This window comes from Pseudomonas sp. DWP3-1-2 (assembly GCF_049896285.1).
GTDB lineage: Bacteria > Pseudomonadota > Gammaproteobacteria > Pseudomonadales > Pseudomonadaceae > Aquipseudomonas.
Window position 1 is genome coordinate 230,687 of the sequence record NZ_JAFCTZ010000004.1, and the last position, 104,412, is coordinate 335,098.

Below are 104,412 nucleotides of genomic sequence, written 5' to 3' on the forward strand. Positions count from 1 at the left end.
CCAGTGGAAATCGGGCTGCTGCCCTTGAAGGTATAGGGGTTGAGCGTATCAAACGTGCCAAAAGCCATCATTCGCAGGGTGCCACCCTTCGGCGCCTCGGGATTGACCCAGTCGAAATGCGTGAAGCTGGCCGGATACTTGAGCACGCCGAATTGCGCATAGCCGTGGCTTTCGCTGATGGCTGCGCAGACGGGAAAGCTCAAGGCCAGACTAATGAGTAGCAGGAAGGGACGTATCACGATCCAGACGGCTTGGGCTTTAGGCCGGTAACAGTAACAGCTTGTATCGGCAGGAAAAAGACCACGGCGCAAAGGGCGAAGTCCCACGCCTGTTGCTCCCATCAAACAAAAACCAACCATTTGAACTGGAAACTGGATTCGTTGGAGCGAGGCTTGCCCGCGAAGAACCGAAATGCGGTGTATCTGGCTCACCGAGGCGTCTGATTCGCGGGCCAGCCTCGCTCCAACGAGGCCTGTAGGGTGGGACTCAATGCGGCAGATAAACCGTCAGCGTCTGACCCGGCTTGAGTGCCGAACCTGTGCGAGGGTTCCAGCGCTTGAGATGTTGCATCTCGACGTTGAAGCGCTTGGCGACGAGGTACATCGAATCGCCTTTCTGGATTTTGTACTGCATGGATTTTTTGTCAGCTTCCTTGGCTCCCGGCTTGGCTTTGGTGTTGGTGCTGGCTAGAACGGTATTAATTCGCGCCTTGCTGGTGTCTTCCATGACCAGGGTCTGGCCGACTTTCAGGCCTTGTCCGGACAGCTTGTTCCAATGCTGCAGATCCTTGACGTCGACCTTGTTCGCCTTGGCGATCATGGTCAGGTTCTCGCCGGGTTTGACCTTGTAGCTGCGGCTGCGGACAGGCTTGTCGTTACGGGCCACTTCTTCGAACACCGGTTGCGCCGGACTCATGCCAGGCTGGGTCGGAATAGTCAGGGCCTGGCCGACGCGCAGATTGTTGCCGGCAATCTTGTTGCTGCTTTTCAACGAACTGACAGAAACCTGATAACGGCTGGCGAGACTGGCGAGGGTATCGCCGGGACGCACGCGGTATTGCTGCCAGTCAACCAGTTCCTGAGGCTTCATGGTCGACAGGCTGGCGGTCAGCAGCTGAGCCTTGGACGTCGGCACCAGCAAGTGCTGCGGGCCGTCAACGGTCATGCGCTTCTTGAACGCTGGATTGAGCTGGAACAACTCGTCTTCGTCGATATTGGCCATTGCAGCGACCTTGGAGAGGTCCATGCGCTGGTTCAACTCGACGACTTCGAAATAGGGCCGATTCGCAATGGGGTTGAGGTTGACCCCGTACGCTTCGGGCGCCAGGACGACCTGGGAAAGCGCCAGCAACTTGGGGACGTAATCCTTGGTTTCCTGCGGCAGTGGCAGGTTCCAGTAGTCAGTGGGCAGGCCCAGCTTGTCGTTGCGTTCAATGGCGCGGCTGACCGTGCCTTCACCTGCGTTGTAGGCTGCAAGGGCCAGCAACCAGTCACCGTTGAACATATCGTGCAGCTTGCTCAGGTAATCCAGCGCTGCGACAGTTGAAGCCTGCACGTCACGACGACCATCGTAAAAGCTGGTCTGCCGCAGGTTGAAGTAGCGACCGGTCGACGGAATGAACTGCCACAAGCCGACCGCACTGCTGCGGGAAACGGCCATCGGGTTGTAAGCGCTTTCGATGACGGGCAGCAGTGCAAGCTCCAACGGCATGTCGCGCTCTTCAAGGCGCTCGACGATGTAGTGCATGTACAGGCTGCCACGCTCGCCAGCATTCTCAAGGAACGACGGGTTGTTGGCGAACCAGAGGCGCTGTTGGTCGATTCGCGGGTTCAGGTCATTGCCCTGTTGCAACTGAAAACCCTGACGCATGCGCTCCCAGACGTCTTGCGGGGGTGCAAGGGGCGTTGGTTTATGGCTGAGAAACACCGGCTTCTGTTTGATCCCCGCAGCCAGATTTGGCGCGCGATGGTTGCTGCTGGGCTCGATATGGCTGGTGGTCTGACAGCCCGCAAGCGTAGCGCTCACGGCAACAGCGATAGCCTGAGCCAGCCGGGTCAATGCGTCTGAATTGAGGGTACTGCGTATGGATGACGACATTGGCTGGGGGGTAGTTCCAAGCGAAAATGTCGGGCGATTCTAGGAACAGCCCTGCCAATGGTCAACCATTCAGAACTTTGTGACCGATTTTCGAGCTGCTTAGAACTTATCTTTCCAGGCGCGCAGGGCAGCAAAAACCGCGCTCGGCGACTGATTGGGAGTTCCGTTCCATTCGTCAGCTTTTTCTTTAACGGATGTTTCATGGGTGCGTATGAATGGGTTGGTCCGGCGTTCCAGGGCTAGATTTGAAGGCAGGCTGATGCGGTTTTCACTGCGCCACAGGCTGACCTGGGCCAGCCGTTCCGCGATATCGGCATTTTGGGGTTCTACCGCCTGGGCGAAACGCAGATTGCTCAACGTGTACTCGTGGGTGCAGTACACCAGCGTGGTGTCGGGCAGGTCGGTCAGGCGACCCAACGAGTGGTGCATTTGCTCCGGTGTGCCTTCAAAGAGCCGTCCACATCCGGCAGCGAACAGGGTATCACCGCAAAACAGCAACGGGGCTGCCGCGTCGGCATGGTAAAAAGCAATATGGCCCAGGGTATGGCCAGGTACCGCCAGGACACTGAAATCAAGGCCGAGGATGTTGATCCGGTCGTTATCGCTCAGCGCGACATCCCGTGCGGGTATGTTTTCGGCCGCAGGGCCCAGGACTTTGGCCTGGGTATGCTGCTTGAGGCGGGCAACGCCGCCCACATGATCATGGTGATGGTGGGTCACGAGAATGTCGGTAAGCTGCCAGTCCGGATGCTGTTCCAGCCACTCCAGTACCGGCGCGGCATCACCTGGATCGACGACAGCACAGTGTTTGCTGGAAGGATCCTGTAACAACCAGATGTAGTTGTCGGTGAAAGCGGGCAGGGCATCGATCTGTATCATGGCGCAGTTCGCTTAGCGGGAAACAATGGTGCATCTTAGAGTCTGATTACCTTCGAGGCGAGCATCCCCTCGGGAGAACTGAAATGACCGATGAAGCTTTCGCCCAGGCTGATCCTGAGTGGCTGGCGCTGATCAGTTCGGCGCGTGAGTGGTTGTCCGGGCCGCTAGGCCAACTGTTATTGCAAGAAGAACGGCGCCTGCTCGAAGACGAGTTGGGGCGCTATTTCGGCGGCTACCTGGTGCATTACGGGCCATCCGCGGAGACGCCGCCTGCCGCTGAGCAAGTGCAGCGCAATGTACGGCTTGGCGCGCCGCTGCCGGGGGTCGAGATCGTCTGTGAAGAGCAGGCCTGGCCGCTCAGCGAGCACGCGGCCGACGTGGTGGTGCTGCAGCACGGGCTGGATTTCTGTATGTCGCCCCACGGCCTGTTGCGCGAGGCGGCCAGCAGTGTGCGCCCCGGTGGTCATCTTTTGATCATCGGCATCAACCCGTGGAGCACCTGGGGGTTTCGTCATATGTTCGCCCATGATGCGCTGGGCAAGGCGCGCTGCATTGCGCCGTCCCGAGTGGCGGACTGGCTCAATCTACTGGGCTTCGCGCTGGAGAAACGACGCTTCGGGTGCTATCGTCCGCCGTTTGCTTCAGCGACCTGGCAATCGCGTCTGTCCGGCCTTGAACGGCTGGGTAACGGTTGGCAAAGCCCCGGCGGTGGCTTCTATTTATTAGTGGCCCGCAAGATGGTGGTAGGGCTGCGTCCTGTGCGTCAGACGCGGCGGCAACCGTTGGGCAAGCTCATCCCGCTGCCGATGGCGAAGGTCAATCGTCGCAGTACCGAGCCCTGAGCAGGTGCTCAAGCCCACTACTTTCTGGAAAACGTTGTAATGAGTGAAAGCGTTGAGATCTTTACCGATGGCGCCTGCAAGGGTAATCCTGGCCCCGGCGGCTGGGGCGCACTGTTGGTGTGCAAGGGCGTCGAGAAGGAACTGTGGGGCGGCGAAGCCAACACCACCAACAACCGCATGGAACTGACCGGCGCGATTCGTGGCCTTGAAGAACTCAAGCGCTCCTGCGATGTGACGCTGGTGACGGACTCCCAGTACGTCATGAAAGGCATTACCGAGTGGATGGTGAACTGGAAGAAACGCGGCTGGAAGACAGCCGCGAAGGAACCGGTAAAAAACGCTGATCTCTGGAAACTGCTGGATGAACAAGTCAATCGACACACCGTGACCTGGCAATGGGTGCGCGGCCACATTGGTCATTACGGCAACGAGCGTGCTGACCAGTTGGCCAATCGTGGTGTCGACGAAGTGAGGGGCATCAAACATGCGTAGTGTTGTACTCGACACCGAAACCACAGGCATGCCGGTCACCGACGGTCACCGGGTCATCGAGATCGGTTGCGTCGAATTGATCGGCCGTCGCCTGACCGGGCGGCATTTCCATGTGTACCTGCAACCTGATCGTGAGAGCGATGAGGGCGCGATCGGTGTCCACGGCATCACCAATGAATTTCTGGTGGGCAAACCGCGTTTTGCTGAAGTGGCCGATGAGTTCTTTGAATTCATCAAGGGCGCGCAGCTGATCATCCACAACGCGGCGTTCGACATCGGCTTTATCAACAACGAATTCGCACTCATCGGGCAGACCGACAAGGCCGACATTACTCGGCATTGCACCGTGCTCGACACCTTGCTCATGGCCCGGGAACGTCACCCCGGCCAGCGCAACAGCCTGGATGCATTGTGCAAGCGCTACGGCGTTGACAACTCCGGGCGTGAGCTGCACGGCGCGTTGCTCGACTCCGAGATTCTGGCCGACGTTTACCTGACCATGACCGGCGGGCAGACCAGCCTGTCCCTGGCCGGTAATGCCACGGACGGTAACGGCTCCGGCGAGGGGTCGGGTAATACCGCCAGTGAGATTCGTCGTTTGCCTGCCGATCGCGCACGTTGCCGGGTTATCCGCGCCAGCGAAAGCGAAATGGCCGAGCACGCGGTACGTATGGCCGCGATTGCCAAATCAGCCGGCGCTCCTGCGTTGTGGGTGCAGTTGCAAGAGGCCCGTGACCAGGCATCCGTATGACCCTTTCATCCACAGCGTAGCGATGTGAAGACTTTGGCTAACCCGGCACTGAGCATTCGGGTCGCAGATGAATGCTTCGAAGATTACATCCTCAACAGCGAATTCACCTTTACCGTCAGCGGTTATGCGCTGGCGCGGGTGGGTGAGCGTGTGGAGTGCTGGGAAGTCGAGCCGGTCGAGCCCTACTGCAAGAACTACGGCATTGATTCTCAGGAGTTCTGCGACTACCGCGATGCTGCGGACAGCACGGTGCTGGTGGCATGGCTGGAGGATCGGGCAGTGGGGCATGTGGTGCTGAGCAGGCACTGGAACGGCTTTGCCCACATTGACGAGCTGGCGGTAGATGCTTCGGCGCGACGTATGGGTGTAGCCCGTGCCCTATTGGAAGTTGCGCAGTTCTGGAGTCGCAAACAGGCGTTGCCGGGCATCATGCTGGAAACCCAGAACAACAATCTGGCTGCCTGCATGTTGTACCAACGCTGTGGGTTCGTGGTGGGCGGGGTTGATCACATGCGTTATCGCGGCATTGACCCGCAAACCCGGGAAGCAGCGATATTCTGGTACCTGCTGTTCAGTGAAGGTGATCAGCATTCAGCCTGAGCCGCCGCCTGTGCTCACGATAAGACGTGGCAATCAAGCGGTGCGCAGGCCTTGGATCATTTGGTGCGAGTCATGTGTACGCCAGACTGAAGAAGCTCGAAGTCATCCCCACCCAAATGCTTGACCCGATCACCGATTGCCAGGCGATAAGTGGATACAGGCTCCGTGCCGCCAGCCTCGGAAGGCTGTGATTCCTGGAACTCATGCACGGAGTAGACGCGGCCTTCGGCGTCCCTTGCATGAAATTGTCCGACGAGAACTGAAGCCATTTGCTTTGTAACCTCTGAAGATAACCGCTCATTTACTGCTGCATGCTAACACCGTGCGCCCGCAATCTGCGCTGGCTTGTGGGCCAGGCCCGAAGAAAGGCCAATGGCGCCGGTGATCGAGCCTTGTAGACCACTGTTCGGGCGGGGAGTTTTCGGTCAGCGAAAAAATAATTCAGCCCACGGTCCCAGCGTGAAACATCCCGTGCCCGGAAAAATTATTGGCACATTCAAACAACTCATGGCCCGCTTTACGCCGCCACTTCATCTATAACTATGGGCTCTTAGTATTCTTAGAAGGAAATCTTTATGAGTCAGGTTTATTCGGTTGCCGTGGTCGTGGGCAGTTTGCGGGCGGACTCCATCAATCGCAAAGTTGCACTGGCGCTCGCTGCGCTGGCTCCGGCGAATCTGCAACTAAAGATTGTCGAGATTGGCGACCTGCCGCTTTATAACGAAGACATCGACACGGCGACCTCCACGCCCGAGTCGTATACAGCCTTTCGTCAGCAAATAGCCGCCGCCGACGCCGTGCTGTTTGTTACGCCTGAATACAATCGGTCGGTGCCGGGTGCCTTGAAGAACGCCATTGATGTTGGCTCCCGCCCTTACGGCAAAAGCGCCTGGAGCGGCAAGCCGGGGGCCGTGATCAGTGCATCGCCGGGTGCTATCGGCGGTTTCGGTGCCAACCACCACCTGCGCCAGTCTCTGGTGTTCCTCAATGTTCCGTGCCTGCAGCAGCCGGAAGCCTATCTGGGCAACGCCGGGACGTTTTTCGATGACGCCGGAACGCTGTCCGAGCAAACCCGGCCGTTCCTGCAGACGTTCATCAACGCCTACGCGGCTTGGGTTGAGCAGAACAAGAAGGCCTGATTGGCTGTCGTAGACCGCGTGTATCAGGCCGACCCGCGCTGCTTCATGTCGCGCAGCGTGCGCCAGACCTGTCGATAAGCTCCTTTGTTTTCTGCCTGTGCCCGCCAGATACGGCACAGGCGGGTTTCAGATAAAGGAGATTGATCGTGTCAGCTTCCCCCGCGCCTTATTTTCATCCTGCTGCCCTTACGCAACGCTTTGCTCGCGACATCACAGACGCTTTTCTTGACGAGCGCATCCGTGTCGAGGAAAAGCTGTGACTGGAGCAATTGCTCAACCCTGTCTTGCTGCCTGTTTCCCTCAGGGGCTTTCCCAGAATGGATCGGTTGATCACTGAGGATGTCGTGTAAACGACAGCCGGGTTGACCGGTGCCTTGTTGATCAGTCACCCCTCGTCGTCCAAAGACAGTCGCCTCTACCTCCGTGGCTTCTGTACTACAGGGCTGCCCCTGCCGACTTGTTCGTGCGGTTTGATAAAAGTCTCCTGGGCCGCAGGCGCTTCACGTAAATCCTCTGCACTGCTTTATGTATGCATGTGTCGCCATTGGGCATGGATAAGCTCCGGGTTTTCTTCAGGCTCCGCGCCCACTCAGGTGCGGAGCCGTTCTATACAAGGAACCTGTCATGCCCTCGGCATCAACTGCCTATTTTTCCGTCCAGGCATTACGCGCACGGTACCTCGTGGACCTGGACGATGCCGTCATTCAGGGGCGCATCACTGCCCAACAGCGTCAATGGCTTGGCCAGCTTTCCAACCCGATGAGCACCACCCAAAACGTGAACGGGGGTCCGCGGGCCGATCAAATCGTGTTCGATGACGGCAACGCGGTGGGAGCGGAACTGGCCGCGGCCATGTTGCTCAGCGATCCAGCGGCCAATAACTCAAGCGTATTCCTGCACACACTGCTTGACGGGCTGGAGGTATTTGCCAGCCGCGAACACCTGTTGCGGGTACTCAACGAGCGCTATCGGCCGGTCCACCTGGCCCGGCCTCAATGGGAATACCAGCGAATCGAAGGCGACCCGTTCGAGCGTCGCATGCGCTCGATCATTGCCAGGCACGGGCAAAGCCTGAGCGAGTTTTCAGATCACTTGCTGCTTCTGCCTTCGCTGCAAACCGCCGTGGGCCAAGGCGTGCAGCTCGCGATCAAGCAAGCGCTGCCAGACACCTCGGTGGATGTTTTCTCCCATTTGCTGCAATGGGTGTTCAATCCGGCCCCGTCCGATCCCGGCGCGCAACCGGTGGTGGTGGGGATCAATACGCTGGCCGAGAGCGCGTTCGACGCGTTAGTCCAGGAACCTTCGGACATTGGCATGCATCGGCGCTTCCTCGATATCGAGGGGCGGGCCCTGACGCCCGCACAAGCCAAACCTTACAGCGATGCCATTGACGGGGTTCGCAATACCCTGAAGGAGCCCTACGAGCAATTGCTGGAGCGTTTTTGGTCCGATCCGCTGACAGAGGACCAGACCCGGCAGCTAGTCGCAACTCGATTATTGACGGAGACTTTTCGGCACTGCCTGCTGGTCGATCGCCAGGCCTTGCGGGTTTCACCTCAAGAATTCGGGTATTTGAGCGCGATGCTTGCCGGTCATGGCGCATCCGCAGGGGCGCTCGACCTGTCTAGACTATCCATCTCCATCGCCAATCAGCAGCCGGTGAAGCTGGCTGGCCTGTGCGTGATTGATCTTTCAGCCGCCAGCCTGTCCGGTTTGCTTTTGTTTTCGGCACGGTACGGGCTGCGCCGTTTCACGGCTATCGAGCAGGTGGCCGACTATTTTCTGTCCAAAACAGGCCGGGCCGAGATACTGGCCTGCACGTCACTGAACGATCATGAATGGCTGGATGCCGAGGGGCCGATTCGCCTGAGACTCGACACCTTGGGTCAACCGCTGTTCAGTCATTTGATGGATTCAATCATTGCTTTGCAGCAGCGTAACCTGGCTTATTTCCTCACGTTACCGGCAGCCCAGGCCAACAAGGCGGCCGTCATCGTTGACGATGCCCTCGACATTCGCGAATTGATCAACCCGGGGCTTCTGGCGTTGGGCAGTTTTGGCCGATGGCGGGACGTTTCCACCGACTTTGAACACCTGTGGCCACAGCAGGCCTTATCCTCTCGGCGTCCACCCGAACCCGTACCCGCTGCAGGCGAGGATGTGCCGCCTACGTGGATGGAATACCTCAAATGGGTCCAACGGGAAATCGACCGGCTGGGCAATCTTCACCCGGGTGTTGCCGTGTGTGCCCGTGGGGTATTGAACGCCTATTTAACGGTCTTTAGCGGGGGGCAACGCGACGTGCGTTACCTGTGGGTGAAGGCGAGCAATGGCGACCTGCGAAACGTGTTGCTTCTGTTTCTGGACAGAGTGACGGGCCATGTTGCCGGGCCGCTGTCCGATGACTGCCAGGTATTGACGGGGGTGTCGGAAACCGCGCCGCTGCTTGCGGTGGCCGGGTTAACTGCCGTGATGCTTGAGCAGATGCTTGATCTGGCAAAAAGCGGGTTTCGCCTCAAGCTGGCGGCACATGTCCGACGCTCCCATGCCGGGCCACTGCGCCAGCTGGACACCCAATTGCTGCCCAAGCCAATGAGCATTGCCATTCGCAGCAGCCTGTTGCGCCTGGGGTGGAGGATGGGGGCGCGATTGGGTGAGATGGGGGCCCGAACATTGGGCATGTTCGAGCAGGTTCTGGACCGGCCGACTTTCAGTTTGCGTTCGCACTTTGGCGATGACATTACTGAAGTCTATGCCGTACATGTCGACTACCAGCCGCACCATCGTGTTGCGCCGATGACCGACATGTTTGTCCTGCAACAGCCTTGGGACTCGAGCGGCAAACTCGTGCTGTGGTCGCCTTTCCGTGGGCTTTATGAATGCGCTTCGCCGACTGAACTGGGAGCGCTCGTCAATCTCAAACTGGCCGACCCGGCCACCCGGAAACAATGGCTTGATTGTTTCAACGCGACGGACAGAGAGCGGATCGCCTTTCGCTTGAGCCAGTCTTTGCCGGTCAAGGTCAATCTGGAGCGTATTGACGGCCACTTTATAGAGCATTTGCAAAACCTCGAGCTGGAGCGTCAGGTAAACGCGGTCATGGAGGCCTATGACTCGGCCGTGCAATGGCGACTGGACGCCGGGCTGACGGGCAAGCTGACGCACGCGGCTGACACCAGCGACAATGTTCGCTCCCTGCATGACTCACTGTCCCACACACTGGAAGTTTCGCTGTTCAAGGCGTTTGCCCCGCAATGGCTCAATGAAGCCAGCGTCGCGGATCTTTTCACCTTCAGCGCATTGCTGCGCAGGGCTTACGTCGCGCAAAGCGTCGAACAGGATTTCATGTTCGACGTCCCGGCGCTGCCGGATTACGCCCATGAACAGCTGACGGCGCGATTGCACAAGGACCTGGGTGATCAGGCGCCCGACCCGGACCTGATCATCGTGACCCTGACCCGATACGTTGGTGCCCCCACGGCCGTTGGCGAGATTCCGTCTTCCGTGCCCGGTGCCACGCTGGTCGTCAAGGAAACGCTGACCCGTTTCGCCATCAACCGCTTTTCCGGTGTTCAGGACGGTATCCTGAGTTTTGCCCTGGCTGATGAGTCGCTCGCGATACGGCTACCTGACCCGGACTATCTCTCCGGGGTGGTACTTGACCTGGATGTTGGCGCTCGCTACCGCGCGCTGCTGGATGAGAAGCTAAACGAGCATGACCCAAGCCACGCCCGGCGGCTGCGGTGCTTCGCCGAACAGATGCCGCCCTTACAGTTGTTGAGCGCCTTTGAACTCAAACTGTGCAAGCAACTGTCGGACAAGGCATGGCGCTACATCCGCAGTGTTCTAGAGATGCCCGACGGCATCGCACGCCTCCCCGAGAAGGGCGAGAACATCGTCCTGAGCCCGCTGCAACTGGTACCTGAGCCTGGCGGCAAGGCGGATGTGGTTACCGGGATGTACGTGATCACGGCGCAGGACTCAACACAGGGCCCCTGGATTCTGTACACGCTGTTGGGCGATGACATGGATTTCAAGGAGTACCCCAACGAGGCCGCGTTGCTGGCCGATGTCCAGAGCACCACCAGCCTGCAGGCATTGATCCTTGAGCGCTTGACGCCCCTGGCCCGAAAAACCTATGACAATGGTGGCTTCCGGGAACCGCATCTGCCCTGGAGCGCTGAATCGTCTTTTGACCTCGCACCTTATCCGCCTGCACCCCCGCGTCTGTTGCTTGAACCTGTATCGAGCAATGTTCTGCGCTATTTGTTCGATGGCATGAAAGCGATGCTGCGTCTGGCGGCCGTGCAATCAAGTGTGACCACCGCCGAATTCAACAGCCAGGCGTTCCGCTTTCTGATGACGCTGGGCACCGAACAGGCGTTGATGTTATTGCCGGGACGCCTGGGGCTGCTGGTGGGCGCGTGGCAAAGTCAGTCGTGGCTAGAGGCTTCAGCCAATGCGCTTCATGAGCGCAAGTGGGGCAAGGCTCTTTCCGAAATATCGGCGGCGTTAGGTGTGTTGATCTCTGCCCGGCAAGACCCCAAAGACAGGGCTGAAGAGGCTATCGAAGAGTCCATCATCAATGAGCAATCCTGGATCGAAGAGGGTTTCTCCTGGGGCAATGGGCAACTGACCCCTGAAATGAGAACTCGCCTCGCGCGCCTGGAGGCCAATAACGTTTCGCTGAGTGAGCTTGAGAAAGACGGCTTTTACAACGTGTACCGCGACAGTCGGTCCAAAACGGAATACGCCGCCATTAGGGGCAAGGTCTACCCGGTCGCCTTTACGTCGGCGGGTTGGCGTATCGTCAACGGCGAAAATTCAGGCCCCGGGATACGCCTGAATGAGGAACAGCAGTGGGAACTCGATATCAGGGGCGGGCTGAAGGGCGGCGGCGGTATCCTTACCAAGCCTGGCAATTCCTCAGCCGATCAGCATCTAGAGCGCATCTTTATCACTGAAGCCAGCGGCGTCCCCGAAATCCGTCGTCGCTACCCTGACCGGGCGCGGCGTTTTGGCGAAGCGCACCTGTACGCACGCAATTACCTGCACACCGCACGCAGCAATTTGCAGGTCGAGTCATCAACCGGGCAGATCCCTGCCAAAGCTCAAAAAATCCTCGCGGACTTTTTTGGTGTGAAAGTCCCTGGCGAGCGTTTGCTGAGTTCCATCAGGAGAATCCTGGATGAACTGAACACCGAGTTACTGGATCATTCCTTGTCGCCGTTCTCATCCAGCCGAATTGTGGTCGGAACCAACAGGTCCGGGCATCAGGGGACGAGCGCGTTTACCTTCGCCAGTGACGTGAACAAGCGGATTTTCCTGACCGAACAGTTTTTCCGCGCGCCTCTTTATCGACTCAAACCTCCGCCCAGCGGTCAAAACGGGTTCAATGTGGGCGCGCATTTTCGTACCGCCATTTTCCTTCACGAATTGTCCCACATCGCCAACAACAGCCTGGATATTGCTTACGTGGAATCTTCTACGCCGTATCTGGACCTGCTGTATGACAGCGGTGAGTATTACGGGAGGGTGAAGCGGGGCTATGAAAAATACCAGCAACGCTGCCTGTCCCACCTGACCCCCCGGGACGAGTTGTTCAAGGACACCACCAGCGACGACGCGCCACGAGATTTAAAAACCTCAGACGGCCACGCCAAACCTGAGATTTTGCGGATTACCGGGAGAAAGACCTTGAACGAGGCCCGGGATGTGTTTTACGCCGATGCAGACAAGCGCGCGGACATCATCCTGAGCAATGCCGACTCCATCACGCTCCTTGTCACGTTACTGGGACGAGAACGGTTCACGCCCCCCACGCCCTGACTTACAGTGCCGCGCAGGCCTCACATGGTTGTTTGTCGTGCAGGCCTGACAACGCAGATCATCAGGCTCCTTTCTATTTTTCGCCATGTCCTTGGGGCGTGGCGGGCGCATTGATGAAAGGAAACGTGTATGGCTGCTTTGGTATCTCCTTATTCCTTGATCGGTCGCGCAGGGCGCGATTCAACCAGGATCTGGCCGATGCCGTCCGGGATTCGCGATCAGTGCCAAGGAACTTCAATCGCCACGAGGGCTGCCTATGCAGGCAGCACTTGTCCGGCTGCGAAAAGCTTAGATCAAGTAATGCTTGAGTTCCCGGGCAATCACCAGGCGCTGGATTTCGCTGGAGCCTTCGTAGATCTGGGTGATGCGGGCGTCCCGGTAGTAGCGCTCCACGGGGTAGTCTTCCAGATAGCCGTAGCCGCCGTGGATCTGGATCGCCTTGGAGCAGACCCATTCGGCCATCTCCGAGGCGAACAGCTTGGCCTGGGAAGCCTCCGACAAGCACGGTTTGCCCGCGCTGCGCAGGCGCGCCGCGTGCAGCGTCAGCAAGCGTGCGGCGTTGAGGCGGGTGTGCATGTCGGCCAGCAGGTTGGACACACTCTGGTGCTCGATGATCGGCTTGTCGAACTGCACCCGCTCACGGGCGTAAACCAGTGCCGCTTCAAAGGCGGCGCGGGCAATCCCCAGTGCCTGGGCGGCAATGCCGATACGGCCGCCTTCAAGATTGGAGAGGGCGATTGCCAGTCCCTTGCCGCGTTCGCCCAACAGGTTGGCTGCCGGGATGCGGCAGTCGCTTAACGTCACTGCGCAGGTGTCGGAGGCGCGAATACCCATTTTGTGTTCGGTGCGATCCACGACGAAACCGGGCGTATCGGTGGGCACAAGAAACGCCGACAGACCCTTTTTGCCCAGCTCCGGGTCGGTTACCGCGAACACGATAGCCAGTTGCGCACGCTTGCCGTTACTGACGAACTGCTTGGCGCCGTTGATGACCCACTGGCCGTCGCGTAACTCGGCGCGGGTGCGCAAGTTATGGGCTTCGGAGCCAGCGTGTGGTTCGGTCAGACAGAAGCAACCAATGGCGCGGCCGCTGGCCAGCTTCGCCAGCCAGGTCTGCTTTTGTTCTTCACTGCCGTAATTGAGCACCGGGCCGCAGCCCACGGAGCTGTGCACGCTCATCAGGGTGCCGGTGGCCGCGTCGCCCGCAGAGATTTCCTCCACCGCCAATGCGTACGCCACGTAATCAAGATAGGTGCCGCCCCATTGCTCTGGCACCACCATGCCCAACAGCCCCAGATCGCCCAATCGGGTGACCAGGGCGTCGTCGATCCAGCCAGCTTTCTCCCATGCCTGGGCGTGGGGTGCGATTTCGTTGCGGGCAAAGTCACGCGCCATGTCGCGGATCATGACTTGCTCTTCACTCAGTTCAATATCGTGCATCGTTCAGTTCTCCTGGCCGGTGAAGAACCCCTGCACATGCTCGGCGCTCAACGCCTGCACGCTTGGCAGATTCCATCGCGGCTTCTTGTCTTTATCAATAATCAGGGCGCGAACGCCTTCGATGAAATCCCCGCGTTCGAACCATTGGCGGCCCAACTGCAGTTCCATGGCAAAACACTTGTCCAGACAAAGTGGCCGGCCGCGACGAAGCATTTCCAGCGTCACAGCCATGGCCAGTGGCGAGCGGGTTTCCATCAGCGCCGCCGTGGCCAATGCCCATGAGCGGGTGTCGCCAACGGTGACCTGACGCAGTTGCTCGACGATGCCCGGAATATCGGGTTGGGCGAAAAAGTGATCGATGGCGGGTCGCAGCTTTTCCAGTGGTGGCTGAGGCAGGTGCTGATTGCCAAGTCTGGCCAGGACGCCTTGCAGATCCTTGAGCGCATTGCTGCGCCACGGCATGGTGTCCAGTTGTTGATCCAGACTGGCCAGCGCATCGCTATGCATATACCAGTTGGCCAGGCCGCAATACAGGGCATCGGCGGCAGCAATTTGTACGCCTGTGACGCCCAGATAAGTGCCCGCTCTGCCGGGAACCCGAGGTAGAAAATAACTGCTTCCCACATCCGGGAAATACCCGATGGCCACTTCCGGCATCCCCAGCCGACTGCGTTCAGTGACCACGCGTAGATCCGCGCCTTGCACCAGACCCATGCCGCCGCCGAGCACGAAACCGTCCATCAGTGCCAGGACCGGTTTGCGGTAACGGTGAATGCTCAGATCCAGCGCGTACTCTTCAACGAAGAAATCCTGATGCAGGGTGTGCCCGTTCTTATAGCTGTCATACAGTGAGCGAATATCGCCACCGGCGCAGAACGCCTTGTTTCCGGCACCCCGCAGGACCACGGCATACACCGAGTCATCCAGCGCCCAGGCGTCGAGCTGTTGTCGCAGGCTGCGCACCATGTTCAGGTCAATGGCGTTGAGGCCCGCCGGTCGATTGAGGGTCAAATGCCCGATGTGATTGCGCACGTCGACCAGTACGCTGTCTTGAGACAAATCCTTGAGGCCGGGCACCGCAGGTACAACCTGTACAGTCATCTGCAAACTCCCTGTCCGATCTTGTTATGGGGCCGTATTCCGGTTCAGGCGGCCAGTATCCGTGACCGCCGATGCTACCAGTGCAAATTTGCCCGGCACAATCGGCAAACCTGCAAACTGTCGAGGCATATGTGCATGGATTTATAGCGGAAATCAGTCTTCCGTGCCTGGGCCTTTTGGTGCTTCACCCGGCTGGCTGGTGTCGATGCTGACCACCACCGACATGCCCGGTCGCAACTGGCGTGCCAACGGTTGATCGGGCTCAAGGACGATGCGTACCGGAATCCGCTGGGCGATCTTGACGAAATTGCCGGTGGCATTGTCCGCAGGCAGCAGGCTGAACTCCGAGCCGGTGGCAGGGGAGATGCGTTGCACACGGCCGTGCATCTTCTGATGATTCAAGGCGTCGACGCTGAACGTTACCGGCTGGCCGAGACGGACGTTGGCCATCTGGGTTTCTTTCAGATTGGCGATGATCCACAGCCGGTCGGGGACCAGCGCCATTAACTGCGCGCCGGAATTCACATAGGCCCCCAGGCGCACGCCGATCTGCCCGAGTTGCCCGTCGCGTGGGGCCAGGATACGGGTGTTGGTCAGGTCGATGCGCGCCAGTTCGATGGCGGCTTCGGCATTGGCCACCGAGGCCTCCAGAGAGCCGCGATTGACGATCACGCTTTGCAAGTCTTCCTTGGCGATTTCCAGTACGGCGCGGGCTTCTGCCGTCGCCGCCGTTGCCTGCGCGTCGGCGGCCCGTGCGACATCCAGCTCACTTTTGGATATCGAGCCGTCGGTGACCAATGCCTGGCTGCGGCGCAAGTCGGCAGACGCCTTGCGGCCTTGAGCGATGCTGCTCTGCAGCGCGGCCTTGCGTTGCACGATGGTCGCCTCCGCGCTGCGGCGCTGTTGCAGGTTATTGGCCAGCGCAGCTTTCTGGATGCCCAGTTGCGCCACGGCCTGGTCCAGATGCTGGCGATAGATTCGGTCATCAAGGCGCACCAGCAAGTCGCCCTGTTTGACGAACTGGAAGTCCTGAACCGGAACCTCGTACACATAACCGCTCAGTTGCGGGCTGATGATAGTGGTCTGGCCGCGAACCAGAGCATTTTCCGTGCTTTCGATCGGGCTGCTGAACGGCGGCAGTTGCCAGGCATAAAGCACGATCAGAATGCCGATCATCGCGATGCTGCCGAAAATCACCGAGGAGATAACCCGGGTGCGCGTGACGCGCGATTCGCTGGCGTCGGGGGGCGACGCCGGGGGCGGCGGCCCGGAAGACGCAGTGGGCGTCGTCGGGCTTGGGTTAGAAGGCGTCGGCGTGGTCGGTTCAGTCATGAAGAGGTGGCACCACTGGAAGTTACAGGGGGCGAAGCCATCGGCGCAGGGGGTGCCGGTGGAGTCGGTGTGGTCATTTTCAGCCAGATCCCGCGTATCGAGATCCAGATCATGGTCAGTACGGCAATCACCGCGATCAGCATGAACACGTCGTTATAGGCCAGCACGTTGGCTTCCCGGGTCGCTGTCGCGGCGATGGCCCGGATACCTTGATGGGTACGTGCCGAGGGATCGGCGATGGCCGAAGCATAGCTGGCACTGGTGCTGGTCAGGCGTGCCTGCACCTGGGGATTGATCAGGGTGAGATGCTCGACCAGGACACTGGAGTGGAACTTCTCCCGCACGATCTGAAAGGTGCCCAGCGCCGCCGAGCCGATCAGGCCGCCCAGATTTTGCGTAATCCCGAACAGTACGGAAAAACTGATCATGTTGCGCGGATTGGCAAGCACGCCGCTGATCCCCAGCACCAGGGTCGGCCCCAGGAAAAAGGTGCCGCCAAAGGCCAGCAGGAACTGACTGACGTACATGTTCGATTGACGGGTCAGGTGGGTGGAGCCGCTGTCCATCCAGGCGCCGGTGGCCATCATCGCCAGGGAAATAATCAGCGGGGTGAACAGGTGCGCAGGGTTGATCGTCCAGGCGCTGACCGCCAGGCCCGCGACACTGCCCAGCAACATGACCGCGTACAACGTGTGCAACTGCTCACTGCCCATGTTCAGGGCTTGCAGAAACGCCACGGCGCCGACGGATTGCTCTGACAACACCACGCGAAACAGGATAACCGCCAACGCCAGTCGCAGAATCTTGCCGCTGCCCAGCCAGCGGGTGATCAACAACGGATTGCGCCGGTTATGTTCGATGGCCAGCCCCGCCATGATCAGCGCAATGGAGGCTGCTGAAGCCACGCCGATCCAGGGCTGTTCCAGCCACCAGTCGATACGTCCCAGGGACAGGACAGCGCACAGCAAGGCGAAGCCCGTTGAAAGCAGGCCGAAGGTCAGGAAATCGAGCCTTTCAAACGCCTTGAAACGATCACCGGGCGGCAATTTCAGGAGCAGCACGCACCCCAGCGACAGCAGGGCCATGCCCAGTTCAAACAGGTACAGGCCGCGCCACTCGGCAATTTGCAGCAAATCTTCCGAAACCAGTCGGGCCATGGGAATTGCCAGCTGCGATGTTCCCAGCCCGAGCACCAGGGCCTTTAAACGCCATCGGGTGGGGAACGCCTGAATCATGTAATACAGACCCAGCGTCGTCAGCGCTGCGCCCACCATGCCGTGGGCTGCTCTGACGGCGATGGCCGAATTGATGTCGTTGACGAACAGATGCCCGAACGTCACCAAGGCATAGAGCACCAGAAAAACTTCGGTGAAGGCCCGCAGACCGAATTGCTGACGAAACTTCACCAGCAGCAGGTTCATGGACACATTGGTCATGACATACGCTGCGGGCAGCCAGGCAATCTGCGCAGTGGTCGCCGCCAGTGAGCCTTGCAGGTAGGGCAGGTTGGCAACGACCAGCGCATTACCCAACCCGCCGGTCAGCGCGACAATGATGCCCACCAGCGCAAACGCCCAGCGTTTGCCGGTCGAATGCAGCGGCGTGGACGGCGACCCCGGCAGGGTAGGGCGCTCGTGGGGCGCCCAGTCGCGAGGCGCGTACTTATTGCTCATGCATCGGCACTGTCCTGTGGGTGGTGGTGTGGCAGCGTAACGGGTTGATCAAACCCCGCCGCCCGAAGGCGGATGGCTACCCACGGGAATTATTCAAACGGTTGTGGGTTCCGATTCACAAGGACCGTAAACGTTCCCTGGTGTCCCGGACGGGGTCGGCACAGCTCAGGGGCTGAATTTTCCGTTGTCTACACTGACAAATTGTCATACAAGCGCCTGGAATATAGGGATTGAACATTGTGCGCATCAAGGGCCTCAAACCTACTGCGCCTATTAACAGGTGATGCCTTTAGCTTGCCCTCATGACGTCTTTGCACCACTTGGGTCGGTCATGAAGAAACGCTCGACGCCGCAAGCACCTGACCACAGGCCGCGGCAACGCCGGAGATGAACACCGATGATCAGCCCCTCACGCGAGCCACGCCAGACCCCCGTTGCCAACGAGTTGCTCAAGCGCTACCAAAGCGTTCGCAGCCGCACGCTGAGCCTGGCGGCCCCCCTCAGTGCCGAAGACATGGTGGTTCAGTCGATGCCTGACGCCAGCCCGGCAAAATGGCATATGGCGCATACGACCTGGTTTTTCGAGACCTTCCTGCTCAGCGAACACTTTTCCGCTTATGAAGCGTTCGACCCGACGTTCGGCTATCTCTTCAACTCCTACTACGAGGCCGTCGGCCCGCGCCATCCCCGACCGCAACGTGGCTTGATGACCCGTCCCGGCATTGATCAGGTAATCGCCTACCGCAACCATGTGGATCACCACATGGACAGGCTGCTGCAGCGCACCTGGCCGGAAGCACTCAACGGTTTGATCGAGCTGGGCCTGGCCCATGAAGAGCAGCATCAGGAACTGCTGTTGATGGACATCCTGCACCTGTTCAGCACTTCATCACTCAAGCCCGCCTACGATGTGGCCTGGCCCAGGGATACGCCCGGAGGTCGCGGTCAGTACAAGCCACTCAAGGGCGGTCTCACCGAAATCGGCCATAACGGGGCCGAGTTCGCTTTCGACAACGAAGGCCCGCGCCACACGACGTACCTGCAATCGTTCGAAATCAGCGATCGGCTCGTCACAAACGGTGAATGGCTGGCCTTCATGAACGCGGGCGGCTACAGCCAGGCGGGTCTTTGGCTTGCGCAAGGCTGGACCGTCGTGCAGGAAAACGCCTGGAACGCGCCGCTGTATTGGCAGCATGACGAGCCCCATGGCTGGCGGCGCATGAGCCTGCGTGGGCTGGAAACAATCGTTCCCGATGCGCCGGTGACCCATATCAGCTACTACGAAGCGGCCGCTTACGCCCATTGGGCCGATGCGCGGTTGCCGACCGAAGCGGAATGGGAAGCGGCGGCGATCGCCGGGCTGCTGGAACAGGTGGATGACGTTGCCTGGCAATGGACCCAAAGCGCGTACAGCGCTTACCCCGGCTTTCGTCCGGCGGCCAGCGCGGTGGGGGAATACAACGGCAAGTTCATGATCAGCCAGATGGTCTTGCGCGGTGGTGCCAGCGTGACGTCCCCGAATCACTCTCGGGCCACGTATCGCAACTTCTTTCATCCCGAGAAGCGCTGGGTGGTTTCCGGCCTGCGTCTGGCCCGGGACAGTCGTCAGCCCGGCGTGGTCAACCCCCACGACAGTGAGTTTGCCCGCGACGTTATCGCCGGCCTGTCATCGCCTGCCAAAAACCTGTCGCCCAAATACTTCTACGACGCAGCAGGCTCAGAACTATTCGAAGCCATCTGCCACACCCGCGAGTACTACCCGACCCGTGCCGAAACCCGCTTGCTGACGGAGGTCGCCGAGCAGATGGCCGCTTCGATTCCCCAAGGCGCGGCATTGGTGGAATTTGGCAGCGGCGATAGCGCTAAAACCTGTCTGTTGTTGGACGCGGCGCCGCAAGTTGCCGTGTACGTGCCCATCGACATCAGCGCCAATGCCTTGAACAAGGCCGCGCACCAGCTCCACGAGAAATACCCGCACCTGACCGTGGCCCCGCAGATCGATGACTTCACCCGCGCCTTGAAGCTGCCCCGCGCCGCAGACGGCCTGACCCGGGTCGGTTTCTTTCCGGGGTCGACCATCGGCAACTTCACACCGGAACAGGCCGTGAAGTTTCTGCGTTCAGCCCGGACGCTGTTGGGGGAAAACGCGCATTTCATCGTCGGTGTCGACCTGGTCAAGGACGCCGCCACGCTGGTCGCGGCCTATGACGATGCTCAAGGGGTCACGGCACGCTTCAACAAAAACTTGCTGACTCGCATCAACCGTGAACTGGACGGCACATTCCAGAACGATGGGTTCGATCATCTGGCCGTTTGGAATGAGCAGGAGCAGCGCATGGAAATGCACTTGGTCAGCCGCGAGGAGCAAACCGCTATGGTGGCTGGTCAAGCCTTCCACTTCAGCGCTGGCGAACGCCTGCACACGGAAAACTCCCACAAGTTCACCGTCGAGTCCTTTACCGCTCTGGCCGCGCAGGCGGGGTGGACTGTCAGCGAGCAATGGATCAGCGACGCGCCGGAGGTGGCGTTGTTCAATCTGAAGGGTTGAGGCAAGCGGGGCAAAGAAAAGCCGGCGTGATAAGCGCCGGCTTTTTCTATTCTCAAACGTCAGCTTAGAAGATCTGCACAAACAGCCAATACAACGACCCCGACAACAGAATCGCCGCCGGCAACGTCAGCACCCAAGCCATGGCCAGGTTGCGCAAGGTGCGCAGTTGCAGGCCCGAGCCATTGGCGACCATGGCACCTGCCACGCCGGATGACAGCACGTGGGTGGTGGAGACCGGCATGCCGTACATATCGGCCGCGCCAATGGTCAGCATGGCGACGATTTCGGCCGACGCACCCTGCGCGTAGGTCATGTGGGTCTTGCCGATTTTTTCGCCGACGGTGATGACGATGCGCCGCCAGCCGACCAGGGTTCCCAGGCCGAGCGCGATGGCCACGGCGATTTTCACCCAGGTCGGGATAAAACGCGTGGCGCTGTCGATCTGGTCCTTGAACAGTTTGAGTTTGTCCTGAGTATCGGTATCGAAACTGCCGACCTTGTTTTTCTCCATCAGGCGGATGGTTTCGGACGTCAGGTACATGTCGTTCCGCACGTTGGCCACCGCCTCGGCGGGGACTTTGGCCAGCGAGCCATAGCTCTTGACCTGAATACCGATCTTGCCGGCCATGACGGCCAGCGCCGGGATCAGATCAGGCGTGGCCTGTTTGCTGACCAGATAGGCCGATAATGTCTGGCGAGAATCAGCCGGAGCAGGGGCGGGGACGCTTCGGCTCAAGGCTTGCTGCGTGACTTCGGCCACGGCAGCGAATTGAATCGATTGGTCGGCGGGCATGGTGCGGTTCAAGGCGTAGGCCATCGGCAGGGTGCCGACCAGGATCAACATGATCAGACCCATGCCTTTTTGTCCGTCGTTGGAACCGTGGGCGAAGGACACGCCGGTGCAGGTGACGATCAGCATGCCGCGAATCCACCAGGGCGGTGGCGAATTGCCTTTTGGCGCTTTGTACAACGCACGATTCTTGATGAACAGGCGCATGGCCAGCAGCAACAACGCCGCGCAGCCAAAGCCGACCAGAGGCGACAACAGCAGCGAGTAACCGATTTTGGTTGCCTGGGACCAATCCACACCGCTGGTGCCGTCTCGGCCGTGCATCAGCGCATTGGCCACGCCGACCCCGATGATCGAGCCGATCAACGTGTGCGAGGAAGAAGCCGGCAAACCCAGCCACCAGGTGCCAAGGTTCCAGATGATGGCGGCGATCAGCAGGGCGAAGATCATCGCAAAGCCGGCGCTGGAGCCAACTTGCAGGATCAATTCCACCGGCAGCAGAGCGATGATGCCGAACGCCACAGCGCCGCTGGAAAACAGCACGCCGAGAAAGTTGAACAGCCCCGACCAGGCCACCGCGAAGTTTGGCGGCAGGGAATGGGTATAGATAACCGTGGCCACGGCGTTGGCCGTGTCATGGAAACCGTTGACGAACTCGAAACCCAGAGCAATTACCAGCGCCACGCCGAGTAGCAGGAACGGGGTCCAGGTGGTGACCACCGTGCCTATGTCATCGACGTCTTGTTTCAGACTGTAGGCAGTGAACAACAGGCCCATGGCCAGGATGACGAAGAACAGCCCCATGGTGAGTTTGCCGGGCTTGCGGGAGAATTGGGGTCTTGAATCGTCGGCGTGTCTGATTGAGTCCGGGGCCAGTGTGCTGGAGACCATGGTGCGCAATCCTGCAGGAAAAGGTGACACCTATTTTTATTGCAAAATGTTACAGCGTTGCGACACACGTCAACGATGTGACATTCAGTTTGGCTTTTTCGGATGTCCGGTCTAGGAACTCGGCTTCATGGGACCGGATTTATACGGGAAGGATGGGGCAGACGCTGCAAAGGTGCGGGCTTCACCGACGCCTTCCCGGATAAATCCGGTTCCACGAGTTTCGTGCTCCCACACGTACGCGACCTCCAACAGATCTTGGCGTTCTACCCCCGATCCTGATTCTTGCGAAACGCCCAGCGCCCGACAATCAACGTGAACGTCGCCACCAATGCCACCAGCACCCAGAAACCTTCCGGGTCCGACGCCAAGGGAATACCACCGACGTTCATGCCGAAAAAACCGGCAACGATATTAATCGGCAATGCCAGCACCGTGACCACGGTCAGGGTGTAAAGGGTTCGGCTGCTTTGCTCATTGAGGTTGGCGGCGATTTCTTCCTGCAACAGCTTGATGCGTTCACCCAGCGCCGTCAGGTCGCTGATCACCAGCGCGGACTCTTCGGTGGATTGCCGCAGCTCTTGTACGTCGTCTTCCTGCAACCAGTACGGTGGTCGGTGCAGCAAACGCATTAGAGAACCAGGCTCCAGCGCCAGCAGCCGCTGCAAACGAACCAATACCCGGCGCATGGCGCCCAGTTCCGAACGGTTATTGCTCAGGCGTTGCGACAATAACTGGTCTTCGATTTTGTCCACGCTGACGCTGGTCTTGCGCAGGAACTGAGTCAGCACTTCGCCCTGGTCACGCAGGAGGTGCGCCAGCAACTCCACGGGCGAACGAAACTGTTCGCCGCGCTTGACCGACGAACGCAGCTTGTCTACCGAACGCAGCGGTAACTGGCGTGCGGTGATCAGCAGTTGTCGGTGGGTGCAGACCCACAACGTGGAAATGTCCGTGGAAACCAGATTGAAGTCGAAGACCACGTCGTTGACCACCGCCAGCAGCGCCGAGTCCACATGTTCAATCCGGGTTGAACGTGAGCCTTCATGCAGGGCTTCGAAGAACTCCTCAGGCAGCGGTAAGTGGGTTTTCATCCAGCGCTCGCAACCGGCATGGGCCAGATTCAGGTGCAGCCAGAGGAATTCGTCAGGCGTGGCCGGGGTGTGCAGGCAGTTGAGTGCTACGGCCGAGCCGATTTCCTGGCCCCCTTCGCCGGGACGAAACCGAAAACCATAGAGCAGGCCGAAAAGGTCGGAATCCTGATTTTTCTGCACGATGCTCTGAGTCATGGTTACTCACAGGTCTTGATGCGCCGGTCCCTGGCAGATGGACGAAGGGCGCATCATGACAAGCGTTTATTTCATTTTTGTTTCAGGTTATGACTAATTGTTTCCGGTTAGACCATAGCCAGACGCTGCTTGCGGGTCGGTGCCGGCCAGGCCCGGTCCAGCTCGGCGAGATCGTCCGGGGTAAGCTTCAGGTCAACCGCCGCCAGGTTCAGCTTGAGGTGTTCAGGGTGGACCGCCTTGGGGATGGCAATCATGTTTTCCTGGCGCAGCACCCACGCGAGGCTGATCTGCGCAGCTGTGGCGTTATGACGTGCAGCCACTGCCCGCAACGCCGGATGATGCAGCAGATCGCCCGCTTGACCGATAGGGCAGTAAGCCATGATCGGCATGCGCTGAGCGTTCGCCCAGGGAAGCAGATCAAACTCGATGCCGCGCTCTTCAGGGTTATAGAGCACCTGATTGGTGGCGCAGGCCGCGTTATTCAGCTCAATCATGTCCGGCACATCAAAGTTCGAGACCCCCCAACGGCCGATTTTTCCGGCGTCACGCAGGCGTTCGAACGCTTCGACGGTTTCATCCAGCGGATACTGACCGGGCCAGTGCAGCAGATAAAGATCGATGTAGTCGGTTTTCAGCCTTTTCAGGCTGCGCTCGCAGGCGGCGGCTGTGCCAGCACGGTTCGCGTTGTGAGGGTAGACCTTGCTGACCACGAAGACCTTGTCACGCTGCCCGGCGATGGCTTCGGCGACGACCTCTTCGGCGGTGCCGTCGGCGTACATCTCCGCCGTGTCGATCAGCGTCATGCCCAGTTCGATGCCCTGGCAAAGCGCGGCGATTTCTGCCGAACGCTGGCGTGGGTCTTCGCCCATATGCCAAGTTCCCTGACCCAGGACCGGCACGGTCTGCCCCGCGAGTTCGAGTGTGCGCATGGGAACTCCTGCTGTTGGATGAATGATGAGAAGTGTGGCAGTGAAATGGGGAAAGGGTTCCCGGTTCTGGGGCGTTTGACGAGAAAACGGTCGATTTCGCAGTGGGTGGCGCGTTGCTTATACAGGTTCCGTACTGACGGCCGGCTCCTTAGTAAGTAGGAGCTCACGAGCAGCGCGAGGCAGCAATAGCTGTTTGCCTGAACACACACGGCCCTGCGGGCGGCGTTATCTCTGTAAGCGCCTTGCATGCCCACAGGACGTATCGTCGATCCCGATAATCCATATAGTTGGCGCGTAGGGGGTGGGGGCACCACCCGCATTGGCGGTGCTGCTTATATAGGTTTCGTCGTGACGGCCGGATCTATTTTGTCGTGGCAAAATAGACAAAGCCGTATGCGCTGACGTCCGGCCCCTGCTGCGCTCCAGTAGTTACGAACCTTTCCTGTAGGAGATCCCTCGTCTTCCAGGCGCCACGTTGTCGAGTTGCAAATAGCTGACATGTGGGACCGGATTTAGCGGGGAAGACGGCATCACTTGCGATGAAAATGCAACAGATGCACCGGCCTCTTCCCGGCTAAAGCCGGTCCCACGGAGTGTGGCGGGAGGGAACACCTGCGCAGCAGGGGCTGGACAAAGGAGCCGACGGTTTTTACTTGCCAAGGCAAAGTGGCTTTTTATTTTAGAGGCAGCTGTAAGAGCGCAAAGGTGACTACGCGTCACGGCCACCAATGGATATGCCCACCAAACCCGCTACAAAAACAGGATTGGCGGGCAACCCAGCGGGCGCCGTAAGCGCGCCAAGATTGCAGGAAATTATTCCCCCGCCACCCGCCGCGCACTTTCCCACCCACCGCCCAACGCCAGAAACAGATCAATCTGCCCCATGGCAACCTGGGTATTGGCCATGGCCAGTTGAGCCCGCACGTCAGTGTAGGTACGGGTGGCTTGCAGGTCGGCGAGGAAGGACTCGCGGCCGGCCTGGAAAAAACGGTGGGTCTGGTCGGCTGCTTGTCTGGCCGATTGCTCGGCGTCGGCCAGTGCATCCCGGCGTTCGAGCTGCGCGGTGTATTGCGCCAGACCGGTCTGGGTTTCGCGGATGGCGTTGAGCACGACGCCATCAAAGCGGGCCAGCGCGGCCTGGGTCGAAGCTTCAGCCTGATGAATCCGGGCGCGGGAGCCGTTGGAGGGCACGGTCCAGTTCAGCAACGGGCCAAAGCCCCAGCGATTGGCCGCTGGTTTTCCGAGGTTTTCCACCAGGCCCACGGTGCCGATCGTCGCGCCAATGCTGATGTCCGGGTACAGCTCGCCGGTGGCGACGCCGATTCGGGCGGTGGCGGCGGCGAGCTGGCGTTCGGCCTGGCGCACATCCGGGCGACGCTTGAGCAAGGCGGCGCCATCGCCGACGGGCATGACCTGGGCGACATGCGGCAGCTCGTTGCAGGTCGTGACGCCCGCCGGCAGTTGGTCCAGCGGCTGCGCCAGCAGCATCGACAAACGAAACAGCCCGGCCTGACGCGAGGCCTCGTAACGCGGCAGTTCGGCGCGCAAGGACTTGAATTGAGTCTCCGAGCGCGTGACCTGGGTTTCATCGCCGCGCCCGGCATCACGCAGGCGCTGGACCAGGCTTACGGCTTGCTGCTGCAGGTCCAGGGATTGCAGCGCGATGTCGCGTTCTTCATTGGCGGCACACACCTGTGTGTAGGCGCGCACCACATCGGCAACCAAGGTGATGCGTGCTGTATCGGCGGCGGCCTGAGTGGCATCGACGTTGGCTTTGGCCGCTTCGATGCCGCGCTGCAGGGTGCCAAACAGGTCGAACTGATACGAGGTGGTGATCCCGACGTTGCCGACATTGGACACGGGCACTTTATCCGCCAGCAGAAACGCTTCGCCGGATTCCTGAAGACGCTCCGCACCTAACTTTACACCGCTGCTGAATCCCCCCGCCGCCTGGGCTTCAGCGGTCTGATACCGGGCGCGCTGCAGGTTGGCGGCAGCGATTCTCAGGTCGGTATTGGACGCCAGGGCTTGCTGCACCAATTGATCCAGACGCGGGTCTTGATACATCCGCCACCAGTTGGCGGGCACGGGGGCGGAAACCGAATTGGCCGATTCACCCGCCAGCTCGCCCTGCAAATCCTTACGGTTGATGGCGGCTTGCTCGGGCACCGTATAGTCCGGGCCGACGACCTGGCACGCCGACAACAGCAAGCCAAGCCCGACGGTTGTCAGGCGTGTGAGGTGTTTCATTGCGCAAGCTTCCTGTCGGGGTGAGTCTGCGCGTCATCGAGGATGGACACCGTGGCGGTGCGTCCGGCGATCATGCGGAAGTCCGCGGGCACTTCGTCGAAGGCAATGCGCACCGGAATGCGCTGGGCCAGACGCACCCAGCTGAACGCCGGGTTGACGTTGGGCAGCAGGTTCGAGCCGCTCGTGCGGTCGCGGTCTTCGATACCGGCGACGATGCTGACCACATGGCCGCGCAGGCGGGCGTTGTCGCCAATCACGCGAATGTCCACGCTCTGACCGATATGAATCCCGTCCAGCTTGGTTTCTTCAAAGTAGCCGTCGATATGGAACGAAGTGCCGTCCACCACCGACAGCACAGCCCGGCCCGCCGTCACAAACTCATGGGCCCGGGGAGCTCGGTCATTGAGGTAGCCGTCCACCGGGCTGCGGATCACCGAGCGATCCAGGTTCAGTTGTGCGGCGTCCACGGCAACCTGCGATTCATTGAGGGCCGACAAGGCGCGGGCTTCGCGGGACTGGCTTTCTTCCAGTTGTTCGCGGGCCACCAGGTTGCCCAGGCCACGGTTGCGCTTGTTTTCACGTCTGGCCTGCTCGTAGGTTTCCTTGCGTTCGGCCACTGTCGCCTGTGCCTGGCGCAGGGCCAGCTGGAAACGGTCGCGGTCGATGGTGAACAACACCTGGCCTTTGGTCACTGACTGGTTGTCGCTGACGTCGACTTTCTGGATCAACCCTGAAACATCCGGGGCTATCTGGATGATGTCGGCGCGGATGTGGCCGTCGCGGGTCCACGGGGCGTACATGTAATACATGACCATGCGCCAGACCACGATGGCGGCAAAGATCACGACAAGCAGGGTCAGGACCACACGGCCCAGAGTCAGCAGAGGTTTTTTCATTTCATCAGGTATCGACTGAGAGTATCCACAGCGCCGAGAAGCAGGGCGTACAGACCTACGTTGAACAATGCCCGGTGCCAGACCAGGCGATAGAAGTGGACACGCGACAACCCAGCGTGAACCACCAGAAACAGCAACCAGGTAATGCCCATCAGGGCCAGAAATGTGGGGACGAACACCCCGCTGATGTCCAGATCACCGATCATAGAGGGGCTCCGTCAATGCCATAAGGAGGGTGCTCTTCGGTTTCGGCCGCTGCGTTGACGATCTCCACGCCAGGCAAGAGTGCCAGGCGCAGTCCGCTTAACGCGTGCAGCAGGTGAGGGCGGGCGGGATCGTCATCCAGGCTTTCAGCGGACAATGCGCGGCGGGCGCGATCCATGGTCATCAGCAGCCCTTTGGGCGCGGGCAGACGTTCGCGGGCATCCAGACAGCCCTGGAAATAACCGCCCACTTCATTCACGACCTGGCGCAACAGCATCTGCTGGCCGCTGTGCGCCCGTGGCAGCCAGGCCAGCAGGTCCAGCAGGTTTAACGCCACCCGGAGCTCACGCAGGGCAATGCCTGTGTCCTGTGCGGTGATGGTCAGGCGCGGCAGATGTTGCATCAGACGATCAAGCATCTGGGCGCCCATGGCGCGGTGCTCGGCCAGGGTGGCCGGTTCGGTCAGCGCCACGATGTCACGCCAACTGAAACGGGTCAGGCGCTTGGCCGCCAGCTCGACCCCGAAGGGCCGCACCACCAGCGTCCAGACAAAGGCGAACAACAGGCCCACCGGACCGGCCAGGTTGGAATTGACGAAGTTCAGGAAGTCCGCGTCGTAGGCGCTCTGGATGCTGATGAACGAGGAGGTGTTGACGATGGTCAGCAAGGTCCCGAGGTAGAAGCGCGGCTGCACGGTCAGCGTACCGACGCAAATGAACGGCACCGCGAAGGCCAGCACCAGCATGGGAAAGTCGTGCAGGTTAGGCAGGACCACAAACAGGTACAGGCTGGCGAACACCACCGAGAGCATCGTCCAGAAAAAGAAGCGGTATATCTGGGGTGCCGGGTCGTCCATTGCCGCAAAAAAACTACAGGACACCGCTGCCAGGGCAACCGCCGCCGCACCGTCGGGCCAACCCAGCAGGATCCACAGGACCGAGGCGACAATGATCGCCAGCACCGTGGACGTCACGGAGTACAGCATCAAGCCGCGATCCAGAAACGGCGTGATTCGCGCCAGCCGCCAGTGGCGATAAACCGCGCGCCATGGCGTCCGATCGTCGGTCTTGATGGCGTGCTGCAGCGTGCGGCAGTCGTGCCACAGGTCAATCCATTCACCGAGTCGATACAGCGCGTTGGACAGCAGCAACTGTTGCCGGTCATCCAGTTGCGCGGCATTGGGCTGCAGCCGTTCAAGCGCCTGATGCAAGGCTTGCCACTGCTCACATTGCGGCCCGGTGGCGGTGCTTTCCAACCAGGCGCGGGTGTTGATCAGCAGAGGGGCGAGGTGAGCGGCCCCTTCGGGTGTGCGGCGATCCAGTGCCCATAGCGCATCGTCCAGCGCATCGATGACCGGCAGCAAATGGATCATTCGTCCGCGCAGTTCTTTGGCGTTGCGCACGGTTTGTTTGCTTGCGCCTTCATGGGGCAGTTGGCCGATCATCAGTTCCAGACTGTTGAAGGTCGCGACCATGGCGCCGCGCAGTGCGCCGACTTCTTGCGCTTGAACCGTGCGGGCCAGAAAACGGTCGCTGTAGGCCGACGCATCGCTGAACCATTTATCGGCCGCACCCTGCATGACCGGCGCCAGGCGACGCGGCCAGAACATGCTGCCCACCACGGCCGCACACACGATGCCCAGGAAAATCTCTTCGGTACGCGACACGGCAATATCAAACACCGCCTGCGGGTTATCCACCACCGGAAAGGAAATCAACGGCAAGGTGTACCCGGCCAGCATCAGGGCGTAACTGTTGGCGGTGCGCAGGTGCAGGGACAGGAACAGCAACGTGCCCGTCCACAGCGCAATGACAGCCGCCAATAGAAACGGCGTTTGCACGAACAGGGGCACCAGCAGCACCGACGCCGACGCCCCGGCCAGGGTGCCCAGCGCGCGGTACAACGCCTTGGAACTGGTGGGCCCGACAAAGGGGCTCGAGACGATGTACACCGTCGCCATTGCCCAGTAGGGCCGGGGCATTTCCATCAGCAAGGCGATGTAAAGCGCCAGCATCGAAGCCGCGAACGTGCGTATGCCGTAAAACCAGTCCTGTGCCGGGGGCACGCCCGCAAAGAAATCTTTCAAGCGCTCCCCGCTGTGTCTGGATGGGCCGCGTCGGCAAACGCCTTGAAGACGCGCAACGTGGCGTCCAGGTCTTCACGGCTCACGTTTTTCAGCACGTCCCGGCGCAAACGCACCAACTCTTCTTCAATGGCCAGGGCCAATGCGCGGCCGCTTTCGGTCAGGCTCAAGGCTTTGGCGCGGCGATCATTCGGATCTTCGGTGCGGCAGACGATCCCGGCGCTGCACAGTTGATCCAGCAAGCGCACCAGGGTGGGACTTTCCATGCCGGCCGCATGGGCGACGGTGACCTGGTTCACGCCGTCACCCAGCCGCAGAATCATCAGCAAGGGGCCCGCGCAGGCTTCGGAGACGCCGTAGGTGGCCAAGGTGGTCTGGCAGATACGTCGCCATTGGCGAGACGCAGCGACCATGCCGCTGCTGATATTCATCTGCAGTGAGTCAAGGGACATGAGATGGACCGGTTTGAAAGGATTGAAATGGCAGATCGTTCGCAGGGTCATTATTAGCTTGCTAACTATTAATATCCTGTAACAAAGTCTTTCAGTCAACCCTGAAATGCCCGGTGGAATGGTTTTTGTGAGGAGAGGCGGGCGTCATCGGCCGCAGGATTTGCAGTGGTGATGCCTGCCCGGCCAGCTATTCAAGCCCGTCACGAGCAAGCGTTTCACCGCTTGATGGGTCCGCTAGGTCTGACTTGTGGCCGTTTCAACGGCGGTCTGATGGATGGGCAGCGTGACCTTGAATGTCGTCCCCACGCCCACTTCGCTGCACACGGTGATCTGCCCACCGTGTTTGTTCACAATGCCGTAAGACAAGGACAAACCCAGGCCGGTGCCTTGGCCGACAGGCTTGGTTGTGAAGAATGGATCGAAGATGCGTTGCAGTGATTGCGGCGCAATGCCCGAACCATTGTCAGTCACCTCCAGCCACACCTGCTCACCCTGTACGCCGCTGCGCAGGATGATTTTGCCTCGTTGCTCGCCCATCGCCTGAGCGGCGTTGACCACCAGGTTCATGATCACTTGATTGATTTGCGATGGCAGGCATTCGATTTTGGGAAGCTCGCCGTACTCTTTGACGACATCAGCCTTGTACTTCAATTCGTTGGCGGCGATGTTCAGGGTTGAGTCGATGCCTTCATGCAGGTCCGCCCACTGCCATTGTTCACTGGATTCCACCCGTGAAAACGCTTTGAGGTCCTTGACGATCTTACCGGCGCGGCCGATGCCTTCTTTCGATTCCTTGATCAGGACGGGAATGTCTTCCATCAGGTAATCCAGCTCCACCTGTTCACGAAGCGCCGCCAATTGCTGTTCGGTGGATCCCGATTGCATCGCCTGCTCGGCCAGGCGGTAGGCGTCCAGCATCTCCTTGAGCTTGCCGAAGTAGCCTTCCAGGGTGCCCAGGTTGGAAGAAATAAAACCGATGGGGTTGTTGATTTCATGGGCCACGCCGGCGGCCAACTGCCCCAGCGAGGCGAGTTTTTCCGATTGCACCAATTGGCTTTCCAGCAGTTTTCGTTCGTCGATTTCCCGCCGCAGTGCTTCGCTGGTCTGGGTCAGTTCAGCGGTGCGCCGTTCCACCAGGTTTTCCAGTAGGTCCATCTGTACCGAAGCGCGCTCGGCCATTACCCATTTGTTGGTCAGGGTGTTGGCCAGTTGCTGGACTTCGATGTTGTCGAAAGGCTTTTTCAGAATCAGCAGGCGGTCGTGGCCCTGCAACCGATCCAGCAGCTCGTCCCAGGAGTAATCGGTGTAAGCGGTGCACACCACGACTTGCAGGCGCGGGTCAGCCACCCACAAATGCTCGATGGTCTTGGCGCCATCCCAGCCCTGAGGCATACGCATGTCCACGAACGCCAGGGCGTAAGGAAGATTCAGCGCAAGCGCCTCGTTGACCCTGGCCAACCCTTCCTGGCCGCCGTAGGCGGAGTCCAGCGTGAAGGGCTTACCGACGACCGGAATCTCGTTGCCGAACAAGGCCGCCTCCATCAGGTCCAGTTCCTCATTGGAGACGTTGGAGGGTGTGAGAATCTTGCGAAAATCTTCGTGAATGGACGGAGTGTCGTCGATCAGGAGGATGCGTCGGTTAGACAGACTTTTCATTGCACACCTGCGGCAGGCTTGAATGGGATATCCAGGGTGAACGAGGCACCTTTGCCGGGACCGTCGCTGTGGGCCGTCAACTGCCCGTTCATCTCGACTGCGGCCAGCGCGCAGCTGTGCAGTCCGAAGCCATGGCCCTCCTTGCGCGTGGTGAATCCATGAGTAAACAGACGCGGCAGGTTCTCCGGCGAAATACCTTCGCCTTCGTCCTTGACGCAGATGCGCAACGTCGTCCCCCCGACAATGTTTACCGCCAGGGTTATCTTGCGTGCCGCATTGTCGGTCTGGGACATGGCGTATTTGGCGTTGCTGATCAGGTTGATCATGATCAGCAGGATCCGGTGTTTGTCGCCCATTATTTCCGGCACGGTGCCGTACTCGCGTACCACGGCGACACTGTGCCGGGTCAAGGAGCCGGAGTTCATGTGCAGGGCGTCCTCCAGCAGGGAGGTAATGCTCAGTGATTCGACGAGATCGGCGGCGCCAGCATAGGACTGCTGTGTCGCCACGATTTCCTTGATGTGGTCCACGCTTTTGCTCAAGCGTTCCAGTTCCTCGGCGACGCTCTGGTGTTCCAGGTCCAGGGTGACTACCAGCTGATTCAGGTAACCGGGCAGCAGCCTGCCTTTGTCGTCCAGGGTCATGAAATTGCCAAGGTCTGCCGCATGCTCGTTCATCATGGCCACGGCCTTGGCCAGGCCACGAGCCTTGCTGTCGCGAACCCGGCGTGTCACCAGTTCTGCGGAAATGTTCACGCTGTTGAGCACGTTGCCAACGTTATGCAAAACGTTAGTGGCGATTTCCGCCATCCCGGCCTGACGCGCCGCATCCATCAGTTCGGTCTGCGCACTCCTGAGTTCGCGCGTGCGCTCCTCGACCCGCCGCTCCAGGCTTGCATTGGCTTCCTGCAAGGCTTTATTGACGTCGTTGATCACTTTGTAGCTGCGTACCAGTCGATGCACCAGGTACAACAGCAGCAGCGCCATTACCGCCGAAAGGATGATCAGGTACAGGTGGTACTGCTGCTCTTCTTCCACGGCTTGTTGTTGGTGAACATCGAGCATCTGGTTAATGGCATCCAGTCGTTGCGCCACAGGCACCGCGGCTATGCGACCCAGAAGATCATTGACGAAAGGCTGCTCCCGCTGGATCAGCTTGACGTGATTGAGCAGGATGTTGATCGAGGCGCTGAGCGGGGCCGGCAGGAGATCATTGGCCACCTGCACACGATTGATCCCCACTTCGAGCTCGGCCGACTTATCAGAGGTTGCCGACTGTGCGAATTCCAGGCTGGTCAACAGCAGGTCATAAATATTGGTCGCGGTGTTTTGCAGCAAGACGGGGTCTTCAACCCGTGCCAGCTGAAACTGAATGTCATCCGCTGCCGAGGGTAAAAATGCCAGAGAGTTACGCAGCACCGCATCGTGGGATTTGAATTGTTCCACCAGCTCTGTCTTGAGTTCCAGAGCCGCCAGGTAGACGTCGCGGTGGGCTTTCCATTCGTCGGATTGTTGGCCGGGTTCAAGGTGTAGCATCGTTTCAAAACTGGCCCCCAGACGCTTCATTTCCGTCAGGGGTGCGACCAGCAGGTCGTAATCCTGGGTGACGCCCATCCGCGACTTGAGGATTTCCGTTTCCCAGTGTGCATCCAGCTGTTTGAGCTGGCGTATCACGTCCCGGGATTCGAAGTAGGTTGAGGTCTCGTAGGAGATCGAATTGAAGTATAAAAACACCAGAACCGAGGCAATGCTCAAGGTTGCGGCACCTAATGAAACGTTCGAGCGTCGAGACAGTTTCATAGGGGTTTACCTGCCAGTTCACCGGTCAGGGTCTTCAGAAACTGCACAATCAGCGATTTATCCTGCTCAGACGCGACGCGGCCCAATTGATAGGTGAACATCACTTCGACGGCCTGTTCCAGGGTTGCGGCCGATCCGTCGTGAAAATAGGGCGCGGTGAGTGCGATGTTACGCAGGCTCGGCACCTTGAATACGTTGCGGTCGTTCTCGTTGCCGGTCACGAGAAAACGTCCCAGGTCAGCGTCCGTGACGTTGCCCCTGGTCTTGAAGTAATCACCCATGACCCCGAATTTCTGAAACATGTTGCCACCGATGTTGACCCCCTGATGGCAGGCAATGCAGCCGTACTGCTTGAAGCGCTGATAACCGTATTTTTCCTGCAGCGTCAGGATGTCCGTGTCACCTTTGAGGTAACGATCGAAGCGTGAGTTGGGGGTGATCAGCGTGCGCTCATAACTTTGCAACGCATGCTGGATGTTGGCGATGGTGACGCCATCCGTGTAGGCAGCGGCAAAGGCTTTCCGGTAATGACTGTCGCTGGACAGCTGGGCACTGACGTGTTCCCAGGAGCTGCCCATTTCCTGTGAGTTTTGCACCACTTCATGGATCTGTTCGGTCAGTGAATCGGCGCGACCGTTCCAGAACTGCTTGAAATTCAGTGCCGCGTTGAGCACAGTCGGTGTGTTGATCGCCAACGTACTGCCTTGAAAACCAATCGACAGCGGCTTGTCGTCGGCACCTCCACGGTCCAGGCGATGGCAACTGGCGCAGGAAAGCGTGCCATTGGCTGAAAGTCGTGCCTCGTTGAACAGCTGACGGCCCAATTCGACCTGCTGCGGGTCTTGTGCCTCGACATCAGGCAGCGGCTGGAGCGGCTCATTCAAGGGTTGTGCGACACTGGCGGTCGATACGCTCAGGATCAAGACGAGAACAACAAGCAATCCGTATGAAGACATCTGCAGCATCCTGTGCCAATGGAATGAGCTTCCGGGAAGCGGCGCAGACGGGGCCGGGCGCCGGACCGATATCTGTATGTCGGCTGCCGCAGGATTTTAGTTAGCCAGCCCGGCGAATATAAATGCCCTTCCCCAAGGTCATGGACTGACGCATTATCTCCAGCAGCAATGGAACATAACGCGCACAAATAAATGCTAATCAAGGTGTCGACATGGACGAGCAATCTGGTTCCGAGGTTGAATTCAAACCGAACGTGTTGCTGGTGGATGACGAGGAACTCATCCTCAGCAGTCTGCGTCGCTTATTGCGCTCTCACGGCTACAACCTGTTTTTTGCCGACAGCGGCGCCAAGGCGCTGGAAATCATGGCCGAGCAGCGCATTGATCTGGTCATGAGCGATGCGCGCATGCCCAATATGGACGGCGCGACGCTACTGGCCGAGGTGAACAAGCGTTATCCCTCGACCATGCGCATCCTGCTCACCGGCTTCGCCGACGTGGACATGATTGCCAAGGCGATCAACGAAGGCCGTATTCACAGCTACATCAGCAAGCCCTGGAACGATGAAGAGATGCTGCTGACCCTGCGCCAGCTGTTTGCGCATCAACACTCGGAACGTGAACGGGTACGCCTTGAAAAGCTCACCAAGGTGCAGAACGAAGCCCTGCAGTCGATGAATATCACCCTGGAAAACCGGGTCGCGGCCCGTACCGCCGAGTTGCAGCAGACTGCCGACATGCTCGATCTGGCGTACGACGAACTCAAGCGCAGCTACGCCACCAGCACTGAAGTGTTCTCGGTGCTGCTCAACCAGCGCCTGCCGCAGGACAAACAGACCAATCGGCAGATCATTGATCTGGTCCGCACTTACGCCCAGGTCCATCCCATGGATGAGGCCAGTCAGCGCGATCTGAGCATGGCGGCGGCGTTGCACAATATCGGCAAATTGAGCTGGACCGACAGCATGATGAGTGCGCCGGCGGACTTGCTCAATCACACCGAGCGCGACCGCTATCGCAGCTATCCAAAGAAAAGTGAATCGGTGCTGATGACGCTGGAGCCCATGCAGGATGCGGCGCGGCTCATTCTTCACCACCAGGAGCGCTGGGACGGCTCGGGCTTCCCCGACCATCTCAAGGGCGAGGCCATACCGTTCGGTTCGCGCCTGCTCAAGCTCGCCGTGGATTTTATTGAGCTGCAGCATGGCTTGATACTTGAGCGGCAGATGAACAGCGACGAAGCCCTGACCTTCATTCGCAAATACAGCGGGCGTCTGTACGATCCAGGCTTGCTGGAGGACTTCGTCAAGGTGTGCGCCATCTACCAGAGCGACGTGACCCTGGGCGATCCGCTGGTCAAGGGCTTTACCACGCGAGAGCTGGAGGCGGGGATGGCGCTGGCACGCAACCTGAGTGCCGACAATGGGATGCTGTTGCTCAACGCCGGCAAGGTGCTCAGCGAGCAACTGATCCAGAAACTGATTGCTTTCGAGGCTATGGAAGCCAGCAAGTACACCATCTTCGTGCGTCTGGAAGCACCGGTTCTCACCTGACAGCGGTCTGCCGGTCGCGCTTGGACGGTCAGCCTGTGCCTCATGGGTGCGCAGGCTGACCGTTACAAGCTCAAAAAGTGCCTGTCTTCAGTGAAAAAATACGACCGTTCGTCGTAATCCCCGCAAAAAATCCCCCTCAAAAAATGTATCAGCGACGCTACCGCAGCAAAAAAATGACGCGGGGCCCCGGCCTAGAGGCCTCGTGGGCCATCAATTGCCATCCAAATGAATCGGTACACGTTCTGACTCAAATAATGGCCAAATAATAGCCTTTGTCATTAAGTGTTGTTTTATTGACGCCAATGCTCTGTCGTCGCTGCTATTTAAACCGAATATCCAGCCGATACTCCAGACGAAGCCAGTGGGCAGTAAAAGCCCGATATAGACACTTTGTCGGTGCGCCAGCGCACCTCGTGAGTATGCAATGATCGATCTCGCCATGTGGAACTTGTCTATACCTGTCGGCACGCCGGCCCAGACCATTGATACCCCGCAACTGCTCGGGGGTTATCAGGATGGCTATTTCCAGTCGGGCAATACCCTGTTTTTCTGGGCACCGGTGACGGGCTCGCGCACTGCAAACGCCACCTACCCCAGAACCGAGTTACGGGAAACCAAGGCAGACGGCAGCGTGAATAACTGGACGTACTCCCAGGCAGACAATTTTCTGCGGGCCGCCCTGATGGTCAATCAGGTGCCGTCCACGGGCAAGATCGTGATCGGGCAGATCCATTGCTACCAGAGCACGGAGCCGCTGCTCAAGGTTGAATATCAGTACAAGGAAAAACTTCAGACAGGCAACATCGTCGCCAAATTCCGCCGCAGCCCGGACGCGGAAATCGAGGTCATCACCATTGCCCAGGGCGTGCCTTTGAATCAGCGCTTCAGCTACAGCATTCACCTGACCCCGGCTGGCAACCTCACGGTCAATGCGTCGGACGCTGTGTGGAACGTCAAGCTTGATTCGGCCTGGAGCACCAAGCTGCTGTATTTCAAGGCAGGGGTTTATACCCAGGACAACACCGGCTACGCCACTGAAGGCGGCTCGGCGACGTTCTACAAGTTGACGATCAACCACGATAAGAAGGCGTGATGTTGTTTTGTGGCGGGGAGGGTTAACACGCCTGCTTGCGGGCGCATACAGGAGCAACCTTAGCCGGGAGGGGGCTCCCGGCTAAAGCCGGTATTCAAGGTTGGGCGGGGTTATCAGTCGACTCAGTTCAGACCCAGTTTGCCACGCAAGGTGGACAAGTCTTCTGCCAGGGTATTGACCGGGCCGATGAGGGCCTTGCGGTCGTTTTCCTTCACCTTGTCGTAAGTCTCGAAACCGCCATCCTTGGTTTTGTATTTGGCAAGGATCTTATCCACGGTGGCGAAGTTCTTGTCGACCTTGTCGGCGAAGGCTTTATCGGATTTCTCGATTTGCGGGCGGAACAGGTCGACGATTTTCTTGGCGCCGTCGATGTTGCCCTGGAAGTCGTACAGGTCGGTGTGGCTGTATCGGTCTTCTTCACCGGAGATCTTGGTGGCCGCCACTTCTTCGAGCAGTGCCGCAGCGCCGCCGACCACTTTTTCAGGCGGGAAGGTCAGGCCACTGACGCGGGTTTGCAGGTCATTGACGTCGGCCATCAGCTTGTCGGCAATCGGGCCTTGGTCCTGGGTGGTGTTCTGGGAAAACAGTGCGTACTCCAGGCGATGGAAACCGGTGAAATCTTCGGCGTTCACCCCGGCTTCATGGTCATCTACGCGTGAATCGATAGCGGCATCCAGATCGCTGAACAGCTCAGCCATGGGTTCGATTTCTTCATAGAACACGCGAGTGGGCGCGTAGAGCTTCTTGGCCGTCGCCAGGTCGCCTTTCTTGACGGCGTCGGTAAATTTCTGCGTGTGGCTGACCAGCTCGCTGATTTGCTCAGTGACATAGATTTTGTAGTCCGACACTGGCCCTACCAAGTCAAGGGGAGCAGTCGTTGCAAACGCCGACAAGGGGGTTTGCAGCAAGCCAGCGGTGAGCAGCAAAGCAAAGGGCAACTTTCTCATGGGACTCTTCCTGTTCAAGTGGTAGCGCATACGCAGTTTTAGTAAGAAATCACGCGGTTCGAGCGGGCGTGGCCGCTGCCTGCAGCAGCGAGCGACCCATGAAATCCTGAGCATCGACCACGCCGGGCAAGGTGAAGAAGTAACCGCCGCCGACCGGCTTGAGGTACTCCTCCAGCGGCTCACCGTTGAGACGGGTCTGCACGGTGATGAAGCCTTTTTCCAGGTCGGACTGGTAACAGATGAACAGCAGGCCCATGTCGAGCTGGCCGTTCTTGTTGACGCCATTGGAATAGTTGAAAGGCCGACGCAGGATCAGGTTGCGCTGGGTTTCGGCGGTACGCGGGTTGGCCAGGCGAATATGCGAATCGAGCTTGGTCTTCTTGCCGTGGGGATCCGCCGCGTAGTCAGGCACATCGGTTTCAACCTTGCCGTCCATGGGCGCGCCGGTGGTTTTGACTCGGCCGAAAATGCCTTCCTGTTCCTGCAATGGCGTGCGGTCCCAACGTTCGACAAAGTTGCGAATGATGCGCACAGCCTGATAACTGCCGTTGGCCGCCCAGGCCGGTTCATCGCTGCCGGGTTGCACCCAGACCAGCTCGTTCATGGCCTTCTGGTTATTGGAGTCCGGGTTGGCGGAGCCATCGCGGAAACCGAGAAAATTACGCGCGCTTTCCGGCGGTTGCCCCGGCTTTTTCGGCGCTTGCGGCGGCACGCTGCCTTCCTGTTTCCAGCGCACCAGCAGCAGGTCCGGCAGGTTCTTCACGATGTCGCGCAGGGCGTGAATGTTGCTGTCGGCGCTGTTGGCGCAGAACTGGATGCTCAAGTCGCCGTGGCAGCTGTCGGCCTCCAGTGCGTCGTTGGGAAAACCCACCATCCGGCTCAGGCGCTTGGGCTTGACCGCTTGCAGGCCAAAACGCTCGTCGAACAAGGATTCGCCCACGGAAACCGTGATGGTCAGGTTGTCCGGCGTGACCACCGGCCCGAGGATGCCGGAGTCCAGAGGCGGCAACTTGGGATCGACTTCCGGCACGGGACCACCGGTCATCAGGAACGCAATGCGCTCATTGAGCGTGCGGAACAGGCGCTCCAGGTCTTTACGATCAGAGGCCAGCACGTCAAACGCCACCAACATGCCCGAAGCGGGGCGCGGGTTGACGATGCCTGTCTGGTGAGCGCCGTAAAACGAGTTGCGGTCTTCGGTCTTTTCGCTTTTTGGCGCTTCGGTCACCTGGGCTGGCGTTTGAGCGGCTGCCAGCACGTTGCCGCTCAGGCTGCTGCCTGCCAACGCGGCACCCGCCGCACCAAGGCCTAGCAGGACGCGGCGACGCTGGACAGACTGCGGGGCGTTGTTTGTATCGGAGTCGCTCATGGAATAAGTCTTCGCTCGATAATCAGGGTGAAAGGGCTCTACTTGAGGCCAGCAAGGCACAGTTCAGCGTCGTGAGGCGCACTTTTTGTCAGAGGCCAGACAGGCCCAGTGCTGGATCGATTTCCTGAAGTGCATCAGCCAATGCCTTGGCTTTTTCCGCGATCAGCTTGCGCTGCTCAGCCGTGACCTGATCGTAAGGGCGGTAGCCCGCGTCAGTGCTCAGGCCATTGAGTTCGGTGTCCAGTGCCGCCGCTGCGCTGTCAATCTTCTGCAGCAGATCCCCGGAGTTTTTCGCCAGCAGCGGACGAATCAGGTCGACCACCTTGCGCGTGCCTTCCAGATTGGCCGCAAAGCCGTTGAGGTCCAGATGGCTGTAGCGTTCTTCTTCGCCGTTGGCGCGGATTTCGGCCAGGCTGCGCATGGTGCGTACGACGATGCTCGCCAGTTGCTCAGGCGCCAGGCTCTGGGCCAACAGTTGTTGCTTGAGCGAGGTGACGTCGGTGAGCAGGCGTTGCGCGACAGGCGTCAGGCCGTCCACGGTTTTCTTCTCGAACAGCGCGTACTCGATGCGGTGGAAGCCGCTGAAGCCGGGGTCCTGTTCGCGTTTTTCGTAGTAATCGGCGCGGGCATTGATGGCGTTGTCCAGTTCGGACAAGCGCTGGGCCGCCGGGGCAATGCGCTGGTAAGCGGCGCGAGCCGGGCCATAGGCGGCTTGGGCGGCATTCAAGTCGCCGGCTTCAATCGCTTGCTGCAATGCCGTGACGGCTTTGATCAGCGCAGAGCCTTGCATGCTCAAGTACACGCGGTATTCGGACAGTGGGCCAATGAACGCGACCATGGAAGGGCGGGCCTTGGCGTTGGCGTCTGACTCGGCCGTGGGCGTGACGTGCAGCGTGCCCCGCGGATTGCTCAGCAGACCGCAGGTGATCGCGTAATCGCCTGGCATCAGGTTGGCGTTGATCACCTGACTCAAGCCCGGCGCGATATTTTCCCGCTCTTCGACCACCAGCACGCCATCAAGGATTTCCCATTCCACGGCGCGTTCGGAGCGGTTGACGATACGGAACGCGTTCTTGCCCGCTGCAACGGTCAGGTCATTGGGCTCGCACGCATGGGCGTGGAGGGTGACCACGGTTTCTGCCTGAGTGTTGGCGGCGCGTTTTTTCATGGCGTTCTGTGAGGCGTAGTAAAACAGCCCGCCTGCCGCGATCATCAGGACCACGGAACCGGCGACGGCCAATCGCAAGGCGCGGGGAGGCTTGGCTTTCTCTGATAGCCCTGTGGGACGATTCGACATGTGTGCCCTTATTCGTTCGTAGCTGAAGATGAGTGCGGATGCGCAGGCCGGGTGGGCAGACTCACCACCGGGGCGCTGGGCAGAAAGAACAGCACCAGCGCGACGATCAGGTAGATCAGATACACACTGAGAGTGCTGACGGTGGGTGCATCCTGATAGCCGAACATGCCTGCCAGAATCGAACCGGTCGGCCCGTCCATTGGCAGCGTGGCGCTGAAATCGAAGACCACGGTCTGCAAGTGATTCCAGAGGCCGGCTTCATGCAGTGCCTGCACTGAGTTGGCGAGGATCCCGGCGGCGACCACCAGAATGAACAGGCCGGTCCAGCGGAAAAACAGGCTGAGGTTCAGGCGCATGCTGCCGCTGTAGATCGCAAACCCCACGGCAACCGCCAGGATCAGACCGAGCAGGGCACCCAGAGGCGCACTCGGGCCTTCGCTTTGCTGGAACACGGCGAGCAGGAAAAACACGGTTTCCAGCCCTTCCCGGGCCACGGCGAAGAACACCATGGCGATCAGCGCGTAGGTCTGGTTTTTCGAACCGGCCAGGGCGGCGTCCAGGGACATGTGCAGGGAATGCTTGATCGAACGAGCGACCTTACGCATCCAGAACACCATGGAGCTGAGGATGCCCACGGCGACGAGGCCGACCACGCCTTCGAACAATTCCTGCTGTTTTTGCGGGAATTCAGCGCTGACCATTTCCAGGCCACCGCCCACGAAAAGTGCCAGTGCCGCCGCGAGGAAAACGCCAATCCACACGGCGGGCATCCATTCTCCGCGACCGGTCTGTCTCAGGTAACTGGCGATGATGCCAACGATAAGCGCGGCTTCAATTCCTTCGCGCAGCATGATCAAAAAAGGAACGAGCATGTTTCACCAGGGTCATTGCGGTAGGCTGATTCGTTTCAGCTGCATGGAGAAGGACCATGGCCTGAAACAATGTGTAACATAATGATACTCATTATTGAATGCGCATAGTTGTTTTTTTGAATGAGATTGGTTTCGCATTCTCGTTCAGTATCGGTTCAGGAAGGGACGTCAGGCGATGATCAGCAGTTGGCAGCGCTGATCCGTGAGGGGGTCATTGCGGTGGGCGTCGCGTTTCGAATCGGGCGGCAACATCGGCAGTTTCGGTGCTGACTCCCGAATCGCGCTTGGCGGTGTTTGGGTGAGCGCGGCATGGACGAGCGAAAGGCAACAGCGAATAGCAAAAGCCGGAGTCACTCATCCGTTGGGCGTGGCGGTCAACATGCAAACATGCGTCTGCGGTTAGGATTCACAACCCGCTCAAAATCCCGTACGCCAGCTTCACCCGCGCTTCATTGGGGTAGTTTTTGTTGGCCAGGATCACCACGCCGATTTTCTTCTCCGGCACAAACGCTACGTAGCCCCCAAAGCCATTGGTGGAACCGGTTTTGTTGATCCAGACGTTTTGCTGCGGGGCGAGTGGCGGGTTGAGCGCTGTGGCGGGCCGGGTTTCGTAGGCCATCGTGTTGGCGTTGCCTGCCAGCAGCGCCTCAATGGATACCGGGTAAGCGTATTGCTCCCAGACCAAATCCTGGGTCATCCCGCCCACGTTGAAATAGCCCGTATGTGTTTGTGTCAGAGCCTGCTTGAGGTTCGGCTCGATTTGAACAACATCCATATTCGCCTCGACAAAACGAAGCAGGTCGCTGGCGCTGGATTTCATGCCATAGGCTTCGGCACCCAGCACGCCGCCCTGCAACCGGATCGGTTGATCCTGTTTGCTGTAGCCCTGGGCATAGAGAGGCATCTTGCTTGCCGGTACATTCAGCCAGGTATTGTGCAAACCCAACCGGGGCAACAGTTGCTGTTCCATGGCGTGTTCAAACGGCAGGTTCATGGCCTTGGCCGTGATCAGACCCAGCATGCCGATGCTAGGGTTGGCGTAGGTTCTGTTGGACCCCGCCACGTACTGCGGCTGCCAGTCCTTCAAGTATTCCATGAGCTGTTGAGTGTTTTGCACCTTGTCCGGCACCTGCAACGGAAAGCCACCGGCGGTGTGGGTGCCCAGATTCAGCAACGTCACTTCGTCAAACGCGCTGCCTTTTAGTTCTGGCAGGTAGTTGCCCGGATGATCGTCGAGAGACAGCTTGCCCTCGGCCTGAGCGTAGGTCGCCAGGGTCGCGGTGAAGGTTTTGCTGATGGAGCCGAGTTCAAACAGGGTGTCGCGGGTGACTTTTGCCCCGGTTTCTTTCGAGGCCACTCCGAAGTTGTAAAAGCGTTGCTGGCCCTCGACGGTGAGTGCGATGGCGAGGCCGGGGATGTTGTACTGCTGCATAACCGACCGCGCTTCATTGGCCACGCTTGCGTCCGTGGTTGTTGCATCAGCCTTGGCCTGAGCGCCGAATACCAAGGCGCCAGCGACGAACAGCGCCTTGAAGGGGGAGGGGGTGATCGGTGACATGCATTGTGCCTCGGTTGCTGAGGGGACCATGAAAGCGGGCGGCATCTTGATGCCGCTGGAACAGCTTTTTATCACAGCCTTACCGCCCGTCGCGACGATCCGTTGCCGCCGGGCGAAGCTCGGTTCAAACGTGTTGAATCCCGGCACGCTTGAGCAGTTGCTTGCAGCGCTCGGACAAATGCACCACCCGCAGATGCTTGCCAGCCTTGCTGTAGCGCTCACGCAAGGTCTTGAGGGCCGCGATGGCCGAGTAGTCGATGAAGCTCAGATGGCGGCAGTCCAGCGTCACCATTGCGGGATCGTCCCCAGGGGTGAACTGGTTCAGAAATGGCGTGGTAGAGGCGAAGAACAGCGTGCCGTGCAACCGATACAATTTGCTGCCGTCTGCTTCCAGATACGCGTCGGCGTACAGCTCACGGGCTTGCTGCCAGGCAAAATTGATCGCGGCGATGATGATCCCGAACAGCACCGCCGTAGCCAGGTCGGTGAACACGGTCACCACCGTCACGGCAATGATCGCCAGCACATCATGTGCCGGGACCTTGCGCAGCACCCGCAGCGAAGCCCAGGCGAAGGTTTGCTGGGCCACCACGAACATCACGCCCACCAGCGCCGCCAAGGGAATTTCTTCGATCAGCGGCGAGAGAAACAGCACAAACATCAGGATCATTACGCCAGCCACGACCCCGGACAGCCGACCTCGTCCGCCCGAGTTGAGGTTGATGACGGTCTGCCCGATCATCGCGCATCCGCCCATGCCGCCACACACGCCGGATGCCATGTTCGCCACGCCCAGGGCAATGCATTCGCGATCCGGCCGGCCAGCGCTTTCGGTGATCTCATCGGTCAGGTTCAGGGTCAGCAGGGTTTCCAGCAATCCGACCAGTGCCATCAGCACGGCGTAGGGCGCGATGATGCGCAGGGTTTCCAGATTCCAGGGCACAGCAGGCAATGCCAGGCTTGGCAGGCCACCGGCGATGTGGGCCATATCACCCAGGGTGTGGGTCGGCAGGTCGAACAGATAAACCAAAAGGCCGACGCCCAGAATCGCGAACAGTGCCGGCGGCGCTGCACGGGTCAGGCGCGGCAGCAGGTAGACAATGGCCATGGTCAGTGCAACCAGACCGAGCATCAGGTAAAGCGGCCCGCCACTGAGCCAGGTTTCACCGGTCTTGAAGTGCTCCAGTTGGGCCAGGGCAATCACAATCGCCAGGCCGTTAACGAAGCCGAGCATCACCGGGTACGGCACAAGGCGGATCAGTTTGCCCAATCGCAGCAGGCCGAACAGCACCATCAGGATGCCGCCCAGCAGTACCGTGGCCAGTAAATACTGCACGCCTTGCTGGACCACCAGCGCGATGATGACCACCGCCATTGACCCGGCAGCACCGGAAATCATCCCCGGCCGGCCACCGAACAACGCGGTCAAGGTGCAGATAATGAACGCACCGTATAACCCCATCAGCGGGTTGAGGTGGGCGACGAGGGCGAAGGCGATGCACTCCGGTACCAAAGCAAAGGATGTAGTGAGTCCGGCCAGAACATCGGCACGTATACGAGCTGGTTTCATGGTTTACCTGACGTGCAAGGCAGACTGGGCAGCTGCCTGGGGCGCAAAAAAGGAGTGATGTTACGGAATGCGAAGCGGGTCGGCCAGCATTCATGGGCTGCATGAGCCAACGTGTTGGCGAGGCGGCGGTCAGGAATATTCCGGAAAATCGCCTCGCGAACACCTTCGCTCCTCCCTTATGATTGCGGGCTTTACCCAGGCGAGCGGTGGTTCCGGATGAGTGTCGTGTCCCCTTTGCAGGCTTACCAGCAAGCGCTCGAGCAACGCGGTTTCCAACCGGACCCGGCACAATTGCGCGCCGCCCAGGAGTTGGAAACCTGCTATCTGGCCTTGGGCAAAAAACCGGGAACGGCCAAAGGTGTTTATCTGTGGGGGCCGGTCGGGCGGGGCAAAACCTGGTTGATGGACCGGTTTTTTGACAGCCTGACCGTCCCGGCCCGACGCCAGCACTTTCATCACTTCATGCGCTGGGTGCACAAGCGCATGTTCGAATTGATGGGCACCGCCAAACCGCTGCAGGTGCTGGCCAGGGAGCTGGCCCGGGATGTGCGCGTTTTGTGTTTTGACGAGCTGTTCGTCAATGACATCGGCGATGCGGTGATTCTGGGCGGGCTGTTGCAGGTGATGTTCGAGGAGGGAGTGGTGCTGGTCTGCACGTCGAATCAGCCTCCCGATGAACTGTACAGCCACGGTCACAACCGCGAGCGGTTCCTGCCAGCCATTGCCGCGATCGACCGCTACATGAATGTGGTCACGGTGGACGGTGGCGAAGATCATCGGCTGCATCCGGGGCAACTGCATCAGCGTTACTGGGTCACCGAGCCGGGCCAGGGGAGCGCGCTGGAAGCGGTTTTCGAGGCGCTCAGCGCCGGCCAGACAGCCTCCACCGATCCGGTGCCGGTTGGGCATCGCACGATCAATTGCGTGCGCAATAGCGAAACCGTGCTGTGGTGCCGTTACGCCGAGTTGTGTGAACAACCGTTGGCGGCCATGGATTTCATCGAACTGTGTGATCGTTTTTCGGCATTGATGGTCAGTGAAGTACCGGCGTTGAGCGCGCCCCAACGTGAAGGCAAGATCGCCCGTGGCACCGAAGATGCGGTGGAGCAGGTTGTGGCGGGCGACCGGGAATTGCCGCAGTTGTCGCCCCATGACGATGGGGTGCGGCGTTTCATTGCGTTGGTGGACGAATGCTACGACCGGCGCGTGCCGCTGTTCGTCGAGGCTGAAGTGCCCATGGCGCAGCTGTATTGCGAAGGCTATCTGTCCTTCGCGTTCCGCCGCACCTTGAGCCGTCTGCAGGAGATGCAACTGGAGCGCTTTGGCATTGCCTGATGAGCATCGGGTTTGTCGCTGCGCAGGGGCTACTCGTCACTGAAAAAATCCGCCACGTCACCGTTCGATAACCCAAGACCTGTGCCAGGCTGCTGCGCTTGCCCGGCCAAGCCTGACGGGTGTTTGTTCTCAAGGAGCTTGCATGACTTCCATCAGCACCCCTGCACCGATTGCGGTGGGACGACTGGAACAGTTTTCTACCCGAGTGGCGTTTTTCATTGCCGGTTTCAGCCTCGCGGCCTGGGCGCCCTTGGTGCCTTATGCCAAGGCCCGCGTCGGGCTGGATGAAGGCACCCTGGGCTTATTGTTGCTCTGCCTGGGTGTCGGCTCGATCATCGCCATGCCGCTGGCGGGGGCCTTGGCAGTGCGGTTTGGCTGCCGGCGTGTGCTGGTCATCTCAACGGCGCTCATCTGTCTGTGTCTGCCGCTATTGGCGACGGTTTCCAGTTTGCCGCTGTTGATCGCCACATTGTTTGTGTTCGGCGCCAGCATGGGGGCGCTGGATTGCACGGTGAATATTCAGGCAATCATTGTCGAGCGGGCCAGCGGCAAAACCATGATGTCCGGCTTTCACGGCCTGTTCAGCCTGGGCGGCATTGCCGGTGCGGCGGGGGTCGCCGGGTTGTTGAGCCTTGGCGCTTCACCGTGGCTGTCGATGTTGATCGTGGTGGCGTTTGTGGCGCTTTGCCTGTTCAAGGCTGCGCCTCATCTGCTGACCTACGGCAGCGAAACCGATGGCCCGCCGTTCGCCATCCCTCGGGGCGTGGTGCTGTTCATTGGTCTGCTGTGCTTCACGGTGTTCCTCACCGAGGGCGCGATGCTCGACTGGAGCGCGGTGTTCCTCAGCTCCCTGCGCGGCGTTGAAACATCCTATGCCGGGCTGGGCTACGCGGTGTTCGCCCTGACCATGACCCTCGGGCGTTTTTTTGGCGACGCCATCGTGCGCCGGGTCGGCCCCAGTCGGGTGATCATTCTCGGCGGCCTGTGCGCGTCGGCAGGTTTGGCGCTGGCCACTTTGGTTCCGTCATGGGAAGCCGCGCTGTTGGGTTACGCGCTGGTGGGCGCAGGTTGTTCCAATATTGTCCCGGTTTGCTACAGCGCGGTCGGCCGCCAGAAAAGCATGCCGGAAAACGTGGCCGTTCCGGCGATCACCACGTTGGGCTACGCGGGGATTCTGGTAGGCCCGGCGGCGATCGGTTTCATTGCCCACGTCAGCAGCCTGGAACTGGCGTTCCTGATCGTCGCGGTGATGTTGCTGGGCGTGGCGGCGGGCGGGAGTCGGCTGAAGGCCTGAAACGGTCAGAGCGGCCGCGTCGGGTTGGGCGCGGCCTGCAATTGACGCTGGATGATGCGCTCCCGTGCGTGGTCGTACAGCCAGTTGAACCCCAAGGTGTACGGCAGAAAAAGCAGCAGCAGGCCTACATCCAGCAGAAAGGCTTCGAGCCAGCCAATGGACAGCCACCAGGCCGCCAGCGGAACCACCACCAGAATCAGGCCGCCCTCGAAACCCAGAGCATGGGCGATACGCGCCTTGAGCGACAGGGCAAACCCAAGCCTGCGTCGCAAGCGGTCGAACAGCGCATTGAACAGCATGTTCCACAGCATGGCCACGGTGGAAATCATCACCGTCATCGCGCCCATCTTGCCCAGCGAGTAACCCAACAGCCACGCCAGCAAGGGCGCAAACAGCAACACGCCGATGAGCTCGAAGAGCAGCGCGTGCAGGGCGCGCTCCTTGATGGATTTTGTCGGGAGGGTGTGTTGCATGGTTTCTTGACCTTTCGAGTTACCTGGAGTGCGCTGGCTCGGGATTTGGTTCACCCGCATGACAAGCACGGGGTGCATTCTCATCGGTCATTGCGCTAAAGTGAAAATACTTTCCATCGGAAAAACCGATACAAGGTGTCCATGAGCTATTCACCCGAAGCCCTTGAGGCCTTCGCCCAGGTCGTCGCGCTGGGTTCTTTCAGCGCTGCTGCACGGCGTCTGGGCAAGAGCCAGTCAACCATCAGCGAGGCTATCTCCCGTCTGGAAATAGACCTGGGCCTGGCGCTGTTCGACCGTTCGTCCCGGCAACCGGTCCTTACCGAAGCGGGCAAGGCCATGCTCGGGCGCATCGAAGACGTGCTGGCCGCTTCGGACAAGCTGCGCCGGGCCGCAGGGCGGCTGGCCCAAGGGATGGAACCGCGCCTGACGCTGGTGTTGTCCGACGCCAATCAGTTCGCCGACTTCGAGATCCGCATGGCCGAACTGGACCAGCGTTTTCCCGAACTGGAGCTTGAGTGTGTGTTTGCCGAGCACGGTGATGCGATCAACCTGATCCAGTCGGGCCGCGCATCCCTGGGGCTGTTGTCGGCGCAGCCCAGTTACCCGCCGGAAATCGGCTACGCGACCATTGCCGAGCGGGCCGATTTCGGGCTCTTTGTCGGGCACAAACACCCATTGGCTGCCGAGGAACAGGTGGACTACCAGAAGCTGGCGGCCCATCGGGCGCTGCGCCTGAACACACTGGTGGACCAGAGCGTGCCCACGGACGACCTGCCCGTCAGCGGTCATCGGCCATGGTCGGCCCCCAACTATCTGCTGTTGATGGACATGGCGGCATTCGGCTTCGGCTGGTCGGCATTGCCCCGGTGGCTGGTCAAGGGGTACGCCGGCGGTAAGTTGAAAGAGTTGCAGGTTCCCGGCTGGCCGCGCAGCTCCGCCGTCGATGTCATCTGGTCCCGGCAGCGCAGCCTGGGACCTGCGGGCGCCTGGCTGTTGGAGACGTTTACCCGGCATCGCGGCGAGCGGTAGGGGGTGTAGGTCATGCTTTCAAAGGGCGTGGGTTCTAACGAGGTCGCTCACTGATGGTTATCAATCCTGTCGAACAGCAAGACGTCCCGGCCGTGCTGGACTTTGTGCTGCGCGCCCGGTCAGACATTTTCCCGATGCTGGAGGGTGCTGACCTGCCAGCGGATCTGGCGAACTTTGCTCAGGTGTACCTTGAAGACGAAGGCGGGCACTTTCTGATTGCCCGATGCGACGGGCAGATTGTCGCCGCCATTGGCTATCTGCCCTACGACAAACGATTTGGCCAGCTGGATTTGGGGCAGCGCCGGGTGGTGGAAATCGTCCGGCTGTTCGTCATTCCAGCGTTTCGCCGATCAGGTCTGGCGACCCGGATCTTCCTCGCCCTCAAGGCGCACGCGATGGAGCAGGGTGTTGAAGTGTTGTATCTGCACACCCATCCGTTTTTGCCCGGCGCTGTCGGCTTCTGGCAACGGCAGGGGTTTGAGGTGATCGATGTGGAAGACGATCCGGTCTGGCGCACAACGCATATGGCGTGCGGAGTGTGACGGCGATGCCCGGCAGGCCGTTGAGTGGGTTGTAACACTGCCGTGGTGATCGGCGTCTATGACCGAAACCGTAAAATCCGTGCGCCGTCGTGGGGATCGATCAGGTAGTGAGCTTCAACGCCGAAGGTATCCCGCAGCCGCTCACAGGTCAGCACCTGCGCCGGAGCACCGATGGCGATCAAATGGCCCTTGTCCATCACCGCCAACCGATCGCAGGCCAGTGCCTGATTCAGGTCGTGCAACGCAATCAGCGTGGTGACGGGTAAAGATCGCACCAAACCCAGAATGCTCAACTGATGCTGGATATCCAGGTGGTTGGTGGGTTCGTCCAGCAGCAGGATTTGCGGACGCTGGGCCAGGGCGCGGGCGATGTGAACCCGCTGACGCTCGCCACCGGAAAGGCTGTGCCAGGCACGCTTGCGTTTGTCGGCCATGTCCACATCGACCAATGCCTGCTGCACGATTTCATCGTCGGCACTGGACCATGGCGTCAGCGCCGAAAGCCAGGGCGTGCGGCCCAGTTCCACGGCGTCCAGCACACTGATGGCATCCGAGGTTTCAGCCTGCTGCTCGACGACCGCGATCATTTGCGCGATATCACGGCGCGCCATGTGGGCCAGAACCCTGCCATTGAGGTGGATCTGGCCTTCAGCGGGCGCCTTGATGCCCGAAAGCAGCTTGAGCAGGCTGGATTTGCCGGAGCCGTTGGGGCCGATCAAGCCCAGTGTTTCCCCGCGCTTCAGCTCCAGGTTGACGCTTTTGACGATGGCCGTGCCCTTGACTGACCAGCTCAGGTTCGAGCAGGACAGCACGTGGTTGTGCGCTTCAGGCGTTTGCAGGCTATTCATCGACCGCCCTTGGCTTTTATCAGGATCACGGCAAATACCGGCGCACCGATCAGCGCTGTGATCACGCCGACGGGCAGCACCTGGCCCTTGATAACCGTGCGTGACAACACGTCAGCGGCGATCAGGAACAGCGCGCCACTCAAGGCACTGAGGGGGATCAGCCGCCCGTGGCGCACCCCGACCAACAGCCGTGCGGCATGGGGGACCACCAGACCGACGAAGCCAATGGAGCCCACCAGCGACACCATGACGGCCGTCACCAGCGCCACCGTGGCGATCAGCACCACCTGAACCTGTCGTACCGGAATGCCGAGGGCCGCCGCCGAATCGCTGCCGAACATGAACGCATCCAGCGCGCGACGATGCCAGAGGCAAATGCCCAGCCCGATCAACACCACCGGCACCGCCAGCGTCACCGACTGCCAGCGCACGCCGCTGAGGCTGCCCAGCAACCAGAACATGATGCCCCGGGCCTGTTCAGAGCTGGCCGACTTGGTAATCAGAAATGAAGTCAAAGCGTTGAACAATTGTGAACCCGCGATGCCTGCCAGAATGATCTGCCCGCTGCCACTGACCGCGCCGGTGCTGCGCGCCAGCAAGGCGACCAAGGCGAAGGCCGCGATTGCCCCACCAAAGGCACCCATGGACAGCGAGATGGCACCCGCGCCCAGCCCGATAATCGAGACCAGCACGGCGCCGGTTGAAGCCCCGGCAGAAATCCCCAACAGGTAGGGATCAGCCAGCGGGTTGCGCAGCAGCGATTGCAGCACCACCCCGGAAATCGCCAGGCCCGCGCCGCATGCCGCTGCCACCAGCGCACGGGTCAGGCGGTAGTTCCAGACAATGCCTTCATCAATGGGATCCAGCACAAAACCGGCCCCCCACAACTTATTGGCCAGCACTTGAAACACCAACGACAGGCTGACCGGCGTTTCACCGATGGCAATGCCCGCCAATATCGCGGCCAGCAAAACAGGGATGACCCAGGCCGCGTGCAGACATACCCTGCGCACGACCTGGCCGCCGGTCACGGCTCTCATTGGCTCAGGTCAACCCGGTCGATGGCGTCGGCCAGTTCGTTGATGCCGTCAAACATGCGCACCGAGGCCTGCATGGCGTCGGCATCAAGGATCACGATGCGATTGTGTTTCACCGCGTCCATGTTTTGGGTCACAGGATCGGTCTTCAGGAAGTCGAGTTTTTTCTGGAAGTCATCAGCGGGGAAGCGACGGCGATCCATGCGGGCGATCACGATCACCGTGGGGTTGGCCCTGGCGATGGTTTCCCAGCCCACGGTGGGCCATTCTTCATCCGACTCGACCACGTTACGCAGCCCCAGCGTATCCATCATGAACCCCGGAACACCCTTGCGGCCGGCCACAAACGGGTCAACCTTCAGGTCTGCGCTGGAAAACCAGAACAGCGCCGAAGCGTCCGTCAACTGCTTGGCCTTGACACTGGCCTGAGCCTTGGCGAGGCCAGCACGCAAGTGTGCGGTCAATTCATCGCCACGGTCTTGCACGTCAAAAATCTGCGCCAGCTGCGTCACGGTCTTGAAGAGGCTGTCGACGGAAAAGGGCTTGAGCCGCGTGCCATCGGCACCGATCAGATTGTCTTTGCCCTCGCAATCGGAAGGCATGATGTACGTCGGGATATTCAGTTCGCTGAACTGCTCGCGGGTGCCCACAGCGCCTTGCGGGCCGACCATCCATTCAAACTGCACCGGCACAAGGTCAGGACGTTTGCTGATCACCGATTCAAAACTGGGCTCGTTGTTGGCCAGGCGCAGGATACGGTCGTTCACGTCCTTGAACTGCGGCAGCACCGTGTTGAACCACAGCGACGTGCCGACCACTCTATCGGCCAGCCCCAGGGAGTAGAGGATTTCAGTGCCAGCCTGACCGATGGTCACGGCTTTGCCCGGCGCTTTATTGAACGTCAATGGCACGCCGCAGTTATCGACAGTCAACGGATAGTGCGTCGGACCGGCGGCCAGGGTCAGCGCGGAAAATCCCGCACTGGCAAGCAATACGACAAGGCGAGGCAAGGGCATGAAACGCTATCTCCATTCGAACACGTGTCCGGACGGCGGTGTGAGGGCAGGAGAAACATCAGCCGCCGTTGCTGGCGACGAGCCATGGCCGGTCCGGCAGCAAACGGTCATGTACCCGTTCTGACGAAAGTCCTCCCCGGACACCCCGCCGGTGGGTCAATTGCCAGGCTGCACAAAACAGGATCGCACGCTCGCGCGCGGTCTTTTTTCGGGCAGTCCTGAGTCGGCAGGTCTCCTGACTGATGCGTCATCGCCATGCTCCCACCTTCCCGGGCGGACCCAGTGGCATAAAGGAGCGGCTCTGCATCTACAGTTGCGGGGGCAGTTCCGGTTAATGACCATAGGCCATCATGGATTCCCTATTAATCCCGTTTGGGAACCGACGGGCGGCATGGTAATGGATTACAACCGGACCGGGGAAGTTTTACCGCGGGCCAGTTTCTGGCCCGAGGATGGCCGTATGATGACGGATCGGTGAACCTTATCGACCGCCAGTCGGTCGATACATGCACGCTGACTGAGGGTGCCGATTAAAAATCGGCATGACGACGCCCAGCCTGCCTTATTTTTCGGAGATGCTCCCTGTGATATCGACTCAACGCACGGCCTGGCTCAAAGCCTGGGGTGCACATGCTTTCACCGCTACCGGCGTGGTCATAGCGTTCATGGCAACCATCGCGCTGTTTGAAGACCAGCCCAAGGCCTGCCTGCTCTGGCTGGGCCTGGCGCTGGTGGTGGACGGAGTCGATGGCTCCCTGGCGCGCAAATTCAACGTCCAGACAGTATTGCCGGGTTTCGACGGGTCGGTGCTTGATCTGGTCATCGACTACCTGACCTACGTATTTATTCCTGCGCTGTTCATCTACCACTACATTGATCTGCCGGACCACACCACATTGCTCTGTACGGCAGTGATTCTGGTGTCTTCGCTGTTTTGTTTCTGCAACCTGGAAATGAAAAGCAAAGACAACTATTTCCAGGGTTTTCCCGCCGCCTGGAACGTGGCAGCGCTGTGCATCTACATCATTTCGCCGGGCCCATGGGTGGCCTTGCTGACCATCTTCGGCTTGGCGCTGCTGACCCTGACACGCATGAAATTCCTGCACCCGTTTCGCGTGCGCCGCCTGATGCCGCTGAACATCACCGTCACCACCGTCTGGCTGGTGTGCAGCGCCTTGCTGGTGATCGATCATCCGGCCCAAAGCCCGACGGTAATGATTGTCTGGCTGGCGATGTCGGCTTACTTCCTGGGTATTTGCCTGTGGCGAACTTCGCTGGAATGGCTAGGGAAATTGCGGGGTTGATGCGGGTGGCGAGCACGAGTGGCGGTAATGTTTCGCTCGCCACATCATCACCGGTCGTCCAGTAAGTTCGAACTCCCGCCATGCAGCCCTTTCCAAATCAAGTCAGTCCATTCATTGACTTGTTTTTGTGAGGGCACCATGAGCACTCGACCTGTCGCTACCCAAACCCCCGAATCGCCGGCTCCTGATCCTGGGGAACCCGAGCACGAGGCGCGCCCTGACGATGACGTGCGCAACGCCGAGGACAACGAAGTGGAACCGGATGATCCGGATATCGCGGGCAATGACGGTTCTGGCACGCCGAGCTAGCAGGGTTGCTGATGCGTCATGATCCTCCGCCATCGCCTGTTTATGTGGGCTGCGCTGGCTGGAGCCTGCCTCGGGAGCAATGGCCGGCTTTTGCTGAGCCGGGTTCCCACTTGCAGCGCTACGCCTCGCGTTTTTCCGGGGTTGAAATCAATAGCTCGTTTTATCGCCCCCACCGTTTTCAAACTTACGTCCGCTGGGCCGATTCGGTGCCGGATGGTTTTCGGTTTTCGGTCAAAGCCCCCAAGTCGATCACCCACGAAGGACGCTTGCAGGGCTGCGACCAAGCCTTGGACGAATTCATGGCGCAATGCAGCGGGCTTGGCGAAAAGCTGGGTTGCTTGTTGGTCCAGTTGCCACCGTCGCTGGCGTTTGACCCTCAAGTCGCGCAGGCTTTTTTTCAGGCACTGCGAGCGCGTTTTTCAGGCAGCGTCGTTGTTGAACCGCGACACCCAAGCTGGCTGAACGCTGAGGATTTGCTGGTAGAGCAGCGCGTCGGCCGGGTGGCTGCAGACCCGTCGCCTATTACGAGCCATATGACACCGGGCGGCTGGCAAGGCGTGCGTTACTGGCGTCTGCATGGTGCGCCGCGTATTTACCACAGCGCTTATGAACATTCCCGATTGCAAACGCTGGCCGCCGACCTGCTGGATTCCCACCGCAGCAATAGGACTGTCTGGTGCATCTTCGATAACACTGCCAGTGGTTTTGCCGTGGGCAATGCCTTGGAATTGCAGGGGCTGTTGGCGGGCGTATAGGGCGCTGACGCGCTGGGTGTTGCGGGCAGTCGTGGGGAGCCCTCGCCACGAACAACTTTTGGGATTCGCGCTGCATGTGCGATGATTCCCGACTTTGTGTGGGATTACACCTAGGCTGACGTAGGAAAACTCTATTAGTGTCCTGGAGTCGCCGGCCCACCTGTTATCTGTGGAAACCGGACCATGAACTTCTTCAAACGAGCGCTATTGGACAGAAAGCTGAAGAAAGCGCTTTCGAAGAATCAGTGCCGTCTGGACAGCGGGATTAAAGGCCTGCGTCGCGATACTGAGCTGACGCTGGAACACGGCGTGAAGCTGCATCGAATCAAGATTCTGTCTCGCCAACTGACCATCGGTGCCTACACCGATATTGTCAGCGGCTCCGAACTGCATGACGTCTCCTGTATCGGGCGCTATTGCTCGATTGCGAAGAACGTCACCATTGGTCAGAACCGTAGGTCCCATCCGCTGAGCGGGCTGACGTCCCATAGCGGGCTGGTGAGCCTGCGCCAGAAGCAGGGCGGTATTGCCCCGCATCACGATGGGGTGAAGCAGACCCGCATCGGCCACGATGTGTGGATCGGCATGGACGTGCTGATTCTGGAGGGCGTGACCATCGGCACGGGCGCGGTCATCGGCGCGCAATCGTTGGTCAACAAGGACATTCCGCCTTACGCCATTGCAGTTGGCTCACCGGCGCACGTGGTGCGGTACCGTTTCGATCAGGCCACCATTGACGGTCTGCTGGCCAGCCAATGGTGGAACCTGCCCCCACAGCAACTGGCCGGTTTACCCATCGAGGACCCGCAGGCGTTGCTCAGGGAACTGGATGGCAACGTCGCGCCGGCCTGTCATCCGGGGCAGGTGGTGGTGCGCAGCAGGCCGTTCAACGTGAGTCATGTGGAACCGCAGTGATCAGCCTCGGGGCAGGTTCGCCGTCTCCGCGCCTGTTCTGGATTCAGCGTTTGCGGCATGAGTCGACTGCTCGCGAGATCTGAACAGCGCCTCAATCGCTTTGTCATAGGCTTGTCGACCCAGCCTCATGCTGTTGTTGTGGGTGCCGCCCGGCACCAGCAGCAGTTTTTTCGGCTCCTGGGCCGCCGCATAAAGCTCTTCACTGAAACGCGAGGGCACGTAGCGGTCCTCGGTTCCGTGCACGATCAGCAGCGGCATGTTGATGTCGGCGATTTTGTCGATGGAGTCGAATTTCTGCGACAACAACCAGCGCACCGGCAACGCCGTATTGGCCACGACGGTGGCCACGTCCGCCAGGTTGGTGAAGGTGGACTCGATAATCAGGCCACGGGCCTCAGCGGGCCGGGTGCTGTTCCGGGTGTCGCGGCCCAGTTCAGCGGCCAGATCAACCGCCACGGCACCCCCCAATGAATGCCCGTAAATCAGCCGTTGGCGTGGATCAGGTTGGAGGACTTTCAGACGCTCCCAGGCGACGCGGGCATCTTCATAAACCGTGGCTTCGGAGGGCAATCGCCCCTGGCTCTGACCGAAACCGCGATAGTCGATGGCCAGCACCGAGAAACCCAGGGCGCGCAGTTGTTCGATGCGAAACAACTGGCCGGTGAGGTTCCAGCGTGAGCCATGCAGGTACAGCACGGCGGGCGCGTCCTTGCGATTGGTCGGCCACCACCAGGCATGGATATTCTGCGTCGCGCCGAAATCCGGCGCCTTGAGCTCAAGCTCCTGCACACCGTCGGGCAGCCCGCGGTACCAACTGGCAGTACCGGGCTCGATACGAAAGACCAGCTCCCGCTCGGTGTGCTGTAGCACCGCGCAACCTGCCGGCAGACCGACGATCAGCAAAACCATGCACGACCAGACGAACCAGCGCGCCTTGAAGCGCGCCAGGGAAAAATAAGGCATGAACGCAGCCTCTCCAACGAAGTAGCCAAGTGCCGACTGTAACGATGTTGTCATGCTGCCGATCAGTCGGTTGGTTACAGGATATTGCCGGGGGCGGGCGCCCCGGGAGCGGTGCAACGCTCAGGAGAACCGGCTTCACACCTACGGGGCTCACACCCGAAACCGATCCCCGATCAACCGGATCAACACGTCGCACGCGGCACTGGGTGGACCGGGTGCCTTGACCAGTTGCAGTTCATGCAACGGCAATTTCGGCAAGCCGTCGTCTTCGGTGAGAATGCGCATCTGCGGGCTGACCCTGGACCGGTCGATGATGCCGATGACCAGACCCGCGCAGATGGTGGTTTCCAGGGCGCTGGTGCCTGCGCTCATCACCATGGTGCGCCAGGGTCTACCCTCGCGGGTCAGCGCATCTATCGCCACGCTGCGATAGGGACAACCTTTGCCATGCAGTGCCAGCGGCAGCGGTTTTTCAGGATTGGCCTGATAGCTGTGAGCCGCGACCCACACGGGCTCGGTGGTGCCGAAACGGAACAGCGGCGGCTTGCCTGTATTCGGTGCATCCAAGGGTTCGACCACCAGCGCCAAGTCCATTTTGCCCCGTTGCAGACGGTTATGCAGGCGTCCGCTAGAAGCCGTCTCGACTTCCAGTTCAATCTGGGGAAACCCCTCGGACAAAGGGCCTAACAGGCATTGCAGCATCGCCCCTGCGTATTCCTCGGAGATCCCCAGCGTCACTCGGCCAGCGACCATGGGTTCGTGGTAACCGGCCAGCATTCGGTCGTGCAATTGCAATAACTCCGCGCTCTGTAAGGCGAAGCGGCGACCCAGGGGCGTCAAGGTGACGGTCTGGTTGTCCCGCTCCAGCAGCCGCCCGCCGGTGATGTCTTCAAGACGACGAATGTGCAGGCTCACGGCTGAAGGGCTGCGGTTGAGAAACGTGGCGGCCGCCAGGAACTGTTCGAAACGCACCACCGCCTGAAACGTACGCAGCAGATCAATATCCAGAGTGCTTTGCATGGTGCATTAATCCTGCATCAGTGATGCTTATCATCTCGTTTGATTGAATTACGGGTTCATTCATACCATCAGGCTCATGCCATGCATAGGGGATTGCTTGATGAGTGCGCAGGGAGGTGATGTCAACGTCAGTGTTTGTGGAAACGAACCGCTGACCCGTTCCAAGCCGTATTTCACCGGAGCGAGGTGGGTCAGTGGCTTGCTGCTGATCGCCATGGTGCTGAGCTGGAGCTCCGGGTTTATCGGCTACCGCTACGTTTCGGAAGCGGGCGGGGTGATGCTCGCCACCTTCTGGCGTTTTGTGCTGGCGGTTTTGCTGTTGCTGCCGTTGGTGTGGACCCGGTTGCGCCTGTTGAGCTGGCGCAACTGGGTGGACCAGAGTGTGGTGGGCTTGCTGGGCATTGCGGGTTACATCGCGCCTATCGCCCAGTCCATTGCGTTGGGTGTTGCGCCGGGCACCAGTTCGTTGCTCGCCAACCTGCTGCCGTTGAGCATTGTGCTGCTGGCGGGCTTCGTCCCCGGTCAGGCGACGCGGGGCTGGCAATGGCTGGGCGTCATGTTGTGTCTGGTGGGTATGCTGATTGCCAGCGGCAGCAGCCTGGAGTTTTCCAGGGCGTCGGTCTGGGCGTATTCGTTGCCGCTGCTGGCGGTCGCCTCATTGGCGATGGCGACGATCTATCAGAAGCAGTCGCGGCATCCGCCGCTGCCGGGGCTATTGGGGCTGTTCGTTCAAGCGTGTGTCGCCTTGCCGGTGTTTGCCGTATTGGCTTGGCAGGAAGGCAGCCTGCGGCCGGTCATGACCGCCGGTTTTGGCTTTGGCGTGCTTTGGCTGGTGGTGTTTTCCACGCTGGGGGGCTACGGGTTTTACTGGCTGTGCCTGCACCGCTTTACGTTGCAGAGTATTAGCGGCGCGCTGTTTCTGACGCCGCCGGTGACGATGATCTGGGCATACCTGCAATTCGATGATCCCTTGGCCATGAGCGCGTTGCTGGGCGTGGCGCTGACCTTGGCCGGGTTACCGTTTCTCAGGCGGCGCGCTGTCCAGGTCGAGGTCCGGGTCTAGCTCGACATCCGGCATCAAGGTTGCGATCAACGCCCGAACGGTGCCGGGCAGGGCGTCCAGCTCGCGGACCAGAATGCTGCGTTCGCGCACCGCCCAGGGTTCGTCCAGCTGCACCGTTACCAGTTTCATGGTGTGGCTGTGCCGGATCGCGGCCGACTCGGGAATGATGCCAATCCCCACGCCGGCTTCCACCATCCGACAGATGGCCTCGAAGCTTGACACCTGAATCCGCAGCGACAGGTTCTGACCCAGGCGCTCGACGTGATCGCGCAGGAAACTCAGCAGCGTGCTGCCCTCATGCAAACCAATGTGCTGGTAGCTCAGGGTCTGCTTGAGGGTGATCGGGCTTTGGCTTGCCAGCGCGTGGCCCACTGGCACCGCCAGCACCAGACGATCAGTGCTGAAGTGCATGACCTGTAAGCCGGCCGCTTCCACTGGTCCGGCGATAATCCCCATGTCGGTGCTGCCATCAAGCACGCCGCGCACGATATCCCGGGACAAGCGTTCTTGCAGGTCGACGGTGACGCCAGGCCGTTGGGCGAGGAAACCGGCAAGCACTTCCGGGAGAAACTCGGTCACCGCCGTGGTGTTGGCGAAGATGCGAATGTGCCCGGCCGAGTCGATGCCGTAGCGGGTGAATTCACTTTTCAGATAGTCCACCTGACGCATGATCAGCCGTGCGTGCTTGAGCAACCGCTGACCAGCGGGCGTGAGCTCAACCCCACGGCTGTCGCGGTACAACAGGCGCGTATCGAACTGGCTTTCCAGTGCCTTGATCCGCGCGCTGGCAGCCGCAGGCGAGAGAAACGCGCGACGTGCGCCCTGGGTCAGGCTGGGGGATTCGCCGATATGAATAAAGAGGCGAAGGTCGGCCAGGTCGAAGTGCATGGGGGTGTCCATTTGTTGTTATTGGTGTTCAGTATTTATGAACGCTGCCTTATGTAAATGCAAATTCACAGAATGCGAAGCGGCTTGCATGATCCCGGCATAACAACAAACGCATAGGGGTTGTCCGCATGAGCGCCGCAGAGTCGAAGGATTTCAATGCCTGGCTTGGACGCACGGAAGAGGCTCAAGACCATCTGAGTCGTCACCTGATCAAACGCATCGCCGCCACGTTCGGTGAGGCGACGCCTGCCGACGGTGATCCGCTGCCGCCGTTGTGGCAGTGGTGTTTTTTTCAGGAACCGGTTGCAGAGTCGCTGCTGGGCACGGATGGACATCCGGCGCGTGGCGGCTTCCTGCCGCCTGCGGACAATCGCAATCGCATGTGGGCCGGCGGGCGCGTCGAGTTTCTTGAGCCGCTGCAAGTCGGCGCCGAGGCCCATCGCCTTTCCACCATCACCCACATTGAAGAAAAGCACGGTCGGACGGGGGCGTTGCTGTTCGTTACCGTTCGCCATGACTACTCGCAACATGGCCAGCTCTGCATCCGCGAGGAACAAGACATCGTCTACCGCGAGCCGAATCCGCCGAAGCTGAACAGTGGCGCTGCGGCTGAAGCGGGTGAGTGGAATGAAGTCATCACCCCAACGCCCACGTTGTTGTTTCGCTATTCGGCGGTGACCTTCAACGGTCATCGCATCCACTACGACTATCCCTATGTGACGCAGACCGAAGGTTATCCGGGCCTTGTCGTACACGGGCCGATGATCGCCACGTTGAACCTGCGCGCCTTCTGTCGCGCTCATCCCGAAGCCCGGCTGCGACATTTCGCGTATCGCGGTGTGCGTCCGCTCAACGTGCCGACGCCCTTCACGGTGAGCGGGCATGTGGTCGAGCCGGGCAGGGCGCAGCTGTGGGCCGGCAATCAAGCGGGTGTCGCCCAAAGCGCCGAAGTGCGGTTCGACTGACCCCGGCACCTCATTCCTTAGCCAGACCGTGCCGGTGTCGAGGGCGCGAACTCAAGAGAGCAGATCAATGAACCCCAATGACAGTGAAGACCTCAACGCCATCCGCGAAGGCGTGCGTGCCTTGTGTGCTGAGTTCGACGCGGCGTACTGGCGCAGGATCGACGAGGAAAAAGGCTTCCCGGAAACCTTCGTCAAAGCCCTGACCGACGCGGGCTGGCTGTCGGCGATGATCCCGACTGAATACGGCGGCTCGGGCCTGGGCCTGGCGGAAGCTTCAGTGATTCTTGAAGAAGTGAACCGCTGCGGCGGCAACTCCGGCACGGTTCACGGCCAGATGTACAACATGTTCACCTTGCTGCGTCACGGCAGCGATGCGCAGAAAAGCTACTACCTGCCCAGGCTTGCCAGCGGTGAATTGCGCCTGCAATCCATGGGTGTCACCGAGCCGACCACCGGCACCGACACCACGAAGATCAAGACCACCGCCGTCCGGCAGGGCGACCACTATGTGATCAACGGCCAGAAAGTCTGGATCTCCCGGGTTCAGCATTCGGACCTGATGATCCTGCTGGCGCGGACCACACCGTTGGCCGAGGTCAAAAAGAAATCCGAAGGCATGTCGATTTTCCTCGTGGACCTGCGCGATGCCATCGGCAACGGCTTGACCGTGCAGCCCATCGCCAACATGGTCAACCACGAGACCAACGAGTTGTTTTTCGACAACCTGAAACTGCCGCTGGACAGCCTGATCGGCGAGGAAGGCAAGGGCTTCAAATACATCCTCGATGGCCTGAACGCCGAACGCACGCTGATTGCGGCTGAATGCATTGGCGACGGTCGCTGGTTTGTCGAGAAGGCCAGTGCCTACGCACGGGATCGGGTGGTGTTCGGGCGTCCCATCGGGCAGAACCAGGGCGTGCAGTTTCCGATTGCCGAAGCGCACATCGAGATCGAAGCCGCCGACCTGATGCGCTGGCGCGCCTGCGAAGAATACGACAGCGGCAAGAACGCGGGTGCCAGCGCCAACATGGCGAAATACCTGGCGGCCAAAGCGTCCTGGGAGGCCGCCAATGCCTGCCTGCAAACCCATGGCGGTTTTGGCTTTGCCTGCGAATACGACGTGGAGCGCAAGTTCCGCGAAACCCGGCTGTATCAGGTGGCGCCGATCTCCACCAACCTGATTCTTTCCTACGTCGCCGAGCACCTGCTCGAACTGCCGCGCAGCTTTTGAGGACCCGAACATGAGCCACACTCAAGCGTTGGCGGCGTTCCTGGCCGACCTGGACTACTCACAGATCCCCGATTCTGTGCTGGACCGCACCGAGGACCTGTTCCTCGACTGGATCGGGTCCGCGCTGGCCAGCCAGGGCTCGCGGCCCATTCCGTTGTTCGAGCGTTACGCCGCCAAAATGGGGCCTGCCCAAGGCCCGGCGAAAATGCTGGTGAACGGCCAAGGCACGTCGGCTTACTTTGCCGCGCTGGTCAACGGTGCTTCTTCGCATCTGGTCGAGCAGGACGATCTGCATAACAGCTCGGTGTTGCATCCGGCCACGGTGGTCTTTCCCGCCGTGCTCGCCGCCGCTCAGGACAGGGGCAAATCCGGCAAGGATCTGCTGCTGGCGTCTGTGGCCGGTTATGAAGCCGGGATTCGCATCGGTGAATTCATGGGACGCTCTCATTACCGCATCTTTCACACCACGGCCACGGTCGGCACCCTGGCGGCGGCTGTCGGGGTGGGCAAGTTGCTGGGGTTAGACAAGGAGCAGTTCATCAATCTGTTGGGCAACGCGGGCACTCAGGCGGCGGGGTTGTGGGAGTTTCTGCGGGATGCGGCGGACTCCAAACAGCTGCACACCGCGAAGGCCGCAGCCGATGGTCTGCTCGCGGCCTACATGACCGAAGACGGGCTGACCGGCGCGCGCAATATTCTGGAAGGTGATCAGGGCATGGCGGCGGGGATGTCCAGCGATGCTGACCCGAGCAAGTTGTCGGATCGCCTTGGCAGCCGCTGGGCATTGGTCGAGACCTCATTCAAGTTCCATGCTTCGTGCCGACATACGCATCCTGCCGCTGACGCTTTGTTGCAGTTGATGCAACGGGAAGGTCTGAGCCATGAGCAGATCGCCAGCGTGGTCACGCGGGTGCATCAAGGAGCCATTGATGTGCTGGGCCGCGTCGTGGTGCCCGCCACGGTGCATCAGGCCAAGTTTTCCATGGGGGCGGTGCTGGGGTTGATTGCCGTGCATGGCAAGGCGCAGTTGATCGAATTCCAGCAGCACGCCCTGACCGATCCCGCTGTGGCGGCGTTCCGCGAAAAAGTCAGCATGGAACTCGATGAAGAAGTCGATCACGCCTATCCGGCCCGGTGGTTGGGGCGCGTGATCGTCACCACCACCGATGGTCGCACCCTGATCGGTGCCATCGAAGAACCCAAGGGCGATCCGGGCAACACCCTGTCGCGGCCTGAACTGGAGGATAAATTCCAGCGCCTGCTGGCGTTCTCCGGTGCTCGCACGCCAGAACAAGGCCACGCATTGATCGACAAGGTCTGGGGTTTGCGGGATGCGCAGACACTGGGTGAATTGATCTGATCCCGCTCCGGCAGGGATGTGACACAAGAGGTGAACCCACATGACCGAACAAAACCCCCGTCCTCTGGACGGCATCACCGTCGTCAGCCTGGAGCATGCCATTGCCGCGCCGTTCTGCACCCGGCAACTGGCAGACATGGGCGCCCGAGTGGTGAAAGTCGAGCGCCCCGGCAGCGGCGATTTTGCCCGTGGCTATGACCAGCGCGTCGACGGCCTGGCCTCGCATTTCGTCTGGACCAATCGCTCCAAGGAAAGTCTGACCCTGGACCTCAAGCACGACGAAGCCGGGGGTATTCTTGAGGCTCTGCTGGGCAAGGCCGATGTGCTGGTGCAGAACCTTGCTCCGGGTGCGGCTGCGCGCATGGGGCTATCGTTTGAAGCGCTGCACACGCGTTTCCCGAAGCTGATCGTGTGTGATATTTCCGGCTACGGCGAAGGCGGCCCTTATGAAAAGAAAAAAGCCTATGACCTGCTGATCCAGAGCGAGGGCGGGTTCCTCTCGGTAACCGGCGGGCCGGGCGAGGAGGAAATGGCCAAGGCGGGCTGCTCCATTGCGGACATCGCCGCCGGTATGTACGCCTACACCGGGATTCTCTCCGCACTGTTACTGCGGGGCAAAACCGGCCTCGGTAGCCGCATCGACGTCAGCATGCTGGAAAGCCTGGTGGAATGGATGGGCTACCCGATGTACTACGCCTACAACGGTGCACCGCCACCACCACGGGCCGGGGCCTCGCATTCGACCATTTATCCCTATGGTCCTTTTCCCACCCAGGGCAGCGGTACCGTGATGCTCGGTTTGCAGAACGAACGTGAGTGGGCGCTGTTCTGCGAGAAGGTCCTGCTCGATGTTGCGCTGATCACGGACGAGCGCTTTTCGGCCAACTTCAAACGTTCCGAAAACCGCGAGGCGTTGCGCCAGATCATCGTCGACGGGTTTTCCCGGTTGACCGTTGACGAGGTGGTCGCACGGCTCGAAGACGCGCAAATCGCCAATGCGCGGGTCAACGACATGCAAGGCGTCTGGAACCATCCGCAACTCAAGGCCCGGGACGGCTGGCGGGAGATCGACAGCCCGGCAGGCAAGTTGCCTTCGCTGTTGCCGCCGGGCCGCAACACCGCGTTCACCCCCCGCATGGATGCGGTTCCAGCGCTGGGGCAGCACACCGGGAGCATTCTCAATGAGTTGGGCGTGTCGGCGGCCGAACATGCGCGGCTGCTGGCGGCGGGAGCCGTTTGAGCCTTCGGCTCGCTCCAACGGATTCAGCCATGAAGAACCTGCTCGCGAATACGTCACACAAAGGCTCTGTTGGAGCGAGGCTTGCCCGCGAATCGAATGTTCGGTCGATAGTTTTATTGACTGAAGGGCGCCTTCGCGGGCAAGCCTGACTCCAATGAACTGCCATGGATTCACACATGAGGAACACCACCATGCCTCACTCCATCGTCCGCTCCGCACTGTTCGTGCCCGGCAGTCGGCCCGAGCGATTTGCCAAGGCGCTGGCTGCCGGTGCCGACGCGGTGATTGTCGATTTTGAAGATGCGGTCGAAGAGCCGCTCAAGCGTCAGGCGCGGGATAACCTTGCGGCGTTTTTGCAGGCCAGTCCTCAGGCCGCGGTCTGGGTTCGGGTCAACGGGCCCGACCATGCCGAGCATGACGCGGACCTGCGTTTTTGCGCGGATCAACCTGGTGTCGCCGGCGTCCTGCTGCCCAAAGTCGAAACCGCAGAGCAGATCGCGGCGGTGTGGCGGGGCGGTAAACCGATCTGGCCGATCGTCGAAAGCGCCAAGGGCTTGCTGGCCATGGAGCAGATCGCCCAGGCCCGGGGGGTCGAACGTTTGTCATTCGGCGGTCTGGACCTGGCGCTTGACCTCAACCTGAACACCGGATCGGCTGCGGCTGCATTCGTCCTCGATCAGGCGCGCATGTGGTTACAGGTTCATTCATGCGCTGCCGGGCTATTGCCTCCGCTTGACGGGGTCTATCCGGTCATTCGTGATCCGCAAGGGCTGCGCCATTCGATTCGTCATGCTTACGACATGGGCTTTGGCGGCGCGCTGTGTATTCATCCCGCTCAAGTCCCGGTGATACACGACGCCCTGGCACCGAGCGACGAGGAGCTTGCCTGGGCCCGCCGCGTGGTCGACGCCAGTGCGCAAGCCAACGGGGCCGGAGCTTTTCAACTCCAGGGGCAGATGATTGATGCGCCCGTCTTGATCCGGGCACAACGTCTACTGATGCTCAAATAGGCCCGACTACAGGCCAACTTCATCATTTGCGTCTATAAAATCCAGATGCGATTGCCGTGCAAACTACCCGCATTCAGCTAAACCAAACGCGGGGTTACATAAAAGCTGATTCAACAAACACGGCCAGTTGGGCATCTTGCCACTAGCGCTTCAAAAAGAAGGCCCGCAGAGGCTGACTCTCACACAACAATAAGAAGGTGAAAACAATGTTGAAGCTGACCAAGGCGCTGTTCTGCGCCGCCGCTGTGTCCATCGCGTCGCTTGCACAGGCCGCCGATCCTGTCGTCATCAAATTCGCCCACGTGGTCGCCGACAATACGCCCAAGGGCCAGGGCGCACTGCTGTTCAAAAAACTTGCCGAAGAGCGTCTGGCAGGCAAGGTCAAGGTTGAAGTCTACGCAAACTCGTCGCTGTTCGGCGATGGCAAGGAAATGGAAGCGTTGCTGCTGGGCGACGTGCAGTTACTGGCTCCATCGTTGGCCAAATTCGAGCACTACACCAAGAAGATACAAATCTTCGATCTCCCATTCCTCTTCAATGACATGGCCGCCGTGGACCGCTTTCAGCAAGGGCCGCAGGGCAAAGCCTTGCTAACTTCCATGGACGATAAGGGCATTCATGGCCTGGCGTATTGGCACAACGGTCTGAAGCAACTGTCGGCCAACAAAAAGCTGGTGGAGCCCAAGGACGCCCGTGGCCTGAAATTCCGCGTGCAGGCTTCCCAGGTTCTGGAAGAGCAGTTCAAGGCAATCAAGGCCAACCCCCGCAAGATGAGCTTCGCCGAGGTCTATCAAGGCCTGCAGACCGGCACCGTCAATGGCACCGAGAACACCTGGTCCAACTACGAAAGCCAGAAGGTCAACGAGGTGCAAAAGTTTTTCACCGAGTCCAATCATGGCCTGATCGACTACATGGTGATCACCAATTCCAAGTTCTGGAACAGCTTGCAACCGGATGTGCGCACCGAGCTGGAAAGCATCCTTGCCGAAGTGTCGGTTGAAGTGAACAAACAGGCTGAAGCCCTGAACCAGACCGCCAGGCAGAAAATCATCGATGCCAAGACCAGTGAAGTCGTGACCTTGACTCCGGAGCAGCGCAACGAATGGCGCGAAGCCATGAAGCCGGTGTGGAAACAGTTCTCCAAGGAAATCGGTGCCGACCTGATCAAGTCGGCAGACGATTCGAACCAGGCCATGTAACACCCTCGTCATGACGTATCAGGGCAGCGGGTCATTCGTCCTGAATGGCCACTCCCTCTATCGGAGAATTGCCATGCATTCGCTGAAGCGACTCTGGGAGCATTTTGAGGAAGGCATGATTGCCTTCCTGCTGGCCGCTATGACGCTGGTGACATTTGTCTATGTGGCCATCAATAACATCTACACGCTGTTCTACACCCTGAGTGATCAATGGGCGTTCACGAGTGGTTTTTTCGGGACCATCGGCGACCATCTGATGGGCTATGCACAAGACATGACCTGGAGTATCGCCCTCACCAAAGCCATGTTCGGCTGGATGATCTTTTTCGGTATCTCCTACGGCGTGCGCACGGCGGGTCACCTGGGTGTAGACGCGTTGGTCAAGCTCACCAGCAAGCCTGTCCAGCGTCTATTGGCCATGTTTGCCTGTCTGTGCTGCCTGATCTATGCGGGGCTGTTCGTCATCGCCAGCTACAAATGGGTCTCTGCGCTGTTTCTAATCCAGATCGGCGCTGAGGATCTGGACCGCTTCGGTATCCAGGTTTCCCACATCGTGGTGATCGTGCCCATCGGCTTTACGCTGGTGTTGCTGCGTTATCTGGAAATCCTCTGGCGCATCTACACCCATCGCCAAACGGGCCTCGGCCTGGCTGACGAGGCCGCTGAAGCCAGCAAGCTGGCGCACCCCAACGAGGAGCATCACTGATGACAGTCCTCTGCCTGTTCCTGCTGCTGTTCGTGTTCATGCTCCTTGGCGTGCCTATCGCAATATCCCTGGGGTTGTCGGGCGCGGTGTCGATTCTGTTATTCAGCCAGGATTCGCTCAGTTCCCTGGCGATCAAGTTGTTCGAAACCTCGGACAGCTACACCTTCCTGGCCATTCCGTTCTTCCTGTTGTCCGGCGCGTTCATGACTACCGGTGGCGTGGCGCAACGTCTGATCGACTTTGCCAACGCATGCGTCGGGCATATTCGTGGCGGTCTGGCGATTGCCGCCGTTCTGGCGTGCATGCTGTTCGCCGCCTTGTCCGGCTCCTCGCCGGCCACTGTCGCGGCGGTGGGGTCCATTGCCATAGCAGGCATGGTGCGCTCGGGTTACCCGAAGGAGTTCGGCTCCGGGATTATCTGTAACGCCGGTACATTGGGCATTCTGATACCGCCTTCTATCGTCATGGTGGTCTATGCCGCCGCGACTGAAACCTCTGTAGGCAAACTGTTCATGGCTGGGGTGATTCCGGGGGTTCTTCTGGGGCTGTCGCTGATGGTGGTGATTTATATCGTCGCCCGGGTCAAGAAGCTTCCCGCCCAACCACGGGTTTCCTTTCGGGAATGGCTGCACACCGCCCAACGGGCTTTCTGGGGGCTGTTGCTGCTGGTGATCATTCTTGGCGGGATCTACAGCGGAATGTTCACGCCGACAGAAGCGGCGGCGGTTGCAGCGGTCTATTCGGCCTTCGTGGCGCTGTTCATCTATAAAGACACGAAATTCAGCGATTGTCCGAGGGTGTTGCTGGAGTCGGGCCGGCTGACGATCATGCTGATGTTCATCATCGCCAACGCCATTCTGTTTGCCCATGTTCTGACTACGGAGCAGATTCCGCAGCAGATCACTTCCTGGGTACTGTCGGAGGGCCTTTCGCCCATCGGCTTCCTGATCATGGTCAACATTGTGCTGCTGGTAGCGGGCAGCTTCATGGAGCCCTCGGCGATCATTCTGATTCTGGCACCGATCTTCTTCCCGATTGCCGTGCAGCTGGGTATCGACCCGATTCACCTGGGCATCATCATGGTGGTCAACATGGAGATTGGCCTGGTGACTCCACCGGTGGGACTCAACCTGTTCGTGACCTCGGCCGTGACAGGGCTGACGTTGGGCCAGACCATTCGCGCGGCGATGCCTTGGCTGATGATCCTGCTGGCCTTCCTGCTGCTGGTGACCTATGTGCCGTTCATTTCCCTGGCGTTGCCTGAATGGCTGGGCATGCCGTGAGTTGAGCGACCTCTGATCATCACGATCTTTTACATCGCCCATGAAAAAGCCGTCCTCTCTGGCGAGGGGACGGCTTCTTTTTAACCGCTCAGCACATCAGTGCATGAACAGTGCGATCAGGATGATGATCGGGATCGGGATGCCGAGGAACAGCAGCAGTAGTGAGCGCATTGTATTTCTCCTGGCTTATCGAGCCGTTGTTGTAGTGGTGTAGGCGCGGGTTTCGGTGTAGGTCACTGCGTCGCGACGACGACCGCCGTAGATAGCCGCGTAGCTGGCAAAGAACGCACCACAGAGCAGTGCGACGAACATCCAGAGGGCCGTCCATGCAGCCACTTTTGCAGCAGTGTCAGCCGCGTTCTTGGCAGCGACTTTTGCATCTTCAACTGCTTGACGAGCCTGACCGTAGACTTTATCGACACGAGCCTCCGCATCGGCCTGGCTGAGGTTGGTGCGCTGGGCAATCATCTGCGCCAGGTAGCTGCGGTCTTCAGCGGCCATGTCGCCGCCGTTGTTCAGGGTTTTGGCGAAAATCCGGAACACCACGCCATGAGCGGCATCATCGCTGACAGCCGCCGGACGATCATCGCGGAACAGGCTGTCGATGAAGTAGCCGTAATCCTGGCCGTTAGTGTTGCTGGCGGCGCTGCCTGCAACCTGTGCCACCGCACCTGTTGCACCGGAAGCCATGCTTGCGCCGGCCTGCAAGCCTCCGCTTACCATGCTGCCGACCGAGCCGACGATAAGCGTGGCGGCAACCAGTGTGGCAACAGCCCACGACAGGAAACCATGAGCCGTATCACGGAAATACACTTCATCGCCATGCAGATTGGCCCAGCGAACTCGCAATCGGCCTGCAAGATAACCGCCGAGACCGGATGCAATGATTTGGGTAAACGCCAGCCAGATAATGGTTGAAATGCCGAGTCCTTTTGCACTTATGCCGCTGTCCGCCCATGGCGATACAGCGGAAAAGCCGAGGCCGAAGCCCAGCAGGACGAGGATGAGGGATAACGCAGCGGCACCGGCAGCGCCGGCAAAAACCGCACCCCAGGACACGCCTGAGTTGTTTTGCGAATCCTGCACGGCAGTTGGGTAAGTATCGGGGGATGAGATCATTGTTGTTCTGCTCCATGAATAATGTAATTACATCTTTCCATTCACAGTGTTGCAGTCAGCATGCCAACTTTTTTATAAATAAAAGCCAGTAAATTCAAGGGGTTAAAAATAAAAACGGGAGGTGCTTCATGCAATTTGCAAGATGCGAGTACTTTCGGCGGGCGTAATGCATGAGCAGTATTTTTGAACTTCATCAAGGGTTTACGTCACGAACTTGAGACGCTGCGCAGGCTGAAACAAGTGCGGGTCAGCGCGGGCCATCTTGTGTTGTTTTCGGATGGACCCGCGCCCTGACGCCGCCGCTTACTACTTGGCGTCGCCTTTGTCAGCCGGCGCATTCATCTGGATCGACGACTTGGCGCCGTCGGTGTTGTCTTTCGTGCTCTGGTCATCCGGACTGTCAAAGCAGCCGCCGAGCATGACCATGCAGCAACAGATACTCAGGTACCGTGGGATGTTCATAGTTACTCCTGTCGTTTTGAGGGGCGCATTTCTTTCGACCGGACTCCCGGCCGATGGTTTAAGCCGTTGGTAGATTTGCCTGAGGGAGGTGCGTATCGCGCCAAATCGCATATAGTGTCTAGTGCATGTTATTGGGTTATTTCGAGAGGTTATTTCTAAATGTTCTTACATCGTCCACTGGAAGAAAAAGACATCGAGGCCGTGTGCGCAATGCCTCAGAGTGTCGACGAGCTGTTTTATATGTTCCCCCGCGCCATTTACCCCCTGACACCTTCTCAACTCAAGGACGCCCTGGACAATCATTCCGACTCCACGGTCGTGGAAATGAAGGGCGAAGTCGTGGGTTACGCGAATTTTTCTCGCAGCGACTTTCGCGGACGCTGTTCGTTGGGCAATGTGATCATCGCGCCGAAGATGAGAGCGCGTGGAGTGGGGCGGTACCTCATCGGTTGCATGAAGGACCTGGCTTTCGACAAGCACGAGGCTGCAGAGATGACGGCGTCCTGCTACAACCATAACGTTCCGGGCCTGCTTTTTTACCCGAAACTGGGTTTTCGGCCTTACGCCGTGGACGAGCGTCGGGACAAGCAAGGTGGCCGGGTGGCACTGATACATTTCCGCTTGCCTCGCAGCGAGGATTGAAATCGCTCAGGGCCACGCTATCTCCTCAGCTGTGCGGATGTCTCCAGCCACCGGCATTCACCTGACTTGATTCACGTCAGGTGAATTACATATGGCAACAATTGAGTGAATCGATTCTGCAGTAGATTCCTTTGAAAGTTCAATAAGTTAGTCGTTTTCAGGGGTGCGACAATAACGTTGCGTTTGCAGGGCAGAGCGGCGTATAAAGAACTGTGCCTTTGTTTGAAAATTAAATGACGACGTTTATGTGGCATGCAAGCGATGTTCAATAAAAGGGGACAATTAGTAATGTTTTCATTGGCGGCGGTATCGTCGCTCACTTGCTAAAAAAAGGAGATGCACATGTTTGCCTATAGACTTTCCACGCTTGAGCTAAGGAGTATTATCGAGGGTGCTTTCCTGCCTCTGCGCTGTACGTGCACCATTGCCCCGGATTCATCAATGACCGTGCAAGTTGTTGACCCCAAGTCCGAACGCATTGAACTATTTGTGACCGGCATTCCACTGGATCGACTCGATACCAGCCGTGAAATTGCCGAGCTGGTGGCTGAGTTGCGTTCCGACCTGGATCGTGGCAAGCAACTGCACATGCCTTTTCGTGCTGCCGGTTGAAAGCGCTTGAGGGTAACGCTGGGCGTCGTGAGCAACCGGTGGGTAAGCCCGTGCTCAAAATAGTGTTGCCTTGCAGAAAGGCTATTCGACGTATTCTGTCCCTGACGAAAGGGATTGATGCAGTACGTCGTTTCACTTTTGAGTGAATCCCGGCTTACGTATCGCCCTTCTCATACGACTTGACCGGCCTTCAACGTTATCCAGAGGGACAACGTTGTTGCATGTCGGACATCTCAATTGATTGTCCGAAGTCAGCCGGCGGGACCGCTCATCGGTCAATGCATCGCCCGCCGATGTTCATTTTCAAACAGCAACTTGAACTGCGTTTCATCCGCATCCCGTACCGAGAAATGGTCGCGAACAGGGCCAGCTTCAATGCGACCCTCCAAGGCAACCCGTATGACCGTTGATTTGGACAGGTAATCGGGTACATCCCCCAGAATCGTCAGCTCTCGCAAGCGGTGCCCGTCCTGTTCTACGGTAATCAGCCGGACCCTGCACGTCGCCTGCATGGGAATCGGACCAAAAAGGGTGTCGCGTGAATAGTCGATTTCGGCGATGGCCACCCGATAGTCTTTTTCGATATTCATGTCACTCACTCCAGAATCTACAACGTTATCCCCTCGTAAATCATTGATATCTATCCATCTGAATAGTTCTATTCTTTGCGCATCACCCGATGCGCCGTTGTTCGAACGCCGATACGGCGGTGTCTGGTCTCAGCCTTTCAGGGCGCGTTCGGTGGGCTGAAAGCCGCTGAAGAACTTTATTCCGGCCCCCGAGGTCAACGCTCTGACTCCAGCACGAGGAATCACCCAATGAAGTGTCTCTTCGCTCGGTTAAGCCTCTTTTTCACCATCGCCGTTGCCACAGTGGGGGTGGCACTGGCCAATGACGCTTTAAACCCCTTGATTGCAGAGCGCTGGAAAACACGGCCCCTGGTGATCGTCGTTCCCAGTGTTAACGACCCAGCGCTACACAGCCTGCGTCAGGCGTTGGAATCGACGTCCAACCGCGAAGCCTTTGTTGAGCGCGACATGGTGCTGTACGCCATTGTGGCGGGAGTGGGTAGCCGCAACGATCAACCCCTGACCCCGGACCAGACCAGTGCCCTGATCAACGCGTTGAACGTTGATGCCCATGGACCCGCCAAGGTCATTTTGATCGGCAAGGATGGCGGCAAGAAAGTTGAGCGCGGCGGGCCCGTGAAGCTTGCAGAGTTTTTTGTGATTATCGATGCGATGCCCATGCGTCAGAACTGAAGGGCGACAGAGCCTGGGTCTTCCGTTTTAACCGTCAAGTGGATGGCGCTGGACTTTTATCTGTTTGACGGTGAGCTGTTGAAAATACAATGAAGAAAAAATACGATTGACCCGTGGTTTTTTAGTTGGATAAACCGATGTCAAAAAATAATAACGTTGATAATCAATAGGTTATTAATTCTGTTCGTTATTATTCATGCGCGAGCGAAAATTTGACACTCTCGATGTTCTTTGGAATTATCCCTTCAGGCCCGAAAAAAGTTTCCCGGGCCACAACAGTCGGCAACGTCTCTATCAGCACTGGCCTCAAGTAGTCCCGGCGGGAAGATTGCGCGTTCTTCCTGAGCCCCGGGTTCCGACGTCAGGCAATTGAATGGCCGGTAACACCGCCGACTGTTTTTCTTGTGTCGTCATTTTTTACTCCAGACAGCCTTCGCAACTGCATAGGGCGGTAGCGTTGCCTGTGTATTGAACAGGGAATTAACAGGCGGGTTTTGGCGTATTGGTAATCGTCCTTGCGCATCTGCAATCCAGCGTCACTGTGCCGGGATTGGAACTGTGCAGCCGTTCTCTTGCACGCCCTTCAAAGAGGCGGCGCCTTCTTCTGCGGCCCCATTGAGTATGCAAGTAACACGCGTGACCACTGGTCGTTGAGGGACTGTTGGATTGCATCAACTCGTCTATCAAACCAAGGAGCGTCATTATGTTTGGAGATTATCTGGAAACCACGTGCGGCTGTGTGATCGGCGGGGCGGGTCCTGCGGGTATGGGGCTGCTGTTCAACGCTTTGAAAAGCGGGACCTTGTCCGAGTTGGCCAGAGGCGGGCTGATCATCGTCGACGCCAGCGCCAATCCAGGTGCCGGGCGCCTTGGCGACTACCGCATCACGGCAAACTCGGTGGGCGACGTGATTCTGGATTGTTTGCGCGACCCCGCCCTGCAACCTGTTTTCGCACCGCTTGAGCAATCGCCTGCTTATTGGCGCATACGTCACCAGGCGCAACATGCGCCCCAGTTATCGGATATTGGTGCGTTGCTGGCCGAAGCCTCACGGCTGGTGCTGGACTTCATTGTTCAGCGCTATGGGGCCAAGCTCTGGAGCAGCACGACCATTACCGAGGTGATCCGCGAGGATGACGAGTTCTTCGTCTGGGTCCAGGCCCAGGGCCGAACCCGGCGTATACGTTGCAGCACCCTGATTCTCAATCTGGGCGGGCGGCAGGACCCGCAGCATATGGTCAGAGGGCTGGCGCAGCAGGGTTTGTCTTTGTCCGGATCCGCCACCCTGCACAGCGCCGACGAACTGCTGCGTATGAACGCCGTTCAATTGCGCGAGATATTTGCGCCAGCGCTGGCTTGTGCAGGGCGTATCACCTTGGTCGGCGGCTCGCACAGCGCCTTCTCCATGCTCGAAAATCTGGCGGATGCCCTGGAGTTCGCCGGCTTGCAGGAAATCACCTTGATTCACCGTTCCGCCATCCGGCTGTTCTATGAAAGTGCCGAATTGGCCACGGCCGCAGGCTATACGTTCGATCCGTACAACGATGTGTGTCCAGTGTCCGGCAGAGTCAATCGTTCCGGTGGTTTGCGTTACCGTGCCCTGGACATAGGCCGCGCTGTCATTGAACACCGCCGGGTCGGCAAGACGGGGGTACGGGTCAAGGCATTCCAGACGCAAGGCGGCGCGCCGGGTGACTTCGAAGCGGCGGCCCAGGCGCTGCTTGAATCCCATTCGGTGGTGCAGTGCATGGGGTATCAAGCGAACCTTCCCGTCATGAGTCATCCGGATGGCACGCCCATTACACTGCGAGAAGTTAAAGGCGGGGTGGATTCGGACTCCGCAGGCTGCCCAGTGGACACCACGGGCCTGCGCCTGCACGGTTTGCACATGTTCGGGCTCGGGTCCGGACTGGGCATCGATCCACGGCTGGGCAGCGAGCCGTCCTTTGATGGGCGCATTTATGGCGTTTGGCAGTTTCACAATGACGCCAGCCGGGCCGTGATCGAATCGGTGATCGCCCGTTTGCAACAGGCTGCCGCGCCAGAACCGGTGCCCAGTCGAAGCCTTGCAGAGCGTCTGGAAAAGGGGCTGCCGTTCCTCTTTCCCGGGCTGACCAACGCTAAAACCTGATTCTGACAGCGGTAGCGGTGAACGGTTGTCATCTATCCCGAACAGCGTGGTGGCTGTCCGGGATTTTTTTTGCCTCATCCCATGTAACAGAACACGGTGGTTAACGGTGCCCGCCAGGGCTACCGGTACGCTGTGTTGCTTATCATTCATTGAGCACCGGTTTGACATCCACTACTCTCGACCCTTGGGTGGCGCTATCAGACTGACTGACAGGAGAGCGAAATCATGCGGACTCTGATCGTTGGGGCCGGGGCGATAGGGGGGTACTTCGGCGGCAGGTTGCTTGAGGCGGGTCGCGATGTGACATTTCTCGTGCGCCCCGGCCGTGCAGAAGAGCTGGATCGGAGTGGCCTGGTCGTGCGCAGCCCTTTGGGCAATATTCATTACCCGTCGCCACCCCATGTGCTGACGCAGATGCTCGGCGATCCCTATGACCTGATCATTCTCAGTTGCAAGGCTTATGATCTGGACGCCGCAATGGACGCGTTCGCGGCGGCGGTGGGTCCTGACACGGCGATCCTGCCATTACTCAACGGTATGGCGCATCTGGATCGCCTTGGCGCCCGCTTCGGCGAGGCAAATCTGTTGGGCGGCCAGTGCCTGGTTTCTCTCGACAGGGACATCACCGGCGCAATCCTTCATTTGAATGACACCCATCAGTTGTCCTTTGGCGAATTGAGCGGCGCATTGACCACCCGCATCCTGCGCGTCGCCGAAGCCCTGGCCGATGCAGGCTTCGAGGCCAGTCTCAGCCAATTCATCGTGCAGGAGATGTGGGAGAAGTGGTGCTTCATCGCCACCGCTGCCGGCATCAGCGGCTCCATGCGGGCCAGCCTGGGAGATGTGCTGACGGCCGGGGGAAGGCCGCTGATTGTGAAGTTATTCGCTGAATGTGCCAATGTGGCAAAGGCGTGCGGCTATCCCTTGCGTGAACCGGTGCGTCAGCGACTGTTGAAATTGCTTACCGCTCCCGGATCGAAAATGATGGCGTCCATGTTGCGTGATGTTGAACGCGGGGCGCCCACTGAAGCGGACCATGTGCTCGGGGATCTGCTGATGCGGCGCGATGCACACAGCGTGACGTCAGGCGAGTTGTCAGTGCTTGAGTTTGCCTACACTCACTTCAAGGCCTACGAAGCGCGGCGTCTGCACGGGCACTGATCCCTTGGGTCGAACCTGTGACAACGCCCAGCCTCATAACCTTACGATCCATCGCAGTCAGAAGAGAGGTGTGGCTATGCCCGTCAAACACGATTTGTACAAAGATCTGGGATTCACCAAAGAGCAGGTTGCCGAGTGCAGTAAAGCAGACAGGAAACTCAACCAGCTGCTCAGCGACTATGGGCAGATAGATAATAACGTGCTCGATGCCGAGTCCGGTTCGGCTGGCAATGTTAGCGATGAGGATCTGAAGAAGCTCAAGGAAAAACGGTTGTTGATCAAGGACAAGATTGTTCAGCGCCTGACCCTTCCCGAGTAACAGGCGTTATCGAAAAATCGGGCTGTTGCAGCCCGATTTTCGGGTGTCTCGCCCTTTAAGTTTCAGGTTCAGCCCAGCCCGGTCCCGGCATTGGGAGCCATGCTGGTCGGGCTTTCAAACTCTTCACGCTGGGTCGGATTGACTGCAGTGGACGCCGGTTCCGCCGATTTAGCGTCGCTGGTCACGTCTTTGGTCATCTCCTTGACCTTTTCATAGCCCTCGGTTGCGACCTGTCTGGCCTTGTCGGTCAGTTGGTCGCTGGTCTGGCCCATCAGTTGGTCCTCCCGTCGGGTCGAAGGCAGTGCGGCACCCATCGCTGCGCCCAATGCAATACCGATGGCAGCAAGCGCCAGGGGTTGTTCACGTAGCAGGTAGTTGAACGTCGACTGAGCCTGCCTGGCCTGGCCCTGCAGTGTGTCACTGGCGTCGTGGGAGCTCCTGTTCAGGCGCTCTCCAGTGGATGACAGCTTGTCGCTGACACTGCTGGCCAGGTTGCCAGCTTTATCGGTCACGTCGCTGGCCTTGTCCTTCATGCGATGGACGGTCTCCTCAATCCGACTCCGGGCACCGCCCAATGTGTCTGTTACATTGCTGGCCATATCGCTGATGCGTTCGCCCAGATGGCCCAGGGTGGAAGTGCCTGAAGAGGGTGCGGCGCTGCGATTCTGTCCCATCATCAGCCACAACAGGCCAACGGAGGTCAGTACCGTGGGCACCGGATTGGCTTTGATGGTGCTACCCAAATTGCGGAAAAACTCGCCACCATTGCCTTTGGCATACGCCAGCGCCTGATCCACCAATTGGCCAGGGGAAAATTTGCTTTCCAGTGCTTCGACGATATTGCCGATGCTCGATCGCTGGGCGTCGATTTCCCGCTCCAGGGTTTCCGGACTTTTTTCAGTTTCAGCCTTAAATGACTCCGGGGTTTCAAAGCTGCTATCAATGCTCATGAGACTTTCCTCTGTATGGCTGCCTTGTCTTTCTGCAGTGAGTTAACCGTGCGATCAGGGGTCAGGTTTGAGGCTTCGAACTGTTTCTTGCCTGACTGAATCATGATGAAGCCCACGATCATGGCCACCACGCCGACGATCAACGCGGCCAGCCATGGCTGCATGATCATCGCTAGGGCATACACCGCCGCCAGCAAGACGATGATCAAGCCCGCCAGCATCACGATGGCACCACCGCTGACGGCGGCCACGCCCGCCTTGGTCGTCGCGAGCGTTTCCCTGAGTTCCGCTTTGGCCAAAGCCAGTTCCTTGGTGACCAGCGCAGGCACTTCGTGAGCCAGTTGGCGAATCAGGCCAAGCACCGAAGTCTCGTTCTCGGGTCCGGTCGGAGGGGTAGGGGGTGTCGTGGTCATTACACACCTCCTCTGGAAGGTACGGTTTTGGGCGCGTCATCCTGTGGGCGGTCGATATCGGACAAACTGCTGTCATGCTGGGAGTCCGGGTAAGTTGCCGAACTGCCCAATGGGTCAGTGGGGATGAATGCGCCCGTGGCATTCGGAGACGCTGAACGATCCGGAATGCCGGGCCTTGAGCCGTGAAAAACGTCATCGGTATGCGGCGGGGTGACGGGCAGCTCTTCATCAGCAGCGATGGCGGAACTGATTTCGGTCTTGTAACGGTCGCCCATCGGGCCACTGGGCTGCGAAGACGCCATCGTGGACGTTGACTCGGAACTGGAGGCCCTTAGAAAGCGGGAAATTCCAAAGCCCACCGCGACACTGCCCGTCAGAAACAGCACAGGGTTGTCACGCGCCAGTTTGCCCGCTTGCTGCAACAGCTCGTCCACACTTTTACCCCGCAGATTGTCGGCCAGCGCCGTCATGTTCTGCGCGATATCAGTGACATAGTGAGACAAGCCGAGTGTATCGCTGCCCTGCATCTGTTGCGCAGCGGACTCGGCACCTTGCGCCAGCGTCTTGATCTGCTCGGCGGCGGTGTCACGGTATTGCTCGAACTGCGCCGTCCCGTGTTCCTTTGCGCTCTCGAGGGCAGCCTTTGCGTCTTCCTGCAGATGCTGCAGATGTGCCTCGGGCGGCGCATTCTTGTGTTCGACGTTGCCAGTCGAGTTCTCAGAGGTTGTGTTCATGTGTTGTTCACCTTCCATTGCGCTTCACCAAAAGAAGACGTGCTCAGCTCACAACCGACAACGGGCTCAGCATCAATCTCAATGCTTACCTGAAGTGGAGGGGTGTTTTTTTTGCAGAGTTCTGAATCTCGGACAAATGGTAGGCAGCAACAGGCGTCAACGGGACCGACCGGCAGGAAGCCGCAGTAGCAGAGGAAGAGGCGCAAAAGGAAACGTCTGATAAACAGCGGGCATAAAAAACGGCGTCATAGAGGACGCCGTGCGGCCAATCTGCCCGCGTCGGGGAGGCAGATTTGCCTGGATTGGGGTGATGCTATGAATTCATTGTGGGTCTTGGTTCGGTGCAAGCTCTGCCTGAATGCGTTTGTAGATTTCTTCGCGGTGCACAGAAACATTTTTTGGAGCATTGATGCCTAGCCGGACCTGAAGACCCTGAACGCCAAGAATCGTCACGGTGATCTCGTCACCGATGTTTATGCTTTCGCCTACTTTGCGGGTGAGTATCAACATAATCTTTTCCTTGATGGCCTCTTGAAACGCCTCTACCAAGAGGCTGGCGTTTGCCTTTGCGTGGTGGATATTGCCGAGTACATCCAAATGCGCCCAACAGTATGACGGTGCCGAGGTGAATATAATTCCCCTGGCCCGTTCTTCTGTCACGAGTATTTGAATCACTGACGTGTCGAGTGCGCCAATTCTGCCTGTTTTTGCTCGCAAATGCCCGAGTTTACTGGGGGAAATAAAAAAGCTTTCATTTTCGGGCGCTGAACTATCGCTTGGCTCTCGGCTCTTTATTGCAATGCGCAGAGGTGAGCCATGAACCGATCCCTGGACGAGTATCAGCGTAGGCGTGACTTTGACGCTACGCCGGAGCCTTCTGGAAAAAGCAAAGGCAAAAGCGCTGGGTCACGTAGGAAGGTGTCTACCGACCACGCCCTCCAATTCTGCATCCAAAAGCACGACGCTACTCGCCTGCACTATGACTTTCGCCTGGAAATAAACGGGACACTCAAAAGCTGGGCTGTGCCCAAAGGCCCGAGCCTGGACCCGGCCGTGCGGCGCCTGGCGGTGCATGTGGAGGATCATCCACTGGATTATGCCTTGTTTGAAGGTCATATCCCGGCAGGCCATTACGGGGCGGGTGATGTGATTGTCTGGGATCGCGGCATCTGGATTCCCCTGGGTGATCCCCAGACGGCTTATGACAAGGGCCGGCTCAAGTTCCAGCTCGAAGGGGAAAAGCTCAGTGGCCAATGGAATCTGGTTCGCACTCATCTGGAGGGCAAGCAGGAGCAGTGGTTTCTGATCAAATCCAAAGACGCCTTCGCTCGCCCCAAAGCTGAGTTCGACGTTGTCGAAGCCCAGCCCGACAGCGTTTTGAGCCAACGTACGTTGATCACACGAGCGCCGGTCGCTGAAAAAACTCCGTCCAGATCCGGGAAACAGACTGTAAAACAAACCGCGAAGGCGAAATCCCCGAAGGCCATCCCGTTGAATGGCGCTCAGCTTGCCGATATGCCGGACTCCATCAAGCCGCAACTGGCAACGTTGGTGGACAGCGCTCCCGAAGGGGATTGGCGTTATGAGCTGAAGCTCGACGGCTACCGCATCATGGCGCGCATCGAAAATGGCCAGGTTCGCCTATTGACGCGCAACGGCCATGACTGGAGCAACAAAATGCCGCGGCAGGTCCAGGCGCTGGAAAGCCTCGGGCTGGAATCCGCCTGGCTCGACGGCGAAGTGGTGGTGGCCGACGACGAGGGCATGCCGGATTTTCAGGCGCTGCAAAACGCCTTCGAAAGCGGGCGTCACGAGAGCATCGTGTTCTACCTGTTTGACATGCCTTATCTCAATGGCATGGACTTGCGAAACGTAGTGCTGGAAGAACGCCGTGCTGCTCTTGCCGCCGTGCTGGAACGCGGCAACGATGACGCGCTGCGTTTTTCCGAGGACTTCAGCGAATCGGCGGATGCCCTGCTTAACAGCGTCTGCCAGATGAAGATGGAAGGTTTGATCGGCAAGCGCGTCGGCAGTCCTTACCAGTCCCGGCGCAGCACGGACTGGATCAAGCTCAAATGCAAACGCCGTCAAGAGTTCGTGGTGGTGGGCTTCAGCGAGCCCAAGGGCAGTCGCAGCGCTTTCGGTGCCTTGCTGCTGGGGCTGCATGATGCCGACAGCGGGGAACTGCGGTATGCGGGCAAAGTGGGCACTGGCTTCAACGAGACCACCTTGCGCAGCATTCACGCACGCCTCAAGCCACTTGAGATCAAAACCACACCCGTGGTCAACCCGCCCACCGGTCTTGAGGCCAAAGGTGTGCATTGGCTCAGCCCCGAGTTGTTGGCTGAAGTGGCGTTTGCCGAGATGACCCGGGAAGGCTCGGTGCGGCATGCGGTGTTTCAGGGGCTGCGTGACGACAAACCGGCCACGCAAATCAGCGAGGAACAGCCCCGGCCGGCCTCGGACGTGGCGAAGCCGAAGCCGGGCAGTGCCGAGAAGCCTGTGGTCAAACCCCGGAAATCGGCGTCGCCGTCACCCCGTACTACCGCTGGTGCAAGTGCGCCCGGCGACGGCAAGATTCGCATCACCCACCCTGAACGCATCATCGATGCCAGCAGCGGCGCGACCAAAATGCAGCTGGCGGAGTATTACGCACAGGTGTTCCCCTGGATCGCGCCGCACTTGCAGGACCGCCCCGTTGCACTGGTCCGGGCGCCGGAAGGCATCGCAGGCGAATTGTTCTTCCAGAAAAACGCCGACACGCTGGCGATTCCAGGGCTGATCAGCCTGGGGAAAGAGCACGGCGGTCAGCCGATCATGGTCATCGATAATCCTCAAGCCCTGATTGGCGCGGTACAGATGAGCACCATCGAGTTGCACACCTGGAATGCAACCCTGGCTGATCTGGAGCACCCTGATCGTTTCATTCTGGACCTGGACCCCGACCCGGTATTGCCCTGGAAACCTATGGTCGAAGCCACTCAATTGACCTTGACCATCCTGGATGAACTGGGCCTTCAGTCATTCCTGAAAACCAGCGGCGGCAAGGGGATTCACATTGTCGTGCCCCTCAAACCCAAGGCTGACTGGGATGAGGTCAAGGCCTTCAGCCAGGCCATCGTCAAGCACATGGCGACGTTACTGCCGGAGCGTTTCTCCGCGGTGTCCGGCCCGAAGAACCGGGTGGGCAAGATCTTCATTGATTACCTGCGCAACAGCCAGGGTGCCACCACGATTTGTGCGTTTTCGGCACGCACCCGCGAGGGTTTGCCGATTTCAGTGCCGGTACGGCGCGAAGAAGTTGCCCGACTCAAAAGCGCCAATGGGTGGAATATCCATAACGTTCTGGAACGGCTGGCTGATCAGGATGATCCGTGGGCGGGGTATGGGAAGGTCAGGCAGACGATTACGGCGGATATGCGCAGGCGGATCGGGATGAGGCGGTGAGGTTTTGTGTTGCCGGTGCGGCGTTTTGAGTGGGGTATGCGCCGAGGGGCCATCCATGGCCCGACGGCGCTCGCCGACATTCAGGCCGGTCGCACCACCCCACGACACCTTTGCTTTTCCTGACAGGCTCCGGCTCGTTGGAGCGAGGCTTGCCCGCGAATGCGTCGTTTCTGGTTGGAAGCTTCGGCGGATGTACCGGCCTCTTCGCGGGCAAGCCTCGCTCCAACAGGATCTCGATTCGGCATGAGTCCTGAGGGGGCGAGCTTTCTCGCAAAGGTGTCAGTGGGTCGAACTCAAACCACCATCGACAACAGCATGATGAAGATGATGCCCACCACAGACAGGATGGTTTCCATCACCGTCCAGGTCTTGAAGGTCTCCGCAACGGTCATGTTGAAGTACTGCTTCACTAACCAGAAACCCGCGTCGTTGACGTGCGACAGAATCAACGAACCCGCACCCGTCGCCAACACCAGCAGCTCGCGGTTTACCCCCGGAATCAGGCCGACCACTGGCGCGACGATACCCGCGCCGGTAATGGTCGCCACCGTTGCAGAACCGGTGGCCACGCGAATCACCGCCGCCACCAGCCATGCCAGCATGATCGGGTTGATCTGCGCCTGCACCGCCATGTGACCGATCAGGTCGCCCACGCCGCTGGCAACCAGCATCTGCTTGAAGCCGCCGCCAGCACCCACGATCAGCACGATGGCCGCGACCGGTAACAGGCTCTGGTCCAGCATTTTCATGATCTTGTTGCGATCAAAACCGCGAGCCGCGCCAAAGGTGTAGAACGCCAGCAGCAGGGCCGCGAGCAGGGCAGTGATCGGGTGACCGATGAAGTCCATCCAGATACGGAAGGTGCTGCCATCCGGCATGACCACATCCGCGAAGGTCTTGAGCAGCATCAGAAACACCGGCAACAGGATCGTGACCAGGGTGATACCGAAACCCGGCAGGTTATCGGCGCTGGATTCCTTGCCGATCTGCTCCATCAGTTCAGGGGAGGGCGTACCGGGTACATATTTGGAGATCCACTTGCCGTAGATCGGACCGGCAATGATCGCCGTCGGCAGGGCAATCAGCAGGCCATAGAAAATGGTCTTGCCGATGTCGGCACCGAAAATCCCGATAGCCAGCAACGGGCCCGGATGTGGAGGAACCAGGCCATGTACGGCGGACAGGCCAGCCAGCAACGGGATGCCGATCTTGACGATGGACACGCCCGTGCGACGCGCCACGATGTACACCAGCGGGATCAGCAGGACAAAGCCGATCTCGAAGAACAACGGGATGCCCACCAGGAACGCGGCAAACATCATCGCCCAGTGCACACGCTGCTTACCGAACACCCGAATCAGGGTTTGCGCAATCTGGTCGGCACCCCCGGAGTCAGCCATCAGTTTGCCGAGCATGGTGCCCAGGCCAAGGATGATGCCGACGAAGCCGAGGACACCGCCAAAGCCGTCCTGGAAGGACTTCATGACCTTGTCCACTGGCATGCCGGAAGTCAGACCGAGAAAGCCCGCGGCGATCGTCAGGGCGACGAACGGGTGAACCTTGAATTTCGTGATCAACAGAATCAGGCCGATGATGGTTACTAACGCATCGACCAACAGGTATGTGTCATGGCTCATGCCGAACATTGGATGCCTCTCCGGTTGTCTTTGTTTTATGGAGCTACTGTCTTGCGCTGTCTTGTGAAGGGTGTTCGTCCGTCAAGACAGCGCTGTCTTTTGCGCTCACGCCTTTATTTGGCTTGGGACGCCATCCACCAGATGGCGGCTTGCTTGCCAATGTCAGCGACAGACTGCGTCGCATCGACCACCAGTGTTTTATCTTCACCGTACGGCGGTTCAAGGGTGGCGAACTGGCTGTCGACCAGACTGGCGGGCATGAAATGGCCGGGCCGGTGGGAGCAGCGGTCTGTGGCGACTTCCCTGGTCAGCTCCAGAAATACAAAGCCCAGCCCTGGCACGGCTTCGCGCAGGCGTTCACGGTAAATCAGCTTGAGGGCGGAGCAGGTCAGGATGGGACGTTTGCCCTCGCTGAGGGCAGTGGCCATCGCTTCGCCAAGAAGGGTCAGCCATCCGGCGCGGTCTTCATCGTTGAGGGGATGTCCGGCGCTCATCTTCTCGATATTGGCCGGCGGGTGGAAAGCATCGCCTTCGATGAGTACGCCGCCGCTGTTGAGCGCAATTTCGGCACCGACAACACTTTTGCCGCAGCCGGAAACACCCATCACCACGAGGGCGGAAATAGCAGAATTCGCAGTTGTCACCATTGTCCACCTCTGCTGGAGACAGCGCTGTCTTTGTCATCTTGGACGAAAGAACAGGTAGGACTGTTTCCAGTTATTGTCATTGTTTTAGTTACGTCGGTTGTCATCGGAGCTTCTCGCGTCAGTAACATGACGTGCGAATAGCATTGTAGGGGCCGAAAGACAGCGCTACCTTAGAGCTCATTCGCCACATTTGGCAACCCTTTGCTTATTCCTCTGTTAGTTGGCAACGAATGACACGCATTGGTTCCCGTTCCACTGGTCGACCGACCCTTAACGAAGTCGCACGTCTTGCGGCTGTTTCCCCGATCACCGCGTCGAGAGCGTTGCGGGGAGTCGCCACGGTGACGCCCGACCTTGTCGAAAAAGTTCGCGCTGCCGCCCAGACCCTGGGTTACGTCGCCAACCCGGCCGCCCGGGCCCTGGCGTCGTCCCGGAGTCAGGCGGTGGTGGTGCTGGTCCCGTCGCTGTCCAACCAGTTGTTCATCGAAACTCTGGAGGCGATTCAAAACGTGATGCGCACCCGGGGCCTGGAAGTGGTGATCGGCAACTATCACTACTCCCCCGAGGAAGAAGAAAACCTGCTCAGAAACTATCTGGTCAATCGCCCCCGAGGCCTGTTGTTGACGGGTTTCGACCATACCCCGGCGGTGCGCCAGTTGTTGGCCGCCAGTGGCGTGCCCTGCGTGCACATGATGGAACTGGACACGGTGCGCGGGGCGTACTGTGTAGGTTTTTCCCAGGAGCAGGCGGGCGCCGAAGCGGCGCGGCATCTGTTGGGCCGTGGGCGTAAGCGTCTGGCTTACATCGCTGCGCAGCTTGACCCGCGTGTGTTACAGCGCGGTCAGGGCTTTCGCCGAGTGCTGCAAGAGGCGGGCGTTGACGATCCCGAGCTGCAAGTCATGTCGCCCCTGCCGTCGTCCATAGGGCTGGGCAGCGAACTGTTCATGCAACTGATGGAGCGGCACCCGGACGTGGACGGTGTGTTTTTCTGCAATGACGACCTTGCCCAAGGCGCAGCCCTTGAGGCGTTACGCCACGGTATTGCGATTCCTCAACGGGTGTCGTTGATCGGCTTCAACGACCTGCCAGGGTCGGCGCACATGGTGCCGCGCCTGACCTCGATCCGCACGCCGCGTGAGGAGGTCGGTCAGCGCGCTGCGCAGTTGTTGTTGGGGCTGATCGATGGCGTGACGCAGCAACCCCAGGTGGACCTGGGGTTTGAGTTGGTGGTGCGGGAGAGTTCTTGAGGCGATTTAAAATCCCCGTTGGAGCGGTCGGCGTTCCAGCGGGGTGTTACGGCGCTTTCTTGAACGCCAGCCGGAACTCATGCAGCAACGGCTCGGTGTAGCCACTGGGTTGTTCCAGCCCCTTGAACACCAACGCACACGCCGCCTGGAAGGCCACCGATTTCTTGAAGTCCGGTGCCATCGGCGTGTACTGCGAATCGCCGGCGTTTTGCTTGTCCACCACCTTGGCCATTTGCTCCAGAATGCCGCGGGTGTACCCCTCATTGATAATGTCGTGATGCAGCCAGTTGGCCATGTGCTGGCTGGAAATCCGCAGCGTCGCCCGGTCTTCCATGAGGCCGACGTTGTGGATGTCCGGCACCTTGGAGCAACCGACGCCTTGCTCGACCCAGCGCACCACATAGCCCAGCAAGCCTTGCGCGTTGTTTTCAACTTCCTCGCGAATCTGCTCGACGGTCCACGTCGGCTCGTCGGCTACCGGGATGGTCAGCAGATCATTGAGGATGTCTTCGCTGACGCTGTTCAGGCTGACCTGTTCAAGTGCTTCCTGAATCGCCCTGACATCGACCTTGTGATAGTGCAAGGCATGCAGGGTGGCGGCGGTGGGCGAGGGCACCCAGGCGGTGGTAGCGCCTGATTTGGGGTGGGCAATTTTCTGCTCCAGCATGTCCGCCATGCGATCAGGCATGGCCCACATCCCCTTGCCGATCTGCGCGCGACCACGCAAACCGCACGCCAGGCCCACCAGCACGTTGCTGCGCTCGTAGGCCTTGATCCATGGGGTGTTTTTCATGTCGCCCTTGCGCAGCATGGGTCCTGCCTGCATGGCGCTGTGGATCTCGTCGCCGGTCCGGTCCAGAAAGCCTGTGTTGATGAAAGCCACCCGAGCTGACGCGGCGTTGATGCATGCCTTGAGGTTGACGCTGGTGCGCCGCTCTTCGTCCATGATGCCCATTTTCAAGGTGTTGCGCGGCAGCTTGAGAAGGTCTTCGATGCGGCTGAACAGTTGCTCGGCGAACGCCACTTCCATCGGACCATGCATCTTCGGCTTGACGATATACACGCTACCGGTTCGCGAGTTGCCGCGTCGTTGCAGATCGTGGACCGCGATGAGGCTGGTGATCACGCCGTCCAGAATGCCTTCGGGAATCTCGTTGCCTTCGCCGTCGATAATGGCCGGGCTGGTCATCAAGTGGCCGACGTTGCGGATGAACAGCAGCGAGCGGCCATGCAGCGTCATCTCGCCGCCACTGGCGCGGGTGTATTGGCGGTCGGCATTGAGGCGACGGGTGATGGTTTTGCCGCCCTTGACCAGATCTTCCGTCAGGTCGCCTTTCATCAGGCCCAGCCAGTTGCGATAAACGGAGACTTTATCGTCGGCATCCACCGCGGCCACGGAGTCTTCGCAGTCGATGATCGTCGAGACAGCCGCTTCCAGCAGCAGGTCTTTCACGCCCGCCGGATCGGTGCTGCCAATAGCGCTTTGCGGATCGATCTGGATCTCGATGTGCAGGCCGTGATTTTTCAGCAGAACCGCTTCGGGTTGGCCCGGTTCGCCCCGGTAACCGATGTATTTTTCCGGCTGTTTCAAGGACGTCACGCTGCCGTCGGCCAGGGTGACGCTCAGCGCCCCGGACGCGATGCTGTAGCCCGTCGCGTCGGCGTGGGAGCCTTTGAGCAGCGGAGCGGCTTCGTCCAGCAGTGCGCGGGCGGCAGCGATCACTTTGGCACCGCGCAACGGGTTGTAGCCCGCACTGACATGAGCGCCTTCATCGCTGGGAATCGCATCGGTGCCGTACAGCGCGTCGTACAACGAGCCCCAGCGGGCGTTGGCGGCGTTCAGTGCGTACCGGGCATTGACGGCCGGGACGACAAGCTGCGGGCCCGCCTGCTCACTGATTTCGGTGTCAACATGGGCGGTGGTGACGGCGACCTGTTCCGGAACGGGCAACAGGTAGCCGATGGATTCAAGGAAGGCGCGGTAGGCCGGCATGTCCTTGATCGGTCCGGGATGAGCCTTGTGCCACGTGTCCAATTCAGTCTGCAAGCGGTCGCGCTCGGCCAGCAGGGTGCGGTTGAGCGGGGCAAGCTCATGAACCAGTGCATCGAACCCGGCCCAGAAGGCGTCTTGATCCAGGCCCGTGCCCGGCAGTACGTCATCGTTGACGAAGCGTTGCAGATTGAAGGCAACCTTCAGGCGTTGGCATTGAACGAAATCGGTCATCTCGGGTTCTCCGGTTGTTGGGGCAAGCTGCGCTTGACCATCTGTTTGGAATGCGATTCGTAGGAGCGTGGCTTGCCCGCGAAAGCTTTATTTCAGGCGATAAACAGGTCGACTGGAATACCGATTCGCGGGCAAGCCTCGCTCCTACGGAGCCGAGGCAGAATCAGCCAATCGCCGCCACACCCGCCTTGGCCACCTGTGCATCCTGATCGGCCTTGACCCCGGACACCCCCACCGCGCCAATCACCTGGCCGTCAACGATCACCGGCACGCCGCCTTCCAGCGACGTCAGGAGCGGCGCTGACAGGAAGGCAGTGCGGCCACCGTTGACCATTTCCTCGTAACCCTTGGATTCGCGACGGCCCAGCGCCGAGGTGCGGGCTTTTTCGATGGCAATGTAGCCGCCGATCGGTGCGCAACCGTCCAGACGTTCGAAGCCCAGCAGGTGGCCGCCATCGTCCACCACGGCAATGGAAACCGCCCAACTGTTGTCGTTGGCTTCGGCACGTGCGGCTGCGAGGATCTGGGTGACTTCAGTCTGGGTCAGGACAGCTTTGGTTTTCATCGGTGTCTCCAAAAAGTGGGTTGGACGATTGATGTTTAGTGCAAGGCTTCTTCGATCAGTTCGATCCAGTGCCGCACCGGCGTGCGGCCTGCCGCTGCCAGGTGGGTCTGGCAGCCAATGTTGGCGGTGGCGATGACCTCGGGCCGGCCGCTTTCAAGGGCGTTCAATTTGTTGTCGCGCAAGCGCTGGGAAAGCTCCGGCTGAGTGATGGAATACGTACCCGCCGAACCACAACACAGGTGCGCATCCGGCACGGCGGTGAGGTTAAAGCCGAGCCGCGCCAGTACGCTTTCCACGGCACCGCCGAGTTTCTGCGCGTGCTGCAAGGTGCAGGGGCAGTGGAACGCCAGGCGCAGATCACTGGCAACGCCAAGGTTCTCCAAAGGCTCGTCGCGCAGCACTTCCACCAGATCCTTGGTCAGCGCACTGATACGCTGCGCTTTGCTGGCGTAGGCCGGATCGTCGCTGAGCAGATGCCCGTAATCCTTGACGAAAGCGCCACAGCCGCTGGCGGTCTGAACGATGGCCTCGGCACCGGCTTCGACACTGGGCCACCAGGCGTCGATATTGCGCCGCGCCCGGTTCAGGCCCGCCTCTTGAGCGTTCAGGTGGTAATCCACCGCACCACAGCAACCGGCCTGAGCGATGGGCGTGACACTGATGCCGAGCCGATCCAGAACCCGCGCCGTCGCGGCGTTGGTGTTGGGCGACAGGCCAGGCTGCACGCAGCCTTCGAGCATCAACACCTTGCGCGCATGGCGAACGGCGGGTCGCGCTTTGGCGGGGGTGATCTGCGCGGGCAGCTTGATTTTCAGGCTGCCGGGCAGCAGCGGGCGAAAGGTTGCACCCAGTTGCGTCAGGGATTTGAACAAGGCTGCGTTGGGCACCACGGCGCGCAGGCTTTCGCGCAGCAAACGCTGGCCCAACGGACGCGGCACGGCGGCATCGACCACGGCACGGCCAATGTCCAGCAGGTTGTGATAATCCACGCCGGACGGGCAGGTGGTCTCGCAGTTGCGACAGGACAGGCAGCGGTCCAGATGCAATTGGGTTTTTTCCGTGACTTCGTTGCCTTCCAGCACTTGCTTGATGAGGTAGATACGCCCGCGTGGACCGTCCAGTTCATCGCCGAGCAATTGATAGGTCGGGCAGGTGGCGTTGCAAAAGCCGCAGTGCACACAACTGCGCAGAATGCTTTCGGCTTCCTCGGCGCGGGGCAACTGTCGGGCTTTGTCGCTCAGGGTGGTCTGCATGGTTCAGATCTCCGGGTACATCCGGCCCGGATTGAAGATTCCGTGCGGATCAAGTTGCGCCTTCAACTGGCGGTGATAGCGCAGCAGTAGCGCAGGCAGCGGATGAAAAGGGCTGTCCTCCAGACCATGGCTGTAGCATGTCGCGTGGCCACCTGCGGTGTCGGCAATGGTGCGGATCGTTGCCCCGTCAGCGTCGGATTTCAGCCAGCGCTGAGCGCCCGCCCAATCGATCAATTGCTCGCCCGGTACATTCAGTACGCCGGTGTTGTTGGGCAGCGACAAGCGCCACAATGGCAAGCCATCAGTAAAAAACGCCAGGCGCTGCTCGTTCAAGTCTTGCCAGTACGCCGGGTCCAATCGTTCGCCACCCAAGCGTTCGTGGGCTGCCGCCACTGAGCCTTCGCCACCTTCAAGACGCAGGCGCAACAAGCGTCCGTCATGGCTGGCGGCACTGATGGGAATCGGTTGCTGTCCCCATTCGGCCAGACGACGCAGGGCCTGTTCGCTGTTCATTTCCAGTGCAATGCTGCTGCACAGACGCGGCTTGGGCAGCACTTTGAGGGACACTTCGGTGAGCACGCCAAGGCATCCGTAACTTCCGGCCATCAAGCGCGACAGGTCGTAGCCCGCGACGTTTTTCATCACTTCGCCGCCGAAACGCAGGTGTTTGCCGAGCCCGGTAATCACTCGAGTGCCCAGCACAAAATCGCGTACCGAACCGGACCATGGCCGGCGCGGGCCGGACAAGCCAGCGGCCACCATACCGCCCACCGTGGCCTCGCCAAAACCGGCGGGCTCGCAGGGCAGCATTTGCCCGGCCGCGTCCAGCGCAGCGGCCAGTTCGCTTAATGGTGTACCGGCGCGAGCGGTGATGACCAGTTCGGTGGGGTCGTAGCTGACGATGCCGCGATGGGTGCGCAGGTCCAGAATCTCGCCTGCCACTTCGCGACCCAGAAACGCCTTGCTGCCGCCCCCTTGAATGCGCAGGGGCAGGCCGTTTTGCAGCGCCTGATTGACCTGGTCCAGCAGTTGCTCGCTGGCGTCCTGGTCATGAACGTTAATGTCGGCCGCCATCAAAAACGCTCCAGTTCAGGGAAGGGCAGTTTGCCCATGTGCACATGCATGGCACCGAATTCGGCGCAGCGATGCAGGGTCGGAATGTTCTTGCCGGGATTGAGCATGCCGCCTGGATCGAACGCCGCTTTCACCGCATGAAACAGGGTCAGCTCATCGCTGTTGAACTGGGCGCACATCTGATTGATTTTCTCGCGGCCTACGCCGTGCTCGCCGGTGATGCTGCCGCCGACCTTTACGCACAGTTCAAGGATCTTGCCGCCCAACGCCTCGGCGCGATCCAGCTCGCCGGGTTGGTTGGCATCGAACAGGATCAGTGGGTGCATATTGCCGTCGCCGGCATGAAATACGTTGGCGACCCGCAGCCCGTACTCTTCGGACAGCGCCGTAATACCGCGCAATACCCCTGGCAGTTCCCGGCGCGGAATGGTGCCGTCCATGCAGTAGTAATCCGGCGAAAGGCGGCCGACTGCCGGGAACGCATTCTTGCGTCCTGCCCAGAATCGCACCCGTTCCGCTTCGTCCTTCGCCTGGCGTACTTCGGTGGCGCCTGCGTTAGTCAGCACTTCCCGAACCCGGGCGCAGTCGTCATGCACGTCGGCTTCGACGCCATCGAGTTCGCACAACAGAATCGCTTCGGCGTCCACCGGGTAACCGGCATGGATGAAGTCTTCCGCAGCGCGAATCGCCAGGTTGTCCATCATCTCCAGCCCGCCAGGAATAATGCCCGCCGCGATGATATCGCCCACGGCGCGACCGGCTTTTTCCACCGAATCGAACGCCGCGAGCAAGACCCGGGCAACCTGCGGCTTGGGCAGCAGCTTGACGGTGACTTCGGTGATGATGCCCAGCATGCCCTCGGACCCGGTAAACAGCGCCAGCAGGTCGAAGCCCGGTGAATCCAGAGCGTCCGACCCCAGCGTCATGGGTTCGCCTTCAACGGTAAGGATGTCCACCTTGAGCAGGTTGTGTACGGTCAGGCCGTATTTCAGGCAATGCACGCCGCCTGCGTTTTCCGCGACGTTGCCGCCGATGGAGCAGGCGATCTGGGAGGACGGGTCGGGCGCGTAATACAGATCGAACGGAGCCGCCGCCTGGGAAATCGCCAGATTGCGCACGCCGGGTTGCACGCGCGCCACGCGGGCTGCGGGGTCGATGTCGAGGATCTGGTTAAACCGCGCCATGACCAGCAGCACGCCTTTCTCCAACGGCAAGGCACCCCCGGAAAGCCCGGTCCCTGCGCCACGGGCCACCACCGGTACATGCCGTTGATGGCAGATCTTCAGCAGCGTCTGCACTTCTTCCAGATGGCGGGGCAGGGCAACCAGCATGGGAGCGGTGCGGTAGGCCGACAGCCCGTCGCACTCGTAAGGGCGCAGTTCTTCGGGACGGTGCAGGATGTCCAGTTCCGGCAATTGGCGCTGCAGGTCTTGCAGCAACCCTTGCTTGTCGATGGCAGGCAATACGCCGTCAACACGTTCGTCGTAGAGGATATTCATGGTGGGTTGATAACCCTGCGTTGTTTTTATAGGGGACTGTTCTGTTGAAGTCAGGCATTGAACGGCTGACTTGCATCATTGGCCGTCCGGGCTTTACTGTCTACGACTGGAAACAGTGGTCGAACCAGTTTTTTGGAACTAAAAACCAGTTAATAAAGATTAAATTAAATTAAAACAGTGGCTTGTGATTGTTAATAGGGCCTGTTTGTTTGCTCTTGTTGACTGGTCATACCAGTGAGTACCGTAATGAATGACACGGCAAAACCCAGGGCACCCCAAGTCGCGGATGTGGTGTGCGAGCGTATCGAACGCTTAATCGTTGATGGCGTGCTCAAGGTCGGGCAATTGCTGCCTTCCGAGCGGCGGCTCACGGAAAAACTCGGGGTGTCGCGCACGGCCTTGCGCGAGGGCCTGAAGCTGCTGCGTGCCCGAGGCATCATCGAGACCGAACAGGGCAAGGGATCATTCGTTGCCCAGATGAACAGCCATCAGCCCACGTCACCGCTGATGCACCTGTTCGGTTCTCAGCCGCGCACGTTGTATGACCTGTTCGAGGTGCGCAGCCTGTTGGAAGGCGAGTCGGCGCGACTGGCCGCCTTGCGCGGCACCGAAGCCGATTTCGTGCTGATCACCCGCAGCTACGATGCGCTGGTCGCCGCTCACGGCAGTGAGCTGGATGCTTCGGGGCATGCCCGTCTGGACCACGCGTTCCATCTGGCGATCTGCGAGGCGTCCCACAATCCGGTGTTGGTGCAGACCCTGCGTTCGCTGACGGACCTGTTGCTCAGCACCGTGTTCGCTTCGGTCAACAACCTCTATCACCGCGAGCCACAGAAGCGCCAGATCGATCGCCAGCATGCCCGTTTGTACAACGCCGTCACCGGTCGTCTGCCGGAACAGGCACGCAAGGCAGCCGTCGCCCATATTCAAAGCATCTGCGAAAACCTGCGGGAGATTGAAAACGAAGAACAGCGTCTGGTGCGGGCCACGTTGCGGCTTGAAGGGTGGGTGTGAAACTCCGTCTAACGAGATCCCTTTCTATTGACACTGCCCCGGCAATCGCGCAGCTTACGCATTACGTAAATCGATTACGAAAATAACAATGGTGTGATTTGCCGTGGACCTCTTCACTTACTACCGCTCCACGTCCAGTTATCGGGTGCGCATCGCGCTGGCTTTGAAAGGGCTGGACGTCACGGCGATACCGGTCAACCTGCTGCGCGACGGCGGCGAACACCTCAAGTCCGACTTCAAAGCCATCAACCCGCAATGCCGAGTGCCTGCGTTACGCCTGGACAATGGCTGGGTGCTGACGCAGTCCCCGGCGATCATCGAGTACCTGGAAGAGCGCTATCCCCAGCCCCCGTTGCTGGCGGCGGACCTTGAAACCCGCGCCACCCAGCGAGCGGTCGCGGCGTTGATCGCCTGTGATATCCACCCGTTGCACAATGTCTCGGTGCTCAATCGTTTGCGCGGTCTGGGTCACGACGACAACGACATCGGCGACTGGATCGGCCACTGGATCAACCAGGGATTTGCCGCCGTCGAAGAGTTGATTGATTCCAAGGGCTTCTGTTTTGGTCAGTCCCCAAGCCTGGCCGATGTCTACCTGTTGCCTCAGGTCTATGCCGCCCGGCGTTTCAACGTCGACCTCAGCCCCTATCCACGCATTGTTCGGGTCGAAAAGCTGGCCTTGGCACATCAGGCGTTCCAGCAAGCGCATCCCGATGCGCAACCCGACAAGCCGGAGTAGTCTTGGCCTTATGAAAATTCTTGGCTTGCAGCTGATATTCGGTGATTTCCTCGCTCGCAGCGTGCGTGGAATCCCCTGCGCGCCACCCGCTGGAAAGTGATCTGACAGCAAGCATCCCACTTTCCTGCAAGGAGCCAGACCATGGCTGATTCATACGAAAACCCGATGGGCCTGATGGGCTTTGAATTCATCGAGTTCGCCTCGCCGACGCCCAATACCCTTGAGCCCGTGTTCCAGATCATGGGTTTCACCAAGGTCGCCACTCACCGCTCCAAGGACGTCACGCTGTATCGCCAGGGCGGTATCAACATCATCCTGAATAACGAACCGAACAGCGTTGCTTCCTACTTCGCGGCCGAGCATGGGCCGTCGGTGTGTGGCATGGCTTTTCGCGTCAAGGATTCCCACAAGGCCTACCAGCGGGCGCTGGAGTTGGGCGCGCAGCCGGTGGACATTGCCACCGGGCCCATGGAACTGCGTTTGCCGGCGATCAAGGGCATCGGGGGCGCGCCGTTGTACCTGATCGACCGTTTCGGTGAAGGCACGTCGATCTATGACATCGATTTCAATTTCATCGAAGGCGTGGACCGCCATCCGGTGGGGGCGGGCCTGAAATTCATTGATCACCTGACCCACAACGTCTATCGCGGGCGCATGGCGTACTGGGCGAACTTCTACGAGAAGCTGTTCAACTTCCGTGAGCTTCGCTACTTCGATATCAAGGGTGAATACACCGGGCTGACGTCCAAGGCCATGACCGCACCGGACGGCATGATCCGCATTCCCTTGAATGAGGAGTCATCCAAGGGCGCGGGGCAGATCGAAGAGTTCCTGATGCAGTTCAACGGCGAAGGCATCCAGCATGTGGCGTTCTTCACCGATGACCTGATCAAAACCTGGGACGCCCTGAAAGCCCTAGGCATGCGCTTCATGACCGCGCCGCCGGAAACGTATTACGAAATGCTCCAGGGCCGCTTGCCTGACCACGGCGAGCCGGAATCTGAACTCAAGTCCCGAGGCATCCTGCTCGATGGCACTTCCGAGGGCGGCGAGCGACGTCTGCTGTTGCAGATTTTCTCGGAAACCCTGATGGGCCCGGTGTTCTTCGAATTCATCCAGCGCAAGGGCGATGACGGGTTCGGCGAAGGCAACTTCAAAGCGTTGTTCGAATCCATCGAGCGTGATCAGATCAAGCGTGGCGTGTTGACGGCGGATTCAACTCACTGAGGGTTCTCAAGCGCCGAACAATCCTGCATCCGCGCCCATCCTCGCGCTGATCACCTGCGCAGTCGCCCGCAAGCGCTGCGCCGCATCAGCTTGCACGGTGTCGGTAAACACCGACGCCGAGCCCACCATGGTGATCACCCCGGCCAGTTTGTTGCCGACGGTGAACACCGGTGAGGACACGGCATTGACCCCGGCCATCAACAACCCGTGAATTTGATGCACGCCCGTGCTGCGAATGTCCCGGACATGCTGTTCGATTTCCTGGCGTTGCATGGCAGTGAGGCCCACCGATTCCTGATCGTGCAGCTCGGCGGTTTCCCGGGCGTTGAGAAACGTGTGGAACACCAGACCGGTGGATGAGCCCAGCAAGGGCAGGACCGAGCCGATGTGGGTCACCAGCGTCACCGCGCCGCTGGAAGGCTCGACATACACCACCGTGGGCCCCTTGTTGCCCCATACCGCCAGAAAGCAGGTTTCGTTGAGCTCGTCGCGCAGGGTCGCCAGATGCGGCGCAGTGATTTTCAGCACATCCAGATGACCCACCGCCGCCAGGCCGACATACAACGCCTCGCGACCCAGGCCGTAATGATGGGTGACGGAATCCTGTTCGGCAAAGCCGCTGGCAATCAATGCCTGTAGATAGCGGTGCACTTTGCTGGCGGGCATTCCCACGTGCTCGGCCAGCCGGGTGAGCGACGTGGCGGGCGCCAATTCAGCCAGCGCCTTGAGAATACCCACGCCGACTTCGGCGGCTTGAACCTTTTGCTGGCGCCCGCCTGGAGGCGTTTCTATTTCAACGGTCATTACAAAGTGTGCGCCGGTCTGGGAAGGCTGCTTTATAGCTTGACCCGATTCCAAACTCAAATTACGTTATGCGTAACTCAATTACGATTATTGTTTTTCGCTGGGTCGAAGAACATGACAAGAGGTCGAGATGCGCAGTCATCCTCACGCCCAACCGCTGAACTACCTGAGTGGTTTCGGCAATCACTTCAGCAGTGAAGCACTGCCCGGCGCATTGCCGATCGGCCAGAACTCCCCGCAGCAACATGCCTTGGGTCTCTACGCTGAATTGCTGTCGGGTACCGCGTTCACGGTTCCCCGTGCGCAAGGGCGTCGGACCTGGCTGTACCGCATCAAACCTTCGGCCAGCCACCCTCGATTCGAGCGTCTTGAGCGACAGATCGCCGGCAGTGATACAGGCCCGATCACGCCTAACCGTCTGCGCTGGGATGCCTTTGAGCTGCCGAGCCAGCCCACGGATTTCATCGACGGGCTGCTAATCATGGCCAGCACGGCATCGGCGGAGCAGGCAGAAGGGGTCACCGTTTACAACTATGCGGCCAACGCCTCGATGCAGCGGGCGTTTTTCAATGCTGACGGTGAATGGCTGATCGTGCCCCAGTTGGGCCGATTGCGCATCGTGACCGAGCTGGGTTTGCTGGACGTCGAGCCGCAGGAAATCGCCGTGTTGCCACGGGGCCTGAAATTCAGTGTGCAGTTGCTCGACAACGGCGCGCGCGGCTATATCTGTGAGAACCACGGAGCTGCCTTGCGTTTGCCGGACCTTGGCCCTATCGGCAGTAACGGGCTGGCCAACCCACGGGATTTTCAGGCGCCGGTGGCCTGGTTTGAAGATAGCGATGGGCCGACGTCCCTGGTGCAGAAATTCCTGGGCGAACTGTGGAGCACGCAGCTGGATCATTCGCCCTTTGACGTGGTGGGCTGGCATGGCAATAACGTGCCGTATAAATACGATCTGCGCCGTTTCAATACCCTTGGCACCGTCAGCTTCGATCACCCGGACCCTTCGATTTTTACCGTGCTGACCGCTCCGGGATCAGTAGAAGGGCAAGCCAATATCGACTTCGTGATTTTTCCGCCGCGCTGGATGGTGGCGGAAAACACCTTCCGCCCACCGTGGTTTCATCGCAACCTGATGAACGAATTCATGGGACTGATCGACGGAGCCTACGATGCCAAGGCTGAAGGCTTCATGCCGGGCGGTGCCTCGTTGCATAACTGCATGAGCGCCCATGGACCGGACAACGCCACGGCGGAAAAAGCCATCGCTGCGACGTTGCAGCCCCACAAGATCGAAAACACCATGGCGTTCATGTTCGAAACCGCCAAGGTCTTGCGCCCGAGCCGCCATGCCCTTGAGTGTGTGCAACTGCAGCCTGACTATGATGCCTGCTGGACCGGCATGGCCAAGACTTTCAACAGGGAAATGCCGCAATGAGCACCTCCGCAAACACTCGCAGCTGGGTCGAATCCGCCAACGGCCATGCCGACTTTCCGTTGCAGAATCTTCCCTTTGGCGTGTTCAGCCGCTCAGGTCTGACCCCGCGCGGGGGGGTTGCCATCGGTGACTGGATTTTCGATCTGCAGGCCGCCCTTGAAGCAGGGTTCTTCAATGGCGCGGCACGGACCGCCGCCGAGGCCGCCAGTCGCGATCAGCTCAATGACTTCTTTGCGCTGGGCGCTGAGGCACGCCAGACATTGCGTCGTGAGTTGCTCCATCTGCTGGATGAAAACAGCCCCCAAAGTGCTCGTCTGCAAACAAAAGCCGAGGTGTTGCTGCATCCCATGGGCGAGTGCCAGATGCACATGCCGGCGCATGTCGGGGACTACACCGATTTCTATGTGGGCATTCATCACGCCATGAACGTCGGCAAGCTGTTTCGCCCGGACAATCCGTTGTTGCCCAACTATAAATACGTGCCGATTGCCTATCACGGCCGCGCCTCGACGCTGTGTGTGTCGGGCACGCCCGTCAAACGTCCCAATGGCCAGACGCTGCCGCCGGGCCAGGAGGTGCCGCAGTTCGGCCCCTGCAAACGTCTGGATTACGAGCTGGAAATGGGCGTGTGGATCGGGCCGGGCAATGCCAGTGGCGACGCCATCGACATCGTTGATGCCTCGCAGCATATCGCCGGTTTGTGCCTGCTCAACGACTGGTCAGCGCGGGATATCCAGGCTTGGGAATACCAACCGCTGGGCCCGTTTCTGTCCAAGAGCTTTGCCACCACCGTGTCGCCGTGGGTGGTCACTGCCGAAGCCCTCGCGCCATTTCGCAGCGCGCAACCCCCGCGCCCGGCAGGCGATCCGCAACCGCTGACCTATCTGCTCGATCCGGCGGATCAACACAACGGGGCGCTGGATGTCGAACTGGAAGTGCTGCTGCTGACTCGGCAAATGAAGGCGCAAGGCGTGCCCGCTGAACGTCTGGCGCTGAGCAATACCCTGAACATGTACTGGACGCTGGCGCAGATGGTCACCCACCACAGCGTTAACGGCTGCAAGCTGCAACCGGGTGATCTGTTTGGCACCGGCACCTTGTCCGGGCCGCAGACCGGACAGTTCGGCAGCCTTCTGGAAATGACCGAGGGCGGCAAGCACGCCATTCAGTTGCCGAGCGGCGAAGTCCGGCGCTTTCTGGAAGACGGTGACGAAGTCATCCTGAAGGCCCGGTGCAAACGAGAAGGGCAGGTGACCATCGGGTTCGGTGAATGTCGGGGTGTGATTGAGGGTTAGGTGTCGGAGGGGCATGTTGCAAACAATGCCGGATTGCTGACAGCCTGGAGTCAATGCTTACCCGGATTTGCCACCACCTCGGTAGCAGCGGGGCACTGAGTGAAACAGTGTTGAGCGACACGCCCTCAAACCCGGCTAAACCGCTCGCGGTAGCCTTGGGGTGTCACCGCCAGCGACCGCAGAAAGCTGCGGCGCAAGGTCTCTTCAGTGCCAAAGCCGCAGTATGCAGCGATACGCTTGAGCGGCATTGAGCTGTCTGCCAGCAAACGTCGCGCCGCTTCGACACGCAGTTGCTCGATGGCCTTGGCGGGGGTGATACCGGTCTGGGCCCGGTAGTGGCGCACGAAACTGCGCTCGCTCATGCCGACGTGTGCCGCCAGCGTTGACACCGAAAGGTCACTGGCCAGGTGCTCGTTGACCCAATTGTGCAAGCGGGCGAAACGACTGTCGCTAGCGCTGGCGTGCTGCAGGGAAAGCGCATTGCTGAATTGCGACTGGCCCCCCGGGCGCTTGAGAAAGACCACCAGATCCCGAGCGACAGCCAGCGCCATGGCGTGGCCGAGATCCGCCTCCACCAACGCCAGGGCCAGGTCAATCCCCGCCGTCACGCCGGCCGAGGTCCAGAAGTGCTGATCGTTGATGAAGATCGGATCAGGATCAACCCGCAAGGCCGGATAGCGGCGCGCCAGCGCTTCGCAACTGTTCCAGTGAGTGACCACCGAACGACCCTCCAGCAAACCGGTCGCCGCCAGCAGGAACGCACCGGTGCACACCGATGCCACGCGTTGCGCCTGCTGCGCTCGCTCTCGCAGCCATTGCACCCGTTGCGGATCTTCTGCCGCAGCATGCACGCCACGACCTCCGGCGACGATCAAGGTATGAGTTGATTCGTCCGCATCGGGCAATGGCCAGGTGTGCAGTCCCAGACCCGCAGAGGATTCCACCCCGCGTTGCTCGGCGGCGATGACTTTCAATGTATAAGCCGGCGGCAAGCCTTGCTGACCCGCCTGGATATTGGCCGAGGCAAAGACCTGCAACGGCCCGCAAACGTCCAGCAGTTGCACGTTAGGGAATGCCAGGATGTGAACGGTCTTCGGTGAGTGGGTCATGCTGGCATCCAACCTGTATTTGGCGGAATTGGTGGGTAATATGGCGAAACAGCCAGATCCTAACCCGCTACTTTAAAGGGCGTCCACTCCGGATATCGCCCTTGCAACGGAGCTACCCATGACCCTCCATATCGGTCTGCTTGTGTTCCCGAACGTTCAACAACTGGACCTCACCGGTCCTTACGAAGTGTTCGCGACGCTGCCGGGCGTGAGCGTGCACTTGCTGTGGAAGAACCTCGACCTGCTGCATTCCAGCACCGGCCTTGCCCTGAAACCGATCCGGACTTTTGCCGATTGCCCTGTGCTGGATGTGCTGTGCATTCCCGGAGGTTTGGGTATTGATGCGTTACTTGAAGATGACGAGACCCTGGCGTTCATCCAGCAACAGGCAGCGTCAGTGAAATACCTGACGTCCGTATGTACGGGCGCGTTGGTGCTGGGGGCTGCGGGGTTATTGCGCGGCAAGCGTGCGACCACCCACTGGGCGTCTCACGATTTACTGGAGTCTTTCGGGGCGATTGCCGTGCATGAGCGAGTGGTGCGCGATGGCAACCTGTTGACCGGAGGCGGTGTGACCGCCGGTATCGACTTCGCCCTGACCATGGCCAGCGAGTTGATCGACGAGGCTCACGCCCAGACCGTCCAGTTACAGCTTGAATACGCCCCTGCGCCACCGTTTGAGGCAGGCCATCCGGATACGGCACCAGCCCGGGTGGTCGAGAGGGCGCTTGAGCGTGGACAGCAGGCGATGGCGCGACGTCGGGCTGTCGTCAAACGGGTAGCCCCAGGGGCAGTTTAAGCAGGGCTTGCCGGGGTTTTGTCCGTGATTTCATACCAGCCAAGAAACAGGTCCAGAGCCGACTCGATGACTTCCCGCTGTTTTTCGGCGCTCAATACCGGCTCGTTGAACGTGACCTGTGGCCAGAAGGCAAACGCCTTGAGCAGGGCATGCATCTGGTTGGCGGCAAAGGCCGGATCGACTGCCTTGAGTCGGCCGTCGGCTTGTGCGGCGCGAATCCAGAGGCTGAAGGTTTCTTCGCGTTCATTCAGGCGTGCCAGCCATACCTGAGCGCGTTCCGGCGAATGTATAGTCGCGCCCAGGGCGACGCGTGCCAGGTCCAGACAATTGCTGTCACTCAGGGTCAGCATTTTGTTTTGCAGCATGGCCCGCAGTTGTGGCCGCAATGCAACGCCGGGTCGATAAGCCGAGTCAGGGAGTTCGCTGATACGGCACCACAGGCGCTGGAGAATTTCGGCGAACAATTCCTCCTTGCTCGGGAAATGGTTGTAGACCGTGCGCTTGGAGACTTCCGCCCGTGCCGCGATTCGATCCATGCTGGTCACCTCAAACCCGTTATCGCCAAACTCCGCAATGGCTGCCAAAACGATGGCCTCGCGTTTACGGTCGGTGAGTCGCAGGGAAGTCGTCATAGGTCTCGCTTCAAACGTGCGTTTAGAGAAAATTACACTCGGCAGTTTACTTGCCATCGATCGTCATGCAAGCTTGAAACTACACCGTGTAGTGTAATACACAGTTACATATCCTTGTCACTGTTGCCAGTGTTCAATCGCTCGACAGGATCGACGCACTATCTCCCCGGAGTCAGCAGATCATGGCCAAGACCGACCCAACCTCGCCAGCCCCCGCCTTGCCGACCTTGAACAAGCATCAAGGACGCTATCGCAACAACGCGCCCATGAGCCGTCTGGGTTTTTTCAGGACCGTGGGCGTGTTCTGGAATGCGCTGTTCAACAAGCCCGGGCACACCCGCCCGGCAGGGGAGATTCCGGTGCAGGAAGTGTCGCGCCAACAACTGCTCGCGGCCCCTGACAACAGTGTGTTTCGCCTGGGGCATTCCACGGTGTTGCTCAAGCTCAAGGGCGTTTTCTGGCTGACCGATCCGGTCTTCGCCGAGCGTGCGTCGCCCGTGCAGTGGGCCGGGCCCAAGCGTTTTCATCAGCCGCCCATCAGTCTTCAAGACCTGCCGCCGCTCAAGGGGGTGATCCTTTCCCACAATCATTACGATCATCTGGACTACATGACCATCCAGGCGCTGATGGCCAAAACCGAGCACTTCCTCACGCCGCTCGGCGTGGGCGATACCCTGATCGAATGGGGCGTGCCCGCCGGGAAAGTTCAGCAGCTGGATTGGTGGCAGTCGACGGCGGTGCATGGCATTCAGTTTGTCGCGACCCCGGCGCAGCATTTTTCCGGGCGGTCGTTACGCGACGCTAATCGCAGCATGTGGGCCTCATGGGTGATCCATGACGAAAGCCAACGGATCTTCTTCAGCGGCGACACCGGCTACTTCGACGGCTTCAAGGCTATCGGCGAACACTACGGTCCATTCGACCTGACCCTGATGGAAACCGGGGCCTACAACGTTGATTGGCCCAACGTTCACATGCAGCCCGAAGAAACGCTGCAGGCGCACCTCGACCTGCGGGGCAAATGGCTGCTGCCGATTCACAACGGTACTTTCGATCTGGCGATGCATGCCTGGCATGAGCCGTTCGACCGCATCATCTCCCTGGCCTGGGAGAAAAATGTCTCCATTACCACGCCGCAGATGGGGCAGCCTTTCTACATGGATTACCCAAGCCGCGGGCACGCCTGGTGGCTGGGTGTCGAGGGCGTCAACGAGGGCGCGACTGACCGTGCGGCGGGGGTGCCGACCAGAGCGTCATAACACCCGATATGTCGAGCAGCCACACCGTAGCCGAAGCAGTGATTGTTTTGAGCACCCAGACTCAGACGTCTTCCGGACGCTCCTTGGGATCAGGCGGCGTACCAGGACGCGGCTGCTCCCCTTGCTTGTTCATTTCCTTGTTCTTTTCGCCGACCTTCCCGGCATTTTCTGGCTTGTGGTCCAGGTCTTCGCGTTTCGATTCCTGAGTCATTTGGGCGGTCTCCGTTGCGATTGGGGTAAGGGTTAGGCAGCGTGGCAGACGCAAGATTCGAACTTTGTTTGATGAAGTTCCCGGATCAGGTGTGTTCTATCGGAAACATCCCACAAATCCCGTCTCCAATCCTGACTGACAGTCTGAGCGTGCCCCTGCAAAGTCCTGCCTTTCCCCCAGGCCAAGGACTCGCCCATGCTCAACCCCGCCAACCAAGCCGCTTTCACGTTGGAGATCGAGCAGGTCGAGCATTCGCTGCGCGTGCTGAGTTTCACCGCAAAGGAAGCCGTCAGCCGTCCGTTCAGTGTGCGCATCGAACTGGTCAGCGAGCGGGCCAACCTCAAGCTTGAAGATGTGCTGCATCGTCAGGCGTTTCTGGGGTTTGACGCCCAGGGCAACGGCATGCACGGGCAGATCGGCGAGGTGGCGCAGGGGGATTCCGGCAAGCGGTTTACTCACTACTTCATCCGGCTGGTGCCCAATCTGCTGCGCCTGGAGCACCGGCACAATCACCGGATCTTCCAGAACAAAAGCGTGCCGGACATCATCGCCCTGGTGCTCAAGGATCACGGTATTCTGGCCGGGGACTTTGTTTTCAGGCTGGACCGCAAGACCTGCCCACCCCGTGATTACTGCACGCAATATCACGAGAGCGACCTGTTTTTCATCCGAAGGCTGTGTGAGGAGAGCGGATTAAGTTTTCACTTTGAACATGCCCGCGACAAACACCTGCTGGTGTTTGCCGACGACCCTATCGCACTGCCTGTATTGGCGCGTCCTACACCTTACCTGCAAGGCAACGGGCTGGTGGCCGAGGAGCCGGTGATCAGCCAGTTCAGCGTGCGCCTGGCCACCCGCACCGGCAAGGTCAGCCGCCAGACTTACCACTTTCAGAAACCCACGCTGGACCTGCTCAGCAGCGCCCAACAGCCGGACGGGCGCCGGGATCTGGAGGATTACGCTTATCCGGCCCCTTTTGAAGAACGGCAGATCGGGGCGCGTCAGGCCCAAGTCGTCCTGGAGCGGCATCGCAGCGACTATCAACTCGCCGCGGGCCACAGCAATCAACCGGCGCTGCTCAGCGGCCATTTGCTGACCCTCAGCGAGCACCCCCGGGAGGACTGGAACGCCCAATGGCTGATCACCGCCGTTGTGCACGAAGGCAAACAGCCGCAAGTGCTGGAAGAACACAGCCCGCAGGCCTTTCAGCCGGGGGCGTTCACCCAGGGCTACCGCAACCATTTTGAAGCCATTCCCGGTTTGGTGCCGTTTCGCCCGCCACTCAGACACCCCAAACCACGGATTCTCGGCAGCCAGCACGCCATCGTCACCGGCCCTGCGGGTGAAGAGGTGCATTGCGACGAGTATGGTCGGGTCAAGGTCAAGTTCTACTGGGACCGCGAAGGCGGGCGCGACGAGCACGCCAGTTGCTGGCTGCGGGTCGCCACCGGCTGGGCGCACGACCGGTACGGCGCGGTGATGATCCCCCGGGTCGGCATGGAAGTGGTGGTCGGCTATTTCGAAGCCG

Annotated in this window: 92 protein-coding genes and 1 riboswitch (1 of these 93 running past the window's edge); of the genes, 42 read left to right on the forward strand and 50 right to left on the reverse strand. The window is 59.6% G+C overall.

Going from position 1 to position 104,412, the window contains the following annotated elements:
* The 3 genes from ACP7B0_RS12955 to gloB form a co-directional block, all read right to left on the reverse strand.
* Window positions 1-239: the 5' portion of an extracellular solute-binding protein gene (locus tag ACP7B0_RS12955; RefSeq protein WP_426141783.1), read on the reverse strand. The gene continues 1,591 nt to the left of window position 1, outside the view; 239 of the gene's 1,830 nt are visible here — the first part of the coding sequence; its start codon is at window positions 237-239; its stop codon lies off the left edge, out of view.
* Between the two features lie 247 nt (window positions 240-486).
* Entirely contained in the window at window positions 487-2,097 is a 1,611-nt protein-coding gene (locus tag ACP7B0_RS12960) for a LysM peptidoglycan-binding domain-containing protein (RefSeq protein WP_426141785.1), read from the reverse strand.
* Between the two features lie 99 nt (window positions 2,098-2,196).
* Window positions 2,197-2,976, reverse strand: a complete 780-nt coding sequence (gene gloB / locus ACP7B0_RS12965; protein WP_426141787.1) for a hydroxyacylglutathione hydrolase — start codon at window positions 2,974-2,976, stop codon at window positions 2,197-2,199.
* Between the two features lie 83 nt (window positions 2,977-3,059).
* On the opposite strand from gloB, the gene ACP7B0_RS12970 reads away from it, so the two are divergent.
* From ACP7B0_RS12970 to ACP7B0_RS12985, 4 genes are read left to right on the forward strand one after another with little or no spacing between them, the layout of a single operon-like run.
* The gene (locus ACP7B0_RS12970; protein ID WP_426141789.1) at window positions 3,060-3,818 is read left to right on the forward strand and encodes a class I SAM-dependent methyltransferase; all 759 of its coding nucleotides are present in this window, start codon (window positions 3,060-3,062) and stop codon (window positions 3,816-3,818) included.
* A 39-nt stretch (window positions 3,819-3,857) separates the two neighbouring features.
* The gene (gene rnhA, locus ACP7B0_RS12975) at window positions 3,858-4,310 is read left to right on the forward strand and encodes a ribonuclease HI (protein WP_020288766.1); all 453 of its coding nucleotides are present in this window, start codon (window positions 3,858-3,860) and stop codon (window positions 4,308-4,310) included.
* Complete coding sequence (gene dnaQ, locus ACP7B0_RS12980; protein WP_426141790.1) at window positions 4,303-5,061, forward strand: DNA polymerase III subunit epsilon; 759 nt, start codon at window positions 4,303-4,305, stop codon at window positions 5,059-5,061. Before rnhA ends, dnaQ begins: the two co-directional genes overlap by 8 nt.
* 24 nt (window positions 5,062-5,085) lie before the next feature.
* Window positions 5,086-5,661 (forward strand): GNAT family N-acetyltransferase, encoded by a 576-nt coding sequence (locus tag ACP7B0_RS12985; protein WP_426141792.1) that lies wholly within the window; start codon window positions 5,086-5,088, stop codon window positions 5,659-5,661.
* Window positions 5,662-5,717: 56 nt separating this feature from the next.
* Here the strand turns inward: ACP7B0_RS12985 and ACP7B0_RS12990 are convergent, their stop codons facing one another.
* Window positions 5,718-5,930, reverse strand: coding sequence for a hypothetical protein (locus tag ACP7B0_RS12990; protein ID WP_426141794.1), 213 nt, complete (start codon window positions 5,928-5,930; stop codon window positions 5,718-5,720).
* Between the two features lie 306 nt (window positions 5,931-6,236).
* Between ACP7B0_RS12990 and ACP7B0_RS12995 the strand changes: the two genes are divergently transcribed.
* Together ACP7B0_RS12995 and ACP7B0_RS13000 are read left to right on the forward strand one after the other, a co-directional pair.
* Window positions 6,237-6,800 (forward strand): NADPH-dependent FMN reductase, encoded by a 564-nt coding sequence (locus ACP7B0_RS12995; RefSeq protein ID WP_426141795.1) that lies wholly within the window; start codon window positions 6,237-6,239, stop codon window positions 6,798-6,800.
* 624 nt (window positions 6,801-7,424) lie between these two features.
* Window positions 7,425-12,629 carry a dermonecrotic toxin domain-containing protein gene (locus ACP7B0_RS13000; protein WP_426141797.1) on the forward strand — a complete coding sequence of 1,735 codons (5,205 nt, stop codon included), beginning with the start codon at window positions 7,425-7,427 and terminating at the stop codon, window positions 12,627-12,629.
* A 288-nt stretch (window positions 12,630-12,917) separates the two neighbouring features.
* On the opposite strand, the gene ACP7B0_RS13005 is transcribed toward ACP7B0_RS13000, so the two are convergent.
* The 4 genes from ACP7B0_RS13005 to ACP7B0_RS13020 all read right to left on the reverse strand — a co-directional run bounded on the left by ACP7B0_RS13005 (window position 12,918) and on the right by ACP7B0_RS13020 (window position 18,175).
* Window positions 12,918-14,069, reverse strand: a complete 1,152-nt coding sequence (locus ACP7B0_RS13005; RefSeq protein ID WP_426141799.1) for an acyl-CoA dehydrogenase family protein — start codon at window positions 14,067-14,069, stop codon at window positions 12,918-12,920.
* Between the two features lie 3 nt (window positions 14,070-14,072).
* The gene (locus ACP7B0_RS13010) at window positions 14,073-15,170 is read right to left on the reverse strand and encodes an enoyl-CoA hydratase/isomerase family protein (protein ID WP_426141801.1); all 1,098 of its coding nucleotides are present in this window, start codon (window positions 15,168-15,170) and stop codon (window positions 14,073-14,075) included.
* Window positions 15,171-15,323: 153 nt separating this feature from the next.
* The gene (locus ACP7B0_RS13015) at window positions 15,324-16,502 is read right to left on the reverse strand and encodes an HlyD family secretion protein (RefSeq protein ID WP_426141803.1); all 1,179 of its coding nucleotides are present in this window, start codon (window positions 16,500-16,502) and stop codon (window positions 15,324-15,326) included.
* Entirely contained in the window at window positions 16,499-18,175 is a 1,677-nt protein-coding gene (locus tag ACP7B0_RS13020) for an MFS transporter (protein ID WP_426141805.1), read from the reverse strand. Before ACP7B0_RS13020 ends, ACP7B0_RS13015 begins: the two co-directional genes overlap by 4 nt.
* Before the next feature lie 397 nt (window positions 18,176-18,572).
* Here ACP7B0_RS13020 and egtB point away from each other — a divergent pair, with 397 nt between their 5' ends.
* Entirely contained in the window at window positions 18,573-20,723 is a 2,151-nt protein-coding gene (gene egtB / locus ACP7B0_RS13025) for an ergothioneine biosynthesis protein EgtB (protein ID WP_426141807.1), read from the forward strand.
* A 64-nt stretch (window positions 20,724-20,787) separates the two neighbouring features.
* Here egtB and ACP7B0_RS13030 read toward each other — a convergent pair whose 3' ends face one another.
* The 11 genes from ACP7B0_RS13030 to ACP7B0_RS13080 all read right to left on the reverse strand — a co-directional run bounded on the left by ACP7B0_RS13030 (window position 20,788) and on the right by ACP7B0_RS13080 (window position 34,915).
* Entirely contained in the window at window positions 20,788-22,404 is a 1,617-nt protein-coding gene (locus tag ACP7B0_RS13030; RefSeq protein ID WP_426141808.1) for an inorganic phosphate transporter, read from the reverse strand.
* A 263-nt stretch (window positions 22,405-22,667) separates the two neighbouring features.
* The gene (locus tag ACP7B0_RS13035; RefSeq protein WP_426141809.1) at window positions 22,668-23,690 is read right to left on the reverse strand and encodes a transporter; all 1,023 of its coding nucleotides are present in this window, start codon (window positions 23,688-23,690) and stop codon (window positions 22,668-22,670) included.
* Window positions 23,691-23,797: 107 nt separating this feature from the next.
* Window positions 23,798-24,619, reverse strand: a complete 822-nt coding sequence (locus tag ACP7B0_RS13040) for an aldo/keto reductase (RefSeq protein WP_426141810.1) — start codon at window positions 24,617-24,619, stop codon at window positions 23,798-23,800.
* An 813-nt stretch (window positions 24,620-25,432) separates the two neighbouring features.
* A complete protein-coding gene (locus ACP7B0_RS13045; RefSeq protein ID WP_426141811.1) occupies window positions 25,433-26,869 on the reverse strand; it encodes an efflux transporter outer membrane subunit in 1,437 nt (478 codons plus the stop codon).
* Window positions 26,866-27,765 (reverse strand): efflux RND transporter periplasmic adaptor subunit, encoded by a 900-nt coding sequence (locus ACP7B0_RS13050; RefSeq protein ID WP_426141812.1) that lies wholly within the window; start codon window positions 27,763-27,765, stop codon window positions 26,866-26,868. The genes ACP7B0_RS13045 and ACP7B0_RS13050 overlap by 4 nt, the downstream gene beginning before the upstream one ends.
* Window positions 27,762-27,971: a DUF1656 domain-containing protein gene (locus ACP7B0_RS13055; protein WP_426141813.1), complete on the reverse strand. Its 210-nt coding sequence runs from the start codon at window positions 27,969-27,971 to the stop codon at window positions 27,762-27,764. The genes ACP7B0_RS13050 and ACP7B0_RS13055 overlap by 4 nt, the downstream gene beginning before the upstream one ends.
* The gene (locus tag ACP7B0_RS13060) at window positions 27,968-30,055 is read right to left on the reverse strand and encodes an FUSC family protein (RefSeq protein ID WP_426141814.1); all 2,088 of its coding nucleotides are present in this window, start codon (window positions 30,053-30,055) and stop codon (window positions 27,968-27,970) included. Before ACP7B0_RS13060 ends, ACP7B0_RS13055 begins: the two co-directional genes overlap by 4 nt.
* Window positions 30,052-30,504, reverse strand: coding sequence for a MarR family winged helix-turn-helix transcriptional regulator (locus ACP7B0_RS13065; RefSeq protein ID WP_426141815.1), 453 nt, complete (start codon window positions 30,502-30,504; stop codon window positions 30,052-30,054). Before ACP7B0_RS13065 ends, ACP7B0_RS13060 begins: the two co-directional genes overlap by 4 nt.
* A 234-nt stretch (window positions 30,505-30,738) precedes the next feature.
* On the reverse strand, window positions 30,739-32,160 hold the full coding sequence (locus tag ACP7B0_RS13070; protein ID WP_426141816.1) for an ATP-binding protein: 1,422 nt from the start codon (window positions 32,158-32,160) through the stop codon (window positions 30,739-30,741).
* The gene (locus ACP7B0_RS13075) at window positions 32,157-33,959 is read right to left on the reverse strand and encodes a DAHL domain-containing protein (RefSeq protein WP_426141817.1); all 1,803 of its coding nucleotides are present in this window, start codon (window positions 33,957-33,959) and stop codon (window positions 32,157-32,159) included. The genes ACP7B0_RS13070 and ACP7B0_RS13075 overlap by 4 nt, the downstream gene beginning before the upstream one ends.
* Window positions 33,956-34,915, reverse strand: a complete 960-nt coding sequence (locus ACP7B0_RS13080; protein ID WP_426141818.1) for a cytochrome-c peroxidase — start codon at window positions 34,913-34,915, stop codon at window positions 33,956-33,958. The genes ACP7B0_RS13075 and ACP7B0_RS13080 overlap by 4 nt, the downstream gene beginning before the upstream one ends.
* 212 nt (window positions 34,916-35,127) lie before the next feature.
* Here ACP7B0_RS13080 and ACP7B0_RS13085 point away from each other — a divergent pair, with 212 nt between their 5' ends.
* Window positions 35,128-36,468, forward strand: coding sequence for an HD domain-containing phosphohydrolase (locus tag ACP7B0_RS13085; RefSeq protein ID WP_426141819.1), 1,341 nt, complete (start codon window positions 35,128-35,130; stop codon window positions 36,466-36,468).
* A 424-nt stretch (window positions 36,469-36,892) separates the two neighbouring features.
* Entirely contained in the window at window positions 36,893-37,561 is a 669-nt protein-coding gene (locus ACP7B0_RS13090) for a polysaccharide lyase family 7 protein (RefSeq protein WP_426141820.1), read from the forward strand.
* Window positions 37,562-37,683: 122 nt separating this feature from the next.
* Here ACP7B0_RS13090 and efeO (ACP7B0_RS13095) read toward each other — a convergent pair whose 3' ends face one another.
* The 6 genes from efeO (ACP7B0_RS13095) to ACP7B0_RS13120 all read right to left on the reverse strand — a co-directional run bounded on the left by efeO (ACP7B0_RS13095) (window position 37,684) and on the right by ACP7B0_RS13120 (window position 45,174).
* Window positions 37,684-38,508, reverse strand: a complete 825-nt coding sequence (efeO, locus tag ACP7B0_RS13095) for an iron uptake system protein EfeO (protein ID WP_426141821.1) — start codon at window positions 38,506-38,508, stop codon at window positions 37,684-37,686.
* 49 nt (window positions 38,509-38,557) lie between these two features.
* Window positions 38,558-39,877 carry an iron uptake transporter deferrochelatase/peroxidase subunit gene (gene efeB, locus ACP7B0_RS13100; RefSeq protein ID WP_426141822.1) on the reverse strand — a complete coding sequence of 440 codons (1,320 nt, stop codon included), beginning with the start codon at window positions 39,875-39,877 and terminating at the stop codon, window positions 38,558-38,560.
* 88 nt (window positions 39,878-39,965) lie between these two features.
* Window positions 39,966-41,174 (reverse strand): iron uptake system protein EfeO, encoded by a 1,209-nt coding sequence (efeO, locus tag ACP7B0_RS13105; RefSeq protein ID WP_426141823.1) that lies wholly within the window; start codon window positions 41,172-41,174, stop codon window positions 39,966-39,968.
* Window positions 41,175-41,182: 8 nt separating this feature from the next.
* Entirely contained in the window at window positions 41,183-42,046 is an 864-nt protein-coding gene (gene efeU, locus ACP7B0_RS13110) for an iron uptake transporter permease EfeU (protein WP_426141824.1), read from the reverse strand.
* A gap of 406 nt (window positions 42,047-42,452) precedes the next feature.
* Window positions 42,453-43,604: a class C beta-lactamase gene (gene ampC / locus ACP7B0_RS13115; protein WP_426141825.1), complete on the reverse strand. Its 1,152-nt coding sequence runs from the start codon at window positions 43,602-43,604 to the stop codon at window positions 42,453-42,455.
* A gap of 124 nt (window positions 43,605-43,728) precedes the next feature.
* The gene (locus tag ACP7B0_RS13120; protein WP_426141826.1) at window positions 43,729-45,174 is read right to left on the reverse strand and encodes a SulP family inorganic anion transporter; all 1,446 of its coding nucleotides are present in this window, start codon (window positions 45,172-45,174) and stop codon (window positions 43,729-43,731) included.
* Between the two features lie 216 nt (window positions 45,175-45,390).
* Between ACP7B0_RS13120 and zapE the strand changes: the two genes are divergently transcribed.
* Both zapE and ACP7B0_RS13130 read left to right on the forward strand, forming a co-directional pair.
* Window positions 45,391-46,509 carry a cell division protein ZapE gene (gene zapE / locus ACP7B0_RS13125; RefSeq protein WP_426141827.1) on the forward strand — a complete coding sequence of 373 codons (1,119 nt, stop codon included), beginning with the start codon at window positions 45,391-45,393 and terminating at the stop codon, window positions 46,507-46,509.
* 142 nt (window positions 46,510-46,651) lie between these two features.
* Window positions 46,652-47,803, forward strand: a complete 1,152-nt coding sequence (locus ACP7B0_RS13130) for an MFS transporter (RefSeq protein WP_426141828.1) — start codon at window positions 46,652-46,654, stop codon at window positions 47,801-47,803.
* Window positions 47,804-47,808: 5 nt separating this feature from the next.
* Here ACP7B0_RS13130 and ACP7B0_RS13135 read toward each other — a convergent pair whose 3' ends face one another.
* A complete protein-coding gene (locus tag ACP7B0_RS13135; protein WP_426141829.1) occupies window positions 47,809-48,276 on the reverse strand; it encodes a multidrug/biocide efflux PACE transporter in 468 nt (155 codons plus the stop codon).
* A gap of 141 nt (window positions 48,277-48,417) precedes the next feature.
* On the opposite strand from ACP7B0_RS13135, the gene ACP7B0_RS13140 reads away from it, so the two are divergent.
* Both ACP7B0_RS13140 and ACP7B0_RS13145 read left to right on the forward strand, forming a co-directional pair.
* Window positions 48,418-49,305 (forward strand): LysR family transcriptional regulator, encoded by an 888-nt coding sequence (locus ACP7B0_RS13140; RefSeq protein WP_426141830.1) that lies wholly within the window; start codon window positions 48,418-48,420, stop codon window positions 49,303-49,305.
* A 53-nt stretch (window positions 49,306-49,358) separates the two neighbouring features.
* Complete coding sequence (locus tag ACP7B0_RS13145) at window positions 49,359-49,847, forward strand: GNAT family N-acetyltransferase (protein WP_426141831.1); 489 nt, start codon at window positions 49,359-49,361, stop codon at window positions 49,845-49,847.
* A 56-nt stretch (window positions 49,848-49,903) separates the two neighbouring features.
* Here ACP7B0_RS13145 and ACP7B0_RS13150 read toward each other — a convergent pair whose 3' ends face one another.
* The 3 genes from ACP7B0_RS13150 to ACP7B0_RS13160 are packed head-to-tail and all read right to left on the reverse strand — an operon-like array spanning window position 49,904 to window position 52,748.
* Window positions 49,904-50,695 (reverse strand): ABC transporter ATP-binding protein, encoded by a 792-nt coding sequence (locus tag ACP7B0_RS13150; protein WP_426141832.1) that lies wholly within the window; start codon window positions 50,693-50,695, stop codon window positions 49,904-49,906.
* On the reverse strand, window positions 50,692-51,735 hold the full coding sequence (locus ACP7B0_RS13155; RefSeq protein ID WP_426141833.1) for a FecCD family ABC transporter permease: 1,044 nt from the start codon (window positions 51,733-51,735) through the stop codon (window positions 50,692-50,694). The genes ACP7B0_RS13150 and ACP7B0_RS13155 overlap by 4 nt, the downstream gene beginning before the upstream one ends.
* Window positions 51,732-52,748, reverse strand: coding sequence for an ABC transporter substrate-binding protein (locus tag ACP7B0_RS13160; protein ID WP_426141834.1), 1,017 nt, complete (start codon window positions 52,746-52,748; stop codon window positions 51,732-51,734). The genes ACP7B0_RS13155 and ACP7B0_RS13160 overlap by 4 nt, the downstream gene beginning before the upstream one ends.
* 208 nt (window positions 52,749-52,956) lie before the next feature.
* A riboswitch (cobalamin riboswitch) is annotated at window positions 52,957-53,147 on the reverse strand.
* A gap of 185 nt (window positions 53,148-53,332) precedes the next feature.
* On the opposite strand from ACP7B0_RS13160, the gene pcsA reads away from it, so the two are divergent.
* From pcsA to ACP7B0_RS13180, 4 genes are all read left to right on the forward strand, one after another.
* A complete protein-coding gene (gene pcsA, locus ACP7B0_RS13165) occupies window positions 53,333-54,052 on the forward strand; it encodes a phosphatidylcholine synthase (protein ID WP_426141888.1) in 720 nt (239 codons plus the stop codon).
* 138 nt (window positions 54,053-54,190) lie between these two features.
* Window positions 54,191-54,361 carry a hypothetical protein gene (locus ACP7B0_RS13170; protein WP_426141835.1) on the forward strand — a complete coding sequence of 57 codons (171 nt, stop codon included), beginning with the start codon at window positions 54,191-54,193 and terminating at the stop codon, window positions 54,359-54,361.
* 11 nt (window positions 54,362-54,372) lie between these two features.
* Window positions 54,373-55,116: a DUF72 domain-containing protein gene (locus ACP7B0_RS13175; protein WP_426141836.1), complete on the forward strand. Its 744-nt coding sequence runs from the start codon at window positions 54,373-54,375 to the stop codon at window positions 55,114-55,116.
* A gap of 183 nt (window positions 55,117-55,299) precedes the next feature.
* The gene (locus tag ACP7B0_RS13180) at window positions 55,300-56,031 is read left to right on the forward strand and encodes a CatB-related O-acetyltransferase (protein WP_426141837.1); all 732 of its coding nucleotides are present in this window, start codon (window positions 55,300-55,302) and stop codon (window positions 56,029-56,031) included.
* Here ACP7B0_RS13180 and ACP7B0_RS13185 read toward each other — a convergent pair whose 3' ends face one another.
* Together ACP7B0_RS13185 and ACP7B0_RS13190 are read right to left on the reverse strand one after the other, a co-directional pair.
* Window positions 56,032-56,994 carry an alpha/beta hydrolase gene (locus ACP7B0_RS13185; RefSeq protein WP_426141889.1) on the reverse strand — a complete coding sequence of 321 codons (963 nt, stop codon included), beginning with the start codon at window positions 56,992-56,994 and terminating at the stop codon, window positions 56,032-56,034.
* 150 nt (window positions 56,995-57,144) lie between these two features.
* The gene (locus tag ACP7B0_RS13190; protein WP_426141838.1) at window positions 57,145-58,014 is read right to left on the reverse strand and encodes a LysR substrate-binding domain-containing protein; all 870 of its coding nucleotides are present in this window, start codon (window positions 58,012-58,014) and stop codon (window positions 57,145-57,147) included.
* Window positions 58,015-58,114: 100 nt separating this feature from the next.
* On the opposite strand from ACP7B0_RS13190, the gene ACP7B0_RS13195 reads away from it, so the two are divergent.
* Entirely contained in the window at window positions 58,115-59,077 is a 963-nt protein-coding gene (locus ACP7B0_RS13195) for a DMT family transporter (RefSeq protein ID WP_426141839.1), read from the forward strand.
* Here ACP7B0_RS13195 and ACP7B0_RS13200 read toward each other — a convergent pair.
* On the reverse strand, window positions 59,030-59,965 hold the full coding sequence (locus ACP7B0_RS13200) for a LysR family transcriptional regulator (RefSeq protein WP_426141840.1): 936 nt from the start codon (window positions 59,963-59,965) through the stop codon (window positions 59,030-59,032). The two genes, ACP7B0_RS13195 and ACP7B0_RS13200, sit on opposite strands and share 48 nt — an antisense overlap.
* A gap of 128 nt (window positions 59,966-60,093) precedes the next feature.
* On the opposite strand from ACP7B0_RS13200, the gene ACP7B0_RS13205 reads away from it, so the two are divergent.
* From ACP7B0_RS13205 to dctM, 8 genes are all read left to right on the forward strand, one after another.
* On the forward strand, window positions 60,094-60,930 hold the full coding sequence (locus ACP7B0_RS13205) for an FAS1-like dehydratase domain-containing protein (protein ID WP_426141841.1): 837 nt from the start codon (window positions 60,094-60,096) through the stop codon (window positions 60,928-60,930).
* Window positions 60,931-60,997: 67 nt separating this feature from the next.
* Window positions 60,998-62,161, forward strand: a complete 1,164-nt coding sequence (locus tag ACP7B0_RS13210) for an acyl-CoA dehydrogenase family protein (RefSeq protein ID WP_426141842.1) — start codon at window positions 60,998-61,000, stop codon at window positions 62,159-62,161.
* 10 nt (window positions 62,162-62,171) lie between these two features.
* Window positions 62,172-63,521 carry an MmgE/PrpD family protein gene (locus ACP7B0_RS13215; protein WP_426141843.1) on the forward strand — a complete coding sequence of 450 codons (1,350 nt, stop codon included), beginning with the start codon at window positions 62,172-62,174 and terminating at the stop codon, window positions 63,519-63,521.
* A 40-nt stretch (window positions 63,522-63,561) separates the two neighbouring features.
* A complete protein-coding gene (locus ACP7B0_RS13220) occupies window positions 63,562-64,761 on the forward strand; it encodes a CaiB/BaiF CoA transferase family protein (protein ID WP_426141844.1) in 1,200 nt (399 codons plus the stop codon).
* Between the two features lie 191 nt (window positions 64,762-64,952).
* On the forward strand, window positions 64,953-65,771 hold the full coding sequence (locus ACP7B0_RS13225; protein WP_426141890.1) for an HpcH/HpaI aldolase/citrate lyase family protein: 819 nt from the start codon (window positions 64,953-64,955) through the stop codon (window positions 65,769-65,771).
* A 206-nt stretch (window positions 65,772-65,977) separates the two neighbouring features.
* Window positions 65,978-66,970 carry a TRAP transporter substrate-binding protein gene (locus ACP7B0_RS13230; RefSeq protein ID WP_426141845.1) on the forward strand — a complete coding sequence of 331 codons (993 nt, stop codon included), beginning with the start codon at window positions 65,978-65,980 and terminating at the stop codon, window positions 66,968-66,970.
* 73 nt (window positions 66,971-67,043) lie between these two features.
* Window positions 67,044-67,676: a TRAP transporter small permease gene (locus ACP7B0_RS13235; RefSeq protein ID WP_426141846.1), complete on the forward strand. Its 633-nt coding sequence runs from the start codon at window positions 67,044-67,046 to the stop codon at window positions 67,674-67,676.
* Window positions 67,676-68,959: a C4-dicarboxylate TRAP transporter large permease protein DctM gene (gene dctM, locus ACP7B0_RS13240; RefSeq protein ID WP_426141847.1), complete on the forward strand. Its 1,284-nt coding sequence runs from the start codon at window positions 67,676-67,678 to the stop codon at window positions 68,957-68,959. Before ACP7B0_RS13235 ends, dctM begins: the two co-directional genes overlap by 1 nt.
* A gap of 186 nt (window positions 68,960-69,145) precedes the next feature.
* On the opposite strand, the gene ACP7B0_RS13245 is transcribed toward dctM, so the two are convergent.
* Both ACP7B0_RS13245 and ACP7B0_RS13250 read right to left on the reverse strand, forming a co-directional pair.
* On the reverse strand, window positions 69,146-70,078 hold the full coding sequence (locus tag ACP7B0_RS13245; protein ID WP_426141848.1) for a hypothetical protein: 933 nt from the start codon (window positions 70,076-70,078) through the stop codon (window positions 69,146-69,148).
* A 306-nt stretch (window positions 70,079-70,384) separates the two neighbouring features.
* Window positions 70,385-70,540 carry a hypothetical protein gene (locus ACP7B0_RS13250; RefSeq protein ID WP_426141849.1) on the reverse strand — a complete coding sequence of 52 codons (156 nt, stop codon included), beginning with the start codon at window positions 70,538-70,540 and terminating at the stop codon, window positions 70,385-70,387.
* Window positions 70,541-70,699: 159 nt separating this feature from the next.
* Between ACP7B0_RS13250 and ACP7B0_RS13255 the strand changes: the two genes are divergently transcribed.
* Both ACP7B0_RS13255 and ACP7B0_RS13260 read left to right on the forward strand, forming a co-directional pair.
* Window positions 70,700-71,182: a GNAT family N-acetyltransferase gene (locus ACP7B0_RS13255; protein WP_426141850.1), complete on the forward strand. Its 483-nt coding sequence runs from the start codon at window positions 70,700-70,702 to the stop codon at window positions 71,180-71,182.
* 342 nt (window positions 71,183-71,524) lie between these two features.
* Window positions 71,525-71,794: a DUF1652 domain-containing protein gene (locus tag ACP7B0_RS13260; RefSeq protein ID WP_426141851.1), complete on the forward strand. Its 270-nt coding sequence runs from the start codon at window positions 71,525-71,527 to the stop codon at window positions 71,792-71,794.
* Between the two features lie 275 nt (window positions 71,795-72,069).
* Here ACP7B0_RS13260 and ACP7B0_RS13265 read toward each other — a convergent pair whose 3' ends face one another.
* On the reverse strand, window positions 72,070-72,384 hold the full coding sequence (locus tag ACP7B0_RS13265; RefSeq protein WP_426141852.1) for a hypothetical protein: 315 nt from the start codon (window positions 72,382-72,384) through the stop codon (window positions 72,070-72,072).
* 228 nt (window positions 72,385-72,612) lie between these two features.
* Between ACP7B0_RS13265 and ACP7B0_RS13270 the strand changes: the two genes are divergently transcribed.
* The 4 genes from ACP7B0_RS13270 to ACP7B0_RS13285 all read left to right on the forward strand — a co-directional run bounded on the left by ACP7B0_RS13270 (window position 72,613) and on the right by ACP7B0_RS13285 (window position 76,667).
* Window positions 72,613-73,056, forward strand: a complete 444-nt coding sequence (locus ACP7B0_RS13270; RefSeq protein ID WP_426141853.1) for a DUF4174 domain-containing protein — start codon at window positions 72,613-72,615, stop codon at window positions 73,054-73,056.
* Window positions 73,057-73,759: 703 nt separating this feature from the next.
* On the forward strand, window positions 73,760-75,187 hold the full coding sequence (locus ACP7B0_RS13275; protein ID WP_426141854.1) for a pyridine nucleotide-disulfide oxidoreductase: 1,428 nt from the start codon (window positions 73,760-73,762) through the stop codon (window positions 75,185-75,187).
* A 225-nt stretch (window positions 75,188-75,412) separates the two neighbouring features.
* Complete coding sequence (locus tag ACP7B0_RS13280; protein WP_426141855.1) at window positions 75,413-76,348, forward strand: ketopantoate reductase family protein; 936 nt, start codon at window positions 75,413-75,415, stop codon at window positions 76,346-76,348.
* Between the two features lie 76 nt (window positions 76,349-76,424).
* Window positions 76,425-76,667 carry a hypothetical protein gene (locus ACP7B0_RS13285; protein ID WP_426141856.1) on the forward strand — a complete coding sequence of 81 codons (243 nt, stop codon included), beginning with the start codon at window positions 76,425-76,427 and terminating at the stop codon, window positions 76,665-76,667.
* Window positions 76,668-76,735: 68 nt separating this feature from the next.
* On the opposite strand, the gene ACP7B0_RS13290 is transcribed toward ACP7B0_RS13285, so the two are convergent.
* The 4 genes from ACP7B0_RS13290 to csrA all read right to left on the reverse strand — a co-directional run bounded on the left by ACP7B0_RS13290 (window position 76,736) and on the right by csrA (window position 79,274).
* Window positions 76,736-77,617 (reverse strand): DUF3618 domain-containing protein, encoded by an 882-nt coding sequence (locus tag ACP7B0_RS13290; RefSeq protein WP_426141857.1) that lies wholly within the window; start codon window positions 77,615-77,617, stop codon window positions 76,736-76,738.
* Window positions 77,614-78,030 carry a phage holin family protein gene (locus ACP7B0_RS13295; protein WP_426141858.1) on the reverse strand — a complete coding sequence of 139 codons (417 nt, stop codon included), beginning with the start codon at window positions 78,028-78,030 and terminating at the stop codon, window positions 77,614-77,616. Before ACP7B0_RS13295 ends, ACP7B0_RS13290 begins: the two co-directional genes overlap by 4 nt.
* Window positions 78,030-78,764, reverse strand: coding sequence for a hypothetical protein (locus tag ACP7B0_RS13300; RefSeq protein WP_426141859.1), 735 nt, complete (start codon window positions 78,762-78,764; stop codon window positions 78,030-78,032). Before ACP7B0_RS13300 ends, ACP7B0_RS13295 begins: the two co-directional genes overlap by 1 nt.
* A 321-nt stretch (window positions 78,765-79,085) precedes the next feature.
* Window positions 79,086-79,274, reverse strand: a complete 189-nt coding sequence (gene csrA, locus ACP7B0_RS13305; protein ID WP_002554157.1) for a carbon storage regulator CsrA — start codon at window positions 79,272-79,274, stop codon at window positions 79,086-79,088.
* Between the two features lie 306 nt (window positions 79,275-79,580).
* Here csrA and ligD point away from each other — a divergent pair, with 306 nt between their 5' ends.
* Window positions 79,581-82,211 carry a DNA ligase D gene (ligD, locus tag ACP7B0_RS13310; RefSeq protein WP_426141860.1) on the forward strand — a complete coding sequence of 877 codons (2,631 nt, stop codon included), beginning with the start codon at window positions 79,581-79,583 and terminating at the stop codon, window positions 82,209-82,211.
* A gap of 293 nt (window positions 82,212-82,504) precedes the next feature.
* Here the strand turns inward: ligD and ACP7B0_RS13315 are convergent, their stop codons facing one another.
* Both ACP7B0_RS13315 and ACP7B0_RS13320 read right to left on the reverse strand, forming a co-directional pair.
* The gene (locus tag ACP7B0_RS13315) at window positions 82,505-83,857 is read right to left on the reverse strand and encodes a GntP family permease (RefSeq protein WP_426141861.1); all 1,353 of its coding nucleotides are present in this window, start codon (window positions 83,855-83,857) and stop codon (window positions 82,505-82,507) included.
* Between the two features lie 104 nt (window positions 83,858-83,961).
* Entirely contained in the window at window positions 83,962-84,453 is a 492-nt protein-coding gene (locus ACP7B0_RS13320; RefSeq protein WP_426141891.1) for a gluconokinase, read from the reverse strand.
* A gap of 272 nt (window positions 84,454-84,725) precedes the next feature.
* On the opposite strand from ACP7B0_RS13320, the gene ACP7B0_RS13325 reads away from it, so the two are divergent.
* Entirely contained in the window at window positions 84,726-85,742 is a 1,017-nt protein-coding gene (locus ACP7B0_RS13325; RefSeq protein ID WP_426141862.1) for a LacI family DNA-binding transcriptional regulator, read from the forward strand.
* Between the two features lie 46 nt (window positions 85,743-85,788).
* Here ACP7B0_RS13325 and ACP7B0_RS13330 read toward each other — a convergent pair whose 3' ends face one another.
* From ACP7B0_RS13330 to glcD, 5 genes are all read right to left on the reverse strand, one after another.
* Window positions 85,789-87,966, reverse strand: coding sequence for a malate synthase G (locus ACP7B0_RS13330; RefSeq protein ID WP_426141863.1), 2,178 nt, complete (start codon window positions 87,964-87,966; stop codon window positions 85,789-85,791).
* A gap of 163 nt (window positions 87,967-88,129) precedes the next feature.
* On the reverse strand, window positions 88,130-88,531 hold the full coding sequence (locus ACP7B0_RS13335; protein WP_426141864.1) for a heme-binding protein: 402 nt from the start codon (window positions 88,529-88,531) through the stop codon (window positions 88,130-88,132).
* Between the two features lie 35 nt (window positions 88,532-88,566).
* Window positions 88,567-89,784: a glycolate oxidase subunit GlcF gene (gene glcF, locus ACP7B0_RS13340; protein ID WP_426141865.1), complete on the reverse strand. Its 1,218-nt coding sequence runs from the start codon at window positions 89,782-89,784 to the stop codon at window positions 88,567-88,569.
* Window positions 89,785-89,787: 3 nt separating this feature from the next.
* On the reverse strand, window positions 89,788-90,858 hold the full coding sequence (gene glcE / locus ACP7B0_RS13345) for a glycolate oxidase subunit GlcE (RefSeq protein WP_426141866.1): 1,071 nt from the start codon (window positions 90,856-90,858) through the stop codon (window positions 89,788-89,790).
* Complete coding sequence (gene glcD / locus ACP7B0_RS13350; protein WP_426141867.1) at window positions 90,858-92,357, reverse strand: glycolate oxidase subunit GlcD; 1,500 nt, start codon at window positions 92,355-92,357, stop codon at window positions 90,858-90,860. Before glcD ends, glcE begins: the two co-directional genes overlap by 1 nt.
* Window positions 92,358-92,603: 246 nt before the next feature.
* Between glcD and glcC the strand changes: the two genes are divergently transcribed.
* From glcC to hppD, 3 genes are all read left to right on the forward strand, one after another.
* Window positions 92,604-93,371 (forward strand): transcriptional regulator GlcC, encoded by a 768-nt coding sequence (gene glcC, locus ACP7B0_RS13355; protein ID WP_426141868.1) that lies wholly within the window; start codon window positions 92,604-92,606, stop codon window positions 93,369-93,371.
* Window positions 93,372-93,474: 103 nt separating this feature from the next.
* Window positions 93,475-94,110 (forward strand): maleylacetoacetate isomerase, encoded by a 636-nt coding sequence (gene maiA / locus ACP7B0_RS13360; RefSeq protein WP_426141869.1) that lies wholly within the window; start codon window positions 93,475-93,477, stop codon window positions 94,108-94,110.
* Window positions 94,111-94,251: 141 nt separating this feature from the next.
* Complete coding sequence (hppD, locus tag ACP7B0_RS13365) at window positions 94,252-95,337, forward strand: 4-hydroxyphenylpyruvate dioxygenase (RefSeq protein ID WP_426141870.1); 1,086 nt, start codon at window positions 94,252-94,254, stop codon at window positions 95,335-95,337.
* 6 nt (window positions 95,338-95,343) lie between these two features.
* Here hppD and ACP7B0_RS13370 read toward each other — a convergent pair whose 3' ends face one another.
* Window positions 95,344-96,141, reverse strand: coding sequence for an IclR family transcriptional regulator (locus ACP7B0_RS13370; protein ID WP_426141871.1), 798 nt, complete (start codon window positions 96,139-96,141; stop codon window positions 95,344-95,346).
* Window positions 96,142-96,271: 130 nt separating this feature from the next.
* Here ACP7B0_RS13370 and hmgA point away from each other — a divergent pair, with 130 nt between their 5' ends.
* Window positions 96,272-97,579 carry a homogentisate 1,2-dioxygenase gene (gene hmgA / locus ACP7B0_RS13375; protein WP_426141872.1) on the forward strand — a complete coding sequence of 436 codons (1,308 nt, stop codon included), beginning with the start codon at window positions 96,272-96,274 and terminating at the stop codon, window positions 97,577-97,579.
* On the forward strand, window positions 97,576-98,874 hold the full coding sequence (gene fahA, locus ACP7B0_RS13380; RefSeq protein WP_426141873.1) for a fumarylacetoacetase: 1,299 nt from the start codon (window positions 97,576-97,578) through the stop codon (window positions 98,872-98,874). The genes hmgA and fahA overlap by 4 nt, the downstream gene beginning before the upstream one ends.
* A gap of 125 nt (window positions 98,875-98,999) precedes the next feature.
* Here the strand turns inward: fahA and ACP7B0_RS13385 are convergent, their stop codons facing one another.
* Window positions 99,000-99,983: a GlxA family transcriptional regulator gene (locus ACP7B0_RS13385; RefSeq protein ID WP_426141874.1), complete on the reverse strand. Its 984-nt coding sequence runs from the start codon at window positions 99,981-99,983 to the stop codon at window positions 99,000-99,002.
* Between the two features lie 118 nt (window positions 99,984-100,101).
* On the opposite strand from ACP7B0_RS13385, the gene ACP7B0_RS13390 reads away from it, so the two are divergent.
* Entirely contained in the window at window positions 100,102-100,782 is a 681-nt protein-coding gene (locus ACP7B0_RS13390) for a DJ-1/PfpI family protein (protein WP_426141875.1), read from the forward strand.
* On the opposite strand, the gene ACP7B0_RS13395 is transcribed toward ACP7B0_RS13390, so the two are convergent.
* Window positions 100,779-101,414: a TetR/AcrR family transcriptional regulator gene (locus tag ACP7B0_RS13395; RefSeq protein WP_426141876.1), complete on the reverse strand. Its 636-nt coding sequence runs from the start codon at window positions 101,412-101,414 to the stop codon at window positions 100,779-100,781. The genes ACP7B0_RS13390 and ACP7B0_RS13395 overlap by 4 nt on opposite strands.
* 182 nt (window positions 101,415-101,596) lie before the next feature.
* Between ACP7B0_RS13395 and ACP7B0_RS13400 the strand changes: the two genes are divergently transcribed.
* Window positions 101,597-102,673 (forward strand): MBL fold metallo-hydrolase, encoded by a 1,077-nt coding sequence (locus ACP7B0_RS13400; RefSeq protein ID WP_426141877.1) that lies wholly within the window; start codon window positions 101,597-101,599, stop codon window positions 102,671-102,673.
* Between the two features lie 61 nt (window positions 102,674-102,734).
* Here the strand turns inward: ACP7B0_RS13400 and ACP7B0_RS13405 are convergent, their stop codons facing one another.
* The gene (locus ACP7B0_RS13405) at window positions 102,735-102,884 is read right to left on the reverse strand and encodes a hypothetical protein (protein WP_426141878.1); all 150 of its coding nucleotides are present in this window, start codon (window positions 102,882-102,884) and stop codon (window positions 102,735-102,737) included.
* A gap of 195 nt (window positions 102,885-103,079) precedes the next feature.
* On the opposite strand from ACP7B0_RS13405, the gene tssI reads away from it, so the two are divergent.
* On the forward strand, window positions 103,080-104,412 hold a 1,333-nt coding region (tssI, locus tag ACP7B0_RS13410), incomplete at its 3' end, for a type VI secretion system tip protein TssI/VgrG (RefSeq protein ID WP_426141879.1).

Excerpts from the sequence above, each read along its gene's own strand:
- ACP7B0_RS13155 (WP_426141833.1), bottom strand. The coding sequence starts at position 51,735 with ATGAGAGCCGTGACCGGCGGCCAGGTCGTGCGCAGGGTATGTCTGCAC.
- ACP7B0_RS13285 (WP_426141856.1), top strand. The coding sequence starts at position 76,425 with ATGCCCGTCAAACACGATTTGTACAAAGATCTGGGATTCACCAAAGAG.
- ACP7B0_RS13005 (WP_426141799.1), bottom strand. The coding sequence starts at position 14,069 with ATGCACGATATTGAACTGAGTGAAGAGCAAGTCATGATCCGCGACATG.
- ACP7B0_RS13030 (WP_426141808.1), bottom strand. The coding sequence starts at position 22,404 with ATGGTCTCCAGCACACTGGCCCCGGACTCAATCAGACACGCCGACGAT.
- ACP7B0_RS13220 (WP_426141844.1), top strand. The coding sequence starts at position 63,562 with ATGACCGAACAAAACCCCCGTCCTCTGGACGGCATCACCGTCGTCAGC.
- ACP7B0_RS13295 (WP_426141858.1), bottom strand. The coding sequence starts at position 78,030 with ATGACCACGACACCCCCTACCCCTCCGACCGGACCCGAGAACGAGACT.
- ACP7B0_RS13150 (WP_426141832.1), bottom strand. The coding sequence starts at position 50,695 with ATGAATAGCCTGCAAACGCCTGAAGCGCACAACCACGTGCTGTCCTGC.
- ACP7B0_RS13090 (WP_426141820.1), top strand. The coding sequence starts at position 36,893 with ATGATCGATCTCGCCATGTGGAACTTGTCTATACCTGTCGGCACGCCG.
- ACP7B0_RS13015 (WP_426141803.1), bottom strand. The coding sequence starts at position 16,502 with ATGACTGAACCGACCACGCCGACGCCTTCTAACCCAAGCCCGACGACG.
- ACP7B0_RS13130 (WP_426141828.1), top strand. The coding sequence starts at position 46,652 with ATGACTTCCATCAGCACCCCTGCACCGATTGCGGTGGGACGACTGGAA.
- efeO (WP_426141821.1), bottom strand. The coding sequence starts at position 38,508 with ATGAGAAAGTTGCCCTTTGCTTTGCTGCTCACCGCTGGCTTGCTGCAA.
- ACP7B0_RS13260 (WP_426141851.1), top strand. The coding sequence starts at position 71,525 with ATGTTTGCCTATAGACTTTCCACGCTTGAGCTAAGGAGTATTATCGAG.
- ACP7B0_RS13225 (WP_426141890.1), top strand. The coding sequence starts at position 64,953 with ATGCCTCACTCCATCGTCCGCTCCGCACTGTTCGTGCCCGGCAGTCGG.
- fahA (WP_426141873.1), top strand. The coding sequence starts at position 97,576 with ATGAGCACCTCCGCAAACACTCGCAGCTGGGTCGAATCCGCCAACGGC.
- ACP7B0_RS13045 (WP_426141811.1), bottom strand. The coding sequence starts at position 26,869 with ATGAAACACCTCACACGCCTGACAACCGTCGGGCTTGGCTTGCTGTTG.
- ACP7B0_RS13185 (WP_426141889.1), bottom strand. The coding sequence starts at position 56,994 with ATGCCTTATTTTTCCCTGGCGCGCTTCAAGGCGCGCTGGTTCGTCTGG.
- ACP7B0_RS13000 (WP_426141797.1), top strand. The coding sequence starts at position 7,425 with ATGCCCTCGGCATCAACTGCCTATTTTTCCGTCCAGGCATTACGCGCA.
- ACP7B0_RS13385 (WP_426141874.1), bottom strand. The coding sequence starts at position 99,983 with ATGACCCACTCACCGAAGACCGTTCACATCCTGGCATTCCCTAACGTG.
- ACP7B0_RS12995 (WP_426141795.1), top strand. The coding sequence starts at position 6,237 with ATGAGTCAGGTTTATTCGGTTGCCGTGGTCGTGGGCAGTTTGCGGGCG.
- dnaQ (WP_426141790.1), top strand. The coding sequence starts at position 4,303 with ATGCGTAGTGTTGTACTCGACACCGAAACCACAGGCATGCCGGTCACC.
- ACP7B0_RS13020 (WP_426141805.1), bottom strand. The coding sequence starts at position 18,175 with ATGAGCAATAAGTACGCGCCTCGCGACTGGGCGCCCCACGAGCGCCCT.
- ACP7B0_RS13370 (WP_426141871.1), bottom strand. The coding sequence starts at position 96,141 with ATGACCGTTGAAATAGAAACGCCTCCAGGCGGGCGCCAGCAAAAGGTT.
- ACP7B0_RS13270 (WP_426141853.1), top strand. The coding sequence starts at position 72,613 with ATGAAGTGTCTCTTCGCTCGGTTAAGCCTCTTTTTCACCATCGCCGTT.
- ACP7B0_RS13145 (WP_426141831.1), top strand. The coding sequence starts at position 49,359 with ATGGTTATCAATCCTGTCGAACAGCAAGACGTCCCGGCCGTGCTGGAC.
- ACP7B0_RS13330 (WP_426141863.1), bottom strand. The coding sequence starts at position 87,966 with ATGACCGATTTCGTTCAATGCCAACGCCTGAAGGTTGCCTTCAATCTG.
- ampC (WP_426141825.1), bottom strand. The coding sequence starts at position 43,604 with ATGTCACCGATCACCCCCTCCCCCTTCAAGGCGCTGTTCGTCGCTGGC.
- ACP7B0_RS13405 (WP_426141878.1), bottom strand. The coding sequence starts at position 102,884 with ATGACTCAGGAATCGAAACGCGAAGACCTGGACCACAAGCCAGAAAAT.
- ACP7B0_RS13250 (WP_426141849.1), bottom strand. The coding sequence starts at position 70,540 with ATGAACATCCCACGGTACCTGAGTATCTGTTGCTGCATGGTCATGCTC.
- ACP7B0_RS12960 (WP_426141785.1), bottom strand. The coding sequence starts at position 2,097 with ATGTCGTCATCCATACGCAGTACCCTCAATTCAGACGCATTGACCCGG.
- ACP7B0_RS13300 (WP_426141859.1), bottom strand. The coding sequence starts at position 78,764 with ATGAACACAACCTCTGAGAACTCGACTGGCAACGTCGAACACAAGAAT.
- ACP7B0_RS13395 (WP_426141876.1), bottom strand. The coding sequence starts at position 101,414 with ATGACGACTTCCCTGCGACTCACCGACCGTAAACGCGAGGCCATCGTT.
- ACP7B0_RS12970 (WP_426141789.1), top strand. The coding sequence starts at position 3,060 with ATGACCGATGAAGCTTTCGCCCAGGCTGATCCTGAGTGGCTGGCGCTG.
- glcE (WP_426141866.1), bottom strand. The coding sequence starts at position 90,858 with ATGGCGGCCGACATTAACGTTCATGACCAGGACGCCAGCGAGCAACTG.
- ACP7B0_RS13120 (WP_426141826.1), bottom strand. The coding sequence starts at position 45,174 with ATGAAACCAGCTCGTATACGTGCCGATGTTCTGGCCGGACTCACTACA.
- glcC (WP_426141868.1), top strand. The coding sequence starts at position 92,604 with ATGAATGACACGGCAAAACCCAGGGCACCCCAAGTCGCGGATGTGGTG.
- ACP7B0_RS13280 (WP_426141855.1), top strand. The coding sequence starts at position 75,413 with ATGCGGACTCTGATCGTTGGGGCCGGGGCGATAGGGGGGTACTTCGGC.
- ACP7B0_RS13235 (WP_426141846.1), top strand. The coding sequence starts at position 67,044 with ATGCATTCGCTGAAGCGACTCTGGGAGCATTTTGAGGAAGGCATGATT.
- hppD (WP_426141870.1), top strand. The coding sequence starts at position 94,252 with ATGGCTGATTCATACGAAAACCCGATGGGCCTGATGGGCTTTGAATTC.
- ACP7B0_RS13335 (WP_426141864.1), bottom strand. The coding sequence starts at position 88,531 with ATGAAAACCAAAGCTGTCCTGACCCAGACTGAAGTCACCCAGATCCTC.
- ACP7B0_RS12990 (WP_426141794.1), bottom strand. The coding sequence starts at position 5,930 with ATGGCTTCAGTTCTCGTCGGACAATTTCATGCAAGGGACGCCGAAGGC.
- ACP7B0_RS13070 (WP_426141816.1), bottom strand. The coding sequence starts at position 32,160 with ATGAAAAGTCTGTCTAACCGACGCATCCTCCTGATCGACGACACTCCG.
- ACP7B0_RS13205 (WP_426141841.1), top strand. The coding sequence starts at position 60,094 with ATGAGCGCCGCAGAGTCGAAGGATTTCAATGCCTGGCTTGGACGCACG.
- ACP7B0_RS13075 (WP_426141817.1), bottom strand. The coding sequence starts at position 33,959 with ATGAAACTGTCTCGACGCTCGAACGTTTCATTAGGTGCCGCAACCTTG.
- ACP7B0_RS13190 (WP_426141838.1), bottom strand. The coding sequence starts at position 58,014 with ATGCAAAGCACTCTGGATATTGATCTGCTGCGTACGTTTCAGGCGGTG.
- ligD (WP_426141860.1), top strand. The coding sequence starts at position 79,581 with ATGAACCGATCCCTGGACGAGTATCAGCGTAGGCGTGACTTTGACGCT.
- ACP7B0_RS13230 (WP_426141845.1), top strand. The coding sequence starts at position 65,978 with ATGTTGAAGCTGACCAAGGCGCTGTTCTGCGCCGCCGCTGTGTCCATC.
- ACP7B0_RS13065 (WP_426141815.1), bottom strand. The coding sequence starts at position 30,504 with ATGTCCCTTGACTCACTGCAGATGAATATCAGCAGCGGCATGGTCGCT.
- ACP7B0_RS13180 (WP_426141837.1), top strand. The coding sequence starts at position 55,300 with ATGAACTTCTTCAAACGAGCGCTATTGGACAGAAAGCTGAAGAAAGCG.
- ACP7B0_RS13140 (WP_426141830.1), top strand. The coding sequence starts at position 48,418 with ATGAGCTATTCACCCGAAGCCCTTGAGGCCTTCGCCCAGGTCGTCGCG.
- ACP7B0_RS13035 (WP_426141809.1), bottom strand. The coding sequence starts at position 23,690 with ATGACTCAGAGCATCGTGCAGAAAAATCAGGATTCCGACCTTTTCGGC.
- ACP7B0_RS13170 (WP_426141835.1), top strand. The coding sequence starts at position 54,191 with ATGAGCACTCGACCTGTCGCTACCCAAACCCCCGAATCGCCGGCTCCT.
- ACP7B0_RS13325 (WP_426141862.1), top strand. The coding sequence starts at position 84,726 with ATGACACGCATTGGTTCCCGTTCCACTGGTCGACCGACCCTTAACGAA.
- ACP7B0_RS13040 (WP_426141810.1), bottom strand. The coding sequence starts at position 24,619 with ATGCGCACACTCGAACTCGCGGGGCAGACCGTGCCGGTCCTGGGTCAG.
- glcF (WP_426141865.1), bottom strand. The coding sequence starts at position 89,784 with ATGCAGACCACCCTGAGCGACAAAGCCCGACAGTTGCCCCGCGCCGAG.
- ACP7B0_RS13080 (WP_426141818.1), bottom strand. The coding sequence starts at position 34,915 with ATGTCTTCATACGGATTGCTTGTTGTTCTCGTCTTGATCCTGAGCGTA.
- ACP7B0_RS13160 (WP_426141834.1), bottom strand. The coding sequence starts at position 52,748 with ATGCCCTTGCCTCGCCTTGTCGTATTGCTTGCCAGTGCGGGATTTTCC.
- ACP7B0_RS13010 (WP_426141801.1), bottom strand. The coding sequence starts at position 15,170 with ATGACTGTACAGGTTGTACCTGCGGTGCCCGGCCTCAAGGATTTGTCT.
- ACP7B0_RS13195 (WP_426141839.1), top strand. The coding sequence starts at position 58,115 with ATGAGTGCGCAGGGAGGTGATGTCAACGTCAGTGTTTGTGGAAACGAA.
- ACP7B0_RS13085 (WP_426141819.1), top strand. The coding sequence starts at position 35,128 with ATGGACGAGCAATCTGGTTCCGAGGTTGAATTCAAACCGAACGTGTTG.
- csrA (WP_002554157.1), bottom strand. The coding sequence starts at position 79,274 with ATGTTGATACTCACCCGCAAAGTAGGCGAAAGCATAAACATCGGTGAC.
- ACP7B0_RS13390 (WP_426141875.1), top strand. The coding sequence starts at position 100,102 with ATGACCCTCCATATCGGTCTGCTTGTGTTCCCGAACGTTCAACAACTG.
- efeB (WP_426141822.1), bottom strand. The coding sequence starts at position 39,877 with ATGAGCGACTCCGATACAAACAACGCCCCGCAGTCTGTCCAGCGTCGC.
- ACP7B0_RS13290 (WP_426141857.1), bottom strand. The coding sequence starts at position 77,617 with ATGAGCATTGATAGCAGCTTTGAAACCCCGGAGTCATTTAAGGCTGAA.
- ACP7B0_RS13400 (WP_426141877.1), top strand. The coding sequence starts at position 101,597 with ATGGCCAAGACCGACCCAACCTCGCCAGCCCCCGCCTTGCCGACCTTG.
- ACP7B0_RS13245 (WP_426141848.1), bottom strand. The coding sequence starts at position 70,078 with ATGATCTCATCCCCCGATACTTACCCAACTGCCGTGCAGGATTCGCAA.
- hmgA (WP_426141872.1), top strand. The coding sequence starts at position 96,272 with ATGCGCAGTCATCCTCACGCCCAACCGCTGAACTACCTGAGTGGTTTC.
- efeU (WP_426141824.1), bottom strand. The coding sequence starts at position 42,046 with ATGCTCGTTCCTTTTTTGATCATGCTGCGCGAAGGAATTGAAGCCGCG.
- rnhA (WP_020288766.1), top strand. The coding sequence starts at position 3,858 with ATGAGTGAAAGCGTTGAGATCTTTACCGATGGCGCCTGCAAGGGTAAT.
- ACP7B0_RS13175 (WP_426141836.1), top strand. The coding sequence starts at position 54,373 with ATGCGTCATGATCCTCCGCCATCGCCTGTTTATGTGGGCTGCGCTGGC.
- ACP7B0_RS13265 (WP_426141852.1), bottom strand. The coding sequence starts at position 72,384 with ATGAATATCGAAAAAGACTATCGGGTGGCCATCGCCGAAATCGACTAT.
- ACP7B0_RS13320 (WP_426141891.1), bottom strand. The coding sequence starts at position 84,453 with ATGGGTGTTTCCGGCTGCGGCAAAAGTGTTGTCGGTGCCGAAATTGCG.
- ACP7B0_RS13255 (WP_426141850.1), top strand. The coding sequence starts at position 70,700 with ATGTTCTTACATCGTCCACTGGAAGAAAAAGACATCGAGGCCGTGTGC.
- glcD (WP_426141867.1), bottom strand. The coding sequence starts at position 92,357 with ATGAATATCCTCTACGACGAACGTGTTGACGGCGTATTGCCTGCCATC.
- ACP7B0_RS13315 (WP_426141861.1), bottom strand. The coding sequence starts at position 83,857 with ATGTTCGGCATGAGCCATGACACATACCTGTTGGTCGATGCGTTAGTA.
- zapE (WP_426141827.1), top strand. The coding sequence starts at position 45,391 with ATGAGTGTCGTGTCCCCTTTGCAGGCTTACCAGCAAGCGCTCGAGCAA.
- ACP7B0_RS13200 (WP_426141840.1), bottom strand. The coding sequence starts at position 59,965 with ATGCACTTCGACCTGGCCGACCTTCGCCTCTTTATTCATATCGGCGAA.
- ACP7B0_RS13050 (WP_426141812.1), bottom strand. The coding sequence starts at position 27,765 with ATGAAAAAACCTCTGCTGACTCTGGGCCGTGTGGTCCTGACCCTGCTT.
- ACP7B0_RS13055 (WP_426141813.1), bottom strand. The coding sequence starts at position 27,971 with ATGATCGGTGATCTGGACATCAGCGGGGTGTTCGTCCCCACATTTCTG.
- gloB (WP_426141787.1), bottom strand. The coding sequence starts at position 2,976 with ATGATACAGATCGATGCCCTGCCCGCTTTCACCGACAACTACATCTGG.
- ACP7B0_RS13215 (WP_426141843.1), top strand. The coding sequence starts at position 62,172 with ATGAGCCACACTCAAGCGTTGGCGGCGTTCCTGGCCGACCTGGACTAC.
- dctM (WP_426141847.1), top strand. The coding sequence starts at position 67,676 with ATGACAGTCCTCTGCCTGTTCCTGCTGCTGTTCGTGTTCATGCTCCTT.
- ACP7B0_RS13275 (WP_426141854.1), top strand. The coding sequence starts at position 73,760 with ATGTTTGGAGATTATCTGGAAACCACGTGCGGCTGTGTGATCGGCGGG.
- ACP7B0_RS13210 (WP_426141842.1), top strand. The coding sequence starts at position 60,998 with ATGAACCCCAATGACAGTGAAGACCTCAACGCCATCCGCGAAGGCGTG.
- efeO (WP_426141823.1), bottom strand. The coding sequence starts at position 41,174 with ATGTCGAATCGTCCCACAGGGCTATCAGAGAAAGCCAAGCCTCCCCGC.
- egtB (WP_426141807.1), top strand. The coding sequence starts at position 18,573 with ATGATCAGCCCCTCACGCGAGCCACGCCAGACCCCCGTTGCCAACGAG.
- ACP7B0_RS13135 (WP_426141829.1), bottom strand. The coding sequence starts at position 48,276 with ATGCAACACACCCTCCCGACAAAATCCATCAAGGAGCGCGCCCTGCAC.